Source organism: Tardiphaga sp. vice154, from assembly GCF_007018645.1.
GTDB lineage: Bacteria > Pseudomonadota > Alphaproteobacteria > Rhizobiales > Xanthobacteraceae > Tardiphaga.
This window is the reverse complement of record NZ_CP041399.1, coordinates 1,271,538-1,386,880: the sequence shown is the minus strand read 5'-3', so window position 1 is coordinate 1,386,880 and position 115,343 is coordinate 1,271,538. Positions and strand designations below refer to the sequence as shown.

Sequence of the window (115,343 nt, the reverse complement as noted above, 5' to 3'; positions counted from 1 at the left end):
GTTCTGCGACGACACAGCGTCCTGCATGGTGTTTTCCGACACCATCTTCGCGATGCTGCTGACGCATGAGAAATTCAGCCAGTTCACGTCAAAGAAGATCGTCGATGCCAAGAGCGCCTGCGAGGTGATGCTGTGCCTGTCCGCCGACAGCCGCGACGCGGTCGATGCGCTCGTCAACAAGGCTACCAGAGCCGGTGGCGCGGGCGATCCCTGCCCGACGCAGGATTACGGCTTCATGTATGGCCGCAGCTTCGAGGATCCCGACGGTCATATCTGGGAAGTGGCGTGGATGGACCTCGAAGCCGCGGCGAAGTCACAGCCCGCCGCAGCCGACGCCTGATTGGAGGAGAACGCCGATGTCGAAGATTGCCCCCTGCCTGTGGTTTGCCAAGGAGGCCGAGGAAGCCGCCCAGTTCTACGTCTCGCTGTTGCCGGATTCACGGATCGACCGGGTCCAGCGCAGCCCGCTCGACACGCCGCCCGGCAAGGCCGGCGACGTGCTCGTGGTCGCCTTCACGCTCGCGGGACAAAGCTTCATCGGGCTGAATGGCGGCCAGGCGGTGCCCTACAGCAACGCCGTGTCGTTCACCATCAACTGCGACGACCAGGCCGAGGTCGATCGTCTGTGGGAGGCCCTGATCGCCGACGGCGGCAAAGCGGTGCAGTGCGGCTGGCTGAACGATGGTTGGGGCGTACCCTGGCAGATCGTGCCAAAGGGCTTCACCGAAATGCTCGCCGACAGCCATGGCGAGGGCGCCAAGCGGGCGATGACGGCGATGATGGGCATGGTCAAGCTCGACCTGGCGGCGCTGAAAAACGCCTATGACGGCGCCGGGATCGACGCCGGGCGGCCAAGCGCCTGATTTGGCGATCTTTGTTGCCCAAGCGGGGTATGTATCGACAGCGCGGAAATCGCGGGGGACTTGCTTGACATCGAGTCCCCCGCCTCCTTATATGCCGCGCATTCGCCGGGGTTTGTTTCGCCCCCGCGGACCTGTGGCGGGGTAGCTCAGTTGGTTAGAGCACGGGAATCATAATCCTGGGGTCGGTGGTTCGAGTCCACTCCTCGCTACCATATTCGCCTGCACTTTTAAGATTTGTCATATTTCGTACCACGCTTCGTACCACGAATTTCCTTATGGCCATGATCTTGGTCGAGGCGTGGCAACGGCCCGTGAGGTGCTGGAGATGGTGTTGGCCCTGGCGACGGCTACTTCACAGCCGACTGGTCTCGTCAACCTGTCGTCTCTACGTGAAGGCCTGTCGGGTGCAGCGAAAGGCACACAACTGAGGGCTGCCTCGGTGTCACATGCATTGCTTGATCAACGGAGCGCTCACCAGTGGCCCGCATAGTGGCAAGCCGCGGATCGGCCAGTGCTAGGAATTCGGCGCTCATTGCACACCATTGAACAACCGTACGGCTGATGACATTGTCATGACCGGCGTTGGAAATCAGTCCTTTTCCAGCAGCTTCGTCAGAAACGACGCCGTCAGATCCTGACGTTGGCCGATCGCACAGCGGTGTCGAGGTTAGACTCCCTGTTCCCGCGCTACCTGTGGCGCCTGGAACCGCAAGGTGGCGTAGTTGGTTTGCAGCTTGTCGGACATCTCGTAGCAGTTGCGGCCGTCCACGGTGATGCCTCTGGTTCGTCAGCCCGCTATACGTGGCCGGCACCACTGCGCCAGCTTGGCATAAAGGACCTCGCGCTTGAACGGCTTTCCAATGTGATCGTTCATCCCGGCGGCGAGAAACCGCTCCACCTCGGCCGGGATCACGTGCGCGGTCATCGCGACGATCGGAACATTGCCCGCAGGATGATCGACCGCACGAATATGCCGGGTTGCCGTCAGTCCATCCATGCCCGGCATTTGGATGTCCATCAGAACGAGATTGTAATGTTTGGACTGTATCGCAGCGACCGCCGCGCTCCCGTCCGCCGCAACGTCGACCGAATAACCGGCAGCCTCAATCATCGCCTGAGCAATCTCGCGGTTCATCTCAATATCCTCCACCAGCAGGACGTGCATATCTGCGCTCGCCGATCTGACGTCCGGCGCCTTAGGGGTAAGCGGATGGGGAAAAGCCACCTCGAGTGTCAGAGCAAACGAAAAAACCGAGCCCTTGCCTACGGAGCTTTCGCAGGAGATCTCGCCCCCCATCAGTTCCACAAGCTGCTTGGAAATGGCAAGCCCAAGCCCAGTCCCGCCGAAACGACGCCGAACCGAACTGTCGATCTGCGAAAAACGTTCAAACAACCCGGCGCGCTTGTCCTGCGGAATTCCTATTCCTGAATCGGAAATTTCGAAACGCACAGTCTGGAAACCATTTGCATCCGCCAGCCGGGCGACCAAGATGCTGATGCTCCCTTCTTCGGTGAACTTGACTGCGTTGTTGAGCAGATTCAGCAAAATCTGCCGTAGACGACCTTCGTCGCCCCAGACGTATTTCCCGAGGCATGGATCGATATTCCTACCGAGATGTAGCCCCTTCGCGGTGGTCAGTGGCTCGACGATTTCCAGCGTGGATTCGATGAGTTCGGTTAGCGAGAATTCGCTGCGATCTATCAAAACGCCGCCGGACTCGATTTCCGAAAAATCGAGAATGTCGTTGACGACGCTGAGCAGGGCGTTTCCCGCCGACCGGATCTTGGTCACTTCCCGGCGCGGCTTGCCTTCCAACCGGTCGTCGTTCAGCAGAATATCTGTATAGCCGAGAATGCCGTTCAGGGGAGTCCTGACTTCGTGGCTCATGGAAGCCAGAAATTGCGATTTTGCCGCCGTCGCGGCTTCCGCCGCAACCTTAGCCGCCATCAGCTCGGCTGCCTGATTCTGGCGCTGGGTCACGTCCCTCATGACCGCGACCGCGTGCCGTTCTTCGCCATCGCCACCGTCCACTACCGAGTATGCCGAATCGACCCAGACCCAGTGACCCTGCTTGTGTTTCATTTGGGAAAGGAAGGTCACCCGGTCATCTGCCATATGCAACGAAAGATCGAGATGCTGTTTGAGGGTAAGGTCTTCGTCTTGAAGTAGGTCACGATCCGAAAGCTGCTCGTACTCGGTGCCGGTGTACCCGAGCAGCGGAAAGATAGAGGGTGAAACATAAATGCAGGCGCCGTCGGTGGCCCGCCGCATGACGATTACATCGCTCATGTTCTCCGCCAGTAACCTGAAACGGCGCTCGCTTTCGAAAATCTGCAGATCCGCCCTCTTTTTCAGGGTAACATCACGGAAAGTACGGATCACACCTCCACTCTCGAAGGGCCGCGTGTAGATTTCGATTACCTCCCCGCCGGGGCGGGTGCGTTCGAACGAATACTCTGCGCCCTGACTGACTCGTGGCCGGAGGCGTTGGCGGACCTCCTCGGACACGTTGGCGAACTCGCCTCTGCCCTCCTGATAGGCAAATAGTTCCGCGCTGGTGGGGCGGGAGGACGAATAGGCCTGAGGAAGGCCGAGCAAATTGATCGCTTGCTGATTGCAGATCGAAATCCGGTCGTCCCTATCGACCACAATGAGTCCTTCATGCATGCGCTCGATGGTAGCCCTCAGCAGTTCGGCCTGTCGGTTGAATTCCCTTTCGCGGCGGAGCAGGCCCCAGCCCAGGAGAAGAATGATCACGCAAAGCAGAGATGTTCTCGCCAGGCTATAAATGACGCTTCGGCGCCACGGCGCCAGAATCTCATACGTGGCCAAGGCGGCGGAGACCACGAGAGGATAGCCCTCGACGCGCTGATAGCTGTTGATGCGGACGATGCCGTCCGTCGTCGAGGGAAATTGTTTTACGCCGGCCGACGATTTTGGCAGTAGATCCCTAAAGATGACAGAGTTCCGCATATCTCTCCCGATGTTCTTTTCGGTGAAAGGACGCCGGACCAGCAGTGTCGCATCATTACTCGCAAGCAGGATCGCGCCGGAGCGGCCGATCTCAAACTGGTCGTAAAAGTCCTGGAACGCGGCCGTCTTGATCCCCACCGCGACGAATCCCAAGAAGCCGCCATCCGGCCGTCTCAGTCGCCGCGAGATTGGAATAACCCAGGAATTTGACAGGGCACTGCGTATCGGCGCGCCGACGTAGATCTCTCGCGAAGGGTCTGATCGGTGAAAAGTGAAACTCGGGCTGCTCTGCGCGCTGAGCCGCATCGTTTTCGTGCCGTTGGTGCTGAACCCGTTACCTTCCGGATCGAAAATCGCAAGCTCGTCGATCTGCTGCACGCGATCCATCAGCTCTCGCAATTTCGGGCCAGTTTTTCCGTCGTCGATAATGCCGCCCGAATCCTCCAGCCCGTCAACAACCCCAATCAGGATAGCATCGGCGGTACGCATCATCCCGGCCGCATGCTGCGCAAGCGAACGCATGATGTTTGCGGTATCCTTCCGGCTGTCCCCGATGACCTCGGCCCGGCGTTCAATACTCCGGTAGATTTCGTGCGCGAGAATCGCAGCGCAAATGAGCGAGACAAAGACGATAAAGCCAGAGGACCTGGCAAAGGGGCTAATTTGCTTCAAAGGTAGAAGGCCTTTGCTGGACCGAAGCGTCGTGCGGCTAGAGCTGCGGTACCGTGGGCTGGGGGGCTTTCACAGCCGGCAGAAGATAAAATCGGACGCCAATCGTACAGGAGTGCTTCCAAGCAACGCGGGCAACTCATGGTACACACGACCGGCTGCTGGACAGCAAGGTTCTGAATTGCTGAATTTCGGCCAACGCGCGTTGCCGTTCACGGATGGCGATGCCGTGAACTTCGTCGAGTTTCAGCTCTTTCATTGCGGCGCCTTCCAGCTCTCGCGCCGCGTTCGACAGGGAATGGAAGCCGAGCATCCCGGCCTGCGCAACCATCTTGTGCGCCTGCATGGAGATTTCTGCGTGGCTACGGAGATCGCACGTCAACGAGTTCTCTAGAACGAGCTGAAATTTGCAGAGCAGTGCGACTACCCGTTCGCTTCCCAGCATCTTGATCAAATCATTCAGTTCGGGCGACACTTCTTGCGCGACGCCAGTAACAGGATGCGTGTTCATGAGAGCGTGTCCTCGTCTCTATCGCGCAATCTTGCGGAGAGTGTTTGCTTCGGAGCCGCAGCTGTCGCTTGAGAGCATCATATTTAACGATCATAAATAAATCGATTAGGGATTCGACCGAAGGAGCTATCAATTTTTCGGCCTAATCCTAACGGACTAGGCCGAACGCCTGCTCACAAGCGACGTAGGGGGTAGCGAGATGCCCGTGCTACGTTGGCTCGCCAAGTGTGATCGGCTAACATAAGTTAGGGCCGAATCAGTCGGCGGCGTATTTGCGCGGCCAATGTTACCACCGGAATCTGCGTCAGAAGAATGTCTCAGGGACTAGATCCGAGCTTCGCGCGATCCGCCTATTTCAGTCCAATTCGGCTTCCAGGAGCTCTCACGCAACGTTGATCAGGGGATTGCACCGATGACGTCAGTTCTATTCGTCGATGACGATCCTTTTATGAGAGAGATCGCCGACGTCGTCCTGCGGAACGGGCTCGGAATCGACGTTGTCTTCGCGAGCGACGCCACCGAGGCGATTGAGATCGCAGCGTCGGGCGCTTCATTCAACTTGATCATACTTGACCTTGTCATGCCGCGAGAGGACGGCATCAGCTTATTCGGAAGGCTGCGGAATAACCCGTGCATCCAGCATACTCCGGTGGCGTTCATCAGCGCTCGGTTTCTCGACGAAGAATGCAGCGCACTGCTCGACGCGGGAGTGGTGACATTTCTCACCAAGCCCATCACGCCTTCGAAACTCAAGAGCGAAGTGATTTCGTTGCTGCGACTCGGCCGGTCAGGCGCAGTAGCTTCGCCTTGTTCGAAAGAGCCTCTTGTATCGCCGAACCCGATATAAACAATCGCGACGGAAGGAAGGTACGAACTGCTCGATCCCAGACGTGCAGTGCTCGCCGCCCGGTCTGGGCTGCACCAAAGCGGCTGGTCAGGGTACCGGAATGGACCGCCACATCGTCAGCCATGCAGTCCAATTATGCGGGCCCCCGCAACTGCTGCTGCAGATCGGTTCTGAACTTTCAAATTCCGCAAAAGAGCGGCGACATGGATTTTGACAGTTCCTTCGCCAAGATTGAGAGCCCTAGCAATTTCCTTGTTGGCATGTCCGCGTACGAGTAACTTCAGCACTTCGTGCTGTCGTGGCGTCAATGTACCGAGCAGTTCCGATGGCGACGCCAACGGTGCCGCTCCAGTGGAGTCCCCCTCCGCTATGGACCGGTCAGGATCAAGCTCAGCGAGCGATGACGGGACATAGATCGCTCCACCCATGATATGTTCGAGGGCGCGCAAAAGCTCCGCTGCGCCCAGAGATTTCGGAATGTATCCATGAACACCCGCTTCCAGCGCGACCAGAATATCGCGTCGTGCGCGGGATCCCGAAACCACAACGACCTTCGTTTGTGGTGCGCATTCGCGCACCGCCGAGAGATTGGCCGGACTTATGATGCCAGGCATCGACAAGTCAAACAACGCGAGGCTGATTTGGTCCCCGTCCCCCAGCCGGTCCATGGCTTCGTCAAAGGATCCGACCTCGATCACCTGCGAAAAGCCGAGTTGCCGATCCAGAATTCCGCTTAGCGCTAGACGAAAAAACTCGTCGTCGTCAGCGACGAGAGCTACCCTTGCCACTTGATCGGTCATACTAAAATTCTTCGCAACATCAGAGTGACGGTAAACCACGAATTATATTGAACGAACCGTGCCACCAGTAGCACGATTCGAAGGCTCGCCGATAAACAACCTTGATCCGGTCAAGTATCTGGTCTTATTGGTCAATTAAACCGTTTCGAAATCGGGAACAGTTGAATTCTCCTGCTGAATCATCGATAGTCGGATTCCTATGCGATCAGTCCGATGGCGCGGCTTGAATCGTCGGTGGATCAATTGCGGGGAAACGCCTCTCAGCACCGCGAGCGCGGAAAGTCGGTTTTCAGACCTCTATTTGGAGGAACTAAGCCGCCACTGCTGCCGACCGTCGTTCGGCTAATGGCGAAATTCCGCGTGTCTCAATTTCGCATTTGCCTAGCTCCGGGGTCTAACGATCATTGTCCGGAGCGACTAAAGCGCACCGCTGCGCACATCGACTGCATCCGGCATTACGGCTGCTCGATGTCGGCAGAGGTTTACTCAGGGGTGCTATGTGAGATCCGCAACGTTCAGAGCATACAGTGCGGGAGACCTCGTACGGCAGACCGAGGTCTCAAATTGGATGAACGGCATATCGGCTCTGTCAAATCACCATCGTCTGTTCCTAATGAGGTTAACGATACCTGACCAGTAAGCCAAACGACATAGGTCACCCCACGTGACCGAACGCGCGGACACGTTTGATGTCGTAACAGCGCAATCACATAGTGCTCCATGAGTGGACTGGCAGGCCGACATCCATAGCAGTCTTGCTGCAATCCGCGTTTACCGTTCCCCGTATACGCGCATGTTCGGCGTTAAAGGTCGCTCCGGTCGATTAGCACTGAACTTAAGGACGCATAGCCGGTCTAGTTCAATTGGCCTAGACTAGATCGCAATTATTATCCGCACAATCATAGTACATTATCTTCCGAGCTTCATGCCAAGATCGATAGTGATTGGATTGCAATCCGGCGGTAGAGGTAAGCCCGCCTCCAACCGAGGCTTTCCCGTCGACTAGAAGAAGCTTCGAGAAAAGATAGCAGGGACCGAATATGACTCTCGAAACGGAACCAGGACCAAGCGAAGCGAACGTCGACAACGAGGCACGGCGGCTGGTTGTGCTTCGCGCGCTGGACGTTTTTGAATCCTTGCCCGAGAGCCATTTTGACGCGGTATGTTCACTTGCGCAGAGCTTTTTTTCAGTGCCGACGACGTTGATCTCGCTGGTCGAGCAAGACCGACAATGGTTCAAAGCAAAGTGTGGGTTTGAGGCAACCGAAACATCGCGCGATGTATCGTTCTGTGCTCATGCAATCCAGCATGACGATGTACTCGTCATCGAGAATGCGACGTGTGATCCACGATTTTCAGACAATCCGATTGTGGTCGGGGCGCCCTACATCAGATTCTATGCCGGCGCACCTCTCACTCTTGAACCCGGCATCCGCGTCGGGACCATTTGTCTGATCGATTACACTCCGCGGTCGTTCACGCCGGCTGATTGCCGGAAGCTCGAAGAATTCGCCATGATCGTGGTAGGGCAACTGAGGCAGCAGAAGCTCGCTGTTGAGCAGAAAAGCAACAGACGGCGTTTCCACGAAAGCGAAGCGCGTTACAGTACGCTCGCGGCTTCGCTTCCTCAAATGATCTGGGTCTCCAATTCTGCGGACGGCTGCCTTACATTCGTCAACAAGCAATTTTGCGATTTTCAAGGCTCTGACGGCCTTCAAGACGAAGAACCGGTGATCGTGCATTTTCCAGATGATTACGAGCGCGTGAAGCAACAGCACATCGAATCACGTTTGGCTGGTCAGGACTTTTCGTACGAAAGCCGGCTGCGGCGACACGACGGCGTATACCTGTGGCACAAGATCGTCTCCACGCCGCTCTACGTAAACGGGACAGTCTCCGAGTGGATCACCACAGCTCTGGATGTAAATAACATCATCGTGAAGCGGCAGGAGATTCAGGAAGCGACCAATCTGCTTAAAATTGCGGTGGACGCGGCGGGGGCGGCACGGTGGGATTACGACCCGCGATCACAACAGTTTACCCTGTCGAAGGAAGCCGCTCTTATGCACGGAGTCGACTCCTTGGGGCCGGTAGATCTTGCGTTAGACCGTTGGCAGGCGCTTGTCCAAACGAATAGTGCAAATATCATTCAACAGCTTCGGCGCGCGTCCAGCGATCTGGCAGCTGAAGTCGCCGGCGAATTCCAGATCACGCATCCTGACGGAACGACCAAGTGGCTGAACAGCTTCGGCCGCGCCCATGTCAATGTTACGGACGGCCGGACCAACGTGGTGGGCCTGGTCTTCGACGTTACCGATCGCAGATTGTCGGAGGCCGCGCTGATATCGGCGAGCCTTGAGGCGACGCGAGCCCGGTTGGAAGCGGAGCAGGCGAACTCCGTTAAGAGCGAGTTTCTGGCCCGGATGAGCCATGAAATACGTACACCGTTGAACTGCATTATCGGTTTTTCAGACCTTATACTCGATAGTTATAAGGATGACCACATTCTCGGCCACCGGCTCCGACTGATCCAGCGGGCTGGTGAGGTGTTGCTGACGGTGGTCAATGATATTCTCGACTTTTCGATGATGGAATCGGGAGAAATCAAACTCAGTGCTACGCCCATCTCACTCCCGGAGCTCGTGGGGAGCGTGGCCGACATATTGTCAGGTATTGCGCAGCAGAAGGGCATAGAGCTTCGTCTCGAACTGCAACAAGGCCTTCCGGAATTTGTAACCGGAGATGAAAAGCGCTTGCGGCAAGTTTTGCTCAACCTGGCGGGAAACGCCGTTAAATTTACCGACACGGGCTTCGCGTCGATAAGAGTCGATTGCGAGAGCGTGTCGGATCAGCATGTCCGCGTCCGCTTTTTTGTCGAGGATAGCGGCATTGGCATTTTACCATCGCGCCAATCCGGTTTGTTCAAGCAGTTCAGTCAAATTGACGGATCCATCACACGGCGGTTTGGCGGGTCGGGACTGGGCCTTGTCATCTGCAAACAGATCGTAGAAGCGATGGGAGGCGATATCGGAATGGAGAGTCGCGCTGGAGGCGGTTCGACGTTCTGGTTTGTGTTAAGTCTACCCGTCGCCGAATTTACGCACTTACGTCCGCAAGAGACGAAAGCTCTCTACAGCGGACATACCCAACTCAAATTGCTTCTTGTTGAGGATCTCGAAGTCAATCAGGAATTAATCAAGGCGGTTCTTGAGGGATTGGGGCACCAGATTGATGTCGCGTCAAACGGCGCGGAGGCGATCGAGATGATACAGTCCGTCCGCTATGACCTGGTTTTTATGGATATTCAGATGCCTGTTGTGGACGGCCTTACGGCAACGCGGGCAATTCGCAACTCTGATCACGAAAGCCGTGCCGTACCAATTATCGCGATGACCGCGAATGTGCTCCCGAAGCAGATAATCGCTTTCAAGGATGCCGGCATGGACGATCACGTTGGCAAGCCGTTTAAGCTTGCGGAAATTGTGAGCGTTATCGCTCGCTGGGTTGGACCCGCGCACGGCGAAAATTCAGCCGCCTCGGGCGTATAGAGATATCCTCTGCATATCCGCTCGGCTCGGTGGGCATCCAGACCAGGGCGGACAAGGCATCATGTCGGGACAGTTCCATTAAGAATAGTCGCCAGGCGCTTGTCCGGGATCGGCCGTTTGCACCCGAGAGATTTCCTGAGACCTAGATCGAAAAGCTTAATTGTGTGGAGGCAGGGTCCTTGGCTATCACTCTCCGTGAAACAATCGCAGGTTTGCCGTCAAGAGGCGGCCGTTGCCCGCGTTGCTTGATCCAACCTCACCCTTTGAGCGCAAGTCCTTGCTTTTGGGGTAACGCTTCCGGGAATGAGCTGATGGGATCTTCGAGTTCGCCTGAGGGCTTAAACTCCTACGCGGACCTGCTGAAGACAGAGGGATCGCTCGCGGGACTTTCCTACGCCGCGTCAATCGTCCGCCAGCATGCCATCGCGACGGGATCTCCGGCAAGCATAAGACTCGTCAGGGTTCTCAAAAACGCCCACTCGCCTATCGAAATCCACAATGCATTGGCGGAACTTCGTCGATGGGTCGAGGGTATCAAGTAGAATCTATAAACGGTTGCGATCCAATCACGCTGGTTCGTGATCGCTACCCCAAAGTTTGTGAGCCAAGCATTATCGGACACAGGTCCGGCCGGCGGTGGCGCTCGTCTCCGCGTTGACGCACCGTTAGGGGTGCCGCGAGAATTCGAGCTCGTTATCTCCGCCGATGGCACGCGACGGCGCGCGCGAGTTTGCTGGCAACTCGGCACCAATATGGTACTCCAGTATGCCAGCTCACCTGACGGGTAGAGGTTGCGCAAGGAACCGATGCGCGAAACGTGGTCATTGAGCACGGCTTCGATGGAATGATGTACGTTTCTGTGTGGTCGTGGGTGCGTCCACGGTTATAATTCAGCCAATGCGGATTCGGTCCGGCCGCTGGACGCCAGCGTCGCCTCGTATCCTGTTTCGGTCTCGCTACGGAGTCGGGCGAACACCGGCCGCACGGGACCCAGGGTGCATAGAAGTGGTAGCGATGGCCGGAACTGCGAAATCCTTCTCGACTGCCTTCGGGAGGTGGGACCTTGCCGGCGGCTTTGCTGTGAGCATCGTTGCAAGCTTGGTTGTCGCCGTGCTGGTCAGCTCCTGGAATGCGCGGACGGTGTCAACGCGATTTGAAGAAATGACGGACCGCGGTGCGTCGCAGTTCGTGCGCCAGCTTCAGATTTACGAGTTCGGCCTTCGCGGCGCACGTGGTGCGATCGTTGCATCCGGTGTCGACTCGATATCGCGCCAGCAGTTCAGGCGCTATGCCGAGACTCGCGATCTGCCGAAAGAGTTCGCCGGCTCCCGGGGATTTGGATTCGTTCGTCGCGTTGAGGCGGATGCGAGGGATGCCTTCATAGCTCGGGCGGCGGGCGAGAGAGAGACGGGGTTCACCATTCTCGAAGTCGGCAAGCACGACGACGACCTCTTTGTAATTCAATATCTCGAACCCGAAGCATCCAATCACGAGGCGATCGGGTTCAATATCGCATCCGAGCCTAACCGTGAGCTTGCGGCGATCGCTTCCATGGAAAGCGGCGAAGCCCGCATCACCGCGCCCATCACCCTACTTCAGGCGTCTGGGCAGCAAGATCGCGGTTTCTTGCTCATGTTGCCGATCTATAGGCCCGAGCAGTCGATCGATAATCCAGAGAACCGTCGCGCGGCGACGATCGGATGGGCCTTCACTCCGCTGGTGATCGACGACGTTGTCGCCAGCTTTGAAATATCGCAAGGACAGTTTTCGTTCTCGATACGTGATCGCAGTTATAATGAATCGCGTCCATTTTTCTCGAGCGGTGAGCCGGCAACGGCCGATGGACATCTTCGTCGTATCCCGATCCGCGTCTTTGGCAGGGATTGGGAGATGGAGACGCGCGCTTTGCCGCTATTTTTTGCGCGTCTGCATCTTCCTAATCCTGCACTAATCGCTACCGGAGTCTTGCTCGGCGGTCTTTTGCTAACCGGCCTTCTCCATATCTACTTCGCCGGTCTGCGGCGACGTCAGGAGGCCTGGTTGCAGCGGTCGCGTCTGGCTGCGATCGTGGAAAGCTCAAGCGATGCCATTGTTGGCACCTCTTTGAGCGGCGTGATTACCGACTGGAACCCGGCTGCGGAGCAACTGTTCGGCTACAAGGCCGAGGAAGCCGTAGGCCAACAATTGCTCGATGTCGGCGTTCCCCCGCATCTCCTGTCCGAAAGTAAAGACGCTCTTCGACAAGTGCTGGACAGCAAGGTCGGCTTGCGGTTGATCACGCAACGCCACTCGCGGGACGGCAGGCTGATGGACATGGTCGTCAACCTGTTTCCAATGAAAGTGGAAAACGGCGGGCTCGTTGGCATCGGAACGTCAGCCAGGGATATTACCGAATTTGTCGCAGCGCAGCGGGAAGTTCAGAACTTGAACGGGTCGCTGGAACGCCAGGTCATCGAGCGCGCGTCTGAGTTCAAAACTATTATCGATGCAATTCCGAGCATGGTGGCCTATTGGGACAATAATTTGCGCTGCCGCTTTGCCAACAAGGCCTATCTGGAGTGGTTTGGTCGGGCCCCCGAGACGCTGGTCGGCACGACGATGCAGTCGCTGCTGGGCGAGGCGTTGTTTGTCAAGAACGAGCCGTATATCCTTGCGGCGCTTGCGGGAAACGCGAAAAATTTCGAGCGCACGCTGACCAGGGCAGACGGAACTATCGGTCATACCTGGGCAAACTACATCCCGCATTTCGGAGATACTGGCGGGGTCCAAGGCTTTTTTGTTTTGGTGACTGATGTCACCCCGATGTGGGAAGCGGAGCGACGTCTGGAAGGAAGCGAAGCGCGTTATCGTATGCTGGCCGAGAACAGCACCGACATGGTATTCCAGCTCGATCTCGATCTGGTACGCCGTTACGTCTCGCCGGCTTGTCGGGAAGTACTAGGCTATCAGGAAAGCGAACTGATCGGCGAGAAACCGGTCAACCAGATACACCCGGAAGACGCAGGACGCGTCGCGAAGGTGTACCGTTCATTGCTTAATGGAGAGCGGGAGCAGGAATCGGTCGCCAAACGAATACGTCACCGCGACGGCCGGTGGATCTGGGCCGAGGCGACATTGCGCGTGCTTAAGGATCCGCAGACGGGCGAAGTTTCCGGAATCTTCGGGGCCATGCGGGACATCTCGGCAAGAAAGGCGATCGAGGCGAAACTTCAGGCAGCCAAGGAGTCGGCAGAATCAGCGGCTCGTACAAAGTCTGAATTTCTGGCAGCCATGAGTCATGAATTACGAACGCCGCTCAATAGCATCATCGGGTTTTCGCGGCTTATTCTCGCCAATGGCAGCATCGAGAAAGGCACCAACGAGAAACACGTCCGCATCATCTACAACGCGAGCAAGACGCTTCTAGCGATTGTCAATGATGTGTTAGACGTTTCAAAACTCGAGGTGAACCGACTTGAGCTCGATCCCCGGCCATTCTCGCTGGTATCGCTGATCGAGAATACAGCCGAACTCTTGCAAGGGGACGCCGATGCGAAAGGCATCTCCATAAATGTGGAACTCGCGGCTGATTTGCCAACGACCCTTCTCGGTGACGATTCCAGGCTCCGCCAAATAATTTTGAACTTGATGTCGAACGCGCTCAAATTCACCACCAATGGTTCCATTGTTATTGGCGCGGTGAATGAAAGCGACAATCCGGTCTGCACGCGACTAAAAGTAAGCGTCAAGGATACCGGCATCGGAATCCCGGTCGAGGCGTATCCGCGAATCTTTCAGCGATTCAGCCAGGTTAACAACACAACATCTCGCAGCTTCGGCGGAACGGGTCTGGGACTTTCCATTTGCCAAAGCCTCGTCGAATTGATGGGCGGCACGATCGGATTCAGCAGCGGCGAAGGACAGGGATCGGAATTCTGGTTTGTTGTCGATCTGCCAGTGGTCAATACGCTTCTGAGCAGCGAAGACGTCGGCGACGGAAACGAGGCTGCCGTGATCGATCCGCCTGCTTCCATTCTGTTGGCTGAGGATAATCCGATGAACCAGGAGCTTGCGGTCGCGATCTTGGAGAAGTGGGGTCATCGTGTTGACGTCGTGGAGAATGGCGTCGCAGCCATCGAGGCCGTGCGAGCAAAGAAGTACGATGTTGTTTTGATGGATGTGCAGATGCCCATCATGGATGGCGTGGAGGCAACGAACCGTATCCGGGCTCTCGGTAGTTGCTACGAAGCTATTCCGATTATTGCCATGACTGCAGCGGTACTTACCAATCAGTTGGAGGACTTCAGGCGCGCGGGCATGAGCGACCATATAGGAAAGCCGTTTGACCCTGGCAAACTTCGGCGCGCAATCAATCACTGGGTCGGATTGGGGCGTGCTGGCGGTGGTCCAGAGGCCGGCATACTTGCTCAACCGGCCGGCGCTGACAGCGCAGCGGTCGAACTACCGCACGTCTTGTCGGACAGTGTCTTGGATGAGGATGTGTATTCCGTGCTGGCTGATATGATCGGATCCGAAAAGGCAGCGGATCTCGCGCGTCGCTTCGTCCGGGATCTCGCAAGTCGCTTCAGCGACACCGCAAATCACAGGAAGATCGGGTTGGATGCACATACCGTTATTTCGTCGGCAGGAATGCTGGGTTTCACCGTCCTTTCTTCTTCCGCCAGAGATCTCGAACAGGCCTGTGAAAATGGCGGCGATCTTGATCGGTGTTTGAACGACGTCCTTCGGAGGTGTAGGCAGGTAGACGAATTCGTGCGTAACCGATTTTGTGCCCAGCCTGGCGCGGGCACAACTGCGGCGAGCAAGCTTTGAAAGAGAACGCGAGAAAAGCTCTCTAGATTAAGCCAGCTATGGCCGGCGAACCAAGGCGGGTCTACATGCTCGACGAAAAAGATACTTTACCGCTGGTCTGTGTGTTTGAGCGGGACGAGGGCATTGAGGAGTTGCTGTCAGTGGTGCGGCAGATGAACTTCAATGCAATTCGAGGTGGCAAAGGCGACTTCGGGGCAGGATCCTGTGGAAGGAATAATGTCACTACAGTTCTCGTCAGCGATAACGTCGAGCGATCGTTTGAGTTATGCGCTTCCATTCCGACCCACATTCCGAAAATCCTGGTTGCGTCGAATACATCGTTTGATTTCCGGCTTGCAGCGGCGCGCGCTGATATTACGGCGATTCTGCAGCGGCCCCTGCAAATAGGCGAGCTTGGCGATTGGCTGAAGCAGTTTGCTGCGGAGAGGTCTGTTCTGGCGGCATCAATCCTGATCGTCGATGACGACCACATTACCGCTGAACTGCACGCGGAAATACTCCGTTCGGCTGGAATGTCGGTCTATATCGTCAGCGATCCGGTTGAAGCTCTTACGGCTATTGAAGCCACCAGTCATGACCTTGTGCTGATGGATGTTCAAATGCCTGGCGTCGATGGAATAGAGCTTGCGAGAATGATGCGCCAATCACGACAGCACATGGCTATGCCTATTGTATTTCTGTCTGCCGAGCAGGACTTGGACAGGCAATTGGCGGCACGCAGGTTCGGCGGTGACATCTTCATCAACAAGCCCGTTGATCCAAAACATCTAGTGTCATTGGTCCGGCTGAGGGCGGATCGCTCAAGAACGCTACGCTCAATGATCGAGCGCGACAGCCTAACCGGCCTATACAACCACGGACAATTCAAGGATAGACTGATCCATGAATTCGAGCGGTCGAGGCGAACCGGAAGTCCGCTAAGTATTGTCATGATCGACATCGACAACTTCAAGAGCGTCAATGATCGTTATGGTCATCCGGTCGGCGACAGGGTCATAAGGGGGGTGGCAACCCTGCTAACGAATCGGCTACGTCGCACCGACGTCGTTGGACGCTATGGGGGAGAAGAATTCGGCATTTTGATGATGGATACACCGCCCTGTGCTGCCGGTAAGGTCGTTGACAATATCCGTACTATGCTCGGCGATTTTCTATTCGATGCGTCGGGCCAGTCCTTCGCCGCGACATTCAGTGCCGGCGTCGCGGGTGCGGCGGCGAGTGATAGTCCGGAGAACTGCATCGCGAGAGCAGATTCTGCCTTGTACTTAGCAAAACGTGAGGGGCGAAACAGGGTTCGACTTGCGGCAGCCGATATGGAAATGATTGGGAGTGCAGAGTAAGCTTTTTTTCATAAATGCACGTTGGACAAAATGCGTGGGGTGAGCTGCACCCGGTTCTGTTGACGCCGGCTTAAACTAATCCGGCCCTTTGCTCGAAATCCATAGGGCTTAGATATCCGATGGTCGAGTGACGACGCTTCGGATTGTAGAAGCATTCGATGTAGTCGAACACGTCGGCCTTGGCGTCATTCCTTGTTCGGTAGATCTTGCGCGCGGTTCGCTCCGTCTTCAACGACGAGAAGAAGCTGTCCATCTCCGCGTTGTCCCAGACATTTTCAGACCGGCTCATTGAACAGACGACGCCGTGGTCGGCCATCAATCGCTGGAACTTCTCGCTGGTGTATTGGGCGGATTCAACTGGTCGTCGCAACACCCATCAGGAGGAAGGCGACGCCGTCGCGGCCGCGCCCTGAGAGCTTGTAGGCGCATCAATCGTTCGACCCGGTGCAGCCCGCACGACACACCCTCTGCAAGCAGGTACATATAGAGGGCTTTTGCGTATGGCGACCCACCGTTGTGAATCCTTGGCACCCGTGGCCCGCCTGCGCCGCGGCGGCGATGCCTCCCGGCTCTAGCTGTAGAACCTCATACGTTCAGTTTCGCGGGTCATGATTGACGCCGCGTTAATGTACTTTTCCCGCTTGATAATCCGACTGGCCTAGTCCGATCGAATATCCGCGTCTGCCGCTCTCATCATTTGCGCATGATGGCGATGAATTCGCAACGATCGAGAAGAGCGACCAAAAATCTGACCATTCAGGCTCGATCGTTCGACGCGCGACCGCCAATGGCAAAATCAAGCATTCATTTACGACGCTCGTGCGTCATACGGGCACACCATCCGGATCAAGCGGATCGCGCAATTCTCCACCGAAGCGATCGGCAGACCGGCAAGAAGGAATCAAGTTCATGCTGTTTGCGCGCGCTCCGCATAGCCCCACCCACCGACGACGGTCCGGCGGAATTTCCATTGCGCTTATGTCGTTGATGCAGTGCGGCAGTGCCGAGGCCGCAGACTGGTACACTGGTGCGACACCAGCGAAGCCAAACGAGAGCTGGATCGTTGCGGTCGACACTTCAGCGAGCACAACGTCAACCGGTTCGAGCTTCGCGGCTATTTCCGCTACTTTCGCGCCGGGCTCGCTGGATAAAAGCGGGGCGCGGGTTCGTGCTACCGGATTGATCGGTACCTACACTTTCGACTCCGCGGGTTCGGGTCTCCGAACACGGGGTGACCAGGTCGAGGGCGCCTTGCTTGCTGGGTACGAACTGGTAGGCGGACAATCCTCTTATTCCTTTTACGGCGGACTAGATGTCCGAGACTCCCGCTTTTCCAATGCCGATCCGGGACATGCGCCGAACGGAACGCAGTTCGGTTTTAAGGGAGTCGCCGAATTCTATGTCGCCCCTTCGGAGCGAACGATGCTGGCCGGCTATGGCTCGTATTCCACGAACTACGATGCCTACTATACCCGACTGCGTTGGGGCGTTGCTCCCGCCGCCGGAGTCTATGTGGGCCCTGAGTTCTCCGCGCTCGGCGACGATTTCTACCGGCAATGGCGGATCGGCGTGCACCTCACCGGTATGAAATTCAGCGGCGTTCAGTTCGGCGTGTCGGGCGGGTATCTCGTCGACAAGGTCGGGCGCAGCGGTGGATACGGCACTCTCGACGCCCGCGTCGTCTATTGACCTGCAGTGTTCGCCACGACGCGCTGACGCGCGGCAGTCTAATATCCATCCAGTCCAAGGTACCTCGATGAACGTTTCAGGTTCGCTCGTCCTCCGTCACCGGGTTGCTTCGTTCGCGCGATGGTTCGTGTGGGCGATAACGGGAATTGCAATGGTGTTACTGCTCGCCCAGCCCGTCAGCGTCGATACGCAGCTCCTGCTTTCGATCACTGTAATACTAGCCATGGCAGGCATCTGGTGGAAAGGATCCGGCCGTCTCGCCCGCATGGGATTCCTCACGCTCGGCAGCCTGGTGGTGCTGCGGTACATTTACTGGCGAGCGACGAGTACGCTACCGTCCTGGAATGAACCAGTTAGTCTGGGCATCGGCGCGACCCTGTTTGCCGCCGAACTCTATTGCGTTGTCTTTCTTGCCATCAATCTCATCATCAACGCAGATCCGCTGGCGCGGTCGCGACCGGCAGAGATGCCGGACGAGGCGCTGCCGAGCGTCGATGTCTTCGTGCCCAGCTACAACGAGGACGAGGAAATCCTGGCCATGACGCTGAGTGCAGCCCGGCGAATGGATTATCCTGCGGAAAAATTTACCGTTTGGTTGCTCGACGATGGCGGCACGGATCAGAAATGCAACGATAAAAATCCGGCTTCTGCCGCCGGCGCGCGCGCCCGCCGCACGTCGCTTCAGGCACTCTGTACGGAATTGGGCGTCAATTATATGGCCCGGGAGAGCAACGAGCATGCCAAGGCTGGTAATCTCAATGCCGGCCTGAAGGCCTCCAATGCAGAAATAATTGCGGTGTTCGATGCCGACCACGTCCCGTTCCGCCAGTTCCTGCGCGAGACGGTGGGCTATTTCGCGCAGGACGACAAACTGTTCCTAGTACAGACGCCACATGTCTTCCTGAACCCCGATCCGATCGAAAAGAACCTTTCTACCTTTGACCGAATGCCGTCCGAGAACGAGATGTTTTACTCGATCACCCAGCGGGGACTCGACAAATGGGACGGATCATTCTTTTGCGGATCAGCAGCGTTACTGCGTCGTGCCGCATTGGATGAGACGGACGGCTTTTCCGGTATCACGATCACAGAAGATTGCGAGACGGCGTTCGAACTTCACGCCAAGGGGTGGAGCAGCCTCTACGTTGACAAGCCATTGATCGCGGGACTTCAGCCTGAAACCTTTGCTTCCTTCATCGGCCAGCGCTCGCGTTGGTGCCAGGGCATGTTTCAAATCATGCTGCTCAAGAATCCGGCAATAAAGCCGGGGTTGCGACTGATTCAACGGCTGGCATATCTCTCCAGCATGACGTTCTGGCTGTTTCCTCTGCCGCGCATGATTTTCATGCTGGCGCCGCTTCTGCACATTTTTTTCGACGTGAAGATATTCGTATCCAGTATCGACGAAGCGATTGCCTATACCGCAACCTATATCGTCGTAAACTTAATGCTGCAGAATTATCTGTACGGCCGCGTTCGGTGGCCATGGATGTCGGAATTGTATGAATACGTACAGGGCGTATTCCTTACGCAGGCTATCCTGTCGGTTCTGACGTCGCCGCGCAAGCCTACGTTCAACGTCACGGCAAAGGGACAGTCGCTCGACCGCGATCATCTGTCGCGCCTTGCACCTCCCCTCATGATAATCTTTGCTATCCTCGCGATCGGCGTGCTGACGGCGGGATACCGCTATATATTCGAGCCTGGGGTCACGAGTCTGATGCTGGTCGTCGGTCTCTGGACCTTGGTCAATCTCGTGATCGCGGGAGCCGCGCTCGGTGCCGTAGCCGAACGTAAGCAGGCCAATCGTTTTCCGCGATTGCCGATACAGCGCACGGCCGAACTTCGCGTAGGCTCACGCGCGATCGACGTGACGGTGGAGAATGTATCGGCTGGCGGCTGTGCTGCTGCATTTGACGTTGCTGACGGCGACAACACGAGTCTGCAGCGCGGCGCTGTGGGCGAACTCAGGGTGAAACCACTCGATGGTTGCGTAGCGAGTGCTCCTCTGCCGGTCAGGATCGTGCGTTCGGAGCCGGATGCACCGTTGGGTCTCGCGTTCAAAGGACTTTCTTATCACGACTATTCGTCGCTGGCCGACCTGATGTATGGCGACGCCGCCGCCATCACGAATTTTCTCGAGCGGCGGCGTGGGCATATGGACCTGTTTAGAGGAACGGTTCAGTTCCTGATCTGGAGCGTAGAGGGCCCCTTCCGCGTAGCGCGCCTTGCACTCGCTTATAGACTTTTCGGTGCCATCGCGCCTCCGGTTGTTATGTCATCATCCGCCACTCACGCCGTCGAACCGCAACTCATTTCGGTGGTGTCGGCGCCAGATACAAGCATCCAGCTGCTCTCCGGCGCCACGGGGCATCCCGGACAACTGCCGCTGACAGCCGATCAGGGTGAGCCGACAGTCGATCGCCCGGGCGAATGGGCAAATCTGGTGCTTAAGCTCGCGGCGGCGGAACCAGCTTCACTCAAGACACAGATCGGCAAAACCGATCGCACCCTCCAGGTGGCATGATGGCGTTCACGATTTTCTGTCGATCCCTTTCCGCCTTGGCCTTGCTTGTGGCGACGGCGGCATGCGCGTCGGCGCAGACGCAGCCTATCGGCGCACGGCCTAGCATCGTCGCACCGTCGTCTATGGTGCTCGATACCGCGCGAGCTGTCGTCGGAACAAGGGTGCTGGCGGCACCGGCAACCTCTTCGCCGGAGCCGGCTGACCCGGTTCACCATATGCCGGCCGCGCTGGGCGGTTGGCGGATCGAGGGCGAAACCGGTTGGCTGCAATGGCCGCTTTATCTTACCGCTGATGAAGCCGGAAGTGCACAACGTTTCCGGATCGGCTACCGGCCGTCGGCGACCCTGTTGCCGCAGCTGTCTACTCTCACGCTTTCTATAAACGAGATCGTGATTGCTCGGATTGGCATCGCCTCGCCTTTAAATGCAAAGCCAGCCGAATTCGATATTCCGCCGGGTGTTCTTCGTCGCGGGTTCAATGCCGTGCGTATTTCCGTCGAGCAGCGACACGGCGTGGACTGCGCGCTGGATGCGACCTACGAATTATGGACCGAAGTTATCCCTCAGCAGACTGGCTTGATCAGTATCCGGCCAGAACGGCAGGCCCCCCCCGATCTGAACGACCTGGCTGCGCTACGCCCGCGGGCGGACGGTATGCTACCGATCGACGTAGTTTTTGCCGAACGTCTCAAACTGCAACGAATCGAACAAGTGCTGCTGGCATCGCAGGCTATCGCCCTGGTCGGCCAGTTCCGTTCGCCCATCATTCGTTTCACGACGAGCAGCGGCTTGCGGGACGGCGTAAAGCTGATTGTCGGCACGCGCTCCGAGATCGCGAGTGCGGTGAATTTCCCGGCGGATCAAGAATCGAACGGAGGGCCGTCAATATTTTTTCTTTCCGGTCAGATCCAGGACGCTCCAACATTGGTCGTGACAGGATTCACCGAGGCGGATGTTGCCGCCGCCATCGTGCAACTTTCGAGCCTGGCCTCCTCAGAACCGATCGGCACGCCGTCAGGGCTGCGCGCGGCGGCCAACCAATCGGGATTGAAGATCTATGGCGGAGAACATATTCGCCTGGGCGACGTCGGAATCTCCAACGTCGAGTTCTCCGGTCGTTCCTTTCGCACCGCGCTGGATGTCGCAATGCCCGCTGATTTCATTCCGGCGGATTATGCTAAGCTCACGATCGATCTCGCGGGTGGATATGCGGCGGGCCTGAGCGCGGAATCGCAGGTCATGGTCGCTGTGAACGGAAGAGATGCTGCCAGCGTCGGATTGCCCAATCCCTCAGGCGATGTTTTTCGCCATAACGAGATCCTGGTTCCGCTCGGTTTCCTGCGACCCGGCGCCAACCGCATCGAGATCCTGGCGCAAGTACCTAACAAGTCCGACGTGGCATGCGACGCGGGCGCACTTGCAACGCGCAACTCAAAGCGCTTCCTGTTGCTATCGAGTACCGAAATACGCTTTCCGGCAATCGCGCGGTCCGGACGCCTTCCGGATTTGACGCCAACCGCAGCGTCCGGTTTCCCTTACGCGCAAGCGGCGGCACAGCCTAACCTTTATGTCCCTTTGCCAAATCGAGAGTCCCTGTCGGCGGCTGTGACGCTAGCCGTTCGTATGGCTGCAGCTGCAGAAACCTTGATACCCTTTGCGGTCAAGATCGAGGCCACCGGCAAACCGATTTCGCATACCTTGATGGTAGCGCCTGCGCGCGCGCTCGATCCGATCGTCATGAAGGCTATCGGCCTGCATCCGGACCTGGTGCGCCGGGGATGGGCAGATCGCGTCCATGCTTCAGAGAGCATACGCGGGGAGACTCGCAATGGTGACGTCCTGCCTACCGTTGTCCGACCAAGCGAAAGCAACTCGCCCGTCGATTACGAAGGCGAGCTGGTAACTGGCGCCCTGCCGGATGATGTTGGCGACCGCTGGGCTGCAATGATTTCCCAGCGCTCCGCGTGGAACTGGATTCGACAGACTGCGGCGGCCTTGATGACGAACACGGGTCGTTATGCGCAGGGACTATTTTCTTCGTTGAAGAGTTCGACAGGAAATCTGGACCAAATTGATCCCCTTGCATCCCTGATCATCGCTCAGGGGTATCTTACAGCCAGCGACAATGAACTCGTCACAATAGTTACTGCGCCTTCATCCGCGGATCTCATGCAGACCGTAGAGCGGGTGGTCGATCCGCAACGCTGGTCGAGGCTACGCGGAAGAATGTCGGTGCTGGATCGCCGCGGAAATCTGCTGGAATCGACCGAGGCTTCGACGCTGCGCTATGTCGCGACGCAGCCGTTCATGTTGCGTAATGCCGGCCTCGTCGCGGCCGGATGGTTTTCCCTCAACCCCGGCGCCTACCTTCTGATCGCCTTGCTGCTCGCCTCCTTGCTGGCAGCTGTGACTTTGACACTGATACGCCACAGCGGCCGGAGTAATGGATGATGCGGTTTGCAGCAATTTTTCGAGGACTCTCGGCTCTCGCCGTCTGGGTGACAATCGGCGGCGCCATACCAGTGCGGGCTGACGACAATACGGGCCGATTGCTGACGGCGGCACAGCAGGTCGCGCCTCGACTGGCCGGGGCCTTGAGCGATCAGACACTTTGGCGAAGCTACAAAAAACGATTTGTGACCGAGCAGGGCCGCATCGTCGATACCGGCAATGGTCGCGTCAGCCACAGTGAAGGACAAGGCTATGGCTTGCTGCTGGCGGTCGCTGCAAACGATCGCGAAGCGTTTGAACGAATCTGGGGCTGGACGCGCGCCAACTTAATGGTGCGAGGCGATCAACTCATGGCCTGGCGCTGGGAGCCGGACGCGAGGCCCGCGGTCGCGGACATGAATAATGCTTCCGATGGCGATCTGCTCATTGCATGGGCGCTGGCCGAGGCAGCAATCACTTGGTCCGATGCGGGATACCGGGTCGCAAGCCGTCGTATTGCAGTCGAACTCGGCCGCAAGCTGATCCTGATGCGTACTTCGTTCGGACCGTTGCTGCTGCCGGCCGTCTCGGGATTTGCCGTCGAAGACCGCAGCGACGGCCCCATTGTCAATCTTTCCTATTGGGTATTTCCCGCGTTGGACCGGCTGGCGTCGGTAGCGCCGGAGATCGACTGGGACGCCATTACCGGCGCTGGAATGAAGATTCTGGCGGCCTCCCGTTCCAGCAAGTCAAAACTCCCCGCCGAATGGCTGAGCGCCCGCGACGCCGAACTGCGCCCTGCCCAGGGGCTGGCGGCGACGTTTTCTTATAACGCAATCCGAATCCCGCTCTATCTCGCTTGGGCAGGTATCGGCACCGAAAGCGACTATGCGCCTTTTATCGCGTTATGGAACGCACGATCCGCGCACGGACTTCCGATCGTCGATGCCGGCGATGGCCGTACTGTCGCTTCATTCAGCGAAAGTGGCTATTCGGCGATTGCGGACCTGACCGCTTGCGCGGCGAAGGGAACGCGATTGCCGGCCGGGTTCCGAAATGTTCGGATCTCGGAAAACTATTACCCAGTGACCCTGCATATGCTCGCCCAAGTCGCTGTCCATACGAGGTTTCCGTCATGTCTGCGCGGCTGATTTTGGCGAGCGCTATGCTCGTTTGCGATGTTCTGGGAAACTTGGCGTGGAGCGCGGATGCACCTCGGGATCTGGACGCAAGGAAGGCTGCGGGCCTGACGCCGGTTGCCCGGTCCGGGGGACAACCGGTCGATGAATCTGCTCTGCGCTACTATGCCTCGCGCAAGCAAAAGGAGCGCGTCGATGTTGAGATTCGCCGTTTGCAACGCAACTATCCTAACTGGCGGGCGCCCGCCGATCTCTGGACCGCACGCCCGAGCAGTGAGAACGAGAACGAACTTTGGGAATTGTACGCCTCGGACAATCTGGAGGGACTTCACAAGGCGATCGAGGCCCGTCGAACCAGAGAACCGGGCTGGACGCCATCCACAGATCTCGCCAAAAAATTTCGCCGCAAGGAACTGCGGAAGGAAATCATAGCCAACAAACTAATGGGACGCTGGGCGACCGCGGCGGCCGCTGCTGACCGCGGAGACTTTGGGCCCGACACCGGGGATGTCGAAACTCTCTGGGATATCGCCGAGGTCTACGCCCGCACGAAGCGTCCCGAGGACGCCCTCAACATACTGACGCTGGTATTGCGCACCCGATCTGAATCGCAGGAACGATTCGCCACCGTACAGCGGGCGATTTCCTTGCTACCTATGATCGATGCCGAACGTCTGATCGCAATGGCGCGGACCGACACGAACGGCGAAAGCGAGTTTTCTTCGCTTGGTATCGATATCACGCGCGCACGGATTGGCGCCTTCCTTCACGATCAACCGGCGAATAACGTGTCGGTTGCCGATCTGACTGCATTCCGGAACTACGCGCGCGCCGCCGCAGATGCCAACCAAGCCGGGCTCGTCGCGTGGTACGCCCTCAAGAGGGGAGACCTCTATGAGGCGCTGGAATGGTTCAAGACTGCGATCGCGCAGGGCGGCGACGCGACGATGGCTCACGGATTGGCGCATACACTGAGGAAGCTTGGTCAATTGCGCGAGGCCGAGGAAGTTGCATACGCATGGCGTGAACCGTCTGCAACGAACATGATTCTGTTCATTGACATCATGGCGGATCAACTGACGCGCGCCGCCCCCGTGCGGTTCGAAGCTGACCGTCTGTCACGCTTCGCAGCGGTGACGACGCAGACGTCGTCGGGAGAGGGCGCCCAGGCCTTGGCATGGTATGCCTACAATTCCTGCCAGTTTGAGATCTCCAGCGACTGGTTCCGACGAGCTGTCGCATGGTTTCCGAAGGAGACGACCGTATTCGGATACGCGCTGACCTTGCGGCGACTCAAGCGTCAACAGGAATTCGTCGAGATCGTGAATCGGTATGACGGATTGTTTCCGAAAGTTCTAACGCTGCTTTTCCCCGAGCAGGGCGCCGAACCGGCAAGCCCTTGTGATGGCCCTGCGCCGGCGAAGACTGGCGTCGCGGCTAGGTCCGCTGAATTCCTCGATCTAAGCAACAGTGGAAACTCAAAGGGCCGGATGCTTCAGCAAGGTCGTCTAGGCCAAGCCGTTCCGGGGCCACCCGTGCTTTCAGTTGAAGTTGCCAACAACGTTCCACAAATCAGAAGGTCGGACTTTCCGATCGCGGTCGCGCCGGAAAATCCGCTCAGGTTTCCCACAGCAGAGACGTTTCGCGGAATCAGCAGCATGGTGACAGAGTGGCGGGAACGCGGTGTGTTTGCCGCCGTCACCGTCGCCAGACGCGTTCCCGGCGTGGGCGTCTTGCCATACGAAAAATATGGTCTGAAACTACAAAGCGCCTGGAACGGGACGGATCAACCAAACCTGTCAGCAAATATCGACGCGCAGGCGCCGATCGGGACGGTCTGGTACGCCGAGCATACGGCACTCGCGACCGACACTTCCCGCGTGGCCACGGCGGCACGCCCGGGCGCTGCTTCGTCGGCCAGCGACGCCTCACCCCCCGGCGGTAGCGCTCCATCTCGTTTCCATCCCTGAAACATTGGTACTGTCATGATACGCGTTTTTATAGCTTGTTTGATTGCTGCTGTTCTGTGCGGTTGCTCGCAGTCCGGCGACCGCAAGAAGTTGTCTTTCGACGAACTCGACAGGCTTGCTGCAACGACAGTCCGCGAAAGCAATGCCAGTGCTGAAAAGGCTCAACAGTCGGCATTTGCGAGACTTCCGGCCGACGCGGGCCGGGTCGTGCGCGTATCGCGGACCGGCTCTTCCGATGGCATCCATCAGCAGATCGAACTCGATAGCCGCGTCGCTGGCCTCGGCCCAAGCATGATCGATATACGGATCCGGACCTCGAACCGGGCCGTGCTTGACCAGCCCATCAACGTGGCGAAGCCGACCGAAGCGAGCATTCGCGCCGAGCTTTTGACGCAGTTCCCCCGAATGGCGATGCAGGTCGTCAAGCAACCGCACGGCAACGATTACGGTCCGTATGGGCTGGCCGTCGGCCGTTGGGAAAATGGCTCCCGTTGCATTTACGCATGGCAATGGATCGACGATCTTAAAATAGCCCGCGCCCTCGAGACGCCCAATCCTGCCTCTATCCGTATCAGGCTTTGCAGAAATGGCGGTACGCTGGATTTGCTTGCAGGAATGGTTGACCAGTTGAGTCTCGATCCCGCACAGGCGGAAGCGCGGGAGGTGGAAAGCGTGTCGGTCGCGCAGTCGCCGAAGCACCTGGCACAGAAGGACGCACGTTCCGTCGTGCATCATAAGGGCAGGCACGTTCAGCCCACAGCGCCCGTCAGACGCATGGCTCGCGCCGAAGTTTCACAGCCACTCGTCGATCTTATCCCACCCAGCACCCAGGGCGGCGCGGAACAACCGCTCGACACAAGCTTGCCTGCCGCCGCCTATCGGGGGCCGGCAGCAAGTGGCTCAACCCAAAGCAAATAAGAGGAAACCTCGATGAAACCACGTGTGCTGCTCGTCGAAGATGATCCGATCGCTCAAGATCTCGCAACGGCCATCCTCCTGAGCGCCGGGTTTGAAACGGATGTGGCACCGGACGGCTTTGTTGCCGTGCAGTTGGTTCGGAACAATCCATATAGTATCGCGCTCGTTGACTATCACCTTCCCGAGATGGACGGATATGCGTTGGCCAAGCTGATGCGCGACGCGGCAAACGACGAGGGACGGCCAATCAAGCTGGTCGGAATTACCGCGGACCGCGATGGCCTCGCGGCGCGACGCGGCGCCGACTCGCTATTCGAAATGATCATCGTCAAGCCTTTCCTGCCTCAGAAGCTGATCGACCTCGTAAGCAACGCCACGGCAGAGACGAGGCAGCTCGGCCAAATGTCGAGCGATATCTCGCTGGGCGAGGAAAACATGCTGGCGGACCGCGCACGAGGAGCAGCAGTAGAATTCTGGCGCGCCAGGGGCTTGGCATGCAGACCGCGGGCCTTTGTTTTCCCCGCGCCCTCACCGCGGCAGGCAGAAAACCTCAGCACGTGTTTCGATCTGGTGAGCGAAGCGGCAGCCGAGCTTTTCATTCTTCTTCACAAAGGCGCATCTGAGCAACTGGCGAAAATCAGGGCACAGCGCGATGGCGACCATTTACCGATCGTGTCGATCGAACGATCAGCTTTTTCAGGATGTGATCTGCATTTTGAGATAGAAGATCCGCAATCCTGGAGCGATCTCGCGGAATTCCTCGCCAGACTTCGGAGGTCAGCATAATACGAGACTCCGATTTAGGCTTCGCACTAAAGGTGCCGCCCACCCGCGTCATGCTGGCTGTCATTCGGCCTGCAATACTAAGATTGGACGCCGATTGACACCGCACCAGCGCATGGACGATCTTTTGCCATCGTCCGGTGTCGCGCCAGGCATAGAAATAGCTTTGAACCCTGGAGTACGGCGAAAACTCCTTCGGCAAGGGCCGCCACTGGCAGCCCGAGGAAAGAATGTACAGAATCGCTTCAACGATTCTGCGAAGATGAACTTTCCGCGGCCGACCCAGCCGGCGCCGCGGAGGCAACTTTCGCTCGATCAACTTTCATTCCGCATCGGTAAGATCGCTTGCGTAACGCCGGCCTCGGCGCTGATACTGAGCCCAAGTGATTTCGGTCCATGGCATCGTGGCCTCCCTCGAATATTTGCAGATCCGATGGAATCACAACTGGCCGGAATCACTCGCCGCTTTTTCGGTCAGGCTCTGAGGACGAGCCGACCTAGACCTTCCTCGACAGCGGCATAGCGCCGCGTCCATACGCGCGGTGGCAGCATGATTCTATTCGACGTCTTTGAGCGAGGCATAACCCCGCGCCAGCTGACAGCGCCCACAATTGGATTAGCGATCACACCACATGGGAAGCCTGCATATCGATCAGGTCTATTGCTCTGGCTTCAGTCCAATTGCTTTGACCACAGGACCATATTTCGCGCCCTCGGCGTCATAGAACGCGGCCAATTCCGCTGGATTCGAGCCAACCATGACGGCGCCCTGACTGATCATGCGCTCCTCGAACGCCGGATCCTTCACGACCTTGGCGATGTCAGAACTGATCTTGTCGACGATCGGCTTCGGCGTACCCTTCGGGGCCACGATCGTCGACCAAGTCTGGGCCTGCAGATAGTCGTAGCCCTGCTCGGGTGAGGTCGGCACGTCGTGAAGGATGGAAAGCCGCTTGGCGCCGAGGACGGCGATCGGACGCAACTTGCCGCCCTTAATGTGCGGGACCACTTCGGTCGGCGCACCGGCGTAGAACTGCAGACGCCCGGCCACCAGATCGATCACGCCCTGGCCGCCGCTCTTGTAAGGCGCGTGGATCGTGTCGAGTTTCTCACGCTGGGCCAGCATTTCCCCCATCAGATGCGGCGTCGTCCCGGCGCCCGGCGACGGATAGACCATACCAGGAGTTTTGCGCGAATATTCGATCAACTCCTTGAGGTTGTGAATCGGCAACGTGGCGTTGACGACCATGATGAGCGGAGAATACAGCACCAGCGATACCGGTTCGAAGCTCTTGTCGATTGTATAAGTGAGGTTCGGATAGACGTATTGCGTAATCACGAACGGCGGCGCCGCCAGCAGCAGCGTGTAGCCGTCAGGCGTAGCGCGCGAGACATATTCCGCTCCGACCGTCGTCGTGGCGCCGGGCCTGTTCTCGACTACCACCGGCTGCCCCCAGATCTCGCTGAGCTTTTGGGCGACTCCACGCCCGACGATGTCCGATGACCCGCTCGGCGCATAGGGAATGACCAATGTCACCGACTTCGACGGATATTTTTGCGCCATTGCCGGGGCTGCGCCGACCACGCCAAGCAGTGCTGCGACAAGGAAACATTTTATCATGCTATTCCTCGTTGGGAAAGAAAATGAAGAAAGAACAGAGGTAAAGCCGGCCAACGGCCCGCTTCAGCGATAAAGCGCCATCGGTGCAAGCGTCAGCGCCGGGATGTAAGTGAGCAGTCCGAGGACGAACAGATAGATGAAGAAGAACGGCACGACGCCGCGGTACAGGCTCGGCAGCGGCGTCTTGAAGATTGCGTTGGACGCGAACAGGTTAAGACCGAACGGCGGCATGAACATGCCGATCGCCAGATTGACCGTCACGATGATGCCGAAATGGATCGGATCAATTCCGGCCTTGGCCGCGATCGGTGTCAGTAATGGCGCCAGCACAAGGATTGCGGCCGGTGGCTCCAGCACACTGCCGACCAGCAGCAGGAGTATGTTGATCACCAGCAGCAGCTCCCAGGTCGGCAAAGCCAGCATGTCGATCAGGCCCACCAGTTGCACCGGAAGTCCGCTGGTGGTGATCAGCCATGAGTATGTGCCGGCGGCCGCGACAATGATCATGATCTGCGCAACAAGGAACGACGCCTCCAGCGTGATCTGCCAGACGTCGCCCCAGCTCAGCTCGCGATAGACCATCACGGAAATCACGATGGAATAGACGCAGGCGACGCCGGCAGCTTCCGTGGGCGTGAATACGCCGCCGTAAATGCCGCCGAGGATTAGCGCCGGTGCCATGATGGCCCACAACGAGCGCCGCGCGGCAGGCCTGATGATGTCCCAGCGTGGCGAGGCGCCGATCGGAATGTTCTCAATCCGCGAGCGAATGACCACGTAGATGCTGAGCGCAATAGCGACGATGATGCCGGGCACAATGCCGGCAAGAAACAGCTGCGTGGCAGACTGTTGCGCCGCAATCGCATAGATGATCATTGGGATGGATGGCGGGATGATGACATCAATGACGCCCGTGGCAGTCACCAGGCTGACTGCGAAGGTTCGGCCATAGCCGGCTTGTTCCAGAGAGGGAATCGTCAGCTTGCCGATTGCCGCAACGCAGGCGACGCTCGAGCCTGACATCGCACCGAACGCCGACGCCGAGGCGATGGTCGCCAGCGGCAGCGAGCCGCGAACGCCACCGATCATCGACATGATCAGCTCGATCAAGCGGCGCGCAATACCACCACGGGCCATGATGTCGCCGGCAAGGATGAAGAGCGGTACAGCTAGCAGTGAGAAGCTGTCGAGGCTGCCGAAAAGCGCCGTATGCACCGCTCGCAGCGGAATGTCGCCTGTCACGAGAATGCCAGCAGCCGTAGCAATCAGCAGCGTCACGAAAATTGGAGTGCCTACCGCCAACAATGCGATCGGCAAAAGACCAAATACCAGCGCATTCATCCTGAAAGCTCTCGTTCGTTAGGAGCGGTCACCCGCATTGGCCTCGAATACGATGAGACGCAGCGCAGTCATCGCCGCGATCAGCAAAAGCCCAACCAGCACCGCCGACTGTGGAATCCAGACCGGGAACTCCATGGCGTCGCTTCTTTGGTCGAACGCAAGCAGCTGCGACACTACGTCGAGGCTGCTTACGGCCACCACGAGTGAAATCACGATCGTAAGAGCAGCCGAGGTCGCAGCGGCGATCCGGCGCGCCTTCGCCGGGAACATGTCGAGCAGCAATTCGATCCTGATGTGCGCGCCCTTCCACGTCACCGCGGCGACGGCCGAGAACACTACCAGCACCATGAGATATAGCATCGACTCCTCGGCCCAGCTGATTGGACACGAGAAAAAGTAACGGCCGATGACATTCATGCCGTTGATCACAACAATGGAGCCAAGTGCAATGCCCGCAATGAACGTCGAGACATACGCTACCATATTGCCAAGCCGCAGTAACCTCACGGAACGCACAGCGGGAGCAGTTGCAGCCACCGACACCTCAGCGGCACGCACCCCGCTCACGTGGTCGCCTCAGCGGTCTTCAGCAGTAACTCGAAAAGCTCGCGCTCCTGCGGCTTCTTGGAGGTCACATCGATTCCGATCGGCCGGACGAGGCGAACGAACTCGTCATGGTCGACCTTCGACAAAGCGGTGATGATCCCACCATTACTGGTCCAAGCCGCCCGCTGCTTCGCCGTGAAATCAACGGCCCACGGGAACACTTCAACACTGGCCTTGCGGCCGGCATCATCGACCACCTTCTGCAGTTCGGGCGTCAGCTTGTCGTACCATTGCTTGCTGACCACCGAGGCCACGGTGACCATGGCCTGATCGGTTTCGATGACATATTTGGCAGCATCGTAGAAGCGCAGCGCCGCCAGTACCGACAGCACGCTCATCACGCCGTCGATGGTTCCCTGCTGCAATGCGGGCAGCACTTCACCCAGCGGCATCGGAACGGCGGTCGCCTTCACCTTCTTTAGCTGCTCGGTCTGGATCGGCGAGGCGAGCACGCGGATCTTCTGACCTTCGAAATCCGCAAGCTTCTCGATCCTGGTGCGGGTATTGAAGATGGTGGGGCCGCTGACGAAAATGCCTACGCCCTTCAACCCCTTGTTGGCGCCAAGCGCCAGGAAGGCCTTGTTGAATGCAGGATCCTGGATTGCGCGGTTGGCGTGCGCCGTGTCCTTGAATAGTCCGGGCGCGCCGAGCACCTCGAAGCGACTATCGACGCCGCTCAGGAATTCCGGCGGGCCTACGAATGCCTGGATCGATCCGAATTGCGTGCCTTCAATCATGCGCGGGATCGAACCGAGCTGACTCGCCGGAAAGATCTCGACCTTGATCTGGCCAGCAGAGTCGGCTTCCAGAATGCGCTGGAAAATCTTCATCCACTCATGCTGCACGTCGTTCAATGTTGGCGTACCAACCTTCATCTGGATCGGCGCGGTCTGCGCGACCATAATGGAGGGCGCGGCAAGCAAAGGCAGAGCGCCCGCGCTTGCAGACAGGAACTTCCGTCGCGTCATATTACCGAGGGCCATTTTCATCCATCCTATGCTTGCCAAACCCATCTCGACTGGCTTCGACCCAGCCACGCAATTTGCTCTCGATCACCACGTCGCAGGCATCGACTGCCGCAGCCGACGCAGTTCCAACCGACACAATCAGGCCATCGGCCATGATGATGGAGTCGCCAGCAACCACGGGCGCGCGCAGATCGCCGCTTACGATCGTGCCAAGATTTACGATGGCCGTTTTCATGACTCAGCCCTTTGCGTCGCGCTGGAGCACTTCATCGTGGGTCAGGCCGCCGACCCTGGCACCGATGCGACCGGCACTCGCCAGACAGAAGATGATGGCCAGTTCGTCAGGCATCGGGGTGTCCTGGATAGCGACCGTCATTCCATCGTAATGCGACCGCACGTAGACGTCATCCTTGTGGTTCATCGGGATGTCGATCGCGCCGCCGGGCGAAGACATCTTGACCATCGACGAAATCCACGCCTTGCCACCGCCGATGGCATCACGGATCGGATTGGCGTAAGCCGTCGTCACCAGCGCGCTGGCATGCTCGATCTCGCCATGCAGCCCAACCAGCGCCCCCTTGCCGTAGCTCTGCACCCTGTATGTCCCAAGCGCCTGCAATGCCATTTTCGCCATCAGCCCGCCAAGCCACACGCTGGCATCGATCAGTGGACTGAGGTCCTCCACGGACTTCGCCGCGTAGGGATTTTCGACTACCGCTACAATTGCGATCTTGCGAACTGGCACATCGACAATTCGTCCTGCATGCTCGTTCTTGTCTTCGACGATCGTACTGGTGCGGCGGATGTTCAGTTTCATGGTAATTGATCTCGGTGCTTGACAGTCCCCCTAGAACAAATACGCTTTCGTCAGACAATCTGTCAATCGGGTTTGAGCATATGACTTTAAATGGCCAGGCGGTTCTGTTTTCGGAAATGATCCCGGGTCCATCCCTCGTCGACAAGTTTCACAACTGGTACGATACGCACCATATTCCCGTCCGGATGGCTTGCGATGGCTTCGTAAGCGCGCAGCGCTACAGCCGCCAGGGCGACGGCGGCTTTCTGGCGGTCTACGAGATGGACGACATCGGCGTCCTGACCAGCGATGCTTACAAGGTGATCAAGAACAAACCGTCGGAAAAAACGGCCTGGATGCTCACTAACGTGAGAGGATCCTCCCGCTATCTCGGCGGCGAAACCTCCGTAAAGCCGCCCGTATCGACCGCAACAGATGCCCTGATGGACGCGCCGATGCTTTACGCCGTCCTGTTCAACATTCCAGCCTAAGCCCATGCCGACTTCGACGGCTGGTACGAGACCGATCACTTTCCGCTGTTGATGGCGTGAAAAGATTGGTTGATGGTGCGCCGGATGCGTATTGCAGATGGCGTGCCGGACCAATATACGCATATTGCGCTGCAGTATCTTGCCGACGTCAAGGCGCTGCAATCGCCAGAGCGAGAAGCGGCAAGGAACACGCCATGGCGCAATCGCCTGGCGAAAAATGAATGGTTCAAGGCGAGTTATACCGTTTTCGATCGTCTCGGACCGCGACAAATCGGAAAAACCAGGGAAAATGGCAGCTCTTAACCTTCGAATTTCTCCCAAGACCGTACAGCAGCAGATCGTCGAAAAGCTGCGGGAGGCAATCGTAGAAGGCATGTTCAAGCCCGGCGACAGACTGGTCGAGGCCGATCTCTGCGAGATGCTGGGCGTCAGCCGCCCCTCCATTCGCGAGGCATTGCGAAGCCTTGAGGCTGAGCGTCTGGTCTCAATCATCCCGAATCGGGGCCCGCAGATTCCGGTGCTGACCCGGGATCACGCCACCGAGATCTATCAGGTACGCGCGCTGCTGGAAGGCGAGGCAGCCTACATTGCTGCCAAGCGCGCCACGCCGGAGGACCTGAAACTGATGCGCGCATCGCTTGCCGCCTTCGGCAAGGCGGTGCGCGCCAGCGACATGCAGACCGAAGTGTCCGCGACGTCGGAATTCTACAGCCATATTCTTCGGATGTGCGGCAACCGCATCATCGAGGAAACGCTGCATGGCCTGCTGGCGCGCATCAATTTCCTGCGTGCACATTCGATGTCGCAACCAGGCCGGGCCAAGCACAGCCTGCAGGAAATGAAGGCGATCTTTGAGGCTATAGCAGCAAAGAACGGCAACGCTGCACGCAACGCCGCCGTGAGGCACGTGGAGAATGCGCATCTTTCTGCCAACGCTGCCTATGAATTGTCAAAGGCCGACGACAGCGCAGCCTGAGCCTGCGCTCCTGGCGCCCAAGAATCGCATCGCGTCGCACAAAAATCGTAGCACGGCTAAGAAAGCGCCATCCGGCCGATTGACAGCTTTGTCAGACAATCTTAATATCTGCTAGTCAAGTAGCGGTGGCGCTTTCTTTCATGGACATATCGACGAGCGAGCGCACCGTTTCAGGCCTATTCCGGCTGGCGCATTCCCGTCTCAAACCTGAAATCTGGGACTACCTCATGGGCGGCGCGGAGTCGGAGACGACAATCGCGCGCAACCGCGCATCACTTGACGCCCGCGAATTTCTCCCGCGCGTGCTCCGCGATGTCACCAGCATTGCGACGGGCCTCCACTTGTTCGGACATAGCGTCGATCTCCCTATTTTTCTGGCGCCGATCGGATCGCTGAGCCTGTTCAACGAGGCTGCGGCCCTGGCATCAGGCAAAGCAGCGGCGGCGGCGCGCGTACCGATGTTTCTAAGCATCATGGCCGCGCCATCGCTGGAAGACATTGCGCGGCTGTCGCCGGGCACCTGCCTGGTCCTACAACTGTACATCCGCGGCGACCGCGCGTGGCTCGACGCGACAGTCCAGAGAGCCGAACAGGCCGGCTGCGCAGCACTGTGCCTTACCGTGGATTCCGCCGTTTACGGCCGGCGCGAACGCGACCTGACCAACGGCTTTTCATCCGCCGCTGCCGTCGATCGCGTCAACTTTAAAAGTCAGCATCACGTTCAGATCACCAGCGCGCAGGCGGGGCTGACCTGGGAAACGATCGCATGGCTGCGCTCCCGCACGCGACTGCCGCTTATTCTCAAGGGCATCATGACGCCGGAAGATGCGCTTCTGGGCGTCGAGCACGGCATCGACGTCGTCTATATTTCTAATCATGGCGGACGGCAGCTCGATCATACCGCGGCAACACTCGATCAACTCGAACTGATTGCGCCCGTGATCGCCGGACGCAGCAAGATCTTGATCGACAGTGGATTCATGAGCGGCACCGACGTGCTGAAAGCGTTGGCACTGGGCGCCGACGCCGTCGGTCTCGGCAAGGCTCAAGGCGCTGCGCTCGCCGCCGGCGGCCAGCACGGCGTTGAGCGACTGCTCGCCATTCTCGGCGACGAAATCAAAACTGCGATGGCGCTACTCGGCTGCACGAAAATTACCGACGTCGGTCCCGCATGTCTGCGCCGCACCTCCGCGCTCGCTGCAACCAGATCCGCTATCCAATGAACAGCGCTGCGGAACGATTCAACAGCATTCAATCCAGCCAGGAACGAGCTATGAAAAAGATCGAACGTCCCGCCGTCACGCCATCCAACGCAGCCGAGTGGGGCAGCGATGTGGCGGCGCAGATGCTGCGCGTGCTCGATATTCCCTATATCGCGCTCAATCCGGGCGCGAGCTACCGTGGCTTTCACGACAGCCTCGTCAACAATCTGGGCAACGAGGCGCCGCAGATGCTGTTGTGCCTCAATGAAGATCACGTCGTGTCGATCGCCCACGGCTATGCCAAGGTGACCGGTAAGGCGATGGCCTGCGTGCTGCACAGCAATGTCGGCCTGCTGCACGGCTCGATGGGCATCTTCAATGCTTGGTGCGACCGCGTGCCGATGATCATCGTCGGCGCCACCGGCCCGGTGGCGCCCGAGAAGCGCCGGCCGTGGATCGATTGGATCCACACCTCGAAGGACCAGGGCGCTTTGATCCGCGACTTCACGAAGTGGGACGACGAACCGCGTTCGCCGCACGGCATTGTCGAGGCCTTCCTGCGCGGGTCGCAGTTGACCAACAGCCAGCCCACCGCGCCCGTCTACATCTGTCTCGACGCCGGCCTGCAGGAGCAGAAGCTGGACGCACCGATGAACGTGCCAAGCCCGGCGCGCTATCAGCCCGCGGCGGCGCCGCGCGCCAGCCAACACGACATCGAGGCGGTTGCAGAGCTGCTGGCCACTGCAAGGAACCCGCTGATCCTGTTCGGTCGCGGCGGCCGCTCGCAGGAAGCCTGGGATGCGCGCGTACGCCTCGCCGAACTGACCGGCGCCTCGGTCATGACTTCGATCCGCGAACGCTCGGTATTTCCGACCGAACACAAGCTGCATGTGATCCCACCATTCTACTGGCTGAGCCCGAAGGCCAAGGACATCGTCCGCCAGGCCGATGTGATCGTCAGCTTCGACTGGGTCGATCTCAACGGCTTCCTGCTTCAGCTGACCCGCGATACCGACTCCTATCCAGCGAAGATCGCCCATGTCACCCTCGATGCCGGCCTGCATCGCGGCTGGAGTATGGACTACTTCTCGCTGCCGCCGCTCGACGTGCCGGTGGTGGCCGGTGCCGACGGCTTTGTCGAGGACGTGCTGGCCGCGCTCGAGAAGAAGCTGGGCGGCAAGAGGCTGTGGAAGGGCGATGACCGCAACAGCGCGCCGGAACCAGCCTATACTCAGGACGCCCAAACCGAGTTGGGGCCGCGCGATATCGAGGTCGCTCTGGCCAGGGTGCGGGGATCGCAGACCTTCACCCTCGCCCATGTCACCATCGGCTGGGCCGGAGACGTCTATTCGTTTCGCGATCCGCTCGACTTCATGGGACATGACGGAGGCGCCGGCTTGGCGGCAGGCCCGGGTCTCACCATCGGTGTCGCGCTGGCGCTGAAGGACCAGGGGCGTCCGGTCGTCGCCGTGCTCGGCGATGGCGACTTCATGCAGGGCGTCTCCGCGCTGTGGACTGCCGCCCATTACGGCATCCCTGCGCTGTTCATCGTCAGCAACAACCGCTCGAACTTCAACGACGAACTGCATCAGGAAGCGGTCGCCAAGATGCGTGGCCGGCCGCCGGAAAACCGCTGGATCGGGCAGCGCATCTCCGAACCGGTGATCGATCTCGCGGCCATGGCAAAGGCGCAAGGCGTGGAGTCCGAGGGCCCGGTGAAGACTGCCGCCGAACTGGAAGCCGCGATCGAACGCGGACTCGCCGCCGTGCGCGCTGGCCGTCCGTATTTCATCGATGCCTATGTAACGCCCGGCTATTCCAACCCCCCGCTTTCGCGCGGCGAATAACTTCGCAACGCTGCGCATATAGACACAAGTCAGGACACCGACATGAGCGAGAACAACACCAAGTTCTATATCAACGGCGACTGGGTCGATCCGATCACCCCTCACCTGTTCGACGTCATCAACCCTGCGAATGAAGAGGTGGCCGGTCAGATCAGCCTCGGCAGCGCTGCGGACATCGACCACGCCGTGAAGGCCGCCCGGGCGGCATTCGCGACGTTCTCACGGACGACCAAACAGGAACGTCTCGATCTGCTCGATCGCATCATCGCGGTCTTCGAGCGGCGCTTCGACGAAATCGCGACCGTCATCACTGCCGAGATGGGTTCGCCGCTCTGGTTTGCCAAGACGGTGCAGGCTGACACCACACTCGCGCACTTCAAGCAGGCGCGAATCACGCTGCAGGATTACGATTTCGGGCACATGATGGGCTCTACCCGCATCGTGCGTGAGGCGATCGGCGTGTGCGGCTTCATCACCCCCTGGAACTGGCCGATCAACCAGATCGCCTCCAAATTCGCCCCTGCACTCGCGGCGGGCTGCACCGTGGTGACGAAACCAAGCGAGGTTGCACCGCTCAGCGCCATCCTGCTGACCGAAGTATTGCACGAAGCCGGTTTGCCCAAAGGCGTGTTCAATCTCGTGAACGGTGATGGCCCGGTGGTTGGAGAGGCCATTTCGGCCCACCCGGACATCGATATGGTGTCCTTCACGGGCTCGACTCGCGCCGGTATCATGGTGGCCAAGACGGCCGCAGCTACCGTCAAACGAGTGCATCAGGAACTTGGTGGAAAATCAGCCAATATCATCGTTCCAGGCGCTGATCTCGCCAAGGCGGTCCCGGCCGGCGTGCTTCGCTCTTTCACCAACACCGGTCAATCCTGCCAGGCGCCGACCCGCATGCTGGTTCACAAGGATCAGATGGAAGAAGCCGTCGCGCTTGCAGTCGCCACCGCCGACGCCGTGGTCGTCGGCGATCCGCTGGCAGACGCCACGAAGATGGGTCCGCTTGTCAGCAAGCTGCAATATGACCGCGTGCAGACGCTGATCGAAGCCGGTATCAAGGAAGGCTCCAAGCTGGTGGTCGGCGGTCCCGGACATCCGCCCGGACTCAATCGCGGCTATTACGTGCGGCCGACAGTGTTCGCCTATGTAGATCCGCAGGCCATCATCGCCCAGCAGGAGATCTTCGGACCGGTGCTGTCGATGATCGCCTACACGGATGTGGACGACGCGGTCCGGATCGCCAACGACACCATCTACGGCCTGTCCGGCTACGTCTGGGCAGGTTCCTTGGAGGAGGCACGACGTATCGGCCTGCGACTGCGCTGCGGCCGCGTCTATCTCAACGGTGCTCCGCACGGCAAGCTTCAGGACGTCGAGGCTCCCTTCGGCGGCTACAAGCAGTCCGGCAACGGTCGCGAGATGGGCCTCTATGGCCTTGAGGACTTCCTCGAGATCAAGGCAGTGATCGGCTTCGACGCCGCCTGATTGATACCGGGAGGCGCCATGGCGCCTCCCTTTTTGCATGGCCTTTCAATGTATCCCGGGACATTGCCGATGCGTGTCAAAAGCCAGAAGGATTTCGCAGCGGGCATGCTGTTTTTCGGCTTCGGCGTCTTTTTTGCGGTGCTGGCGCCGCGCTATAACCTCGGGACCCCGTCGCGCATGGGTGCCGGCTTCTTTCCGCTAGTCCTCGGCATTGTGCTGGTGGTGCTCGGCGCAGCAATCATCGGACGCAGCCTCGTTGGCATTCGGGACACCATCGATGCATTGAACTGGCGCGGCCTGAGCTTCCTGCTCGGTGCTATCTGCCTATTCGGCTTTGTGCTGAAGCCTCTTGGCCTGGTGATTGCATTGCTGACTCTGGTGCTGCTCGGCGGATTGGCCAATCGCGAGTTCGGATGGATCGAAGGCGTCGCGCTGGGGGTCTTTCTGGCTGTTCTGGCGTCCGGTCTGTTCGTCTTTGCCTTGAAGTTGCCGCTGCCCCTCTGGCCCTCATTCTAGGACCGTTATGGACATTATTTCCAATCTCGGACTCGGCTTCAGCATCGCCCTAAGCGCGTCGAACCTGCTTTACTGCTTCATCGGCGTACTGTTGGGGACTCTGGTCGGTGTACTCCCCGGGCTGGGACCTGTTGCCAGCATCGCGATGCTGCTGCCGATCACCTTCGTGCTGCCGCCGGAATCGGCGCTGATCATGCTTGCCGGCATCTATTATGGCGCTCAATACGGCGGCTCAACCACAGCTATTCTTGTCAATATTCCAGGCGAGTCGTCTTCGGTGGTCACAGCCATCGACGGCTACAAGATGGCGCGCATGGGCCGTGCCGGACCAGCGCTCGGCATCGCCGCAATCGGATCGTTCTTCGCCGGTTGCGTATCGACCATCGCCATCGCCTACTTTGCGCCGCTACTCACCGAGGTCGCATTGCGCTTCGGGCCTGCCGAATATTTCTCGCTGATGGTGTTCGGCCTGATCGCCGCGGTGGTGCTGGCGAGAGGATCGCTACTGAAAGCCATCGCCATGATCGTCCTAGGCTTGCTACTCGGACTGGTCGGCACCGATCTCAATTCCGGCACGGCACGCTACAGTTTCGGCGTTCCAGAACTCACGGACGGACTCGGGTTCATCGCCATCAGCATGGCGTTGTTCGGCATTGCCGAAGTGATCGCCAATCTGGAAACCGACCAGAACCAGGATGTGACCGCGCAGCCGATCGGCCGCGCCTTGCCAACTTGGCAGGATTTGAAGACCTCGACGCCATCGATCCTTCGCGGCACCGTGCTGGGCTCGCTGCTTGGCGTCTTGCCGGGCGGTGGCGCTCTGCTGGCATCCTTCGCGTCCTACATGCTGGAGAAGAAGGTCGCAAGGCTGCCGCGCAATTTCGGTCAAGGTGACATTCGCGGCGTCGCCGGACCCGAATCCGCCAATAACGCCGGTGCGCAGACGTCGTTCATCCCGATGATCACGCTCGGTGTCCCCTCCAATCCGACCATGGCGCTCATGATCGGCGCACTGATGGTGCAGGGCATCAACCCCGGCCCCACGGTCATGGTCGAGCGGCCCGGCCTGTTCTGGGGGTTAATCGCCTCGATGTGGATTGGCAACCTGATGCTGCTGGTGCTCAACCTGCCGCTGGTCCGAATCTGGATCAAGCTGCTGAAGATCCCCTACCGCGTGTTGTTTCCGGCGATTCTTGCGTTCTGCGTGATCGGCGTATTTTCCTCGAGCAACAACGTGTTCGACATCTATCTGCTCGCCGGCCTCAGCCTGCTTGGCTACATCTTCATCAAGCTGGATTGCGAACCGGCACCGCTGATCCTCGGCTTCATTCTCGGACCGATGATGGAGGAAAACCTGCGGCGCGCCATGCTGATCTCACGTGGCAGCGCATCGACTTTCATCACGCAGCCAATCAGCCTGTCGTTTCTGATCGCATCGCTGGTGATGCTTTTCGTCGTGATCGTGCCGGCCGTGCGCGAAAAGCGCGAAGAAGCCCTGCAGGAATGATCCGCGGCCGAGACATCTACAACGCATAAAAATGGCGCCGGGATGAACGGCGCCATTTTCATTTCACAGCACCGAGAACTTAAGCGCCTTCGACGGGCGGCAGGGTGAGCGCCCGATCGACGAGGGCACCGGCGCGCTTGAAGTCGTAAGCACGGAACATGTTCATCTTCACGATGAACGAGGCGCCGCCGTAGAATTTCTCGTATTGCTGGTGGCGATTGCCGAACTCCGTGCCGATGAAGTCCCAGGCCAGACGCATCAATGCCACGCGGTCGCGGGCGCTCATGTTCGAGGACCTGTAGAAACGAGCGATGTCCTCGGCGGCCTCTGGATTGTCAAAGTCCTTGACTGAGGACGGCAGCGAGATCATCGCTGCACCCGTCAGTTCGCGCACGATATCGATCATCCGCGGGTTGATCTCGCCTTGCAACGCCATCACCGCATAGAGCATGCTCTTCGATGGCCACAGCACCCCCTCATCATCGAAGGTGGCCAGTGCTTCCTGCGCCTGATGCATGCCCTCGACGATCGAGGCCAGCGCAGCCAGTTCACCCATCTGCACCATCACCGGCGGGGCACTGTCGTTACCGGTGGCTTCATTCATCTTCTTGGCCATGCCGAGCAGAAAGCGCAGCTTGGTGGCGAACCGCGCCTGGGCCTGATGGTTGCCGTAGGTGTGCGATGGTGTCTTCCACCACTGGTCACGGCACAACTCGATGTCGCGATAGATGAAGACGTGCTCCCAGGGGACAAACACGTCGTCGAGCACCACAAAGCTGTCGGTCTCGTCGAAGCGGCTCGACAGCGGATAGTCGAAGGCATTGGTGGCCTGCTGGGCAAACGCGCGGCGGGAATAGAGCTTGAGCCCCGGTGCGCTCATCGGGATCGCGACACTAATCGCATAGGCCTCGTCGCCCGGCTGCAGCGGATGAATGCTACTGATGTGCAGGTAGTCAGCGAACACACCACCGGTGGCCAGCTGTTGTCCGCCCTTTACGATGATGCCGCCATCCACTTCCCGGACGACGCCGGCGTAGAGATCCGGTTCCGACTGTTTCGACGCGGACTTGCTGCGGTCGATCTGCGGCGGAACGATCGCATACGCAACGTACAGGTGGTTATCGCGCAGATGCTTGTAGAAATTCACGACGCGCTCCGCATATTGCGGACCGGATTTGGCGAACACCGACGGCTTCGCCGCGTAGCCGGTGAAGAAGTTGGCAACATGATCCGGCGTGCGGCCCATCAGGCCAAACGTCTGCTCGGCCCATTTTTCGGCGGCGACGCGCTTGGCGGCGAGGTCGGCGTGGGTCTTGGGAATCTGGAAGCAGCGCAACGCACGCCAGCCTGTTTCCGGCTCGACATAGGTCATGATGTCCAGATTTTCCGGTGCGAACGCGAAATCATAAAGGCCGGCGATCTGCCTGGCGGCTTCGCGAAACGCGGGATGCTCGCTCGGGTCGCTGACGCGTTCGCCATCGACGAACACCGAGCGTGGCGTCGATGCCAGGTTCGCCAGAAAATCGGCGCCGCTCCGAAACGCGCCTCGTCCGTTGGTGGGAATGAACTGGCTTGCCTGGACGTTCATGATGTTTCCTCGTTTGCTGTAAAGGAACCCGCTCTATCACGCGTCAAAACGGACGCTGGAATATAAGTACATAATGTATGTATTTGTGTAGCTGTCAATTGTTATATTCTGTATTTTCTTCGATTGGAGCACGGATTTTTTGATGCTAGAAAAACAGGCGGCGCCGCGTGAAAGAAAGTCAAATCGTTGAAAACATCGCCCTCGAAAAAAGCCGACCGCCGCGCTTCGCCCAGCACCAAGGCTTCCACGAAGATCTTAGTACCAGCAACAAAACCGCCGTCGGCGCGCGGAACCCGAAGCTATCAGCCGCCCACAACGATATCGCGATCCGATTTCCTGAAAGACGGCCATGATCGCGATTTCCGCGACGGCCTCTACGGAATGGTCACCGCATTGGACGGCCTGCTGCGATGCCGGGATGTCTTCGGAAAAGCGCTAGGCCTGACCGGCAGCCAGTTTGCGATATTGATCGGGACGGCTTATCGGCAGGGCAGCGAAGGGGTCACCATCCGCCATCTCGCCGAACATGTGCGACTGGCAGCACCGCACGTCACGACGGATGTCAACCGACTGGTCAAGCTCGACCTGCTGGTCAAGAGGCCACATGCCGTCGATCGGCGTAGCGTGCTGGTCTCGCTTGCCCCACGCGGGGAAGCGGAAGTGCAACGCATCGCGCCGCTAGTTCGCGACATCAACGATATCCTGTTCGACGGAATCAGCCACCATGACTTCAAGGTGGCGGCACGCGTCATGCGAGACCTCGTAATGAACGTGGAGAAAGTCTTTGCCCAACTTCGGTTGGGTGACCTTGCACCACGCGTCGAGACCTGAGGCGCGCCGCACCAGGCACTCCCAAGCGACACAAATGCCGTCGTCAGGCCTGATGCCAGCGCAGCACGCGATGACGCAATCCGAGCACCAGCAGGTCAATCAGGTAGCCGATGACGATCATGACCAGCAACAGCGCGAACACGGTTATGGTTTCGAAAAAGCGCTGCGCGTAGACCAGACCGCCGCCCAAGCCGCCCCCGCCCGCGATCATCTCGGCGGTAAACGTGCTTACCAGCGCGAAAGGCACGGCAATGCGCATGCCGCTCATCAGCGACGGCAGCGACGCCGGCAGGATAATCTTCCACAGTGTGGTCATGCGCGACGTTCCCATCATATCCGCGGCCCAGAGTTGGACCCTCGGCACAGTTCGTGCTCCGGCTTCCGCAGCGATGATGAATGGAAAGATGCAGGTGCTGACGACGAGCGCGATCTTCGACAGATGATCGATACCGAACCAGAGAATGAAAATCGGCAGGAAGGCGACCTTGGGCGAAGGAAAACTCAGCGCAATCAGTGGCTCGAACAGCCATTTGATCCAGCGTATCCGTGCCATCATAAAGCCGAGAGAAACGCCGGCGATCATAGCGATCGCCAAACCGGCAGCAGCCCTGTACATGCTGACCAATAGCGGTTCGACAATCTCGCCGCTGCGGACCAGATCGGGAAAGCTGGCGATGACACTCGAAAGCGGCGGCAGGAATATCGGTCGCACCAGACCGCCCTGCGTAGCGGCTTCCCATACTGCTGCAACCAGCAGCAGTGGATAGGTCGCAATCAGCACCTCCCGGATTCGACGTAAGTGGCTTGCCACGGCCATCAGTGCTGTCCCGCAGAAGGCTGCCAGCGCAGGCAATGGTTCGTGATCGACAACAACGCCTGATCGGCCGCATAAGCGGCGATCACCACGGCGAAAACGGCGGCGAACATGTAGTCATAGGCTCCGGTCTCACCATACATGAACAGCAGCTTTCCGATGCCAACCTTCGCTGCGATCATTTCGGCAGCAATCGCGATCAGGAAGGCAAAGCCGAGGCCGATGCGAAGGCCCGTCAGAATGCCATGCTGCGCCGAGCGCAGCGATACTTTCCAGATCAGGCCACGTTGGCCGGTGCCCATCGCCTGAGCACTCCAGATCAGGATGTTCGGCGTATCGTGAACTCCGTGATAGGTATAGACGATCAGCGGCAACATGGTGGACATCGCCACCGCCACGATACTGGTGGTGCTGCCGATCCCGAACCACAGGATGAACAGCGGTACCAGCGCGGTCTTCGGCAATGAATACGTCACCTTGACCAGCGGATCGAAAAACCCGTGCGCGCGCGGACATGTCGCCATCAGGATGCCGAGTGGAATTCCGATTGCAGCGCCAAAAAAAGCCCGGCGAGTCCGCGCCAAAGCGTCATGCCGAGATCCACATAGAAGGACGGTGTCTGCGCCAGATCCCATAGCGCCCTGGCAACCCTGACGGGGCTCGGAAGAACGGACGGATCGATCAACTCGACTGTAGGCAACGCCTGCCAGATCGCTGTAAACAGTGCGATCGGAATGGCCTGATCGGCGAAGCGTCTGAACCAGCGTGCGGTCATGAGACAGCCTGGGATGGGTCCACCTGTCTGCGCACCGACAGCCAGACGGCATTGCGAAATTTGCGGTAGCGGTCCGACAGAACCACATTCTCGCGCGACCCGGAACGATCGAGATCGATCCTGAATTCCTCGACCAGACGGCCGGGGCGTTTCGACATGACGCAGACGCGGTTCGACAGATATACCGCTTCATCGACATCGTGCGTCACCATTACGACCGTCTTGCGATTGAGCCTCCATAGGCGCAGCAACTCGTCCTGCATGATCTCACGTGTCTGCGCGTCAAGCGCTCCAAACGGTTCATCCAGCAGCAGAATATCTGGCTCATAGGCAAAGGTCCGAGCCAGCGCCACGCGCTGTTTCATGCCGCCCGACAATTCACGCGGAAAGGACTTTTCGAATCCGGACAGTCCCATCAGCGCAACGTAGCGCGAAACGATGGCGTGGCGCTCGTCCGCCCCCATGCCCTTTTCCACAAGCGCGTAACCGATGTTGTCTTCCACTGTCAGCCAGGGGAACAGCGCATATTCCTGAAACACCACCCCCCGGTCGATGCCCGGCGCGGTCACCACATGGCCGTTGGCGGTGATCGTTCCCTGGGACGGCGTGATGAAACCGCCCAGCATATACAGCAGCGTGCTCTTGCCGCACCCGGACGGACCAACGATGGATACGAACTCACCCTCGGCAATCGCCATGTCCACCCGGTCGAGGGCCAGCACCGATTCGCCGCGCCGCTCGAAGTTTTTGGAAATGCCACAGATGGCGATCTTCGCAGCCGCGTCAGCCGTTCGAATGTGGGTCGTAGGCGACGTCATGAGCAGCATTCTATCGAATCCATCACAGCAGTTCTCATTCCGGCAAGCGTCACTGGATATTCTGACATTAAGATCATATGACAATCTTCTGTCAATCTGATGCCTGCCCGAATGGAGTGCACCCATGGACCTATTTCGCGCCACAGCTCGGCAGGTTGCGGCCTTGTTGAAAGCGCGTGACATCACGCCGCTCGATCTCGTGGAGGCCGCCGCGGCGCGGATTTCGCAGACCAAGGAGCGCTCAATGCCCCGCCGATCCTTTGCCTCGACAGGGCGCGCGACCGGGCCCGCCGTTTGATGAACGGCGATGCGTCGCTTCGCCACGGGCCGCTTTACGGTCTCCCGATCGTGGTCAAGTATCTCAACGCGGTGGCGGGGGTGCGATGGACCGAGGGTTCGCAGGTCCACGCCGACCGCGTCGCATCCTGCTCCGACATCATGGTCGAGCGGCTGGAGCACAACGACGCAATCGTGATCGCCAAGTCGAACACTCCCGAGTTCGGCGCTGGCGGGAACACCGTCAGTGAAGTGTTTGGCGCAACGCGCAATTCCTGGAATACGACCATGGCGACGGGCGGCTCTTCCGGCGGTTCGGCAGCAGCGGTCTCCAGCGGGCAATGCTGGCTGGCCACCGGCAATGACATGGCTGGCTCAATCCGGATTCCCAGTTCGTTCTGCTCGGTGGTGGGCCTGCGGCCAAGCCCGGGGCGCGTCGCTCACGGGCCGCTGCCGCTGTCGTTCGGATTGCTAAATGTCGATGGACCGATCGCGCGCAATGCCGGCGACGCCGCATTGACGCTGGATGCAATGGTCGGGGAGTATCCGCAAGACCCGCTTGCGCTTCCCGCGCCCGCAACGTCTTTCGTCGAAGCCGTCGATCGCCCGCGCGCGCTGCGCCGCATCGCTTGGAGCGCCGATCTGGGTCTCGGCCCCGTCGATCCCGAAATCGGCGCCATCTGTGGCGCCGCGGTTCGCGCCTTCGACAGCCTCGGCGTCATTGTCGAGGAGGCCTGTCCCGACCTGACGGGCGCCGATCAATGCTTTCAGGTGCTGCGCAACGCGCAACGCTCCGCCGCGGCCGGCCTGCTTGACGGCAATGAAGACCGGCTCAGCCCCGAGATCCTGCACTATATCCGACTAGGTCTGGCGCAGACCGCAAGGCAAATCGCCGACGCAGAGGTGACCCGGGCCTGGCTATTCCAGCGCATGGCCGACTTTTTTGTCGATTACGACATTCTGGCGACCCCGCACAGTGATCGCCGGCCCGTTCGATGTCGGTATCCGTCTCATGATGGAAGTCGGCAGTATCGCATTCACGGACTACTTCGCCTGGCCGGTGCTGACCTACGCCATTACCGTGACGGCCTGCCCGGCCATTTCGATTCCCTGCGGCTTCACTCGCAGCGGATTGCCAGTCGGTTTGCAACTGGTCGGGCGACCGCGCTGCGACGCCGCCGTATTGTCCGCTGCCGCGTTGTTCGAGTCGGCCCATGATTTCGCTTCGATGCTTCCGATTGACCCCCGCCCCGCCAGCCACAGTTCAACGTCTGCACCTCTGGAGATCCTGCCATGACGATCGATCCGCGCGAGTTCCGCAACGCCCTAGGCCTGTTCCCGACCGGCGTCGCCGTCGTCTCGACGGTCACCGCCGACGGCGAACGCATTGGTGCCACCGTGAGTTCGTTCAATTCGGTATCGCTAGACCCGCCACTGATCCTGTTCAGCATCGCCCGCAGCGCCAAGGCGTTCGACATCTGGGCTAACGCACCGTATTACGCGGTCAGCATTCTCAGCGAAGCGCAGAGCGAGACTTCAAACCGCTTCGCCCGTCCAGCGACCGACAAATGGGAAGGCGTCGCGAATGTCGCCGGCGCCAACGGCGTGCCACTGGTCCGGGGTGCCAGCGCCTGCTTCGAATGTGAGAGCTTTGCCCGGCACGATGGCGGCGACCACCAGATTCTGATTGGCCGGGTTACTTCCTATACAGTGGCCGATATGGCGACGCCGCGGCCCTTGCTGTTCTATCGCGGGCGATATCGGCAACTTGAGCCTGACCTCGGGATCGACACCCCGCAGGGCGTCGATTATTACCTGCACGGCTGGTAACCCGGCTTCAAATTACCGCAGCTTGCAGCGGCCCGCGTCCGCTGATCAAATCCGACACATGTTCGGCGATCATGATCACCGCTGCGTTGTTGTTCCCACCGATCATATTCGGCATCGCCGACGCATCCACCACGCGCAGGCCGCGCGTGCCGCGGACCCGAAGATCAGGGCCGACGACAGCTTCCTCGTCATCCACGGCCCCCATGCGACAAGTGCCGAGCGGATGCCGCACCGTGCCAGTACTGGCGCGGATATGCGCGTCGAGATCGGCATCCGAGGTGACCGGCGAGGCCGGATCGAGTTGCGCCGAGATGAACGAAGCGAAGGCAGGCTCGCGCGCCAGCCGCTGCACCATCCTGACGCTGTCGCGCAGCGTGCGTCTGTTCTTCTCGGTCGCCAGAAACGACTGCGCAATCCGCGGCGGCGCCAGCGAATTTTCCGACGCCAGCGAAATCCGGCCAAGACTTTCGGTCCGCAGCAAGACCGCGCGACAGGCAAACCCATCCTCAAAGGCCGGCGTGAAGAGCGGCAGATATGGATGTGCCACGAGCGGCGGGGCACGAAACAGCAACTGGATATCCGGCATAGCCGTCGCAAACTCGGATTTCAGAAAAGCCGTCCATCCGCTTGGCAGATCGGTAGCAAAACCTTGCCGAAAACATATGCGCGGCCCATCTTCGCGCCGATGCGGTCGAGTCACAGAGCGCACTGGAATAAGCCTGGCGGGCGCCGCTGATACTCGAAACCGGCCTGAACGTGATCCTGCAGGTTCGCGCCGACACCGTCGAGCCGACTTCTTACAGAGATTCCGCTTCGCGCCAGTTTATCGGGATTGCCAATGCCAGGCAGCATCAAGAGCTGCGGTGTCTTGATCGTGCCTGCGGACAGGATCACCCCGCGCATGGCATAAGCAACTTTCCGTTTGCAGCTGCGAAGAAACTCGATGCCAACGGCGCGGTCGCCCTCGAAAACGAGTCGCAGCGCCACCGCCTTGGTCAATACCTTCAGATCGGGGCGCCGCATGGCCGGCTGCAAATTGGCAACCGCAGCGCTGGCCCGACGACCACCGCCGATAGTGGACTGCAGACGCGCAAAGCCTTCCTGCTCGCCGCCGTTTTAGTCGGACGTGGAGGGAAAGCCGGCGCTGGCGGCGGCGTCGAAGCTGAACTGCACAAGCGGATCGTCATAGGGCGACAGGGTGGTCGCCAGCGGTCCGCCGCTCACCCAATAGGCGTCGATGTCGCTCTCCCAATTCTCCGCGCGACAAAAATACGAAAGCACGTGTTGATAGGACCATAATGGCAGCCCGGCGTCTGCCCAGCGATCATAGTCGCCGCGATGCCCCCGCACATAAACCATCGCGTTGGTGGAATACGATCCGCCAATCACCTTGCCGCGCTCACAGCGCAGAACGCGCTCGTCCAGGCCGCTGACCGGCTCGGTCATGTACATCCGGTCGAGGCGACGATCGGCCAGCAATTTTCCGTGGCCGAGCGGCACATGCAGCAGCGGATCGTGGTCCCAGCCGCCCGCTTCCAGCACCAGCACCGTCGTATCCCGATCCTCGGTCAGCGGCCGCGCAAGCTCGCAGCCCGCCGATCCGCCTCCGACCACAATAGAATCTGCATGCAGTTCGCGACTCATCAACGCTACGCCTCGCATTATTGCTGGACAAATCCCAAGGAACAATATTGTCTTACGATCTTAATGTAAAACGGCCTGACTTACGGAGAGATCGATGAAGGACCCGATCGGGAATCCCAAAGCCTTTTCACGCCGCACGATCCTACAGATCGGCGCAGCGATGACCATCGCCGCGCCATATGTTGCCCGCGCGCAAAGCATCCCGCACATTCGCTATGCAACGGGTGGCGGACTCGGTGCCAACGAGATCGTCACGGTGCACTTCACCGACTGGATGAAGGAAAACGTGCTGAAGCGCCACGGCAAGGATTACATCCTCGACGTCACCTATACGCGTGGGACACCGGAAGCGGCGTCGCTGCTCGCCGCAGGCCAGATTGATCTGGCAACGCTGTCGCTGCCCGCCTTTGCCACCACGGTGGCGCGCGGCGCCGTCCCCAATGGCATCAAAGCCATCGCCGACGACTTCCAGGACGCGCGCGAAGGATATGCGACGCAGGGATTCTACGTTCTCGAAGACAGCACCATCAAGACGGTGAATGATCTCAAGGGCAAGATAGTGGCTGTCAATGCCTTCGGTACTGCGACTGACCTGCTGCTGCGCGTCGTACTGAAGAAAAACAATATCGATCCGCGCAAGGACCTCAAAATCGTCGAGATTTCCTTTCCCAGCATCGGTCCGGCGCTACGCGAGAAGCGCATCGACTGCGGGGTGCTTCCGCTGCCGTTCATTGCCAACGAGACTGCAAAGGGCGGCATCCGCCGGGTCTTCCAGGGACGTGACGCGTTCTCGGCCTATGCGGTGATCTTCCAGGTGGCCACCAACGACTATCTCAAAGCGCAGCCGGCGGCGGTGAAGGCATGGCTCGCCGATTACGTCGACGGCCTGAAATGGCTCTACGATCCGGCGAACCGCACGAAGGCCGTGGAGATCACCTCGACACTGGCGAAATCGTCGCCGGACGTTGTTGATTCCTATTTCGTGACCAACAAGGACTACTTCCGCGATCTAAAGGCATGCATCTCGACGGATCTTTTCCAGGGCCCGATTGATGCCATGGCGCGCGAAGGTTTGCTTGCCAATACGATCGATGTTTCGAAGGTGATCGACACCTCCTATTTACCATTTCCCTGCAAGACATGACCCGACCGCGCACAGCTTGATGATAACCATCGGCCCGGCGAAGATCGACATTAGCCGGGCCGATCTCCCGCCGCTCAGACGGGAACCGCAGGACCGGCGCCACTGCCAAGTCTGTCCAGTATCCACGCCGTGAATTGTTTCACCGCAGGTCGCGTCGCCTTATCAAAGCTCGAACTCACACAAGAACCGGTGGTCAACGGCAATCGCAATCGAAGCGGTGCAATCAACGCCCCGGACCGTAATTCGTTGCTCACCACCGAAGTTCGTCCCATCGCGACACCCAGACCGCGGCTTGCGGCCTGGACGGTGGCGAACAACTGGTGGCACACGATCCCGTCGTGAAGTTTGACATCCCGGGCTTCCGCAGCCTCGAGCCATTGTGGCCAGTCATCGCCAAGGATTTGCGACGCGGTGCGTATGATCGAAAGGGCCTCCGGATCGCTGGGCTTGGACAATACGGCGCCGAAGGCCAGCAAAGCTGGACTGCAGACCGGAAAGCATTCCTTAAATCCCGGACGGTGCGCCGTTCTGCCGCGCCAGTCTCCGGAACCGTACCGTACAGCGACATCTTAATCATGCCGGTCCAGACCATCGAACGAGGCGATGGTGCAGATTCGCAGCGCGATCTTCGGAAAGCAGCGTTGACAGTCGGGCAGCAGCGGAATCAGATAGTTGAGGCCAAAATGAATGTGCGTTGCGATCACCAGTGAATTCTCGTTCTGCGCATCGATAAGACGGGATGTCGCTCCGGAGATGAACGCCAGCGCGTTCCTGTCCGTTTCCAGGTAATCGTGCCCTCAGGGAGTGATCCCGATGAAAGTAGTATCCCGGTCAAACAGCCGCGCGCCTACGAAATCCTAGAGTGCCTTGATCCGATGACTCACCGCGGTCTGGGTAAGATTCAGTTCCATCGCGGTCCGGGTGAAGCTCAGGTGCCGCGCCGCGGCCTCAAAAGCGAGCAGATAGCTGATCGAGGGATGATATCCGTTGTGCATGGAAAACCCACGGCCTGAATCACCGCGGCTACGCAACCGAAGACGGCATATGCAATAGTTTCAGAAGCATTAGAATAATTCGCGTTTCCCGCAAGCGCAATCAATCGGCATTTTTCCCCGCATCTTTTCTCGCGGAGAATTCAAATGGAAGTTTTTGCCGGCCGATCCACCGACCTTGAAGCGGGCGATCGTATTCTGGTCGAACACAAGGATCAGCACAGCGGCGTGTTGCGCGCCAAAGGCGTATTGCATGCCTTCTTCAATCTTTGTCCCTACCAAGGCAGCCCAGCCTGCGAAGGCGTTCTGGTGCACAAGCCGGAGGAAATCATCGCCGAGGACCGCTCCTATCAGGGGATGCGCTTTACAGAGGATCTGCACCTGGTGTGTCCGTGGCACGGCTGGGAATTCAACGTGGAGACCGGACGCTGCGCCGACGACGGCAAGCATGGCCTGCGGAAATTCGCAATCGTAGAGCGCGAAGGGGACATCTATGTCGTTGTATGAACCAACAGCAGTCGTACATGCAAGACCGTCACCGACGTCGCCCGACTTCGCCACGGCCGCCTGGATGATAGGAACTCATTGTAACCTGGCCATCGATCTCATTTTTCCTCGAGATCTTGGAAGACGATGGAAGCTGCTGAGAAGATCACCTTCCTACCTGTCGTCGCCTAGCGCGATGGATTTCCGGAAGGCAATTATATTGATGTCGATTTGCACGTCGGTGGCATAGATCAGGTCATCGCGAGATACCGGAGCGACCCGAAAGCCGCGATTCTGAGTGAAAACCACCAACCCGTCCGTCGTCAGGCGCATCAATACCTGGCGCAACGGCGTCGCGGCGACGGAGTGTCGTTCACGGAGATCGTCGAGCGGAAGCCGGACATTGGGCAACAGCCGACATTCGAGAATATCCTGGTACAGCCCTTCGAAGGCCTTATTGCTCAAATTATCGGCGGCGCCTGCGCGATGCGATTTGAGAGAGACCAAGTTTTTTTGCGACGTTCGGGTCGCGCCCCGGCTGGCGGAGCAATTAGGCCCATTTTATAGATTGTGCGAAAACATATACTATGGATATTGTCAAATATCGACAATGGTTTAAGTCGCTATCGTGCCACCGCTCGACAATAGATGGCTCGTTCAGCAAGGCGCCCCCCCATGAAGGCAGTTAGAATTACCATGACCGAGGTGCCTAAGACAAAAAAGACCAGCGCCCGGGGGAAGGTAACGAAAACCACCAAATCATCTTCCCTTACGCAGCAGGCCTATGAAGCCATCAAGGAAAAGGTGATCAACCTTTACTTCCTTCCCGGTCAGTATCTGAACGAAGCCGCCATCTGCGAACTTCTTGGTCTCGGCCGGACGCCAGTGCATCAGGCGCTGCAGAGACTACAGAGCGAAGGACTGATCGATGTCGTGCCTCGCAAGGGCATTATCGTTCAACCGGATTCGATCAGCCAGATTATCGAGTTCCTGAAGGCCCGCCTGACCGTCGAAACCGAGATTGCCCGGCTTGCTGCGGAGCATGCCCATCCCGACGACGTAGCCGAGTTAAAAGCCATTCTCGACAGCCAGGGTCGATTACAGAATCACGGCGGGGAGATCAACGCGTTTGTCGAATGCGATCATGCCTTCCACATCAAGATCTGCGATATGTCGCGCAGCCGGGTGCTTGGCGATTTCGCGAAGTCGCTACATGAGCGCTGTTCACGATCCTGGTACCTGCACCTTTGGCAGACGCTGGATCGGGACGCGTCCGAGAAGCAACATCGCGCCATCCTCAAAGCGATCAAGAGCCGCGATGGGGAAGGTGCAGCCGCGGCGATGCGGGATCACCTCACCAATCTTTGCGAGCGCGTGACCAAGGTTCATCACACCACGTCCAGAAGCGGCCAATCGCTTCCGCCCGTGGCGCGGACCGGGCGGACAGGCAAGCCGATTGACTGACCGCCGCGAGTTCGTCCGCAAGCGCGGCGAAGCCGGGCAGATCTGACCGGCATCCAGAATTAGCCCTTTTAAAAATATTTCACCTGAAATATCATGCGCGTCGTGGGGCACAAAAGCCCTTGGAGGATTACACGATGACGCTGCCCGAAGGCGCCCCTTCGCTCGAAGAAATTCTGATTCAGACCGCCGATATGCCATGGCGCGAGAAGTCCTTGAACGGCGTCCACGAGAAAATGCTGTGGCGGGATGACGTCACGGGCGCCTCCGTTGCGCTGATCAAATTCGACAAGGGTGCCAGCATTCCCCAGCCGCACATGCACGCGTCCAACCAGATGATGTTCTGCCTGTCTGGTCATTATGAATACACCGCCACGGGCGTTACCCTGAAGGCAGGTAGCTTCTACTGCAATCCGAAGGGCAACGTTCATGGCCCCACGCTGGCGTATGAGGACACGGTTGTGATCGAGGTCTATGATGGCCCGCATTATCCCGTAAAGCCGTCATGGTACACCGACGAGAAGGACGCGCACTGATGGCCGGCACGAACCGACTGCCATCATGAGCAACTCCCAGTCCCTCCCGGCGTCAGAATTTTCCGCCTTCACCAGACAGTTGCTGATCGCGGCCGGAACGCCCGAGATCCACGCAGCGACGGTATCGGCCGCGCTCGTCGATGCCGATATCGAAGGCCTCGCCTCGCACGGGACGATGCTGTTGCCGATGTATCTGGACCGTATCGCAGCCGGCTCAGTCGTACCTGCGGCCGAGGGACGGATCATCTCCGACACCGGCGCGCAGATCGTGATCGATGCGGACAATGGTCTCGGTCAGGTAGTTGCCGAAAGGGCCGTCGCACTGGCGGTCGCGCGGGCGCAGGCCCATGGTCTGGCCGCGGTCGCGGTCCGCAACACCTTTCACTTCGGTGCTGCCGGACGTTTTGCACGGTCGTTCGCACTTGAGGGCTGCGTCGGCATTGTCATGGCCAACACACGCCCGCTGCTGCCGGCGCCGGGCGGCGCCGAACGCGTCGTCGGCAACAATCCCCTCGCCATCGCCGTGCCGACTGAGGGCGGTCCAATCGTGCTCGACCTGGCGCTGAGCGCCGGTGCCATGGGCAAGATCCGTCTCGCCGAGAACAAGAAGCAGAGCATTCCCGAGGGCTGGGCCTCGACATCCGAGGGCATCCCGACCACCGACCCCGCCGAGGCCATCAAAGGCATGTTGCTGCCCGCGGCAGGCGCCAAGGGCTTTGGCCTCGCCGTGATGATCGACCTGCTCACCGGCGGGCTCTCGTCGGGCGCTATCGGCGATGCAGTGCAGCCATTGTATGGCGATCTCAACAAGAATTACGGATGCTCGAATCTGTTCATCGCGATCAAAATCGATGGCTTCCGGCCTGTCGCGGAATTCAAGCAGGCCGCCTCGCGGTTTTCCGACAAGATCCGGGAATCGCGAAAGGCGCCCGGGACGACGGACATCCGCGTGCCCGGTGACCGCGCTGAACGCGCGCACCGCGAATTCTCCGGGACGGTCCGGATCGCCGATTCGACGATCGCCTCGCTGCGTGACGCCGCCAGGCGGCTCAACGTTGCGCTTCCTCCCCAATTCAATTCCTGACGGAGACTTCCATGCCCAAGAAACAGATCATCAGCGCCAAGCTGCGCCAGCCCAACGGCCATTTCTCCCAGGCAACCGTGATCGAGGCGCAGGGGCGGCTTGTCTTTCTGTCCGGCATGACCTCACGCCGCGCCGATGGCACGATTGCCGGCATCGGCAATATAGAGGAGCAGACCCGGCAGGTGTGCGAGAACCTCAAGGCTGCCGTCGAAGAATCCGGCGGCACACTCGACGACATCTGCCGCGTCGATGTCTATGTCCGCAACATGGAGCATTTTGACGCCATTCATAAGGTTCGTCGTGAGTATTTCACGGGCATCGCGCCGGCCTCGACGATGGTCGAGATCTGCAAGATGACCTCGCCGGACTACCTCATCGAGATCAACGCCATCGCCGTCATCGCCTGATCCGAAAGTTGTCACATGAAGTTTGCAACCCTTCGATGGAACGGCCTGGAGCGCGTTGGCGTCGCGACCGACGCGGCCTTCGCGCTGCTGCCGGAAACGTCCGGCGACATGGTGACGCTGATCGCAGCGCCCGCGGATATCCGCGACGCTGCGATCCGTGCTGCGATCGATGCCGGCGAGCGCCTGCCTCTGGCGAGCGCGCAGCTTGCCGCGCCGATCCGTCGTTTCAGGCGGGATGTGCTGTGCACCGGCTGGAATTACTGGGACCACTTCGAGGAAGGCAAGGGCAAGCGTGACGGTCAGGAAGTCGATCGCCCGAAAGCTCCGACCTTCTTTTCGAAATCCCCCGATGCCGTAATCGGCCCCACCGATCCGATCGCGTTCGACGCGCGAATTTCGCAGAAGTGGGACTATGAAGCCGAACTGGCCATCATCATCGGGAAGGCCGGTCGCAGCATTCCCAAGACAAAGGCCCTGGATCATATTTTCGGCTATTGCCTGGCCAACGACGTTTCGCAGCGCGACCTGCAGCGCCGCCACGGCGGTCAGTGGCTCAAGGGCAAGAGTATCGACGGCACCATGCCGCTTGGACCAGTCATCGTCACGCCGGATGAACTGGACATTCCCAACATCCGGCTGCAGTGCCACGTCAACGGCCAGAAGCTGCAGGATGGCCTGGTCGCCCAGATGGCGTTTCCGATCGAGGAGTTGATCGCCGAGTTGTCGTTCGGCATGACGCTGCATCCCGGCGACGTGATCCTGACGGGAACACCGAGCGGAGTCGGCAATGCCCGCGAGCCGCAGATCTTTCTGCACGACGGCGACGAGGTCGTCGTCAGCGCCGGCATTCTCGGCGAGTTGCGCAATCGCATGCAGCGCGTGGATCTCTATGGCGATTCCGACATCATGATCGGCTGATCGAAGCTCGGCATGGTTCAGGCCTTGCCGAGCAGTTCCTCCGGACTGTCGCAGAAGATCCTCTTCCTGAATTCACTATCGAGCCCTTGCAATTGCCGATGAGGCTGCATCAGGCCCATCGGAAACGGCCAGTCCGACCCGAACAGGACGTGATCTTCTCCGAAAACCTGTGCGGCGAGGCGAAGCGCTCCGTCGTCATGCGCGATGCAGTCAACGCAGAACCGGCGCAGCGCCAGCAGCGGCGCCTCGTGGGTCGTATCGAGACCGGGCCGTTTGGTCGCATGCCCCTGTTGCCAACGCCCGGCGAGCGCAGCCGCGGTTCCGCCCGCATGCGCCAGGCAGATCTTGAAATCCGGATAACGCTGCAATACCGCGGCGAACACCAGATGCGACGTCGCGATGGCGGTCTCGGTGGGATTGCCCAACAAGTTGTGCAGATAGAACGGATCGAGCCGGGCATCGCAGCCCTCGCCGGGATGCAAGAAGAGAAAGCCTGCCGCCTTGTTCAGCACGTCCCACAGCGGTTCGTAGACCGCGGCCGACAGCACGTGACCGACGCCGCCAGCCGACATGGAGAAACGGACCTGTCCCGTTGCGATCTTGTCCCGGGCGATGGCAACCGCGAGTTCGGGATGCTCGACCGGCAGATGAAACAAGGGCGACAGCCGCGTCGGATGCTGCTGCACGATGCGTGCAAGCCCGTCATTCAGCAGGCCGAGCCATCGCTCCGCCGCATCCGCTTCCAGATGCGGGCGATAGACCGGCGGCGGCACGGAGATCCACGCCTGCCCGACATCGTTGTCATCCATCCACTTCAAGAGGTCAGCGGGCCTGAAAAGTCCCTTCAAGCCGATCTGATGACCATCGACCTCCAGCTTTTCCGAGGCGGGATCCCATGACACGCCATCGAACTGCGCCAGTGCCGCGGCGTTGGGGGTGATCAGGTGGACATGAACGTCGAGAACAATTTTCGTCACGTGTCAACAATCTGTCGGTCAGAGCAAGGAAAAGCGGCAAGGCAATCGACTATTCCACCTTGATTCCTGCCTTGTCGATGACGGACTTCCACGACCGCGATTCCGCATCGATGCGGCGTGCCAGTTCTTCCGATCCACCCGCGATGGCTGTGATTCCCAACTCGCTGAACTTGCGTTGGATCTCGACGTCCGTCATCGCCGCCACCACGGCGCGTTCGATCTCGCCGCGGACCGCCTCCGGCGTGGCCTTCGGGGCCAGCACAGCGAACCAGGCGCTGGAGTCGAAACCGGGATAGCCCGATTCGGCGACGGTCGGGACATCCGGCAACAGCGGCGTCCGGGCGGCGCTGGTGACAGCCAGCGCCCGCAATTGACCGCCGCGGATCTGCTCCAACACCGTTGGCAGGTTGTCGAACATCACCTGGATCTGACCGGATACAAGGTCCGTGACCGCCGGCGCGCTGCCCTTGTAACCGATGTGGGTGAGTTGCACGTTGGTTTGCTGGGCAAACATCTCGCCGGTCAGATGCCCGTTGGAGCCATTGCCCTGCGATGCAAAGTTGAGGCTGCCCGTCTTGCTTCTGGCGAGGGCGATGAACTCCTTGAGGTCCTTCACCGGCACCGCGGGATTGACCACGACCACATTCGGCACAAAGCCTGTACGGCTGATCGGGGCAAGATCGCGGCTGACGTCGTAGCTGATGTTGCGATAGATCAGCGGATTGATGGTGAGCGCGCTGGAGGCCACTGCCAGCAGCGTATAACCGTCTGCAGGCGCACGGGCGACAGCGGTGAGGCCGATGCCGCCATTGGCGCCGGCGCGATTCTCGACGATCACGGCCTGCTTCCAGATTTCGCCAAGCCTTCGGACTAGCAGACGCGCGATGATGTCGCTGGTTCCGCCAGCCTGATACGGCGAGATGATCGTGACCTGCCGGGTCGGAAACGTGTCCGCACTAACCGGCATCTGGGCTGTCAGAATGAACGCACATCCGACGAGAAGTCCTGGCAAACGCATCAGAAGTCTCCGCTGTTGCCGCGGCATTGTCGCGCGGCGTATGGCCGCGCAGCGAGGTCGCATCTCACCGCCACGGCTTGAGGTCACCGATGGGCATCAAGGCAGAATGGGTGGTTCCGGGAGGAAGCCGGGTGCATAAATCTGCTCGGCAGTCAGCTTGTCACCGGACACATCAATGTTCTTGTTGATGAAATCGACGGTGTTCTTCATCCGCTCCGCCGACACGTAGCCCAGGCCATACTTAGACACATCGTCGCTGAGCGCGACACGACGCAGGATGTTGATTTCATCGACGACGATCTGCGGATCCAGCGCCTTGACGTATTGTAGTTCGATCTTCGCGGCTTCTTCGGGATTGGCGAATGCCTCTTTCCAGCCGCGCAGCGACGCACGAACGAACTTCTTCACTACGTCGGGGTTCTTCTTCATGAACTCTTCCTGCACGCCGATGGAATTGGAGTAGATTTCAAGGCCGAAATCCCCGGCAAACAGACAGACTGTCTTGGCGTCCGGCACGGCTCGCCTGATGGATGGCTCACTCATGATGAATGTGTCGATGGTCGCAATCTTGTGGGCGGCCAGCATCGGGACACGGGCCGCACCGTCGATGTTCACGACTTTCATGGTCTTGCTGTCGATGCCCTTCATCTCCATGAATGCCGCCCAGATCTTCGGCACGAACGAAGCAGAGCTGGACCCCAGTTCAAGATTGACGAGTTTCGCCGGGGTATCGATGTTGGCGCCGGGATTCAGGCTGAAAATGCAATAGGGCGGCTTCTGGTAATTAACGGCAACGATCTTGACGTTCGACGCATTGCTGCCGGCCGCGACGAGGCTGGGAATGTCGATGAAGCCGAATTCGGTAGTCCCGGTGGCAACCGAGCGAATGGCGTCGGCCGTCCCCTTCGACGGAAGGATCGAGACGTTGAGCCCCTCTTCCTTGTAATAGCCCTTGCCGAGCGCGACGTACCAGGGCGCATGCCGCCCGAGGCTGATGAAGTCGAGCGAAAATTTGACGTCGCGGTCCGCGGCGAACGACGGGCCTGCGATCAAGCACGACACTCCTAGTATCAGGGTCGACAGGTATTTCAGCATCTTCGATCTCCCGCTCACCAATGAAACCCTCAACGCGCCCACAGCGTCGAAATTGACTTATGAGATATCATAAGATATTTCACCAGCATGTACATGGACTTTTTGGGGAGGTGGCGCTGGGGGCACGCCCGATGCCGCCAGCAACAGAACTCAGCAAGATTCAGGCCAATCCGGCCGAACGACGATCGAAATGAGCAGATGGTTTTTGGTTCTATCCAGAATGTCCGAAAGGTCTTTGTGCCACAAGATGTGCGAGGCAAAGCGCCCGTCGTGGCACTTGATGACGCCAGTTTCGAGTTCGACAAAGGCCAACTGATCTCGTTTCTCGGACCGAGTGGTTGCGGCAAGACCACGCTGCTGCGCATCATCGCAGGGCTGATACCGAAGACGTCCGGCTCCGTCGTGATCGGCGGCCGGGACATCAGCGAACCGCTCGGCAATTACGGCTTCGTATTCCAGAGCCCCAGCCTGATGCATTGGCGTACGGTCCTCGACAACGTTCTGTTTCCCATGGAAATCCTGCGGCGACGCGATGCCAAGGCCAAGCAGCGCGCCATCGAATTGCTCGATCTGGTGGGATTGGCAGCCTTCAAGGATGCCCGACCACACCAATTGTCGGGTGGCATGCAGCAACGCGCGGCGTTGTGCCGTGCGCTGATCCACCAACCCGACCTACTGCTGATGGATGAGCCATTCGGTGCGCTCGATGAACTGACCCGTATGGACATGAACGACCTTCTGCTGAAAATTCGCCACGAGACGAGCGCCACCGTCTTGTTCGTCACGCATTCGATTTCCGAGGCCATCTATCTGTCAGACAAGGTCCTGGTGTTCAGCCGGCGGCCGGCGCGGGTCGCCAGGGAGATTCAGGTCGATCTCACCTATCCGCGCTCCCAGCAGGTCCGCTTTACGGCCGCCTTCACCGGCTTCGAGCGGATCGCGAGCGAGGCACTCGGCGTGGTTCCCGCAGGCACGGACGTCCAGGCAGTGCCGCTATGACGCGTTCATTTTCCCGCATCGCATATCCGCTAGCCGGCGTCGTTCTGGTCATTGCCGGATGGGTTCTGCTCTGCTGGATCGGCAATCTTCCTACCGTCGTACTCCCCACACCGGACAAGGTCGTGCGGGCATTCGTGCTGCGCTTCCCGCTTCTGGCCAGCGAGGGATGGATCACCCTGAAGGAAACACTGGCGGGATTTTTCCTGGCTATGCTGGTCGGATTGCCGATGGCCGTGGCGATCGCCAATTCGCGTCGCCTCAACCTGATGTTCTATCCGCTGCTGGTGGCGCTGCAGTCGGTCCCGAAGGTGGCGCTGGCGCCTATCGTTATGATCTGGCTCGGCACCGGGATCGAGTCCAAGCTGGCGATCGTCTGGCTGGTGTCATTCTTTCCGATCATTGTCGATACCACCGCCGGCTTGCGCGCGACACCGCGCGAACTGCTCGAACTGGCGCACAGCCTGCGCGCGACGCCCTGGCAGATTTTCATCAAGGTGCAGTTTCCAGCGGCGCTTCCTTTCGTGCTCACCGGCGCCAAGGTTGCCATGACACTGGCGGTGATCGGGGCCGTGATCGGAGAATTTGTCAGTTCCAGCGAGGGCCTCGGCTTCCTGCTGCTCAGCGCAACGTCGCAACTGGACACGCCGCTCGCCTTCGCAGCCTTGCTGGCGCTGTCGCTGGTCGGCGTCGCCACCTACATGCTGGTCGAACTGGTCGAACGCCTCGTCGCGGGCTGGCTCCCGCCCACCGCCCACGGACATTGATCGATGCGCGCTCAATTCTCATTTGACGGCGATGTCATCGTCATCACCGGCGGCGCTAACGGGATCGGACGCGCGCTGGCCTCCGCCGCCGCCCTCGCAGGTGCCAAGGTTGTCATTCTCGACGTCGATCAGCCGGCCATGGATGCCGCTGCAGCGGAACATGCATCGATATCAGCGATCCACGTCGATGTCAGCGACCCGGCCGCCATTGCCGCGGCCATCGCAGGCATCGAACACCGCTTCGGCCATATTGACGGACTGGTTTGCGGTGCAGCGATCCAGCCGCGCATTGTCGCGCATGAGATGACCCCGGCGCAGTGGCGCCAGGTACTCGGCATCAACCTCGACGGAGTCGTATGGTGCTACCAGGCCGTAATCCCCGGCATGATCGCGCGGCGACGCGGGGCAATCATCGCGTTTTCGTCAGGCCTCGCCCATCAGGGCTGGCCGCAGGCCTCCGCCTATGCCGCCAGCAAGGGCGCGCTGATCGGCTTCGTCAAGAGCGCCGCCAAGGAAGTCGCTCAACACCGGATTCGCTTTAACCTGATCTCGCCTGGCGTGATCGATACCGCGCAATACCGCGCCGCCAATCAGGGCGCGGACCACGAGCGCTGGCGCACCTCCATTGGCGTCGGCGAGGCCGCCGACGTGGTCGGGCCGCTGCTGTTCCTGCTGTCGGACGCCGCCACCATGACCGCATCGGTGCTGAGCCGCGACACCGCCTACCCCGCTTCCGACGACGAGTAACGAGACCACAATGAAGCCCATCCTGATTGTCGGCGCCGGTCCTGTTGGCCTCACCACAGCGCTGGCGCTGCAGTTCTATGGCCTGCCCTTCCTGCTGTTCGAGGAAGACGACTCGCTCTCCAGCGATACCAAGGCCGGCACCATCCTGACCCGCACGCTGGAAGCCTTCCGGCGCTACGGCGTCGCCGACGATGTTCTCGCCAAGGCGCTGCGCGTCGATGAGATCGGCGACATCGAGCGGGCGACCGGCGCGGCGCGTCCGTCCGTGCGACCTCCGCTGCTGGATCGCGAAACCCAATACCCGTTCGTCGTGAACCTGCCGCAGCATCATCTCGAACCGATCCTGCACCACGCGATCGAGACGCGCTCGCCGGGGTCGGTTCGGCTGCAACACCGGCTGACATCGTTCTCCAATCATGATGATGGCGTGACCGCCACGTTCGAAACGCCCAACGGAGCGCAAACGGTCGAAGGATCCTACCTGCTTGCCTGCGACGGCGGGCGCAGCACCATCCGGTCGCAGCTGGATATCAAGGTCGAGGGCGAATCGCTTTCGGCACGCAACCTGCTGGTCGATGTGAAGGTCGACCTCGATGTCGCCAACCCGCGCGACTATCCGTATCTGGCCTATTTCGCCGATCCCGATGAATGGATGGTCCTGGTCCGCCAGCCGCACTGCTGGCGATTTCTGTTCCCGCTCGCCGCCGAGGCTCCGGAGCCATCGGCGGACGAACTCCGGGCCAAGGTGCTGAAGTTCATCGGCCCGGTAACGGACATGGAGATTCTGAATACCATTCTGTACCGGATTCATCATCGCATCGCGAGCAACTGGCGGTCTGGACGGGTGTTCCTGATGGGAGATGCGGCGCATTTGATCACGCCGATGTGGGCCCTGGGACTGAATACCGGCATCCTCGACGCCATCAGTTTGCCGTGGCGGCTTGCCTGGGTCGCCCGCGGCTGGGCCATAGACGCCCTGCTCGACGGCTACAGCCGCGAGCAGCATCCAGTCGCCGCACTCGGCTCCGGCGAGATGGCCGAGGCCGGCCGCAAATATATGCTGGGCCTGCAGGGCGAGACCCGGGCGATGTCCGGCGATGCTTGGGGCAATGCGCTGACGCGCACCATGCTCGGCGTCCGCCTCGACGTCGACCAGATCGGCGACTGGTCCATGGTCAAGACCTCAGAGCAGCCGCTGCAGGTCGGTGATCGCATGCCCGACGTCGAGTTGCACGGCCCGGACGGCCGCCCGGTACGGCTGCACCAGTTGATCGACGACACCTTCCTGGCCCTGTACTTCACCGACCCGCGCCGCAAGCCACAACTGCCTGCCGATCAACCGGGGCTGAAACACATGATCGTGTCGCGCTGGGATGCGCCGCTGGACTCCGGCGTCCGCCATCGGTCACTCTTTGACGTCGGCGACAGGTTGCGGTCGCGCGCCGGCTGCGCGGAAGGCACCGTGCTGCTGATCCGGCCCGACGACCACATCGCGGCAATGATGCCGATTGCCGACAAAGCAATTGTGCGGGTTCATCGTCGCATTGTCGAACCGAACTGCCAAGACTAACCGCTCACCGACCGTTGGAGACGATCCATGACATCCACACCATCCCGCGAGTTGGGGCCGATCGGCGACCAGATCCTGTTCGAGAATGATCAGGTGCGTGTCTGGAGCGTCAAGCTGGAACCTGGCTCGCGGCAGCACTGGCACCAGCATCACCTGCCCTATCTGATCGTCCCGCTCACCAGGGGCCAGAACATCATGGTGTTCGAGGACGGTCGCGAACGCGAAACCGACGAGGTTCCGGGCGGCGTTCTCTGGCGCGAGCCCGGCGCGCCCCATGAATTGATCAATATCAGCGACTGGGAATACAAGAACGTGCTGATCGAGATCAAGACCAGGCCTTGATTGATCTGCCCCTTTGAAGTGGTCCTCCCTGAAGTATGGTTTTGACTATGGAGGATGAGATCAATGGCGAGGAAGAGACATACATCGGAAGAGATTGTCGCGAGGCTACGCCAGGTTGATAGAGCCGGTTCCGGAAATCTGCACAGGAAGCTAAGTGGAGTTTCTGCCTGACGGCGGGCACGATAGGCCCGCGAATCAGGAGAGACCATGAGCAGACGAGCCCGCCGGAATCACTCAGCGGCCTTCAAGGCGAAGGTGGCGCTGGCAGCCATCAAGGGCGACCGGACGATAGCCCAACTGGCCGAGCATTTCGACGTCCACCCCAATCAGATTGCGGCGTGGAAATCGCAGCTTGAGGGCAATGCGTCCGAGATTTTCGGACCTGGGGGCGGGCCGCCGGCCGCGCCTGCGATCGACGTGAAGTCGCTGCACGCCAAGATCGGAGAGCTGACGCTGGAGAACGATTTTTTAGAAGGAGCGCTCACCAAGGCGGGATTTCTGAGCGCAAAGCGATGATCGACCGCGAGTACGATTTGTCGATCACCAAGCAGGCTGAGGCTCTGCGGATCAGCCGGGGCAGCGTCTATTACCTGCTGCGTCCGGTGCCGGAAGTCGATCTCGCCATCATGCAGCATCTCGATCGGCTGCACCTGGAGTATCCCTTCGCCGGTTCGCGTATGTTGCGCGGCCTGCTGGCTTTGCAGGGGTGCAAGATCGGCCGCCGGCATGCGAAGACGCTAAAATGCGGCGGATGGGGATAGAGGCGCTCTATCGCCGTCCGCGCACGACGAAGCCGGAACCTGGCCACAAGATCTATCCGTATCTGTTGCGCGGTATCGAGATCACGCGGCCGAACCAGGTCTGGGATGGACATCACCTACATCCCAATGGCGCGTGGCTTCGTCTATATCGCTGTCGTGCTGGACTGGGCGACCAGCCGGGTTCTGTCCTGGCGCCTGTCGATCACGATGGAGGCGGCCTTCTGCGTCGAGACTCTGGAGGATGCTCTGGCCCGTCACGGCAAGCCCGGCATCTTCAACACTGATCAAGGCTCGCAGTTCACCGGTGCGGCCTTCACCGGCCTGCTCGCCGGCCACGGCATCGCCATCAGCATGGACGGCAAGGGTGCATCGAGACAACTTGTTCGTCGAGCGGCTGTGGCGCAGCGTCAAATACGAGGAGGTCTATCTGAGAGCCTACGAAACGGTCGGCGAGGCGCGACATTCGATCGGCCGGTATCTCGACTTTTATAACCGACGAAGGCCCCATTCAAGTCTTGACGACATGAATCCGGATCAAGCCTACTTCACCCAGCCGCCACTTCGCTTGGCGGCCTAATCCCGGCAGAGACTCCACTTATCGACGCGGAGAATATGTTCAGACAACAGGGACCACCTCAGATGCTCGGTCCATCGACAAACATTTGCGGATCCGGCTGAATATATCGGCCGAGCTGCGGGAAAAGTTTCGCCGCGATCCGGCGCTGATGGGCGACAAGAAGTACGGCATGGACGTCGCCTTCCTGGCGATGCTGTTCATGACCAGCCTGACCGGCCTGCTGCTGCGGTTATTGCGCGCGACAACGGCAATGGGCCTGCTGGTGCCGCACATCGGCATCGTTTTCGCGCTTTTCATCACAATGCCATACGGCAAGTTCGTCCACGGTTTCTATCGCTTCGTGGCGCTGGTGCGGCACGCCGAGGAACGCCGCGAATTAGCGGGACATTGAGAACGCCGTCTCACGCGCCGAAGGCTGGCCACGCCCCACCCAGGCTGATGGTCAGGACGAGTTCCATCAGGGGCATCGACCAGGACCGGGTTCCATTGGGATTTTCCTGCGGCCAATACCCCGCCATCGAACTATCTGCATCGACTAGCAACGCCCGAAGCGTTACGATGCTACAGTGCGGCAATTCGGGGGAGGAACATTGTCATGGACAGGTTCATTCACAACGAGAATATGAAGCTGTGGCGCCGGCATCTGGCCGAGACCACCGACCCTCACGAGCGCACCGTTCTTCTCAACCTGATCAGCGAAGAAGAGCAACGCAAGGTCCGGTTCGGCGGCCCCTCGGCAGCTCCATCCGATCGCAACGGGCGCCGTTCCTGACAGCTGCCAACCGCGTCGCACGATGTCTCGACCGCACCAGGCATCGGTCCAGCAGACCTGATCGGCGCGTCCGCTGCAGGCGCACAGCGATCAGCGGATTGTCACGCACTCCCTTCACAGGCGATCGCCCGCGACGGCCATCTGCGACGCAGATTTGAGCTACGTCAATTCGAACTTCTCAGGCCCGCATACACTTCGAAAAAATCGTCTTGCGGCCTATGGAGGAACGACATGCTGAAACGCATTCTGGTGCATATCCCGTCCGAACAGCAGGCTCGCCCTGTCATCGACGGGGCCATCTCCTTCGCAGTCGCTCAGAACGCATCCCTCAACGCCATTTCGATCGGCTACGAATCCACCGTCGTCGGGTTCGCGATGGAAGGCGGCACCGCGGTGGCTGCAGCCTATGACATCGAACATGACCGCGCGCTGGCAAGAGCGGCGGCATCGAGCGAATTGTTCGAGGCCGAGGCTCGCCTCGCTGGCGTCACGTCGCATTATCAATCGATCGTCGCGATGTCCGTCGATGCCGGACCGATCCTGGGTGCCGCGGCCCGCTTGCACGACCTGACGATCGTGCAACAGCCGGATTTCGACCGCGAGAGCTATGACAATTCAGTGGTCCTCGACGTTCTGATGGAGTCCGGCGGTCCGGTGCTGTTCATTCCCTACACCCATCACGGTGCGCTGCCGCTGGCGCGGGTCGGCATCGCTTGGGATGGCGGCCGGCTTGCGGCCCGGGCGGTGCGTGATGCGATGCCGCTGCTCCGCAAGGCGGACAGCATACAGATTCTCAGCATCAATGAGCCCGCGACGGCGACCGCCTCCGCCGTTGCGCTATCGGATTATCTGGCCCAGCACGGCCTGGAAGCCCGGGTCGAACGCTCGACGGCAGATGGCAGCGACATTCAGCCCGCGCTGCTGTCGTTGGCGGCCGATTGCAGCCTCGATCTGCTCGTGATGGGTGGCTATGGTCACTCGCGGCTTCAGGAACGCATTTTCGGCGGCGTCACGCGCGCGATGTTCCGCGCCATGACGGTGCCGACGTTGATGACGCACTGATAGCTGCACCTTGCACATTTCATGCGCTGCGGAGCCCCGGCCGCGCAAAGCTGCGGCGCGCGTCATAGTGACCGCGCCGAGCAGCAGAGCGCTCCGCCCGGTGTCTGTGAACCGAACCGGAGGCACGCACCGAATCGTACCGGCGTCCTTGTCACTCAAGCTCCTGCCTGGTCACTCAAGTTCCTGCTTGCCGGGGTGCGGCGTCTTCAGCAACGTCGTGGTCGTGTCCAGCAACCGCGCGCTGTGGCCGAAAAATCGCTCGGATTCGCGCCGGGCAAAGTCGATCTGGTGGCGTCCGCACTCTTCCCACATCGTTGCGAGGTCCTTGACCGAGTGGGCTCCGGCCATCTTGGACAGGAACTCGTTCAGGAGGTGCGATTCGATGCGAAATCGTTCCATCGCCTCGTTCGCGCTCAACATTGCTTCACCAATGAAGGCCTTTTGTGCGTCGCGCATGGCAATGAGACCGGCGGCCCAAGGCGCACCGGCGCCGGCACTGCTGCCCGAGACCGAAGAGCTGTTGCTTTGATATTCCGACATGCTGCATTCCTCAGGTTGAAGACCAGGCTCAAGAAGACTCGTCCTAAACAGAAATTTCGGCGGCGTCAGACGTGCCCTGCGCTTCCACCAGGCTGGTGGGTGCAAGCGCAACAATAGCAGATTAGATATTCCCGCTTTTGGAGCCCTTGAGCTATATCAAGTGTAGCATGTGATATCGAACAGGCCCCACGCAGGTTCGAGGTATTTTTCGCAGGCCGTCGAGCGGCGACGGACGAAATAGCTCGGCGGAGCGAAGAATATTTGATCTCGGTCAACCCACCGCGGCGCGCGGCGGCGTGAGATGTCCCGTCGCAACCTCGTGGCCGATGGCGGACGTTCGGAATGCTCATGGATATGCGGACCGCACCCACCGACGTGAACCAGCGCTCGTTGCCGCCCCAGCCAGATCCAGCACCGCGATTCTCCTCGAAACTGATGATCGCGCTAGTGGTGATCGCAGGATTGGCGGTAACCGCGTGGTGGCTATGGCGCGGACCGGCGGTCGGCGCTACGCGGGTAACCCGCGGCGCGGCGGCTGAGATTGTCTACGCAACCGGATCGGTCGAGCCCGAGACCTGGTCGCGCTCCACGCCATTGGTGCGCGGCCGCATCGTCGAGCGCTGCCGTTGTGAAGGCCGGCAGGTCCGCAAGGGCGACCTGCTCGCCCGGCTGGACGACAAGGAAGCCATCGCCACGCTGAACGATCTGCGCGCGCTCGAGGAGTTTCAGCAACGCGAATTCGATCGCCAGGCGCAATTGCTGGCGCGCGGCGTCGCGACCTCGCAGGCCTACCAGCGGTCGGAGAGCGACCTAGCGCGGATCCGCGCCCAGATCGCCGCGCAGTCGCAACGCCTGGACTACTACAAGGTTCTCGCACCGATGGACGGCACCGTCCTCAAGGAAGACGGCGAGGTCGGCGACATGGTCGAGCCCGGCACCGTGCTGTATCGGATCGGCCTGGCGAAGCCGCTATGGGTGGTGGCCGAAGTCAATGAAGAGGACATTCCCCGCATCCGCATCGGCCAGAAGGCGCTGCTGCGCACCGATGCCTTCGCCAGCCAGGTGCTGACGGGTACCGTCAGGCAGATCACGCCGGCGGGCGATCCGGTAGCCAAGACGTTTCGCGTCCGGATCGGCCTGCCCGATGACACGCCGCTGCACGTCGGCATGAGTGTCGAGGCCAACATCGTCAGCCGTGAAAAGCCCGACGCCATTCTGGTGCCGGCCAATGCGATCGTAAACGGCCATCTGTTCACCATCGAGGATGGCCACGCCCGGCGGCGCAAGGTCGAACTCGGGATCCGCGGCAGCGGTTTCGTCGAGATCCTCGACGGGGTGGCGGAGGGCGACGTGGTCATCTCTCCGGCGGAGCCCAACATCAAGACCGGATCCCGCGTCCGGTTCGAGATCGGGGAGCCTTTGGCCCGGTGAACCTGATCCTGAGCATCGCCTGGACGCATGTCCGCCACCGCGCCCGCCAGACCCTGGTGGCAGTGATGGGCGTTACCACCGGCGTCGGCTTCTCCATTATGATGGCGGCCATGATGGAGGGATCGCAGGACGACTTCATCAAGACGCTGGTCAATTCGCTGCCGCACATCTCGGTAACCGACGAATTGCGCGAGCCGACCCACCAGCCTGCCGAACGGCTGTACCCCGCCGCCGAGTTTCACGGGCTGACGCCAGAAGTGCGCCGCCCCGGCATCAAGAACCCGATGGCAACGATCGCTTCCTTGCAAACCTGGGTGCCAGGCGCGCTGACGCCCTCGGTGCAGTCGAAAGCCGTGCTGCGCTTCGCCGGTCGCAATCTAACTATCTCGGTGGTCGGCATCGATCCGAGAACGGAAGGCGCCGTCTCCAATCTGGTCAGCCACATGCGGCAAGGCACGATGGCGTCGCTGTATCGCTCGTCCGGCGCCATCCTGCTGGGCGATCGGCTGGCAAAAAAGATCGGCGCCCGGATCAATTCGAACATCACGCTCGCCTCCGCCGATGGCGTCAGCATGAACGCGACGGTGGTCGGCACCTTCCATTCCGGCTTTCGCATGACCGACGAGAGTACCGGCTATGTGCTGCTGAAGACGGCGCAGATCCTGGAAAAGCAGACCGGCGTCATCAACGAGATCCGGATCCGGACGCGCGACCCGCTGGAGGCCCGCGCCATCAGCGAACGGATCGGTGAGCAGACCGGTTACCGCTCGATCTCCTGGCAGGAGGCGCAGGAGGACTTGCTGGCGGCGATCACGCTGCGCAACGTACTGATGTATACGATCGTCGGCGCGATCCTGCTGGTGGCGAGCTTCGGCACCTACAACATCATCTCCACCATCACGCATGAGAAGACCCGCGATATCGCCATCATGAAATCGCTCGGCTTCCGCGACGGCACGATCCGCGCGATCTTCATGCTCGAGGCGGTGTTCGTCGGGCTGGTCGGCGCCATGCTGGGCTGGATTTTCGGCTATCTTCTGACCCGCGGACTGGCCTCGCTGGAATTCAAGACGCCGTTCTCGGACAACAACCATCTGCCGGTGCTATATTCGGTCAAGCACTACGCGCTCGCCACCGGCGTCGCGCTGTTTTCCAGCCTGATTGCCGGCTACTTCCCGGCCCGCGCCGCGGCACGGCTGCATCCGGTCGATATCATCCGGGGCGCCACATGACGGCGCTGATCGAGGCCCGCGATGTCAGCAAGGTGCTTTCCGGCGTCGTCCCGGTCACGCTGGTGCAAGGCATCACGCTGAGCATCATGCCGCGCGAATTCGTCGCCATCACTGGGCCGTCCGGCTCGGGAAAGTCTTCGCTGCTGTATCTGCTGGGGCTGCTCGACCTGCCGACCTCCGGCGATGTGCTGATCGACGGGCGTTCCACCACCGTGATGACCGAGGAGGAGCGCGCCGAAGTGCGGCTGGTGCGGATCGGTTTCGTGTTCCAGTTTCACTTTCTGCTGCCGGAATTCACGATCACGGAGAACGTCGCACTGCCGATGCGCGCGCTTGGCCGGCTGTCGCCGCGCGCGGCCGCGGCGCGCGCCGATGAATTGCTGGCGTCGCTGGGGCTCGGCGATCATTGCCACAAGACGCCGGATCAACTGTCCGGCGGCCAGCGCCAGCGCGTTGCGGTCGCCCGCGCGCTCGCCAATGACCCGCCGGTCATCCTCGCCGACGAGCCGACCGGAAGCCTCGATACGCAGGCGACGGCACAGGTGTTCGACATCCTTCGCGATCTGGTGACGCTGCACGGCAAGACCGTGGTCGCCGTCACCCACGATCTCGCCTTGGCCGCAAAAATGCAGCGGCGCATTCACGTCGTCGATGGCCGCCTGGCTGCGGATGCGATGGCTTGAGACGAAGGATTTTCTACTTGAGATGATCTGACCACCCCCAGCCGTCATTGCGAGGAGCGCTTGCGACGAAGCAATCCAGTCTTTGCCTGTAGCTTCTGGATTGCCGCGTCGCTTCGCTCCTCGCAATGACGGGCCGATGGATCAGTTGAATGCAAAAAGGCTAGCTCACCGCGGCCTGGCCGTCGCGGCGGGGATCGCTGGCGGCGGCGTAGCCCTCCACGGCGGGATCGCCCATCCGCCAGATGAACTGGCCGGCGCCGAAGTCCATGTAGCTGTCGCGCAGTGGGATGATGTTGTGGCCGAGATCGGCCAGCGCCTGCGCGACCTTCGGATCGGTGTTGTCCTCGACATTGATGTCGAGCCCGGCTTCGAAACGCCAGCGCGGTGCATCACAGGCGGCCTGCGGATTCTGGCCGAAGTCGATCATGCGGACCAGCGTCTGCAGATGGCCCTGCGGCTGCATGTTGCCGCCCATCACGCCGAAGCTCATCACCGGCTGGCCGCCCTGCGTCAGGAAACCGGGAATGATGGTCTGGAACGGCCGCTTGCGCGGCGCGACGCAATTGGGATGCTGCGGATCTAAGCTGAAGCCATAGCCGCGGTTCTGCAGCGACACGCCCCACTCCGGGATCACGACGCCGGAGCCGAAGCCCATGTAGTTGCTCTGGATGAAGGAGACCATCATGCCGGAGGAATCTGCCGCGGTCAGATAGATCGTGCCGCCGCGCACCGGGTTGCCCGCCTTGAAGTCCTGCGCCTTGTTGCGGTCGATCAGTTTGGCGCGGCCCGCCAGATAGGCGGGGTCGAGCATTTGCTGCGGCGTGACATCCATCGCGACGGGATCGGCGGCATAGCGATAGGTGTCGGCGAAACCGAGCTTCATCGCCTCGATCTGCAGATGCTGCGCTTCCGCACTGTCCGGCGCGAGACCGGCCAGATCGAAGTGATCGAGAATGCCGAGCGCGATCAGCGCCGCGATGCCCTGGCCGTTCGGCGGTAGTTCGTGGGCGGTGTAGCCGCGATAATCCTGCGCGATGGGATCGACCCATTCCGGCTTGTAGGCGGCGAGATCGGCCGCCGTCATCACGCCGCCTTCGTCGCGCGAGTGGCGCTCGATCGCTTCCGCGATCTCGCCGCCATACAGCGCCGCACCGCGCGTCTCGGCGATTTTTCGCAGGGCCTTGGCCGCGGCGGGAAAGGCGAAGCGCTCGCCGACTTCCGGCGGCCGGCCCTTGGGCAGAAAGGTTTCGCTGAAGCCGGGCTGCTTGACCAGCGCCTCGACGCCGAAGGCGCCGACCCATTTGTGCTGGATCGCGGTCGGCACCAGATAGCCCCGCTCGGCAATCTCGATCGCCGGCTCCAGCAGATCGGCGAAGGGCAGCTTGCCGAAGCGCTCCGACAACGCGACCCAGCTCGCCACCGCGCCGGGCACCGTGACCGAATCCCAGCCGCGCACCGGCGGCGTTTTGGCATCGTCGCCATACTTGCCGCGGAAATATTCCGGGGTCCAGCCGGCCGGCGAGAAGCCGGAGGCGTTGAGACCATGCAGCTTCTTGCCGTCCCACAGGATGCAGAACGAATCCGAGCCGAGGCCGTTGCTGCACGGCTCGACGATGGTCATCACCGCCGCCGCGGCGATCGCCGCATCGACCGCGCTGCCGCCCTTCCAGAGCATGCGCAGGCCGGCCTGCGCGCCGAGCGGGTGCGTGGTGGAGACGACATTGTTGCCGAACACCGGCATGCGGCGCGAGGCGTAGCCTTTGGCCCAGTCAAACGATGCGTTCATGTTATTTCCTGTCGGTCAGTGGGCTTCGCCGAAGACGGTTTCGAGCCGGTGCGTCATCGGGACAATATCCAGCCCCTGCGACGCGAGCCATGAATCATCATACAGCGTCGATTTATGGCGATCGCCGGAATCGCACAACAGCGTCACGATCGAGCCGCGCTCGCCCTTATCCATCATTTTCTGGATCAGCGCAAAGACGGCGCAGATGTTGGTGCCCGTCGAGCCGCCACAGGGCCGGCCGATGATGGCACTCAGCATGCGCGCGCCGGCGATGCTTTCGGCGTCGGGCACCACGACGACCCGATCGACCAGATCCGTCATGAAAGACGGCTCCACCTGGGTGCGGCCGATGCCCTCGATCACGCTGCAACAGGCCTCGACGCGCCTGACCGTGCGGTCGGCGAAATGTTGGTGAAACAACGGCGATTCCGGATCGGCGACGCACAGTTGAGTGGAGTACTTACGATAGCGGATGTAGCGGCCGAGCGTCGCGGCGGTGCCGCCGGTGCGGGCGCCGCACACGATCCAGCTCGGCACTGCGTGGGCTTCCTTGTCCATCTGCGCGAAGATGGATTCGGCGATGTTGTTGTTACCGCGCCAGTCGGTGGCGCGCTCGGCATAGGTGAACTGGTCCATGTAATGGCCGTTCAGTTCGGCGGCGAGCCGGCAGGCCGTCTCCGATGTGTTGCGACCATCGATCAGATAGGGCTCGCCGCCGTGAAAGGCGATCGCGGCGATCTTCTCCGACGACGTCGAACGCGGCATCACCGCGATCAGGCGCAGCCCGAGCAGGCGCGCGAAATAGGCCTCGGATATCGCCGTGGAGCCCGACGACGCCTCGACGATCACGGTGTCCGGCCCGATCCAGTTGTTGCACAGCGCGTAGAGAAACATCGAGCGCGCCAGCCGGTGCTTGAGGCTGCCGGTCGGATGGCTGCACTCGTCTTTCAGATACAACGCGATGCCCCACACGCGCGGCAGCTCGATCCGGATCAGATGGGTGTCAGCCGACCGGTTGATGTCGACCTCGATCAGATGGATGGCATGTGCAACCCAGCGCGGATCGTGAACCCGGCCAGGTCTTGGAAAGACGACATTCATGGGCTGTTTAAGGTCTTCTTGAGTTCAGCTTCGGCGCGCGCACGCAGGCCCGCGCGATCGATCTTGTTGGTGGTGGCGAGCAGCATATGGTCGAGAAACCAGACGCGGCGCGGATGCTGATAGGCCGGCGCATTTGCCAGAACGTATTGCTTGAGGGTGTCCTCATCGACCGATGAGCCCGGCTTGCGGACCACGAAGGCGACTGGCTTGGTGCCCTTGATGTCGTCATCCACCGGCACGACGCTGGCCTGTGCCACGTCGGGATGCTGCTCCAGCACTTCCTCGACTTCACTCGGAAAGATGTTCTCTCCGCCGCTGACGAACATATCGTCGGTGCGGCCGACGAAATAGTAGAAGCCGTTGTCGTCGCGACGGAACACGTCGGACGTATCGTAATAGCCGTCTTCTGTGATGGGCGATTTGACGTCCGGCCGGTTGTGATAGCCGAGCATGATGGCAGGACTCTTCATCTGCAGCACGCCGCTCTCGGGCCCATGCGGCCCGACCAGGCGAACGCCCACTTCCGGATGCGGATAACCAACGGAGCCGGTCGGAAGCGGGATGCCGTCCGAATGATTTCCGAACACGATCGGACCGCCTTCGGTGGTGCCGTAGGAATTGATGATGCGGGCGTTCGGCAAGAGCGCGCGGATCTGCCGCGCCAGCGTGTCGTTCACCGGCGCCGAGCCCATCCGCACGGTATGGACGCCGGAGAGGTCGGCCTTCGCCAGCGCGTCCTTCTCGCGCAGCATCATGGCGATCATCGGCGGCACCGCGGTTAGCCAGGTGCAACGATAGCGCGTGATCGCCTCGATGTAAGCGACGGCCTGAAACTGCGGCAGCAGGATTGCCGTGGCGCCCGATGCCAGCGACATCAGGCAGACCGTCAGCGCGTTCATGTGATACAGGGGGGCCGCGATCAGCAGGCGGTCGTCATGCAGATCGGCTTCGCGCCGGCGCAACGCCGCCACCCACAGATGCGAGGCATGCGACAGCAGCACGCCTTTTGGGCGACCGGTCGAGCCGGACGTGTAAAGACTGAGTGCAGGCTCGTCCGGTCGCGGCGTGATCGGCACGAACGGGCCCGGATCGAGCCACGACGATACGGCGCCCTCGCCTGTCCCGTCGAATGCGACGAAGGCAACGCCCGGAAATTTTTCGGGTTCGACGGCCGCGCGACGCTCGTCGTCGTGCACCACGAGACGCGCACCGCAATCGGCAATGACGTTCGCGATGGTCGCCGCAGGAAACTTGAAATTCACCGGGACCGGCACTACGCCGGCACGCATCGCGCCGAGCAGCAGCGCGACGAAGTCCGGGCGGTTCGCGGCGAGGATCGCGATGCGCTCGCCGCGTTTGATGCCGCGCTTTAACAACCCGCGCGCAAAGGCGTCCGCCATCTCGTCGAGCGCGGCGCGCGTCATGACGTGCTCGACCTGCCCCGGTCCGACGCCAATGATCAACGGACGCGAGGGCTCGTCCGTTCGCCGGATGAAATCGCCGAGGTTGGAAGGCACGTTCATCAAAGGCTCCGGCAGGTGAGTGTGAGTTCGAAGGCCGGTAGCGACAGCGTCGCCCGCGCCCCGCTCCGCTGCCAGACGACGTCGCTCAACGCCTGTGCGCGGCGTTCGATGTCGTCGAGCGACTCGAACAACAGTTCCACCGTGGCGAAGCGGGGCGTCGGGCCATTCACGATCTCGATCTGGGCGTCGGCGAGCGGCACTTGCCAGCCGGACACCGAGCATTCGGCATGACTGTCGAAAGCCGCCGCGTAATTCTGGACGTCCGCGCGTGCATCCGGGCTCTCGATCACGAACCGGTCGATGCCGCAGAAGCCATTGGGATGGCCGAGCCATTCCGGCCGCCAGACCAGCTCAGGCGTCAGATGCTGGCAGAAATACACCCGACCGCCGGCGAAGGTCTCCAGCGGAAAGCGCACGGTACGAAACCGCGCATCGTGCGTATCGCCGTCGATCGTGACGGGACGCGAAAACTCGCCGGGCTTCTGTGCTGAAAAGCCCGTGTCAATCAGCCGAGCAAAGGTGGCGTCCGCATTGTCGGTGCGGATCACCAGGCCGTTCAGCCCGAACGGGCTGTCCAGCACGTCCTGTCGCTGCAGTCCCGTTTCGGGGACACCGACCAGTTCGAGATAGGCGCCCTTCGTCATCATCAGATGATTGATGGAACCGAGAGAGTGGTACCCGCGCGGGGTCAGAGTGAAACCGAGCGCTGAGAAGACATCGGATGCAGCATCCATGTTTCGCAGCGTGTTGATGACGACATGATCGAGCGCGGGCACCGGGTTTACCTTTACTTCTGCGGGATCATGTAGACGCCGCGGCCGCTGGCGAGCAGCTTGCCGTCGGCATCCATGATCTGCGCTTCGGAGACACAGAGCGTGCCGCCGAACTTGATGACCTTGCCGACGCAAGTGAGATCGCCCTGCATCGCCGCACGGTGATAGTCGACGCGCAGGTCGACCGTCGGCACGCCACGGCCGGTCTTTGAGACCAGCGCCCAGTCGGCCGTGAGATCGACCAGCGTGGCCAGAATGCCGCCGTGAGTGTAGCCGGCCGCGGCATTGACGACCCATTCCGGGCGCCACTTGGCCTTCAGATGGATGGTGCCCTCGCCGACGTCTTCGCAGGTGAGGCCGAGCCACTGGTGAAACGGCCCCTTCAGCAGGGCGGCTTCGACCTGTTCCTTGGTCATGGGAGTATCTGACATGGTGATGCTTTCCTTCAGGGAGTAACGACGATCTTGCCCATGACCTCGCGGTCGCGGATCATGCGCAGGCCTTCGGAGGCCTGTTCGAGCGGCAGCACCTTGTCGATGACGGGCTTCAACGTGCCGGCCTGGATCATGTCCATCAGCGCCGAGAGATCTTCATGGTAGAAGCTGTTGGAGCCAATCACCTTGAGCTCGAAGCTCCAGATGTAGCGCAAATCTTCCTTCGGATCGTGGCCGGCGGTGGCGCCGCAGACCAGGATCGTGCCGCCGCGCTTGACGCATTTCAGCGAAGGCACCCAGGTGTCGCCGCCGGTGAAGTTGACGACCACGTCGACGCCGCCGCCATAGCCACGACGCTCCGGCTTGCCGTATTGCTGGATCGCCCATTTCGAGAAATCCGTGTCGCGGTAGTTCACTACATGATCGGCGCCGAGCTCCTTGAGCCGCGCCATCTTGTCGTCGGAGCCCGCACAGGCGATCACTTCGGCGCCCATCTGCTTGGCCAGCATGACGCAGCCGGTGCCGACGCCGCCGCTGGCGCCGAGGATGAGAACCTTGTCGCCCTTTTTGACGGTGTTATGGGTCACCAGCATGCGATGCGCGGTGCCATAGGCAACAGGCAATGACGCTGCATCGACATAGCTGACATCGGGCGGCATCATGATGAGCTGGCCCGCGGTGACGGCGCAATATTCGGCCATGCCGCCGTCGAGCATTTCGCCCATCAGGCCGACGCCGGGATTGAGCGGATTGACCAGCACGCGATCGCCGATCTTCCAGCCGGAGACGCCTTCGCCGAGTTCGACGATCTCGCCCGCCATATCGAGTCCGATGATCACTGGCATCGGCACCTTGATGCCGGGCATGCCCTTCACGGTGAACACGTCGTGATAGTTGAACGACGAGGCACCGACGCGGATCACGACCTGGCCGGGCTTGGCTTCGGGCACGGGATAGTTGTTGACGACGACGAGATCCTCGACGTCGCCATGCTGCTTGAGCAATAGCGCTTTCATGGTCTTGGGCATCCTGATTTCCTCCAGTGTTTTCGGATTGCTGGTCTCCGTGGATCGATCCGCGGAGACCAGAACGGCTTTAAAGGGTGGATTACTTGATGGACTTCGACCCTTCGTAGGGGCCGCTTACGAGCGCGGTGGCGGGCAGCGTTCCTTTGACCACGCCAATGCTCTTGAAGATCTCGAATTCGGCCTTGAAGGATTCGATATCGGCGGGCTCCATCGAGACGGTGTAGATGCCGTCCCACAAGGCGGCATAGGCCTTGGCTTCGGGCTCCGGAATGTTGCCCGCGGCCATCAGCGCCTTGGCGACGCCGGCCTTGTCGGTCTTGCCGGCCTCATAGGCGTCGCGCATGCCGGCCACCACCTTGGCGGCATCCGCCGGATTGTCCTTCATCCACACATTGCGCATCAGGCCGACGCCGAGGATCGGCGGCGCGTCCTTGCCGGTGATCTTTTTCCATTCGTCACGATACGAGCTGAGTTTCTTCAGCTTGACCTCGGGCAACAGCGCCAGCGTGACTGTGCGCAGGGCGGCGGCATCGATGTCCTTCTGCACAAGAAACTGTGCGACGCGCGGGTCGTTGCCGGGCACCGCCTGGAAATCGCTGTCCTTCATGCCGTAATTCTTGATCAGGATGGCCGAGGCGATCGCCGCGGTGGCGCTGCCCGCCGGCGACATGCCGATCTTCTTGCCCTTCAGATCCGCCATTGATGCGATCGGCGAATCCTGCAGCACCACGAAGTCGAGCTCGGCGACCTGCGTCGCCAGGATGATGCTCATCGGCAGGCCATCGGCGAGGACGCTGAGCGCGCTGCCGGCGCTGGCGGCGATCGCAAAATCGATCGCGTCGGCGGCCATCGCCTTGGTCGGCGCGTTGACGTCGGGGAACTTGACGTATTCCACCTCGAGGCCGCGCTTCTCCATGAACTTGCCGGCTTCCAGATACGCGCCGAATCCAAGGCTGATGCCCGAGCTCCAGTAGCCGATGCGAACCTTGGCGGCTTCCGCCGGAACGGCCGTGACGGAAAACAGCGCGAGCGCGGTGGCGAGAGCCTTCATGCGTTTCATGTGCACTTCCTGTGTGAATGTTGACGGGGCGGCGGAGAATTCAGCTGGACGGACGCTCCCGCCACGAGAACAGGCGTCGTTCCAGCGGCTTGAGCACGAGCGTTTCGACGAAAATCATCAGTCCGACCAGCGTCAGCGTCCAGGCGAACACCTGATCGGTCTGCACGAGGTCTGCGGCCTGGCGCAGCCGGTAGCCTATGCCGCTCGAGGCGCCGAGCGTTTCCGCCACGATGCTGACGCGGGCGCCGAAGCCGAACGCCAGCCGCGCGCCGGCGAAGAACAGCGGCAGAATGGTCGGCACGTAGATCTTCAGCAGCACCTGGCGCTTCGACATCCGGAAGGTGCGCGCCAGTTCGACGAAATCGACATTCACCGTTCGGGTGCCCTGCCAGACATTGGTCAGGATCAGCGGCATCGCGGTCATGAACACCACGAAGATCGTGCTCCAGTTCGACAGACCGAACCAGATCAGCGCGAAGATCGCCCAGATCGACGACGACACCGTGTTGATCACCACCAGCACCGGCTCGAAGAAATCGCCGAAGAACTTGCTGGCGCCGAGAATTATGCCGAGCGCCCCGCCGATCACGGCGGCGAAGGCGAAGCCCACCATGATGCGCCAGAACGTGATGCCGAAATCCGACCAGAATGACGGCGACGCGACCAATCCGGTCCAGGCCCGCCAGACCCGCGCAGGCGATGGCAGAATGAAAGGCTGCACGCCGATGGAGGCGATCTGCCAGATCAGCAGCAAAGTGGCGATCAGTGCCAGCCGCATCCCGACTAGACGCCATCTGCGATTCTGAGTGATTTGAGTTTGACTGGCTGCCATGGATCGATCTGTAGGCCGGATGTCGGGAAAGGTGCGGAAGTTCAGGCGAGGTCGAGGCGCAACAGGCGCACCTGTTCGGCGACGTCGGGCGACAGCGGATTGCGCGGGTAGCCGAGGCCGATTGGGCGGGTCTCGCGGACGCGACCCGGATTCGGCTGCAGCACCACGATCTTGTCCGCCAGGACCACGGCTTCCTCCATGTCATGGGTGACGAAGATCACCGTCATCTGGCGCAAGTTCACGATGCGCAGCACCTCGTGGTGCATCTGTTCCCGGATCGAGGGATCGAGCTTGGAGAACGGCTCGTCCATCAGCAGGATGGTGGGCTCCGTGACCAGGCTGCGGCCGAGCGCGGCGCGGCTGCGCATGCCGCCGGAGAGCTCGTGCGGATAGGCATCGGCGAAATCCTGCAGACCGACCAATTCGAGCGTCTGCCGCACCCGGTCGCGTCGCTCGGCGCGCGAGATGTTCATAGCCTCGAGACCGAAGCCGACGTTCTGCGCCGTGGTGCGCCAGGGAAACAGCCGGTCTTCCTGAAACATATAGGTCATCGAGCGCCAGTCCTTGAAGTCGGACGAGCGCACGTCGTTGAGGAAGACGATGCCGAAATCCGGCGGGATCAGGCCGGCAATGATGTTGAGCAACGTGCTCTTGCCCGATCCGGACGCGCCGACCAGCGCCGTCACCGAGCGCGGCTCCACGTCAAAATTGATGTCACGCAGAACTTCGAGCTGCGTGCCATCGCGGCGCATGAAGCATTTGCTGACGCATTGCAGACGAACGACGCTCAACGGCCGTCTCCTGCCGCGTTGGCGCCTTGACCGATCGGCACCAGCACGGCTGAGACCCGCAGGCTTTCGATGACTTTCTCGATCACCATGTCGCGAAACGTCTCGACGTGGCGGCGCGCCACCAGTTCGGCGGCGTCCGCGTCGCCAGAGACGAGGTGCTCGATCAGCAGATTATGGTCGTTCTCGATGTTGGGGCGAACGCGCTGCACGCCGAAGCCGAGCGCCACCAGGCGGGTCATTTCATCGAGCAGCCCGGACAGCGTCCGGCTGAGACGCTGATTGCCGGCGGCGTCCGCAATCGCCATGTGAAAGCTGCGGTTGGCTTCGAGAAAGAAATCGATCTGGTTGCCGATATCGACGGGGATGCGAACGCGGCAGGCCTGCTCGAGCCGGACGAGCTGCGCCCGGTCAACCCGACCGGTCGCAGCGCGCGCCGCCATCGGCTCGAGCGCCACGCGCAGCGCGAACACTTCATCGACGTCTTTGACGGTGATCGGCGTCACGCGGTAGCCGTGACGGGGCATGGAAGAGACGAAGCCGCCCTGGATCAGCCGCTGCAAGGCGATCCGGCAAGAGGCTTTGCCGAGCTCGAATTTATCCATCAGCTCGGCTTCGGTAAATCGCGTACCGGGCAGGATGCGGCAGGAGACGATCTCCCGGCGTAGCAGGTCGTAGGCCTGATTGCCTTTCAACGTGGCATGGGGGACCGCAAGCGTTCCCTGATCGATATCACTGTGCCCGGACATCCTGACCACCCCACGACTAACTGTGAGCAGCCTACGGACGCAGGGAGCGCCCCTCAAGACCAAAGATTGGCCAGTATGGAGATGAATTCTCTCTATCGGTCAGTTAGTTGAGAAAAAAATGGCAGAGATGGTCGATATCAGGGCGATTTCCAGCATATACGCCGCGTCCAAGGAATACGACGCGGCAGACTTAAGCGCTCGATACCGATGATCCGCGCATGGATGGGTTAATCCGCAAGCCTGGTATCCAAGGGAAGCAAATGGGTGCGGCTTCCCTACCCGATCAGACCGGCGAAAGAAATCCAAAGCTGCCAGCCCCCGTAACCCTGATTGCTTCGCCGCAAGGGCTCCTCACACTGACGGCAAGCGCAAGCTTCTCAGGCAGACCGATCCATCGGTCCGCCCGAGGCGACCGGGCAGCCTTGCCCGCTCTGGTCGATGTCCGCGCCGCAGCCGCCCGGTCAGGCCGCTTTCGCCAGCCCCATCTCCGCCCAGATCGCCGCCAGCGCCTGCACCAGATGCTCGATATCGGCGTCGGTGTGATGCGGCGACGGCGTGATCCGCAGCCGCTCGGTGCCGCGCGGCACCGTGGGATAGTTGATCGGCTGCACATAGATGGCATAGCGGTCGATCAGCACGTCGCTGATCTGCTTGCAGCGCACGGGGTCGCCGACCATCACCGGCACGATGTGGCTGGGATTGTCGAGATGCGCGACGCCGGCCTGGTCGAGCCGCGCGCGCAGCCGCGCCACGCGATCCTGCTGCCTGTCGCGTTCCCACGAACTCGCCTTCAGATGCCGGATGCTGGTCAGCGCCCCGGCGGCCACCGCAGGGGGCAGCGAGGTTGTGAAAATGAAGCCGGAGGCAAAGCTGCGGATGAAATCGCAAACCGTGACCGACGCTGCCACATAGCCGCCGATGACGCCGAAGGCCTTGGCCAGCGTTCCCTCGATTACCGTGAGGCGATGACTGAGCCCCTCGCGTTCGGCGATGCCGCCGCCACGTGGGCCGTAAAGACCGACGGCGTGGACCTCGTCGAGATAGGTCATCGCATTGTGCGCCTCCGCGACGTCGCACAGTTCGCCGATCGGCGCGATGTCGCCGTCCATCGAATAGACCGATTCGAAGGCGACCAGCTTCGGCACATTCGGATCGAGATCCGACAGCTTGCGCTCCAGATCGCGCGGATCGCTATGGGCGAAGATCCGGGTCTCGGCGCGGGAGTGACGAATGCCTTCGATCATCGAGGCGTGATTGAGCGCATCCGACAGGATGACGCATCCCGGCATCCGCGAGGCCAGCGTGCTCAGCGACGCCATGTTGGAAACGTAACCGGACGTGAACAGCAAGGCGGCTTCCTTGCCATGCAGGTCGGCGAGCTCCTGCTCCAGCATCACGTGATAGTGGTTGGTACCGGCGATATTGCGGGTGCCGCCGGCGCCGGCGCCGCAACTGTCGAGCGCCTCATGCATCGCAGCCAGCACCGCCGGATGCTGCCCCATACCGAGATAATCGTTCGAGCACCACACCGTCACCTCATCCTTGCCGGACGGGTGATGATGGATCGCGCGCGGGAAAGAGCCGGCGCGGCGTTCCAGATCGGCAAAGATACGGTAGCGACCTTCACGATGCAGGCCATCGAGCTGGCGGCGGAAAAAGCTTTCGTAATTCATCTACGTCCTCCCGTTGATCGTGGCGACCGGTTCGGTCTCGCGTAAACCCGCGCCCAGATCGGGGCGCGGATGCAATTCGCGAAAGCGCTGGCGAAACTCATCCTCCAGCCGCTGCCGCGCGCCGATCGAGCGCAGCTTCGCGGCGTCGCTCGCACTGGAAATTCCCGCGAGCGGCGGTACCACGTCGTCCTTGATATCCCCACCCTGCTCCATCACGTCCTCCGAAACCTGCGGCCCCATACCCCATCCCCACAGGGTGATGGCAGGCAGCGGCAGCAGCATGAACCAGTGCTCGATCACGCCAAGCGCGAACAGTGTCGATACCAGCGTCAGCGAGACGATGTCGAACGGCGTGGCGGCGACCTCCACCAGACGCTGCACCATGATCACCAGCGCGGCGATTGCCAGCGTCACCGACAGCGGAAAAAACAGACTGACCGGCTTGCGCGCGAAATAGGTTTTCAGGAACTGGACCGGCTCCGGCATCAACTCGTCATTGGTGACGGGAACGCCCAGAAACAAATTGATCTTCGCGCTCTGCCTGAGCACCCATAGCGCGGCAAAGGTCCACAACGCAGTTGCATTGGCACTACCAGAGGTCAGCGCCAGGATGGCGACGCCGCATGCCAGCAGGGCCGCCTCGTGATATAGGATCGCCTGCAACGCGAGGCTGAGCCGCTGCCAGCCGCGGGCATCTGCGGGACAGCGTTGCGGCCGCGGCCCGGTCACCCAGCCCGCCAGAAACGCGATCTCCTGCGCGCCCCATAGCAGGATCGTCCCGGTGAAGGCGGCATAGGCGCCCCCGGCCGTGATGTCGTCTGCCGAGACGGCGATGGCGTATAATCCGGCCAGCAACAGCGCGCCGGACGATACCAGCTTCAGCGCGCTGCCATAGGCCGTGCGCCCGACCAGCAACAGAACGGCTCCGGTGCTGAACCACCAGACAAAGGCTGCATAGACAGGTGGGGTCAGATAGGAGCCCATGCCAGCTTCCTCACCACGCCGGACGCAGACATATCTGCCGGGGCAACACGTTCTTCTTGGCAGGCACCAGGTATAGCCGGGCGAAAGCCAGCGCCGCCGCCGCACTCAGCCCGAGCCGCTTCAGCTTCGAGACCATCCCGCCCTGGGCCTTGGCGTCGGCCATGGCTTCGGAGATCACCCGCAGCCGCTCAAGGCCCTTGAGGAAATGCGGATTGTCGATGTCCAGTACCACCGGAAACACCTGGCGGGAGATTTCCGAGGTAATGCGGAAAACCTGCATGTCGTAATCGGTAGGTTGCATGCCGAGCGCCTCATGGAACGCCGGGCGCATATGGTCGCGCACATACATGGTGGCATAGACCGCGAGCTGGAAGAACTTGATCCACAGCTTGTTGTGGCCCCGCAGCAATTTCGGGTCGGCGCGCATCAGCAGCGCGAAGGCTTCGCCGTGCCGGAACTCGTCATTGCACCACAATTCGAACCAGCGGAAGATCGGATGAAACTGCCGCTCCGGATGCCGCTCCATCTGCCGGTAGATGGTGATGTAGCGGGCATAGCCGATCTTCTCCGACAGATAGGTGGCGTAGAAGATGAACTTCGGCCGGAAATAAGTGTACTTCTTGACCTTGGTAAGAAAGCTAAGATCGACGCCGATGCCGTGATCCTTCAGGATCTCGTTGATGAAGCCGGCATGGCGCGCTTCATCGCGGCTCATGAACGCGAACAGTTCCTGGATTTCCGGGTTCTTGATGCGCTTCTTGATTTCGGCATACAGCACGCAGCCGGAGAACTCCGCGGTCAGCGAACTGACCAGGAAATCCTTGAATTCGCGGCGCAGCTCCGGCGGCAGGCTGTCGAGATCGTTCTTGAACTCGTCGGTCTTGGTGAAATGCGCCTTGTTATAATCTGCCCGCAACTCGGCCATGATCGCGTTCCATTCGGAGCGCACCAGACTGACATCCAGCCGGTCCATCGCCTCAAAATCCGTGGTGTAGAACCGCGGGCTGAGGATGGTGTCCTGCCGGGCGATGTCGAGGCTTTCCGAACTGCCCTTGATGCCTGGCCGCGTGACGGTGCGCAGACTGCCTTGAGCGCCGCCTTCCATGGGAATCATGATGCCCTCCCGTCCGAGAAACTGACTTCGTAAAGTTCGGTCAATTCGAGATACCCTTCGATCCGGGCGCGCAGCCGGTCGAAGGCGTTGCCGCGCACCACCGTGGCGCTGCGCCGCACCACCAGCCGTTCGCCGAATGCTACCCCGGTCGGCGCGTCATGGACCTGCACCGCATCGCCCGGCGCGATTTCGATATCGCCGTCGAGGATCACATGGGCATGCAGCGTCTCGGAGGTCTGCTCGATCTCCACCGTGCAAGGCACCTCGATATATTGTCGCGCGCGCCACAGGCCGGTCATGTCTTCGCCCCCACCTGCATCAGCCGCGCAAAGGCGCCGACATTGGCGGCACCGAACGCGTCGAGGTCGACCTTCTTACCGGATGAGGTATCAGTCAGCGTCAGTTGGCCATTGGCGTGGCGGCTGAGCCGGAACGGCGGCTGCGGGCCGATGTCGCCGAGCTTGCGTTCCCGGGCAAGCCCGCGCAGCACGACGCGCACGAAGCCGTTGCTGCCTGGCGGGAGCGTGTCGATCACCTGGCCGTCACGGTGATCTAGCACGAGGACCGCACCGCCCTGCCCGTCCATGAAATTCAGGTCAAGGCTCTCCACGGCGGCGGGAACGGTCATGCGGACTTCGCCTACGCCGGTGAGGCGTGAGGTGGTGACCGTGACGAGCGCGAACAGCACGAGGCCACAGCCTGCGAGTATCCCGCCTTTCGCAATCAGGGGCTCGTGCAAAGCTTGGCTCATGACGTCCTCCTTCAAGCCGCAGCACTGGCGGCGTTCGGCATGTCGTTCGGCGCCGCCACGCGGCTCGCCGCAGCCGTCACCAGCGGACCCGGATGCCCGGTGAGCGCCTCGTTGAGCCGGGCCGCGACCGTGGCGGCATCCGGCACCGCGCGCAGCATCGGCTCGGAGACGATCAGTTTCCACGGCCGCACGAACGGCCACAGCAGCAAATGCGAGACGCGTTCGTCGACCAGCCGCAGTGGAATGTCGCCGGAGCCATCGCGATAGGTCTTCAGCGCGGCGCCCTCGATCTTGCCGAGCGGGATATTCAGCGTCATCGGCAGCGCCACGCCGAAATGCAGCAACACGCGCTTGCTGGTGATGGTATAGGTCGCGGCGCGGGCGAACAGCCAGGCCAGGCCGTACAGCACCAGCGCACAGAGCAGCGCCGGCCCGACGGTCACGACAGTCGCCCAGGCATAGTCGGCCAGCGGCGCGCCGCGGGCCTGCAAAGTCCACAGCCGCCACACCAGAAAGGCGCCGAAATACAGCGGCAGATCGCGGACATGAAAAGCGCGCCACGCCAGCCCGTGCACGCCGGGCTTGCCGCACCAGATCAGCCGCTCATCCGCCGGCAGCTGCACCTGCAGGTCCTTGGACTGGTTCATATCGTGTTTCACAGCAAGGGCTCCTGTCGTGCCGGGGTGGCGTAGAGCAGGCCGCCGCCATAGTAACCAGCGATGCGGTCTTCCTCGCGCTTGGTGACCTGGTCGGGATGCGCCGTCACCGGAACGTCGGCAAACTGGTGGCCGAGAATCGCATGGACGCTGACATAGCCGCTCGGCTTGTTGATCAGGCAGAACGGCATCGGCAACAGCACGCGCTTCGACGTCGATGCTGCGACGACGCCATCAGACCTGACGGCGACCGGGCCAGCCGGCTTGCCGGGCACTTCGACCTCGAGGTAACGCACCAGCAATTCGGCGCGATCGATCCAGACATCGACCACGACGCCCCCGACCTCGCGATCGCAGCCGATTACTTTCATCCCGCGCGGATCGGCGTCGCGGGCTTCCAGCGAGGTCGCCGGCGTCAGCCGCAGCGGCGCGATGGCCGGGATATTGTCCATCGTGAATTCGGGCACGTCCTCCCGGTTGGCCCAGGAGCCCGGCCCGACGCCGTCGAGCATCGCATTGCCGGTGGGCGCGAAGGGAGAGCCGGGCCACGGCGTTGCCTGCGCGCTGGCTACGTCCGGGCGGTCATTGCCGTGGTTTGGTAGCACCGCGACGTGGCCTGTGCGAAGCAGATAGCTCTTCGGATCCGGCTCCTGCGGAAAGAAGCCGTGCACCGGACGGCCACGCCCGGTATCGGATACCAACGGATACCCTTCCCGCTTATCTTCGCGGCGCAGATACAGTATCAGGCCCAGGAAGAACACCCAGAATACGTAAAGCGTGACCTGTGCTACGTCCAAGTATGAATCGCCCTGCATGGCACGGCTCCTTTCTTGCTAACTGGGAAATTCGGCGAGGCCGAATTGGGTGGAAGATCGCGTTGGCACGACATTCGCGGTGCGGACGAGAGGGCCGATCGCGACCAGAGTGGCAAACAACAATGCAATTTCGAGGTGATAGACGACGCTGTAGCCGACCGCAGGATCGGTGAGCGCGCGGCCAAGCACGCCGTTCGAAGCCAGCGACGACACAACGTCGCGGATGCCGCCGCCGAGCGCGATGCCGCAGCCCGCTGCGGTCGCCTGCACCGCGCCCCAGGTGCCGAGCGCCAGCCCGCTCTCGCCGTCGCGCGCCAGCCCCATCGCCGCGGTCAGCGTGCCCGCCGCGAACAGGCCGCCGCCGAACCCGATCAGCGCGGTGCCGATGCGGAACAGGACCACCGAATTCAAGGGCGCCGAGAAGATCACCGCGGCAAAGGCGAACACCCCGGCCACCGCGCCGAACCCGGCCACGCGATACGGATCGGCATTGCGCCCGAGCGTGCGCGCCGCCAGGCCGAAGCCGGCGAGCGTGCCGACGGCAAAGAACGCGGTCAGCGCCGTGGTCTGACCCACCGTGAGCTTCAGCACTTCGGCGCCGAAGGGCTCCAGCAGGATGTCCTGCATCGAGAAGGCCGCGGTGCCCAGCGCCAGCGCCACCAGCACCCGCACCGATCCGCCGGAGCTGCGGAATCTGGCCCAAGATTGCTGGAATGCCGGGCGCGCGCGGGTCGCCGAGGTCAGCGCCGGATTGCGCGCCTCCTGCTTCCACAGCGCCAGGATGTTGAGTACCAATTGCGTGACGGCGACGCCCTGGATCACCTGGATGAGTTTGATCTCGCTGAACTGACGCAGCAACTCGCTGAACAGCAGCGAACTGCCGGCCATGCCGATCAGCAGCATCACATAGAGAAACGCCACCACGCGCGGTCGCGCCTGCTCCGGCGCCAGATCGGTGGCGAGCGCCAGGCCCGCGGTCTGCACGGTATGCATGCCGGCGCCCACCATCAGAAACGCCAAAGCGGCGCCGAACTGGCCATACACCGCGGGATATTCACCGGTGCCGGACAGCACCAGCAGCGCAAACGGCAGCATCGCAAAACCGCCGAACTGCAATAGCGAGCCCATCCAGATATACGGCACCCGGCGCCAACCCAGCACCGAGCGGTGATTGTCCGAGCGATAGCCGATCAACACGCGGAACGGCGCGAACACCAGCGGTAGCGACACCATCAGCGACACCATCCAGGCTGGGACATCGAGCTCGACGATCATCACCCGGTTCAGCGTGCCATTCAGCAGTACGATGGAAATGCCGACCGAGACCTGGAACAACGACAGCCGCAGCAGCCGGCCGAGCGGCAGCTCGGCGGTCGCCGCATCGGCGAACGGAAGGAAGCGCGTACCGAGCTTCATCCAGCCTTTGGCCAATGTCGCGTTGATCGGGTTCATCGTTGGACCATCTCCAGCGCCTGCGAAGTATAGAAGCCACTAGCGATGCGGCGGCTGCGTGAGGAAGTCCAGCGCTCCAGCCCCTGTTCGCGTTCCAGCAGATCGAGCAGTTTTTGCGATGCCACGGGTTCGATCGCCGGCGCGCGGTCGCCTCGCGGAAACAGCCGGCCGACCGCGTGCAGGACGGTGAGCACCGGCGTCTTCGGCGCGAACGTCACCAGCATCGCCGCATCGGTGCGCGCGGCAAGGCCGGCCATGATACGGCAGATGTCGGCAGCGTAGTAATGGATCAGCGAATCCATCGCGACGACGAAGTCGAACCGGCCGAGCCTGGCGTCGAGCATGTCACCGGAGCGGAAATCGATCGACGACGGATCGATATCGGACGGCATCCGCTGTTGCGCGACGCCCACCAGTGTCGGCGACAGGTCGACCGCTACCACCTTCGCGCCGCGCCTAGCTGCCTCGATCGACAGCGCGCCGGTGCCGCAGCCGGCATCGAGCAGCCGCGCGCCGCTGAGATTTTCAGGCAGCCACGACAGCAGCGTATTGCGCATCTCGTCGCGACCGGCGCGCACGGTGGCGCGGATACGGCCGACCGGCGCGTCCGACGTCAGCCGCTCCCAGGCCTCGACGGCGGTGCGGTCGAAATAGGTCTGCAGCTCAACGCGTCGTTCGAGATAGCTGGCGGCGTTCATGGCGGGATCCCTCAATCAAAGCCAAGCAGATCGAAAATGTCGCGGTCCTTCATCGATTTTCCGGATGTCGGCACCACCTTGCCCTCCCACAATTCGGTGGCGAGGCGCATGTATTCGTCGGTGACGGCCTTCAATTCCGGCGTCTCGTCCATCTCGAACAGCGTCGACTTCTTCAGGCGGCTCTTGCGGATGATGTCGAGATCGGGGAAATGCGCGACGCGGTTCAGCCCGGCGCGTTCGGCGTATTTGTCGATCTGGTCGGTGTCGCGGCTGCGGTTGGCGATCACGCCGCCGAGCCGCACGCCGTAATTCTTCGATTTGGCCTCGATCGCAGCCACGATCCGGTTCATCGCGAAGATCGAGTCGAAATCATTCGCCGCCACGATCAGCGCGCGGTCGGAATGCTGCAGCGGCGCCGCAAAGCCGCCGCAGACGACGTCGCCCAGCACGTCGAAGATCACCACGTCAGTGTCTTCGAGCAGGTGATGTTCCTTGAGGAGCTTGACGGTCTGCCCGACCACATAGCCGCCGCAGCCGGTGCCGGCCGGCGGCCCGCCCGCCTCCAGGCACATCACGCCATTGTAGCCTTCGAAAACAAAATCTTCCGGCCGCAATTCCTCGGCGTGGAAGTTCACGGATTCCAGCACATCGATCACCGTGGGCACCAGACGCTTGGTCAGCGTGAAGGTGGAGTCATGTTTGGGATCGCAGCCGATCTGCAGCACGCGCTTGCCGAGCTTGGAGAACGCAACCGACAGGTTCGACGACGTCGTGCTCTTGCCGATGCCGCCCTTGCCGTACACCGAGAAAACCTTGGCGGTGCCGATCTTCAGGGCGGGATCGAGCTGCACCTGCACGCTGCCTTCGCCGTCGCCGCAGCGCGAGGCGCTCTTCAGCCTGAGGTGGCCTTCCAACGCTGATGGAGGGGTCTGGATGTTCATGCGGCAACTCCCACGCCTTCAAGGCGGTCTTCGAGTTCTTCCCCAGCCCGGCGCAGCACGTCGAGCATTTCGGGATCGGGCGTCCAGTAGTTACGCTCGTGCGCTTCGATCAGGCGGTTGGCTACTTTGGCGGACGCCACAGGATTGAGTGCGGCGAGCCGCTCGCGCATTTCGGGATCAAGCACAAAGGTCTCGGTGAGCTGGCGATACACCCAGGGCTGCACTTCGCCTGTGGTGGCCGACCAGCCCATGGTGTTGGTGACGTGCTCCTCGATCTGGCGTACGCCCTCATAGCCATGCTTGAGCATGCCCTCGTACCATTTGGGATTGAGCATCCTCGTGCGGGTTTCCAGAGCCACCTGTTCCGACAGCGTCCGCACCGTGCCTGCGCCGCGGGTCTGGTCGCCGATATAGACACGTGCGGCCTCGCCGCCCTTGGCGCGCTTCACGGCGCGGCTGATGCCGCCCAGCGTGTCGAAATAATGATCGACGGTGGTGACACCGAGTTCGACTGAATCGAGGTTCTGATAGGCCAGATCGACGGTGGCCAGCGCATTGTTCAATAGCGCCGTCTGCTGCACCGGCTGGCCTTTCAGACCATAGGCAAAACTCTTGCGACGGGTATAGGTCTCGGCGAGTTCGTCCTCGTCGTCCCAGCGGCCGTTTTCGACCAGATGGTTGACGTTGGAGCCATAGGCGCCATCGGCATTGCCGAACACCCGCAGCGACGCTGTCTCCATGTCGCCGCCATGCTCGGCCTGATAGGCCAGCGCGTGCTTGCGAACGAAGTTCTGTTCGAGCGGCTCGTCGGCCGATGCCGCCAGGAAGCAGGCTTCGGCCAGCAGCTTGATCTGCAGCGGCAACAGATCGCGGAAGATGCCGGACATCGTGACGATGACGTCGATCCGCGGCCGCGTCATTTCGGCCAGAGGGACCAGTTCGGCGCCGCTCAGGCGCCCATAGCTGTCGAAGCGCGGCCGGGCGCCGAGCAAGGCCAGAGCCTGCGCGATCGGCGCGCCCTCGTTCTTCAGGTTGTCGGTGCCCCACAACACGATTGCCACCGATTCCGGCAGTGCGTTGCCGTCGGCGACATGGCGATCGATCAGGCGGGCCGCCTGCGCGGCACCGTCCTGCACGGCAAAGGCGCTGGGAATGCGGAACGGATCGAAGCCGTGCACATTGCGCCCGGTCGGCAGAATGGCCGGCGTGCGCAGCACGTCGCCGCCGGGCGTAGGCCGGATGAAGCCGCCATCGAGCGCATGCAGAATACCCGGCAGTTCGTGGTCCTCGGCGATCAGGCGATCGATCATCGCGAGTTGCTCGACCAGTACATCGTCCGCAAGATCGGCCAGCTTTTCGCCGCGCACCACCGCCTCGAACAGAGCGCGGTCCGGCCGGACGCCATGCGAGGCATCGGCTACCGCCTGCAGCATCTCGATGCGCTGCTCGACCGAGGGCGTCTCGCCGACCACATGCAGGCCGTGCGGGATCAAGGTATATTCGAGTTCCAGCACCGCCTCGGACAGCGCCGCGATGGCCTTCTCTGCGCTGCTGCCCCAGGCCGGGCTGGCCTCGGCGAGTTCAAGCGCGCTGGCTTGCATCTGGATCATGATCGCGAGGTTGATGGTTTCTCCCTCGTCCTCCGGCGAGCAACCGCGCCAGCGTTCGATCGAAGCCTTCAGCTCGAGCAGCCCCTTGTACAGTCCGGCATGCGCGACCGGCGGCGTCAGATAGCTGATCAGGGTTGCGGCGGAGCGGCGCTTGGCGATCGTGCCTTCGGACGGATTGTTCGAGGCATAGAGATAGATGTTGGGCAGGTCGGCGATCATGCGGTCCGGCCAGCAGGCGGCGGACATTCCGGCCTGCTTGCCCGGCATGAACTCGAGCGCGCCATGGGTGCCGAAATGCAGTACGGCATGGGCGCCAAAATCCTCGCGCAGCCAGCGATAGAACGCCGAGAAGGCGTGCGTCGGCGCAAATCCCTTCTCGAACAACAGCCGCATCGGATCGCCTTCGTAGCCGAAGGCCGGCTGGATCCCGACGAAGACGTTGCCGAACCGCTCGCCCAGCACGAAGATCGAACTGCCGTCGCTCTGCTGCCGGCCGGGCGCCGGTCCCCATTGCGCCTCGATGTCGCGCAGATATTTTTCGCGGGTGACGTGATCGCCGGCGGCAATGCGCGCATGCACGTTGGCATCAGCCCCGAAGCGTCCGGCATTGCCGACGACAATGCGCTCGCGCAGTTCGTCGACGGAGGCCGGCACCTCGACCTGATAGCCTTCGCGCGCCATTGCCTGCAGCGTCCGCTGCAGGGATTCGAACACCGACAGGAATGCCGCCGTGCCGGTGTTGCCGGCGTTCGGCGGGAAGTTAAACAGCACGATCGCCACCTTGCGCTCGGCGCGGGCGGCGCGGCGCAACTCGACCAGCCGCAGCGTGCGCGACGCCAGCATCTGCGCCCGCTCGGCGCAGACATGCATGTTGCCGCCGATCGCGGCGCGCTCGAACACACAGTGCCTATCGCAGCCGGTGCACGGCGCGCCGGCGCCGTCGGAACGCCCGCCATAGACCATCGGCCCGGCCGCGCCGTCGAGTTCGGGGATCGCCACCATGATGGTGCTCTCCACCGGCATCAACCCGCGGTCGGACGCGCCCCACTGCTCCAGCGTCTGGAATTCCACCGGATGCGCCGACAGATAGGGCACGTCGAGCGTCGCGAGAATGTCCTCGGCGGCCTTCGCGTCATTATAGGCGGGACCGCCGACCAGCGAGAAACCGGTTAGCGACACCACGGCATCGACGCGGCTGCGGCCATCCTTCATGAAGAAGCGCTCGATCGCCGGGCGCTGGTCGAGACCGCTGGCAAAGGCCGGGATCACGCGTAGCCCCTTCGCCTCGAAGGCGGCAATGACGCCGTCATAATGGCCGGAATTTCCTGCCAGCAGATAAGAGCGCAGCATCAAGACGCCGACCGTGCCGCGTGCCTGGGCAAGCTCCGGCAGCTGGTCGGCACTGTCCGAGATCCGCGCCGCCATGCGCGGATGGTAGACGCCGATATCGGCATAATCGACCGGGGCCGCGGGCTTGGCGATGCCGCGCAGCGCGCGGCGCGGGCCGTCGGCATAGCGGTCCACCAGCAGGCGGACCATGTTGGCGATGTTCTGCTCCGATCCCGCCAGCCAGTATTGCAGCGTCAGGAAATAAGCGCGCATGTCCTGCGCGGTGCCGGGGATGAAGCGCAGGATTTTCGGCAGCCGGCGCAGCATCGCCATCTCGCCCTTGCCGCCGGCGGGCTTGCCGTCGCGCTTGCCGCGCAGCTTCTTCAGCCAGCCGATCACGCCCATCGATTCGCCGGACATATCGAACTTGCCGACCCGGCTCAGCTTCACCACCTCGGACGCCGACATGCAGCCGATCATCGCGTCGCAGCCATCGCGGCGTGCGGCCAGCGCCGGCATCACCGCGCGGACGTGATCGTCAAGGAACAGCATGGTGGCAATGACGATGTCGCCGCGCGCGATGTCGGCATGACAGCGCGCCAATGCCGCGTCGTTGCTGCCCCATTCGTCCGCGGCATGGACCGCAAGGTCGAGTCCGGGGAACTCGCGCTGCAACACCTTGGAAGCACGCGCCGCCGCACCGGACAAATGGCTGTCCATGGTCACGATGACGACGCGGACCGGCGTCTCAAGAACGGGCGTAATGCGCTTTTGCATCGTACAAGGTCTCGACGGTGATGGTGGTTACGCCATTTTCATTGGCAAAGCGTTCGGTGTTGCGGCGAGCCTTGCCGCGCACGAAAAACGGGATCTTGTGCAGCTCTTTCTCGGCCTCGGCACCCCATACCGCGGCACTCTCCGACGCCGGCTGCGGCGCGACCGCTGCTGCAGCGACGACCGGAGCCTCCGCGGGTGGTGCGGCATGGCCGCGGCCGAGATGCGACGGCAACGCCCCGTCCTGAAACTCGAAATCATCCTTGAACATCGCCAGCAGATGTTCTTCGAGGCCCATCATCAGCGGATGGACCCACGTATCGAAGATCACATTGGCGCCTTCGAAGCCCATCTGCGGGGCGTAGCGCGCCGGGAAATCCTGCACATGGACGGGCGCCGAGATCACCGCGCAGGGAATGCCCAGCCGCTTCGCGATGTGGCGCTCCATCTGCGTGCCGAGCACCAACTCCGGCTGCAGCTTGGCAACCTGGGCTTCGACTTCGAGATAGTCGTCGGTAATCAACGGTTCGACGTCGTACAGCTTGGCGGCCTCGCGAATCTCGCGGCCGAATTCGCGGGCGTAGGTGCCGAGCCCGACCACCTTGAAGCCGAGTTCGTCGGACGCAATGCGCGCTGCGGCGACGGCGTGGGTGGCATCGCCAAAGATGAAGACGCGCTTACCGGTCAGATAGGTCGAATCCACCGAGCGCGAATACCAGGGCAGCCGCGATGACGACGCATTGAGTGCCGGCGCGGGATCGACGCCGGCCATATGTGCCACTTCGGCAATGAAGTTGCGCGTGGCGGTGACGCCGATCGGAACGGTCTTGCTGAACGGCTGGCCGAAGATGCGCTGCAGCCAGGAAGCGGCTTGCCCCGCGATCTCCGGATACAGCACCACGTTGAAATCGGCGTCGCCGAGCCGCGCCAGATCGGCCGGGGTGGCGCCCATCGGCGCGGCCACGTTGATGTCGATGCCGAGCCGGCCGAGCAACGCGGTGATTTCAGTCACGTCGTCGCGATGGCGGAAACCGAGCGCGGTGGCGCCCAGCAGATTGCAGCTGGGCCGCCGGCCAGCGGTGCGGACACGCGGCGTGCCGGGTGGCGGCGCCGAGGGTCCCGCCAGCGCACGGACCAGCTGATAGAACGTCTCCGCGGCACCCCAGTTTTCCTTGCGCTGATAGGCCGGCAGATCGACCGTCACGACCGGGATCGGCAGGTTCAACGCCCGCGCCAGACCGCCGGGATCATCCTGGATCAGCGAGCCCGTGCAGGACGCGCCGACGATCATCGCCTGCGGCTGGAAGCGGTCATAGGCATTCCTGGCGGCGTTCTTGAACAATTCGGCGGTGTCGCCGCCGAGATCGCGCGCCGCAAACGTCGTGTAGGTGACCGGCGGGCGGCGGTCGCGGCGCTCGATCATGGTGAACAGCAGATCCGCATAGGTGTCGCCCTGCGGCGCGTGCAGCACGTAATGCAGGCCTTGCATCCCGGTCGCTATACGCATCGCGCCGACATGGGGAGGTCCTTCATATGTCCAGACAGTCAATTGCATGTCAGGCCACCAATCGCGATCGGCGCAGCAGCGGCCGCGCAAACAATTCGGCAAGGTCGGCGGCCTGCTCGAAGCCCTGGATCGGCGTGAACACCAGCTCGATCGACCATTTCGTGGTGATGCCCTCGGCCTCCAGCGGATTGGCGAGGCCAAGCCCGCACAGCGCGATGTCAGGCTTGGCCGCCCGGCAGCGATCGAGCTGCAGGTCGACATCCTGTCCTTCGGTGATCGCCACGTCGCCGGGCAGCAGCCGCAGTTCTTCCGCCATATGCTCGCGGTGCAAATAGGGCGTGCCGACCTCGGCGAGCTTCATGCCCAGCTCGCGCGACAGGAATCGCGCCAGCGGGATTTCGAGCTGCGAGTCGGGAAACAGGAAGATGCTGCGTCCGCCCAGTTCGTCACGGTAGCGGGACAGCGCGCGCTCGGCGCGGTCGCGCGAGGTCTGCGTCACCGCATCGAACACGCCGCGGGAGATACCAAAGGCCTGCGCCGCGGCCCACAGCCATGCGGTGGTACCATCGACGCCGAGCGGGAACGGCGCCGCGATCCGCGTGGCACCGCGCTCTTCGAGCGCCCGCGCCGTGTCCGCGAGGAACGGCTGTGCCAGCAGGAATTTCGTGCTCGGGCCGACGCCGGGCATCGACAGCGAATCGCGCGACGGCAGAAAGCGCACCGGGCCGATGCCGAGCGCCTCGAACATCCGCGTAAACTGGTCTTCGACCACGTCGGCCAGCGCGCCGACGACCATAAGAGTGTCCTCGCTCGTCCGCGCGCGGGGGAGTGTGGGGACGAGCGAGGCGAGACAGGCATCCTCGCCCTGCGTGAATGTCGTCTCGATTCCGCTGCCGGAGTACTGCAGCACGCGCACGCCCGGCAACAAACGCTGCGACAGCCGCAACGCTGCCCGCGACAGGTCGAGCTTGATCACTTCCGACGGGCAGGAGCCGACCAGGAACAACAGGCGGATATCCGGCCGCCGGGCGATCAGCTGGGTGACGATCCGGTCCAGCTCGTCATTGGCATCGGTCAGCCCGGCCAGATCCTTCTCTTCCATGATCGCGGTGGCAAAGCGCGGCTCCGCGAAAATCATCACGCCGGCGGCCGACTGGATCAGATGCGCGCAGGTGCGCGAACCCACGACAAGAAAGAAAGCGTCCTGAATCTTGCGGTGCAGCCAGACGATGCCCGTCAGCCCACAGAATACTTCGCGCTGCCCGCTTTCGCGACGCACCGGTCGCTGCGTCATCTCCGCGGCAGCACTGACGGCACAATTCGGAATATGCACGGTCATGCGCGGCTCCCTTCGGCGGTCGTCGACGCCGCTCGTTCGTCAAGCCTGGCTGCACGCAGCTTCAGCACGAACTGCGTGGCGTTGACGACGTAGGTGGCATAAGCCGCAAGGGCGAGCAGCATTTGCTGCCGGGGATCACCGAGGCCGATCAGCACCGCACCCAGATAGGCGGTGTGCAGCGCCAGAACGAGGAAGCTGAACACGTCCTCCCAGTAAAAGGCGGGGGCGAACAGATAGCAGCCGAACACCTCGCGTTCCCAGATCGCACCGGTGATCATGATCGCGTAGAGCGTCAACGTCTTCAGCACGACCGACGCGGTCGTCAGCGCATAGCCGTCGCCGGTAATCAGGCAACGGACGACAAAAGCGAGGCTGACGAGAAAGACGAGAAATTGTACCGGGGCCAGCACGCCCTGCACCAGCGTCCACGGGCTGGCGTCGCGGCGCAGGCGTTGTTCTGGCGTGTAAAGCGGCGGGCGTCGGGTTTGGGATCTGAGTCCCTTAGCATCCGCAGCGACGGTTTCATGCGCCGCACTGTAAAGATCAATTGACAGTCCAGCTTCGTGGTGGTGCGATGTTCTCCGGGGAATACCACCGTCCCTGAGCGACAACTGCTCGTTGTGCGAGGGAAGGGCTTCCTTGAAGGACTTTGAACCGTACACCGCTCCACTCCCTATGTGCGGCCTTGATACGGAAAGGCTAGGCTCGGTTTTCAGAACTGTCAACTAGTCGATACGTAAATTAGACTTGACGCTTTATCGGGGTATTGGGTTAAATTGTGCCGGGGGGTGTATGAACATGTCCGACGTCAACGAGCAGTCCGCTTCAACCGGTTCGACCGATACCGGACGCCCCTCCCGCCGCGTCAGAGAGCGACTGGCAAATCCGATGTCGCGCCTGCGTCCTGCATCGGGGGGCGTGGTCGAAACACTGCGCACCCACATCATCCCCAGGATCGTACTGGCGTTTCGCTCGCTTCCCGCCGTGGCCGGACCGGTCGCCGTGGATACAACCGAGCCTGATGCGGTCGAGGCGTTCGCCCGCCTGATCGTCAGCCTCGATGACGAGGCCGCATCCGCTCACGTCGAGAAATTGCTGGCCGGCGGCGCCAGCGTCGAATCGGTATTGCTGGAATTGCTGGCCCCCACCGCGCGGCATCTCGGCACGCTCTGGGAATCCGACGCGGAGGATTTCGTCACGGTGACCCTCGGCGTCGGCCGGCTGCACCGGATCATGCGGCGGCTCGGCGATGCCTTTTTCAACGAGGGCCATGCTGCCGGCAGCGGCCAGTCCATATTGTTGACCATCATTCCCGGCGAACAGCACAGCTTCGGCCTGTCGATGGTCGCCGAGTTTTTCCGCCGCGAGGGCTGGAATCTGTGCACCGGGCCGTTTTCATCGCATCAGGAATTGATATCTCTGGTGCAAAGTCATTGGTTCGACGTGGTCGGATTTTCCGTCAGCAGCGATCGTCGCCTCGACGAGCTCCGCCAGGACATCAGCGCCATCCGGCGTGACGCCCGCAACCGAAAGATCGGCATCATACTGGGCGGACCGATGGTCATGATTCAGCCCGACCTCGTGCAATCGATGGGCGCGGACATGATGTCGATCGACGCTGCTACGGCGCCGCATCAGGCGCATGAGCTGATCCTGCGATTGACACCGCGCGGCTGACAAGCATCGATGCGGGAGCTGACCTGCCATCCGGGCGGCAGGCCGGCATGCCTGGACAGGCGGCGCCGGCGTTAGCTGCGCGGATTCTCGCTCCCCGCCGTGCGCGAAGCGTGCCAGATCAGCTGCTCCAGAACCGCTGCGGTCCGCAGCGTCGAGCTGCGCACGCTCTCCAGCATCTCGGCGATCCGACCGGCCTCGACGCCGTAGGTGATCTCCAGCGCAGCGAGCTGGGCGTTCTCCACCACCGAGGCCAGCAGATTCTGGTAGACGAGGTCGGCCTTCGAATCGAGCCGCACCGAAAGGGTGCGGTGACTCTGGATGATGCCCTCCTGAAACCGGCTGCGCGCCGCCTCAGCCGTCTTGCGATCGGTGATATCGGAGAAGATCAGCACGAAACCGAGCACCCGGTCGCGCGAGGGCTGCACCGGATCGGCCCGCAGCGAAAGCGGCTGCTCGCGATTGCCCTGGTTGCGCAACAACAACTCGCCGCGCCACGGCCGGCTATGGTGAATGAGTTCGCCGAGATTCCACGAGAACTGGTCGGCGTTCTCGAACAGATCGGCGAGATCCTGCAGCACGTCGAACCCGCCGTCGCGGTCCGGCACCAGCATCCTGAAGGCCTTGTTCGCCAGCAGGATCCGGCCTGCAGTATCGGCGATGATCACCGGCTGTTCTGAAATCCGGACGTGGCTGCTGAACTGCTCGAGCTGGTCCTGCGCAATCAGCGTTCGCACCGCACGAAACTGCAGCACGATGTCGGCCACCGTCTGCCCGATCAGCCGCGCCGAGGCGATATCCGCCGGCGTCCACGGATCGGACGTGCCTTCGACCTGCTGGTGCCATTGCGCGAAAGATCGCCGCGGCGAGAGGTCGCGCGGGTCGCTGCCGATAATGAACGGTTTTTCGGGATCGCCACCCCATGTCACCGTGCGGATCCGCTCCGGGCGAAACCAGATCAAATATTCGCCGGGATTGTCCGAGAACGCCGCGGCGACAATGCCGCTTGCCACTTTGGTCAGTCCGGCAAAAGCCGGGACGTCGAGGCCAAGGGCCGCGGTCGCGATAACAGGCGCGCGCGTTTGCGCGTCGATCCAGGCTCCGATAGCGCGGATTTCCTGGGTGCCCGGCACCTCGCCAGCGACAATGACCTGGCCTTCGTAGATCAGTGCGCTGCCGGTGGCGCCGAGTGGCTGAAGGATCGATTGCGAACTGTCGTAAATCGCGCTGCGCCAGTCGCCATCGCGCGACATCGCCTCGATCATGCGCTGTTCGAGTCGCTGCACGAACAATTCGGACTGGCTCTGCGCAAAGCTCTCCAGCGCAGCGATCCGCGTCGCAATGGCCTCGGCCAGCAGTTCGCACACTGCCCGGAGTTCGAAATGGATGAAGCGCGGCTCGTAATGATGGCAGGCGACCAGCCCCCACAGCCGGCCGGCCACCATCAGCGACACGACCAGCGTCGCGCCGACGCCCATGTTCTTGAGATACTGCAGATGGATCGGTGACATGCTGCGCAGGAAGCACGACGACATGTCGAGATCGCAACCGCTGAGCGGCGACAGCCGCGGCTGCAACGGCACCGGCTCGTAATTGACATCGACCAGCACGCGGACACGCGTTTGCTCATAGAGTCGCCGCGCCATGTGCGGAATGTCCGACGACGGATAGCGATTGCCGAGAAAGGCTTCCAACTCTGGCCTGCGGCGTTCCGAAAAAACCTCGCCGTGGCCCTCGTCGTCGAAGCGATAGACCATCACCCGGTCATAGCCGGTGCGATCCTGAAACAGCGTAGCGGCCTCGTCGCACAGCGCACGCAGCGAGGTTGTCGAGCGGACCTTGTCCAGCGCGCTGGCGACGTTTGCGGTGAAATCGACGGAGGGACCGGCGCGCTCCAGCTCGATGATCAGGCCGCCCTCCGGCGGTCGATGCAGCAATCCATCAAACGCGGCGGCCGGGCTTCCGATCCGGCAGCGCACCGCAACCGGCGTGCCTTGCGACACGGCATCAAGATGCGGCAGTAGGCGGACCAGCAGATCGCCATCTATATCGGAAAGCGAAAGTCCGAGCACCTCGCCGAGCTTCAGGAACTCGGCGGCATTGGAACTACACTGTATGATGCGGTAATCGGGCTCGCTGACCACCAGCAACGCGCCATGCGGCTGTATCGATCCCGCAAGGTGAATTTCTTCACGCTCGCAATTCGATAGGTCGGCTTTTCCAAACGCTGGGGTAGCGAGGGAATGCGACGCCAAAACTAGTCCCCGGTGGTTTCCTCTGTGCCTGGCCCTCTGTCTTCGAGGCCATACCGGTTGAGCTTTGCATAAAGACTCTGCCGGCTCAACCCCAGTATTTCGGCTGTTGCAGTACGGTTGCCTTTTGCTAGCTCCAGCGCCTGCTTGACGTAGTGCTGCTCGACGATGCTTACCGTGTTCTTCACCAGCTTGCGCAGCGACGATTTGCCGATCTGCTCGGTCAGCGAACCCAGCGCCGTCCGCAGCATGTCGCCCTCCCCGGGAGCTGGCAACCGGCGCGACACGTTGCGCAGCAACACGCCGATGCGTCGGTCCTCCGGCGGGACTGACGAAAGGCTCTCGCCTTGATCGACGGCCGCCGCAGATATTTCGACATCCGTATCGGTACCAAGTTCGCCGCGGATGCTGGTGGTGAACATGCGGACGGTGCCATGCATGTCGATATTCGACAGCAGGGCGTTCAGATCGGCGCCCGGCTGCCACAGCCAGCGCCCGAGGCTTTCGCCGACGACGGAGCCCTTGGCGCCGACCTGCACCAGATCGAGGAACGCCTGGTTGGCGTGCGTGATGACCCCGGCGGCGTCGAGCGCGATGAACCCGTCCGGGAGAGAATCGACCAGCCCCTCGATGTTGGAGACCGCGCCGTTGCTGCGCTCCGGCGGCCGGGTGGCCGGGGTGAATTGCAGCAGGAAGACATGGCCGGGCTCCGCAGTGATCAGCGATCCCCTGAGCATCCACGGTTTCGCATCGGCGCCCAGATGCACCAGAATGCTGAGCGCCTTGCCGCGCTCACGCACGCGCGTCAGCATATCGCGGACGGCCTCGCGATCACTTGCGGCGACTTCATGCAGCAACTCGCGGCCGGCGAGATCCTCATTGCGGCGGCGCGACGAGTTCAATGCCTCCACGGCGGAGCGGTTGGCTTCGACGATCCGCATATTGGCCGCGGATACCATCACGACGGCCTCGTCGGAGGCATCGAACACCAGGCGATAGCGCGTTTCGATCTCGCGCAGTTTCCAGTAGTCGCGCTCCATGGTCTGCTGCGCCGCAATGAGGCGCGTCTGCAGTTCGGCGACGGCTTTCAAATTTTTGCCAACCGCCAGCATCCCGGCGCGACCGCCGAGCAGGACGGTGGTGAACTCCATCGGAATTTCGGCGCCGCTCGGAAAAAGCTGGTTGATCTGGCGAAATGCGCTGATGCCGCTGACGCGCGCATCGTCCACCATGCGCCGGACCTTGTCGCCGCCTTGCCCGCCGGCGATCTCGATCCAGGGCCTCCCCAGCCAGGCCTCGACGCTCTCGCCGGCCATGGCGGTGGAGAGCGTCGCTTCGCGTATCACCCCCTCCATATCGAGAAGAAGGGTGAGGTCAGGCTGCATGGAAGGAGTAGGCACCATTCGCTTGCCGATCATATTCATCGTGTTTGACCACCCGGCCAAGCCTGATTGTCACATTTCGAAGCACAATTTATGCCAACGTTACATGACACATAGTCATCGCTTTGGCGACAACCTAGAGAGCAATGCGGCAAATCATTGTTCCAAGTCAATTCTCTGAGAGATCCTAACCGGAATACCACTGCATACCAGCAATCTCCGGCAGCCGATGCCATACTATGACACCTTTTACAGGCATTTCCAGGAACATTTCATCGACAACGAGATTTGACCTTTTTGCGTGTCAACGTATCTTAACACAATGCCGCGCCGGCAGGAATGAAAATCATGGAGAGAATCGTGGGAAGTCGAAGTCAACGTCTTCAAGTCGCTGCAGTGGTCGCCGTTCTGCTTTCGGTCGGGGGATCCGCATCGGCGCAGGATGCCGCCAAGGGCGAGCAGGTTTTCAAGCAGTGTATGACCTGTCACCGCATCGGGCCGGATGCGAAAAATCTGGTCGGGCCGGTTCTGACCGGTATCATCGGCCGACAATCCGGCACCGCTCCCGGCTTTGCCTATTCGGCGATCAACAAAGCCGCCGGCGAAAATGGGCTGGTTTGGACCAACGAGTTGATCATGGCTTATTTGCCCGATCCCAACGCCTTCATGAAAAAGTTTCTCACCGACAAGGGCAAGCCTGAACTGGCGACCGGATCGACCAAGATGGCGTTCAAGCTCGCCGACGAGCAGCAGCGCAAGGACGTGATCGCCTATATCGACAAATTCTCTGAAAAGAAGTGACGTCTCCCCGCGTCATTTTTGCCCGCATGATGGTGTCGCGCTCCCCCGGGCGCGACACCATCCTTTTTTGGTGACGGGTGTTGTCGGACGACTGGCCCGGGATCACGATGCGGCCAGGGATACGGCTAGGCGTGCCATCGGCGATAGAGATCGGCCAGATGCGCGATACCGGCGGCGGCCAACAATGCGCTGCACGCCATCCACCCGAAACCGGCTAGCGCCAGCCGCAAGGTGAGCAGCAGAAATGCGCCAGCCAGAACGTTCGGGATCAGGTCAGCGGTCGCGACACCGCGTCGCTTCCATCGCCACAGCGCGATCAGGGCAATGAGCTCGCATCCGACCAGCAGCAAGATTCCATCGACCAGATGACCGTTGGCAAATAGTTCAGCCATGCCGCGCGATCACGACGGATGCAGGCGCGCCCAGGCAAGCCCCGCCATATGGCCGAGATTCTTGAAGAAGATCCGGACATGCGCGATCGGCTTGGCCCGCACCAGCTCCTTGTTCATATAGGCGTCCCAGGTCAGCTTCTGCACGTCGCGGTCGCGGCAGATGCTGACGAAGCGCTCGCGGCGGCGATCGTTGGAATACCAGTACCACTGCATGATGCCGAGAATGCGAAACACCATGCCGTGCATCTTCATGAAGCGCTTTCGCGCGGTGCGCAGCGCGCGGGCGTTTCCGGTTTCCAGAAACATATCGATCGATTGCGCGGCCAGTCGGCCGCCGATCATCGCGTAGTAGATGCCCTCCCCCGACGCTGGCGCCACGACGCCGGCGGCATCGCCGGCCAGCAGCACGCTGTGGCCGTCGTCCCACCGCGGCAGTGGACGCAGCGGGATCGGCGCGCCCTCGCGGCGGATCGTATCGACCTCGCCGAGCCCTGACGCCTGGCGCAACTCGGCGACCGAGCCGCGCAGCGAAAAGCCCTTGTGCGCCGAACCGGTCCCCACGCTCACGGTGTCGCCATGCGGAAACACCCAGCCGTAGAAATCCGGCGACACCGTGCCGCGATAGTAGACGTCGCAGCGCGCGCCGTCGAAACTTTGCGCTGCTGGCGCGCGGACGATCTCGTGATAGGCGAATACATAAGGCAGCCGGTCCGCGCCGGGCAGGCACTGCTTGGCGACCGCCGATAGCGCGCCATCGGCGCCGATCAGCGCGCGGGTACGCACGAAACGTTCGACCATCTCGCCGTCGGCCGCGCGCTCTTCATAGGTGACGATCGTGGTGCCGCGGTCGTCACGGTCGAAGCGCTTGAACAGGCCGGTGCGGCGCCGGGCGCCGGCTTCAGCCGCGCGGCAGCGCAGCCACTCGTCGAACTCCGCGCGGTCCACCATGCCGACGAAGCCGCCGTCGATCGGCATATCGACCTGCTGATCGGAGGGCGACACCATTCGCGCGCAATTGATCCGGGCGACCAGCAGGTGATCGGGAATATCGAAGTCGCGGATCAGCCGCGGCGGAATGGCGCCGCCGCACGGCTTGATGCGACCGGCACGGTCAAGCAGCAGAACGTTGCGGCCAAGCTGCGCCAGATCATGCGCCGCAGTGGCCCCGGATGGCCCGCCACCCACCACGACGACATCGAATAGTTCGGCATCCTGGGTCATCTTGCCCCTCCCGCTATCGCCGCTTTGGCGTCATCGAACACTGCATGATCGGCATATTGGCTGGCACCGGCGCGGTGCACCCAGATCGCCATGCCGGCCGCGACCACGAACAGCCCGGCCTCGACGGCAAACACGCTCGCATAGGCTACCGCCGGCGCTTTCAGCACGGCATGCGCAGCGTCGGAGGCCAGCGTGCCGAGAAAACCGCCGATGCCGAACGCAAACGCCTGCGCCGCGCCCCACAGCCCCATGCGAACGCCCTCGCGCTTCTCGCCCTGCCTGCTGACCAGCGCCATCATCGAACCGATCGCCGCCACCGCGTAAACGCCATTGGTCAGGCCGAGCAGAAACACTGTCTCGCGCAGCGGCCAGGACGGCCCGACCATCGACGCCGCGGCAAGCGCCGCAAGCGCCAGCGCGGAGGCGGCGCAACCGGCAATGGTCCAGTTCTGCAAATTTCCGCGCGAGCGCGGATACAGCGCGCCGATGAGCGGCACCATGGCCATGCCGAGCAGCGTGCCGGCGTGCTGGATGCCGGAGAGTTTGGTCGTCGCCCCCGGCGAGAAGCCGAACACCACGCCGGCGAAGGGTTCGAGGATCAGGTCCTGCGCGCTGTAGGCCAGCATCGAGACGAACACGAACAGCGCAAAGCGCCGCGCCTGTTGCTCGCGCCAGACCTGCAGCAACGCCGTGCGGAACGAGGCAGAACGATTCTGCGCCGGCGGCGCAGCGACGGTCGCGCCGCTCGGCTCGGCGCCCCATACGCCGATCACGGTCAGGACCATGGCGGCGAGCGACACGCAACCGGAGATCATGACGAGGCGCGACGGCGAAAACGGATCGAGCAGATGGCCGGCGCAGGCGGTGGTGACGATGAAGCCCGCGATCATCATCACCCAGACGATAGTGGCCGCGGCGGCACGGCGGGCGTCGTTGGTGCGCTTGGCGAGCAGCACCAGCAGCGAGGTGCCGGCCGCGCCCACGCCAGCGCCGATCAGGCAGAAGGCGGCGACGGCCAGCGCGATGCCGAGGGCCACATGGCTCGTCATCGTCGCCGTGGCGATGGCAGCGAGAAACCCGCCGGCCGACAGAACGGTCATGCCGCCCACGATCCACGGCGTACGCCGACCGCCGATGTCAGAGCCATGGCCCCAGGCCGGGCGGAACGCCTGCAGCGCATAATGGATCGCCACCAGCGCGCCCGGCAGGATCGCCGGCAGCGCCAGTTCGACCACCATCACGCGGTTCAACGTCGAAGTGGTCAGCACCACCACCGCGCCGAGCCCGGTCTGCACCAGCCCCAAGCGCACGATCCCCAGCCAGGACAAAGTCGTCATGTTCTTATCCAGGTCTTCTTCATATCCAGGTCTTCTTCATATCCAGATCTTCAATTCGAAGCCGGTAGTTCGAAGTCTTCGATTCAACTCCACGCGATCTCACGCGCAACATTTGGCATTTCAGATCACGGCAGCGAGGCCAACGCGAAGGATGATATCAGCATGCCCGCGACATAGGCGGTGATACCCGTTCCGTTGTACCACGGCGCGCGTTCGCGCGGACGCTTGCAAAGATGCATCATCAGGAAGATCTGTGCGACCAGCAAGGCCGCGACCGCGGCTGCGTGAATTGGTCGCTCCCATGTCAGCAGCAACGCCACCACCGCCAGCTGCGGCACGGCCATCACCCAGCAGGCCAACCGCGCCGCGCGATCGACGCCGAGCAGCACTGGCAGCGAGTCGATGCCCATGCGGCGGTCGCCCTCGACCGACTTGAAGTCGTTCAACGTCATGATGCCGTGGGCGCCGATGCTGTACAGCAAGGCCATGATAATAATACGGGCGTCCGGCGCCGAGGCGGTCATCACCGCGGCCCCGGTGAACCACGGCAGGCCTTCGTAGCACAGGCCGCAGGCCGCATTGCCCCACCAGCCGTTCTGCTTGAGCCGGAGCGGCGGCGCGCTGTAGGCCCAGGCCAGCGCGAGGCCGACAACGGCAGCGACAAATCCCCAGATCCCCAGCGTGACCGCGAGCGCCAACGACAGCAGCGTCCAGGCAATCGCGATATAGAGCCCCCAGCGGCCCGGAATACGGCCCGACGGAATTGGCCGGTTGGGTTCGTTGATGGCATCGACGTGGCGATCGTACCAGTCGTTGACCGCCTGGCTGGTGCCGCACACCATCGGGCCGGCCAGCAGCACGCCGGCGACAAGCAGCGGCCAGCGCGATCCGAGCGCGACACCCGATGAAACGACGCCGCAGCCGAACGCCCACATCGGCGGAAACCAGGTGATCGGCTTCAACAGCTCAAGCACCACCGAGAGCGCGGGACGCTGGATCACGGTGCCGGTTGTCGCGGTCATTGGTCCCACCTCGGTTTGCCTTGCCAGCCGCGACGCGCCGTGGCTCGCGCCGCCTGTAACCGCAATCGGCCAGGCCGCACGGCCATGACGACACCCGCACGCCTATCGCGCTCACTTGTCATCTTCATCCTCCGCCGCGTGCTCCAGACCGAACCGTCGCAGCTTGACGTAGAGGCTCTGCCGGCTGAGCCCGAGCATCTCGGCCGCCGAGGCGCGATTGTCCCCGGTCAGTTCGAGCGCCGCCTCGATCGATAGTCTTTCGATCACATCCGTGGTCTCGCGCACCAGGTCTCGGAGCGGCACCCGGCCGACCATCTCCGTGAGCTGCGCCATCGAGCGCGGCAGTTCGCCCGCCACCGCCGCGGACAACCGCTTCTCAACGTTGCGGATGGCAAAGCCGAACACCGACCGTTCGGCACCGCCGGACACCGCGACCGCGGAAATCTCAACCTCCGCTACAGCGCCATACGCGCCGCGCAGCACCGTCGCAAACATCTTCACCGCGCCGCTCTGCCTGAGATTGGCCAGCACGATGCCGAAATCGATGCCGGCGCGCCCCAGCCAGCGGTCAAGATTCTCACCCCGGATCTGCTCCTCATGGCCGAGCTGGGCCATGTCGAGGAACGCGGTGTTGACCTTCAGCAGCCTGCCGTCATTTTCGGTGATCGCCAGCGCATCGGGCGCCGCCTCGAAGTAGCGCAGCAGCAGCGCAGTCGCCTTCAGTGCCGCGCCACTGCCGGCCATCGCCTGATGCGACGCCACCCGCACCAGAAACAGCGAGGTACCCTCCTGGCGAAACAGCGAGGCCGACAGTTCACAGCGGCGCGGCGACTTGGCCAGTTGAACCTCGAGCGTGCTGTCACGGCCGGTGGCCCGGACATCGGACAAGAAATTCAGGATCGCGGGGCGATCCGATGCAGCGAACGGGCTGACGAAGTCCGACTTGGTCAGCTTCGGCGCCGCTTCGTCGAGCAACGCCAGCGCTGCCGGATTGGCTTCGACGATGAGCTGGCTCTGCGCGTCAACCATGACGACGGCTTCCGACGACACCTGAAACAGCAGCCGGTAGCGCGTCTCGGCGTCGCGTAACCGGATGTAGTCGCGCTCGATCGACTGCTGGGCGCTGATCAGTCGGCGCTGCATGGTGGCAAGCTGCCGCAGATCGCGCCCGACGATGACGAAGCGATCGTCGCGGCCGATATTCACCGCCGAGTACAGCACGGGGATATCGCTGCCGCCCGGCGCCGGGTGATTGACCTGGCGCCAGATCGCGGATTTTTTTGCCACCGCGTCGCGTAGCAGTTCCTCGGCCTTGGCCCGCGCATCGGCCGTGACCGTGCTCACCAGCTTCGAACCGCGCCAGCGGCCATGACCATCGAGCTCCAGCGACAACTCGTCCTTGTTGAACGCCACGTCGCGGATCACGCCTTGCGTATCGATCACCAGCGCCACATCGGTCGCCGCCGCGATCAGGCTGGCGGCCGATTGTGCGCCGAGGTCGCCGAGCGACTCGTTCGGGGTTTTGAACATCTGTGACAGGACCCACATCCTCCGACAAAAGGTGTTCCTCCACTCCGCTTGGTCCTTTACGGCGCTCGTCGTTCAAGCTCTGTTGAAGCGTGCGGCTTGGTGGGTGGGATAGAGAGGCTCTGTCAACGCGGCGGCGCCAGCCCGTGCTTGACACCCCAGTCGAACCAGTTGTCGACCACCGTGCCCGACAGCAGGATGCCGATTCCGCCGGTCAGCGGGCACAGCACCGCAAACCACCAGGCCCAGCGATGGATCGATTCCGCGGTGGCGTTGAAGCCCATGGTCCAGCGCCAGAACAGCGCCGCACGCTCCAGCGCCGTACCGCGGTCGACTATCTGCTCGACCTCGCGATCGCCGCCATAGGCACCGACCGCCAGAATGGTGGCACCGTGCATCGCAAACAGCAGCGCCGAACCATACAGGAACACGATCGAGAGCATGTGGAAGGGATTGTAGAACAGGTTGCCATGGGTGATCGAAAAGTTGTTGGTCCAGTCGAGATGCGGGAAGATGCCGAACGGAACCGCCTCGCTGAAACTTCCCATCAAGAGCGGACGAATGAACCCGAGCACCAGGTACAGCCAGATTGCCGCAGCGAAGGCCCACGCCACATGCGTGCCCATGTTGAGCGCCCGGGCGCGGCGATAGGTGCGAATCCACCACAGGATGATCGAGGTGGTGAGCGAGAATCCGGCTAACAGCCACCAGCCGCCTTCCTGCATTGGCGGGATGGTGATGCCGTATTCCGGCTTCGGCGGATCGAGCGACAGCCAGGGCAGCTGCCGGACGAATTCGATCGGGTTCCAGTTGACCGAGGCCAGCATGTTGAGTCCGATGATCTCGAAGGCAACAAAGCCGCAGATGATCGAGGCGATGCCCGTGAAGCCGAGATAGACCGGCCCTATCTGGGCGTCGCCGATCTTGCCGAGCCAATAATTGAAGTTGCTCGAGCTGCCTCGAGTCCAGGAGCCCGTCTTGATCGGAATGCCCGGATAGAAATCACTGCGCGCTTGCAGCTGCGTAAAGAAGTTTTGGTACTGGGCCATGACGATGCTTTCTTGAAAAAATTCGTTGACCGTTGTTAGTTCGCCGACCAGATCGGCAGGTTACGCCACCAGTTCCACCATTCCGACCAGGCCTGGCCTTCGGCCCACAGCGGTCCCGAGATCACGATGCAGACCGCGCTGAAGAACACGGCGGAGAGCGCGATGAACAAGCCGACCCGGTGGATGCCGAGCGGGCCGACGGAGTAGCCGATCAGGTCGCGAAACATGGTATTCTCATGCTCGGTCGTTTTCACGGTCTCGCCTTTCGGCGGATTGGCCGTGGAGAGGATCAGGCCGCCATGCAGCGCCAGCGCCAGGCACGTGGTGAAGAAGAAGGTGATGGCGATCATATGCGCTGGATTGTAGTGGAAATTGCCGTACTGGTAGCCGGTGTTCGACACCCAATCGAGATGCGTCATGATGCCGTAGGGGAAGCCGTAGCTCCACGAGCCCATCAACACGGGGCGGATCACCACCAGCGTGAAGTAAGCAAAGATGGCGAAGCCGAAGGCGATCGGTACATGATAGCCAATGCCGAGCTTGCGGCAGATCTCGACCTCACGCAAAGCCCACGAGCCGAATGCGCCGAGCGCGCAGATCGTAACAATCTGCCAGATACCGCCCTCCTGCAATGGCGCGAAAGACAGGCCGTAGGAGGCGTCCGGTGGATTGACCGTGATTTGCCAGATGTTCCAGGTCGGCCCTAACGCGGCGGCCCACATGATGAGGGCGGTGCCGACCAGCGTGAAGAACACGGTGGAGACGCCGAACAGGCCGACGTAGAAAGGACCGGCCCAAAAATCGAACAGGTCACCGCCGATCAGCGTGCCGCCGCGAACACGGTATTTCTTTTCAAAGCTGAGCATGGCCATCGATCAATCCTCCGCCTGCGAACGTCATGTTCACCGAATGCGCGTTGTCTGGTTCGTGTCTGGTTCTGTCGCATCCGGAGCGGGCGATGCGGTCTGCTCGGGCCATGCCGTCCGCTCCGGGATGCAGGTTGTCATGCCGTCACGACGGCGTGGCCGGTGGTGTGTAGGGCAGAGAAATCTCCGACGTCTTCGCCGGTCCCTTGCGCGGGCCTTCGAGCCAGTTGAATCGATCGGTGCTGAGCAGGATGAAGTGGATCACGATCGCCAGTCCGAACAGGAACGTGAACAACAGCACCAGTGCACGACGCGGGTCGAATAAAAGCCAAACTCGCCACATGTTTGAATCTCCCTCAGGTCAGATAGGACATGGAAACGCTGGCGAAGTGCTGGACGCTATCCAACGCCGTCTTGTACCCGCCGGGACCGGGCAGCCACGGACGCCACATCCACGCAAGGATGTGAGCCACCACTGCGACTGCCACGAAGAGCAAGAAGCTCGTCATGAAAATCGAATGGAATTCCTTGGCTTCGGCTTCGGATAGTCCCGAGATGGAACCGTCACTCATTTTGTAAGCCTCCTAACAATGGCCTTGCGGCCGTTCGCCGCCCGAGCAGGGCGACAGCGAATGCCGGGTCTTGAGAACACGGCAACTCCGCCCGGCAAGCCGGACGAATTCGAATTACATCCCCATGAACGACGACGTGACCAGCACGCTCGCCGCACTCGAAGCCTCGATGAAAATCGACTCGCGGCGCCCGGCGGCGCCGAAACCGGAAGGACGGCGCCACGGCATCGCGCGATGGACGACGGCGCGGACCAGGAACAGCAAATAACAGGCGGCAAACATCGCACGTGATTCCATCGTCCAGGTGGCGATCCCTCTCGATCGCCGGTCGCTGTGCACATAGTCGGACATCGATGTCTCTCCCTGGCAATTGCGCCACAGGTGGCGCGTTCAGCTCACTCACAATTGTCACACCGGCTGGCCGTCTTTCAGGGCCGTCCGGGCATGCGCTACAAAATCGGTCGTCACCAGTTTCTCGCCGGCGCGGCGCGCGCCGCTCTCGGCTGCATCGCGCAACCGCTTGGCTGCGGAAATCCGCACCAAGACCGGATGCGCCTCAAGCACCTCGTCGAGCAGCGCCTTTGCCTCATCGCTCCACAAGATCTCCTCGTGCAACCGCGCCGGCGTCGGCTCGACGCGGTCGAGGTCGCTGCCGAGCGGCAGGATGCCGAACAGCGCATCGAACAGCGCGTTGCAGACCTCCTGCACCAGATAGGTTGCACCGGAATAACCCATGAACGGCGTGCCGAGATGGCGGCGGATCACAGCACCTGGGAACGACGCCGGAATGTAGATCGCGCGACCGCCGGCTTCGGCGAGATACATGCGCTCATTGTAGCTGCCGAACAGGATCAGCGGCGGCTTTGTGCGGACCGCGTCACGCACCGCGTCATTGTCCGGCTTGACGCCTGCCTTGCGCGAGAACGAGAAGGTGCACGGCAGCCCCATCTCGGTCTCGAGGAAATTGCGCACGCCGCGGGCATAGGTCTCGTTGGCCACGATGGCAAAACTCGCGGTGCCGAAGAAGTCCTGCGTCACCGAGCGCCACAGGTCCCACAATGGCTTGATCGTGGTGTGCTTCTCGCGGCTGATGAACGGTTCGGGATCGAGGCCGGTGAGTTCGCCAAGCTTGCGCAAAAACTTCGTCGTCGAGTGCAACCCGATCGGCGCCTGCAGATAGGGCCGCTCCAGCGCCTCGCAGAGCATCCGGCCGAATTCGCGGTACATGCAGACATTGACGTCGGCATTCACCAGCTTCGGGATATCCGCCAGGTGGCTGCCGAGCGGGAACACCATGTTGACCTCGGCGCCAATGCCCTCGATCAGGCGACGGATCTCGGCGAGATCGCTGGGCATGTTGAAGGTGCCGTAGATCGGGCCGATGATATTGACCCGCGGCTTCACGTCGGGCGACAGCGGCTTGCGTTCCGGGATTTTTTTCGGGCCGTATTCCTTCCACAGCCAGACGATGGCGCGGTCGGCGCTCTGCCACTGGTCCTCGTCGATGGTGCGCGGCAGGAAGCGCTTGATGTTGGTGCCCTCGGGCGTGACGCCGCCGCCGATCATCTCGGCGATCGAGCCGGTCACCACCACCGCCGGTAGATAGGGATCGAGCGTCTTGTGGGCGCGCTTCATGGCGCCCTCGGTGCCGGTCTGGCCGAGTTCTTCCTCGCCGAGACCCGTCACCACGATCGGCAGCTCGTGCGGCGGCAGCGCGTCGGTGTAATGCAGCACCGAGGTGACCGGCAGGTTTTCGCAGCCGACCGGGCCGTCGATGATGACCTGCAGCCCCTTCACCGCGGTGAAGGCATAGACCGCGCCCCAGTAGCCACCTGCCCGATCGTGATCCAGCACCAGCATCAGATCATCTCCTCTGCCTTGCGCTTCTTCGCCTGAGCGTCGATCTGCTTGCGATACTTCTCCTTGAAGGCGGCGTTTGGCTTCGGGGTGTCTTCCCAGATGCCGGCTTTGTCGCCCTCACCGGTGTCGCCAAAGAAATCGCGCATCTCGTCGAACCGGCTCTGGTTGGCGAGCGCGGCATTGACGACCTGCGCCAGCGATCCGGCGCCGGCGACACCGAACAGCGGCCGCGCCGAGATCAGATTGGTGAAATACAGAGCCGGGATCGCGAGCTGCTTGGCCTTCTGCACGATCGGCGTGGTGCCGATCGCAAGGTCCGGCCTGAACTCGCCGACCGCGGCGAGGTCCATTTCCAGCGAGGCGCGGTATTGCACGCGTGTGCCCTTCGCTTCCAGCCATTGCCGGTCCGGTTCCGACCACGGGGTGCGCGGGCAGGCCGTGCCGACGTAAGGCACGGTGGCGCCGGATTCGATCAGCAGCCGCGCCACCAAGAGCTCGGAGCCCTCATAGCCCGACACCGTGATACGCGCCTTGATCGGCTTGGTCGCCAGCGCGGCCTTGATGGCCGGCAGGAATTTGTTTTTGGCCGCATCGATCTTGTCGCGCGGCACGTTGCAGGCGGAGCCGATGGCTTCGAGCCAGGCCTCGGTGCCGTCATGGCCGACCGGCGCGGAGCCGACGATCTGGCGGCCGGCGAGTTCGAACTGGCGGAAGCTTGCCGTGTAGAACGGATGGATGGCGGCAACCACCGCGCAATCCAGCGCGGCATAAAGTTCGCGCCATTCCCGTGTCGGCACAACCGGCCCGGCAGCCAGACCGAGCGGCTCCAGCATCATGCCGATGCCGACGGGATCGGCGGGAAACATCTCGCCGATCAATGTCACCGTCGGCCGTTCACTGCGGCCGCCGCGCGGCGCGGCGACGGGGCCCTGCTCGGCTTCCTTGCGGGCATATTCGAGCATCGCCGCAGCCAGCACGTCCTTGGCCTCGGCATGGGTCGGCACGCCAAAGCCGGGCACGTCGATTCCGATGATGCGCACGCCGTTGATCTCGTCCGGCAGCAAATCGAGCGGCACGCCCGACGCGGTGGGCACGCAAAGATTGGTGATGATGATGGTGTCGTACAAAGCGGGATCGGCGAGCTTGAACACCGCCTCGCGAATGTCCTCGAACAATTTGCCGGTGACCAGCGTTTCGGAATTGAACGGCACGTAGCCGACCGAGCGGCGTGCGCCGTAGAAATGCGAGGTGAAGGTCAGGCCGTAAACGCAGCAGGCAGACCCCGACAGGATCGTCGCGGTGCGCCGCATCCGCAAGCCCACACGCAGCGACCCGAAGGCCGGGCACATGCTCTGCGGCTGGTCGTGCGGGCCCTTCGGATAATCCGCGGCGTAGCGATCGAGGATTTCGCTCTTGCCGGCGGCAGCCGCGGCAGCTTTCATTTCGCCGGCCCCGGCGTGGCAGCCCAGGCCATCGGCCCGGGTGGCCGCGGCATTGACGCCAGCGGGCGCCGGCGCGTCATCCACGGCGAGCTCCACCTCGACCGCATCATGCGCGACGGAGTCGGCGATCGTTCCGCTGTAGCTTGGCAGGATGGCGTTCATGATGCTGATCCGATCATGCTCATCTCACGCGGCGTCGTAGACGATTTCGAGCGACGGTTTGTCGATCACCGATTGGCCGCACATGTCCTCCATCGTGGCGGGATCGAGCACGACGTTGCGGCCGGTGACCTCGCTGGCGAACAGGCCGAGCAGCCCGTCCTGGCTGAGCGGCGTCGGCCGCACCGGCGGCGCCAGCCCGACATTGGTCGCCAGCGTCTCGAACAGCGACGCCCATTCGCCACCGGGCAGCCCGATGATCTCATAATTCGCGCTCTTCTTGCGGATGTCGTCGTCGGCCGGGATGGCGGCCAGCACGGGGATGCCGACCGACTTGGCGAAAGCCTCGGCCTCGCCGGTGCCGTCGTCCTTGTTGATCACCATGCCGGCGACGCCGACATTGCCGCCGAGCTTGCGGAAATATTCAACCGCCGAACAGACATTGTTGGCGACATACAGCGACTGCAGGTCGTTGGAGCCGACCACGATGACTTTCTGGCACATGTCGCGCGCGATCGGCAGGCCGAAGCCGCCGCACACCACGTCGCCCAGGAAGTCGAGCAGCACGTAGTCAAAACCCCATTCATGGAAGCCAAGCTTTTCCAGCAGCTCGAAGCCGTGAATGATGCCGCGCCCGCCGCAGCCGCGGCCGACTTCGGGGCCGCCGAGCTCCATCGCGAATACGCCGTCGCGCTTGAAGCAGACGTCGCCGATCTTG

The 115,343-nt window shown here is 61.5% G+C and carries 102 protein-coding genes, 1 tRNA gene and 7 pseudogenes (2 of these 110 cut by a window edge); 46 read left to right on the top strand and 64 right to left on the bottom strand.

The genetic code is table 11. The annotated features are described in order from the left end of the window. From FIU28_RS06485 to FIU28_RS06475, 3 genes are all read left to right on the top strand, one after another. Positions 1–340: the 3' portion of a VOC family protein gene (locus FIU28_RS06485; protein ID WP_143572180.1), read on the top strand. It extends 92 nt beyond the left edge of the window; only the last 340 of its 432 coding nucleotides appear in the window; its start codon lies beyond the left edge, outside the window; it ends in the stop codon at positions 338–340. 16 nt (positions 341–356) lie between these two features. Beyond that, positions 357–863, top strand: coding sequence for a VOC family protein (locus FIU28_RS06480; RefSeq protein ID WP_143572179.1), 507 nt, complete (start codon positions 357–359; stop codon positions 861–863). Positions 864–998: 135 nt separating this feature from the next. Then, positions 999–1,075: transfer RNA gene (locus FIU28_RS06475), tRNA-Met, on the top strand. Positions 1,076–1,650: 575 nt separating this feature from the next. On the opposite strand, the gene FIU28_RS06470 is transcribed toward FIU28_RS06475, so the two are convergent. Beyond that, positions 1,651–4,509, bottom strand: coding sequence for an ATP-binding protein (locus tag FIU28_RS06470; RefSeq protein WP_143572178.1), 2,859 nt, complete (start codon positions 4,507–4,509; stop codon positions 1,651–1,653). A 136-nt stretch (positions 4,510–4,645) separates the two neighbouring features. After that, positions 4,646–5,017: a hypothetical protein gene (locus FIU28_RS06465; protein WP_143572177.1), complete on the bottom strand. Its 372-nt coding sequence runs from the start codon at positions 5,015–5,017 to the stop codon at positions 4,646–4,648. 412 nt (positions 5,018–5,429) lie between these two features. On the opposite strand from FIU28_RS06465, the gene FIU28_RS06460 reads away from it, so the two are divergent. Continuing rightward, on the top strand, positions 5,430–5,864 hold the full coding sequence (locus FIU28_RS06460; protein WP_143572176.1) for a response regulator: 435 nt from the start codon (positions 5,430–5,432) through the stop codon (positions 5,862–5,864). Between the two features lie 116 nt (positions 5,865–5,980). Here the strand turns inward: FIU28_RS06460 and FIU28_RS06455 are convergent, their stop codons facing one another. Next, positions 5,981–6,664 (bottom strand): LuxR C-terminal-related transcriptional regulator, encoded by a 684-nt coding sequence (locus FIU28_RS06455; protein ID WP_143572175.1) that lies wholly within the window; start codon positions 6,662–6,664, stop codon positions 5,981–5,983. Between the two features lie 1,040 nt (positions 6,665–7,704). Between FIU28_RS06455 and FIU28_RS06450 the strand changes: the two genes are divergently transcribed. The 3 genes from FIU28_RS06450 (at position 7,705) to FIU28_RS06440 (ending at position 16,364) form a co-directional block, all read left to right on the top strand. Further along, on the top strand, positions 7,705–10,212 hold the full coding sequence (locus FIU28_RS06450; RefSeq protein WP_143572174.1) for a GAF domain-containing hybrid sensor histidine kinase/response regulator: 2,508 nt from the start codon (positions 7,705–7,707) through the stop codon (positions 10,210–10,212). Positions 10,213–11,226: 1,014 nt separating this feature from the next. Continuing rightward, complete coding sequence (locus tag FIU28_RS06445) at positions 11,227–15,024, top strand: PAS domain S-box protein (RefSeq protein WP_143572173.1); 3,798 nt, start codon at positions 11,227–11,229, stop codon at positions 15,022–15,024. A gap of 65 nt (positions 15,025–15,089) precedes the next feature. Further along, complete coding sequence (locus FIU28_RS06440) at positions 15,090–16,364, top strand: GGDEF domain-containing response regulator (RefSeq protein ID WP_168209935.1); 1,275 nt, start codon at positions 15,090–15,092, stop codon at positions 16,362–16,364. 70 nt (positions 16,365–16,434) lie between these two features. Here FIU28_RS06440 and FIU28_RS06435 read toward each other — a convergent pair. Further along, positions 16,435–16,862, bottom strand: a pseudogene (locus tag FIU28_RS06435) (IS3 family transposase); the annotation flags it as partial. Between the two features lie 411 nt (positions 16,863–17,273). Between FIU28_RS06435 and bcsS the strand changes: the two are divergent. The 7 genes from bcsS to FIU28_RS06400 all read left to right on the top strand — a co-directional run bounded on the left by bcsS (position 17,274) and on the right by FIU28_RS06400 (position 27,822). Further along, the gene (gene bcsS, locus FIU28_RS06430) at positions 17,274–18,053 is read left to right on the top strand and encodes a cellulose biosynthesis protein BcsS (protein ID WP_143572171.1); all 780 of its coding nucleotides are present in this window, start codon (positions 17,274–17,276) and stop codon (positions 18,051–18,053) included. 67 nt (positions 18,054–18,120) lie between these two features. Beyond that, positions 18,121–20,580, top strand: a complete 2,460-nt coding sequence (bcsA, locus tag FIU28_RS06425) for a UDP-forming cellulose synthase catalytic subunit (RefSeq protein ID WP_143572170.1) — start codon at positions 18,121–18,123, stop codon at positions 20,578–20,580. Beyond that, positions 20,580–23,030, top strand: coding sequence for a cellulose biosynthesis cyclic di-GMP-binding regulatory protein BcsB (locus FIU28_RS06420; RefSeq protein ID WP_168209934.1), 2,451 nt, complete (start codon positions 20,580–20,582; stop codon positions 23,028–23,030). The genes bcsA and FIU28_RS06420 overlap by 1 nt, the downstream gene beginning before the upstream one ends. Then, positions 23,027–24,160: a glycosyl hydrolase family 8 gene (locus FIU28_RS06415; protein WP_143572168.1), complete on the top strand. Its 1,134-nt coding sequence runs from the start codon at positions 23,027–23,029 to the stop codon at positions 24,158–24,160. Before FIU28_RS06420 ends, FIU28_RS06415 begins: the two co-directional genes overlap by 4 nt. Beyond that, entirely contained in the window at positions 24,145–26,118 is a 1,974-nt protein-coding gene (locus FIU28_RS06410) for a hypothetical protein (protein ID WP_143572167.1), read from the top strand. The genes FIU28_RS06415 and FIU28_RS06410 overlap by 16 nt, the downstream gene beginning before the upstream one ends. 15 nt (positions 26,119–26,133) lie before the next feature. Further along, the gene (bcsN, locus tag FIU28_RS06405; RefSeq protein ID WP_143572166.1) at positions 26,134–27,036 is read left to right on the top strand and encodes a cellulose biosynthesis protein BcsN; all 903 of its coding nucleotides are present in this window, start codon (positions 26,134–26,136) and stop codon (positions 27,034–27,036) included. A gap of 12 nt (positions 27,037–27,048) precedes the next feature. After that, on the top strand, positions 27,049–27,822 hold the full coding sequence (locus tag FIU28_RS06400; RefSeq protein ID WP_143572165.1) for a response regulator: 774 nt from the start codon (positions 27,049–27,051) through the stop codon (positions 27,820–27,822). 100 nt (positions 27,823–27,922) lie between these two features. Here the strand turns inward: FIU28_RS06400 and FIU28_RS06395 are convergent. From FIU28_RS06395 to FIU28_RS06365, 7 genes and pseudogenes are all read right to left on the bottom strand, one after another. Continuing rightward, a pseudogene (locus FIU28_RS06395) lies at positions 27,923–28,222 on the bottom strand (transposase); the annotation flags it as partial. Between the two features lie 255 nt (positions 28,223–28,477). Further along, on the bottom strand, positions 28,478–29,494 hold the full coding sequence (locus FIU28_RS06390; protein ID WP_143572164.1) for a Bug family tripartite tricarboxylate transporter substrate binding protein: 1,017 nt from the start codon (positions 29,492–29,494) through the stop codon (positions 28,478–28,480). Between the two features lie 9 nt (positions 29,495–29,503). Beyond that, complete coding sequence (locus tag FIU28_RS06385; protein WP_143572163.1) at positions 29,504–30,781, bottom strand: TRAP transporter large permease; 1,278 nt, start codon at positions 30,779–30,781, stop codon at positions 29,504–29,506. A gap of 18 nt (positions 30,782–30,799) precedes the next feature. Further along, positions 30,800–31,264, bottom strand: a complete 465-nt coding sequence (locus FIU28_RS06380; protein WP_143572162.1) for a TRAP transporter small permease — start codon at positions 31,262–31,264, stop codon at positions 30,800–30,802. 80 nt (positions 31,265–31,344) lie between these two features. Then, the gene (locus tag FIU28_RS06375; protein WP_168209933.1) at positions 31,345–32,370 is read right to left on the bottom strand and encodes a TRAP transporter substrate-binding protein; all 1,026 of its coding nucleotides are present in this window, start codon (positions 32,368–32,370) and stop codon (positions 31,345–31,347) included. Further along, on the bottom strand, positions 32,357–32,590 hold the full coding sequence (locus FIU28_RS06370; protein WP_143572160.1) for a hypothetical protein: 234 nt from the start codon (positions 32,588–32,590) through the stop codon (positions 32,357–32,359). Before FIU28_RS06370 ends, FIU28_RS06375 begins: the two co-directional genes overlap by 14 nt. A 3-nt stretch (positions 32,591–32,593) precedes the next feature. Then, the gene (locus tag FIU28_RS06365) at positions 32,594–33,172 is read right to left on the bottom strand and encodes an amino acid synthesis family protein (RefSeq protein WP_143572159.1); all 579 of its coding nucleotides are present in this window, start codon (positions 33,170–33,172) and stop codon (positions 32,594–32,596) included. A 14-nt stretch (positions 33,173–33,186) separates the two neighbouring features. On the opposite strand from FIU28_RS06365, the gene FIU28_RS06360 reads away from it, so the two are divergent. The 7 genes from FIU28_RS06360 (at position 33,187) to FIU28_RS06330 (ending at position 41,178) form a co-directional block, all read left to right on the top strand. After that, the gene (locus FIU28_RS06360; RefSeq protein ID WP_143572158.1) at positions 33,187–33,642 is read left to right on the top strand and encodes a hypothetical protein; all 456 of its coding nucleotides are present in this window, start codon (positions 33,187–33,189) and stop codon (positions 33,640–33,642) included. A 97-nt stretch (positions 33,643–33,739) separates the two neighbouring features. Beyond that, entirely contained in the window at positions 33,740–34,618 is an 879-nt protein-coding gene (locus FIU28_RS06355) for a GntR family transcriptional regulator (protein ID WP_246660976.1), read from the top strand. Positions 34,619–34,758: 140 nt separating this feature from the next. After that, entirely contained in the window at positions 34,759–35,841 is a 1,083-nt protein-coding gene (locus FIU28_RS06350) for an alpha-hydroxy acid oxidase (protein ID WP_143572157.1), read from the top strand. Between the two features lie 50 nt (positions 35,842–35,891). Further along, positions 35,892–37,667 (top strand): thiamine pyrophosphate-binding protein, encoded by a 1,776-nt coding sequence (locus tag FIU28_RS06345; RefSeq protein WP_143572156.1) that lies wholly within the window; start codon positions 35,892–35,894, stop codon positions 37,665–37,667. Positions 37,668–37,709: 42 nt separating this feature from the next. Continuing rightward, a complete protein-coding gene (locus tag FIU28_RS06340) occupies positions 37,710–39,155 on the top strand; it encodes an aldehyde dehydrogenase family protein (protein ID WP_143572155.1) in 1,446 nt (481 codons plus the stop codon). Positions 39,156–39,173: 18 nt separating this feature from the next. Continuing rightward, positions 39,174–39,671, top strand: coding sequence for a tripartite tricarboxylate transporter TctB family protein (locus FIU28_RS06335; protein WP_143572154.1), 498 nt, complete (start codon positions 39,174–39,176; stop codon positions 39,669–39,671). Positions 39,672–39,678: 7 nt separating this feature from the next. Beyond that, on the top strand, positions 39,679–41,178 hold the full coding sequence (locus FIU28_RS06330) for a tripartite tricarboxylate transporter permease (protein ID WP_143572153.1): 1,500 nt from the start codon (positions 39,679–39,681) through the stop codon (positions 41,176–41,178). A gap of 79 nt (positions 41,179–41,257) precedes the next feature. Here FIU28_RS06330 and FIU28_RS06325 read toward each other — a convergent pair whose 3' ends face one another. Then, positions 41,258–42,766: a 4-hydroxyphenylacetate 3-hydroxylase family protein gene (locus FIU28_RS06325; protein ID WP_143572152.1), complete on the bottom strand. Its 1,509-nt coding sequence runs from the start codon at positions 42,764–42,766 to the stop codon at positions 41,258–41,260. A gap of 186 nt (positions 42,767–42,952) precedes the next feature. Between FIU28_RS06325 and FIU28_RS06320 the strand changes: the two genes are divergently transcribed. Continuing rightward, positions 42,953–43,597 carry a MarR family winged helix-turn-helix transcriptional regulator gene (locus FIU28_RS06320; protein WP_143572151.1) on the top strand — a complete coding sequence of 215 codons (645 nt, stop codon included), beginning with the start codon at positions 42,953–42,955 and terminating at the stop codon, positions 43,595–43,597. Between the two features lie 43 nt (positions 43,598–43,640). Here the strand turns inward: FIU28_RS06320 and FIU28_RS06315 are convergent, their stop codons facing one another. The 4 genes from FIU28_RS06315 to FIU28_RS06305 are packed head-to-tail and all read right to left on the bottom strand — an operon-like array spanning position 43,641 to position 46,013. Continuing rightward, positions 43,641–44,414 (bottom strand): ABC transporter permease, encoded by a 774-nt coding sequence (locus FIU28_RS06315; RefSeq protein WP_143572150.1) that lies wholly within the window; start codon positions 44,412–44,414, stop codon positions 43,641–43,643. Beyond that, positions 44,414–44,935, bottom strand: a complete 522-nt coding sequence (locus FIU28_RS26320; protein WP_168209932.1) for an ABC transporter permease — start codon at positions 44,933–44,935, stop codon at positions 44,414–44,416. Before FIU28_RS26320 ends, FIU28_RS06315 begins: the two co-directional genes overlap by 1 nt. Beyond that, positions 44,935–45,186 carry a hypothetical protein gene (locus tag FIU28_RS26315; RefSeq protein ID WP_168209931.1) on the bottom strand — a complete coding sequence of 84 codons (252 nt, stop codon included), beginning with the start codon at positions 45,184–45,186 and terminating at the stop codon, positions 44,935–44,937. The genes FIU28_RS26320 and FIU28_RS26315 overlap by 1 nt, the downstream gene beginning before the upstream one ends. Next, entirely contained in the window at positions 45,183–46,013 is an 831-nt protein-coding gene (locus FIU28_RS06305) for an ABC transporter ATP-binding protein (RefSeq protein WP_246660893.1), read from the bottom strand. Before FIU28_RS06305 ends, FIU28_RS26315 begins: the two co-directional genes overlap by 4 nt. Before the next feature lie 288 nt (positions 46,014–46,301). Here FIU28_RS06305 and FIU28_RS06300 point away from each other — a divergent pair. The 3 genes and pseudogenes from FIU28_RS06300 to FIU28_RS06295 form a co-directional block, all read left to right on the top strand. Beyond that, positions 46,302–47,240 (top strand): annotated as a pseudogene (locus FIU28_RS06300) (amidase); the annotation flags it as partial. A gap of 52 nt (positions 47,241–47,292) precedes the next feature. Further along, positions 47,293–47,577, top strand: a complete 285-nt coding sequence (locus FIU28_RS27180) for an amidase family protein (RefSeq protein ID WP_368039459.1) — start codon at positions 47,293–47,295, stop codon at positions 47,575–47,577. Then, a complete protein-coding gene (locus tag FIU28_RS06295) occupies positions 47,574–48,110 on the top strand; it encodes a flavin reductase family protein (protein WP_143572148.1) in 537 nt (178 codons plus the stop codon). Before FIU28_RS27180 ends, FIU28_RS06295 begins: the two co-directional genes overlap by 4 nt. Positions 48,111–48,117: 7 nt before the next feature. Here FIU28_RS06295 and FIU28_RS26835 read toward each other — a convergent pair whose 3' ends face one another. Beyond that, positions 48,118–48,681, bottom strand: a complete 564-nt coding sequence (locus FIU28_RS26835; protein ID WP_246660891.1) for a GMC oxidoreductase — start codon at positions 48,679–48,681, stop codon at positions 48,118–48,120. Between the two features lie 125 nt (positions 48,682–48,806). Further along, positions 48,807–49,754 (bottom strand): annotated as a pseudogene (locus FIU28_RS26830) (GMC family oxidoreductase). Between the two features lie 160 nt (positions 49,755–49,914). Between FIU28_RS26830 and FIU28_RS06285 the strand changes: the two are divergent. Next, on the top strand, positions 49,915–50,898 hold the full coding sequence (locus FIU28_RS06285; protein ID WP_168209930.1) for an ABC transporter substrate-binding protein: 984 nt from the start codon (positions 49,915–49,917) through the stop codon (positions 50,896–50,898). Positions 50,899–50,972: 74 nt separating this feature from the next. On the opposite strand, the pseudogene FIU28_RS27310 reads toward FIU28_RS06285, so the two are convergent. Together FIU28_RS27310 and FIU28_RS06275 are read right to left on the bottom strand one after the other, a co-directional pair. Continuing rightward, a pseudogene (locus tag FIU28_RS27310) lies at positions 50,973–51,407 on the bottom strand (LysR substrate-binding domain-containing protein); the annotation flags it as partial. A 348-nt stretch (positions 51,408–51,755) separates the two neighbouring features. After that, entirely contained in the window at positions 51,756–51,893 is a 138-nt protein-coding gene (locus FIU28_RS06275; RefSeq protein ID WP_143572146.1) for a LysR family transcriptional regulator, read from the bottom strand. Positions 51,894–52,037: 144 nt separating this feature from the next. On the opposite strand from FIU28_RS06275, the gene FIU28_RS06270 reads away from it, so the two are divergent. Then, positions 52,038–52,397, top strand: coding sequence for a Rieske (2Fe-2S) protein (locus FIU28_RS06270; RefSeq protein WP_143572145.1), 360 nt, complete (start codon positions 52,038–52,040; stop codon positions 52,395–52,397). Between the two features lie 153 nt (positions 52,398–52,550). Here FIU28_RS06270 and FIU28_RS06265 read toward each other — a convergent pair whose 3' ends face one another. Beyond that, a complete protein-coding gene (locus FIU28_RS06265) occupies positions 52,551–52,883 on the bottom strand; it encodes a GntR family transcriptional regulator (RefSeq protein WP_143572144.1) in 333 nt (110 codons plus the stop codon). A 189-nt stretch (positions 52,884–53,072) separates the two neighbouring features. Here FIU28_RS06265 and FIU28_RS06260 point away from each other — a divergent pair, with 189 nt between their 5' ends. The 5 genes from FIU28_RS06260 to FIU28_RS06240 all read left to right on the top strand — a co-directional run bounded on the left by FIU28_RS06260 (position 53,073) and on the right by FIU28_RS06240 (position 56,782). Further along, positions 53,073–53,840 carry a GntR family transcriptional regulator gene (locus FIU28_RS06260; protein WP_168209929.1) on the top strand — a complete coding sequence of 256 codons (768 nt, stop codon included), beginning with the start codon at positions 53,073–53,075 and terminating at the stop codon, positions 53,838–53,840. A gap of 134 nt (positions 53,841–53,974) precedes the next feature. Further along, positions 53,975–54,373: a cupin domain-containing protein gene (locus tag FIU28_RS06255; protein ID WP_143572142.1), complete on the top strand. Its 399-nt coding sequence runs from the start codon at positions 53,975–53,977 to the stop codon at positions 54,371–54,373. Positions 54,374–54,398: 25 nt separating this feature from the next. Next, positions 54,399–55,457 carry an Ldh family oxidoreductase gene (locus FIU28_RS06250; RefSeq protein WP_143572141.1) on the top strand — a complete coding sequence of 353 codons (1,059 nt, stop codon included), beginning with the start codon at positions 54,399–54,401 and terminating at the stop codon, positions 55,455–55,457. A gap of 11 nt (positions 55,458–55,468) precedes the next feature. Then, on the top strand, positions 55,469–55,864 hold the full coding sequence (locus FIU28_RS06245; RefSeq protein ID WP_143572140.1) for a RidA family protein: 396 nt from the start codon (positions 55,469–55,471) through the stop codon (positions 55,862–55,864). A gap of 15 nt (positions 55,865–55,879) precedes the next feature. Further along, the gene (locus tag FIU28_RS06240) at positions 55,880–56,782 is read left to right on the top strand and encodes a fumarylacetoacetate hydrolase family protein (RefSeq protein ID WP_143572139.1); all 903 of its coding nucleotides are present in this window, start codon (positions 55,880–55,882) and stop codon (positions 56,780–56,782) included. A 17-nt stretch (positions 56,783–56,799) separates the two neighbouring features. Here FIU28_RS06240 and FIU28_RS06235 read toward each other — a convergent pair whose 3' ends face one another. From FIU28_RS06235 to FIU28_RS06225, 3 genes are all read right to left on the bottom strand, one after another. After that, the gene (locus FIU28_RS06235) at positions 56,800–57,759 is read right to left on the bottom strand and encodes an amidohydrolase family protein (protein WP_143572138.1); all 960 of its coding nucleotides are present in this window, start codon (positions 57,757–57,759) and stop codon (positions 56,800–56,802) included. Positions 57,760–57,808: 49 nt separating this feature from the next. Further along, complete coding sequence (locus FIU28_RS06230; protein WP_168209928.1) at positions 57,809–58,726, bottom strand: Bug family tripartite tricarboxylate transporter substrate binding protein; 918 nt, start codon at positions 58,724–58,726, stop codon at positions 57,809–57,811. Positions 58,727–58,873: 147 nt separating this feature from the next. Further along, positions 58,874–59,872: an ABC transporter substrate-binding protein gene (locus tag FIU28_RS06225; protein WP_143572136.1), complete on the bottom strand. Its 999-nt coding sequence runs from the start codon at positions 59,870–59,872 to the stop codon at positions 58,874–58,876. Between the two features lie 87 nt (positions 59,873–59,959). Between FIU28_RS06225 and FIU28_RS06220 the strand changes: the two genes are divergently transcribed. From FIU28_RS06220 to FIU28_RS06185, 9 genes and pseudogenes are all read left to right on the top strand, one after another. Beyond that, the gene (locus tag FIU28_RS06220; RefSeq protein WP_246660889.1) at positions 59,960–60,871 is read left to right on the top strand and encodes an ABC transporter ATP-binding protein; all 912 of its coding nucleotides are present in this window, start codon (positions 59,960–59,962) and stop codon (positions 60,869–60,871) included. Next, on the top strand, positions 60,868–61,635 hold the full coding sequence (locus tag FIU28_RS06215; RefSeq protein WP_143572135.1) for an ABC transporter permease: 768 nt from the start codon (positions 60,868–60,870) through the stop codon (positions 61,633–61,635). Before FIU28_RS06220 ends, FIU28_RS06215 begins: the two co-directional genes overlap by 4 nt. A gap of 3 nt (positions 61,636–61,638) precedes the next feature. Then, complete coding sequence (locus FIU28_RS06210) at positions 61,639–62,382, top strand: SDR family NAD(P)-dependent oxidoreductase (RefSeq protein ID WP_143572134.1); 744 nt, start codon at positions 61,639–61,641, stop codon at positions 62,380–62,382. 10 nt (positions 62,383–62,392) lie between these two features. Then, on the top strand, positions 62,393–63,952 hold the full coding sequence (locus FIU28_RS06205; protein ID WP_143572133.1) for an FAD-dependent monooxygenase: 1,560 nt from the start codon (positions 62,393–62,395) through the stop codon (positions 63,950–63,952). 27 nt (positions 63,953–63,979) lie between these two features. Then, positions 63,980–64,294, top strand: a complete 315-nt coding sequence (locus tag FIU28_RS06200; RefSeq protein WP_143572132.1) for a cupin — start codon at positions 63,980–63,982, stop codon at positions 64,292–64,294. Between the two features lie 207 nt (positions 64,295–64,501). Beyond that, positions 64,502–65,632, top strand: a pseudogene (locus FIU28_RS06195) (IS3 family transposase). Positions 65,633–65,756: 124 nt separating this feature from the next. Then, positions 65,757–66,023: pseudogene (tcuB, locus tag FIU28_RS06190) on the top strand (tricarballylate utilization protein TcuB); the annotation flags it as partial. Positions 66,024–66,227: 204 nt separating this feature from the next. After that, on the top strand, positions 66,228–66,404 hold the full coding sequence (locus FIU28_RS26310) for a hypothetical protein (protein WP_168207197.1): 177 nt from the start codon (positions 66,228–66,230) through the stop codon (positions 66,402–66,404). A gap of 231 nt (positions 66,405–66,635) precedes the next feature. After that, positions 66,636–67,466, top strand: coding sequence for a universal stress protein (locus FIU28_RS06185; RefSeq protein ID WP_143572131.1), 831 nt, complete (start codon positions 66,636–66,638; stop codon positions 67,464–67,466). A 171-nt stretch (positions 67,467–67,637) separates the two neighbouring features. Here the strand turns inward: FIU28_RS06185 and FIU28_RS06180 are convergent, their stop codons facing one another. Continuing rightward, on the bottom strand, positions 67,638–68,006 hold the full coding sequence (locus FIU28_RS06180) for a hypothetical protein (protein ID WP_143572130.1): 369 nt from the start codon (positions 68,004–68,006) through the stop codon (positions 67,638–67,640). 348 nt (positions 68,007–68,354) lie between these two features. Here FIU28_RS06180 and FIU28_RS06175 point away from each other — a divergent pair, with 348 nt between their 5' ends. The 3 genes from FIU28_RS06175 to FIU28_RS06165 are packed head-to-tail and all read left to right on the top strand — an operon-like array spanning position 68,355 to position 71,352. Further along, a complete protein-coding gene (locus tag FIU28_RS06175; protein ID WP_246660888.1) occupies positions 68,355–69,437 on the top strand; it encodes an efflux RND transporter periplasmic adaptor subunit in 1,083 nt (360 codons plus the stop codon). Further along, the gene (locus FIU28_RS06170; protein WP_143572128.1) at positions 69,434–70,669 is read left to right on the top strand and encodes an ABC transporter permease; all 1,236 of its coding nucleotides are present in this window, start codon (positions 69,434–69,436) and stop codon (positions 70,667–70,669) included. Before FIU28_RS06175 ends, FIU28_RS06170 begins: the two co-directional genes overlap by 4 nt. Then, complete coding sequence (locus tag FIU28_RS06165) at positions 70,666–71,352, top strand: ABC transporter ATP-binding protein (RefSeq protein WP_143572127.1); 687 nt, start codon at positions 70,666–70,668, stop codon at positions 71,350–71,352. Before FIU28_RS06170 ends, FIU28_RS06165 begins: the two co-directional genes overlap by 4 nt. 160 nt (positions 71,353–71,512) lie before the next feature. Here FIU28_RS06165 and FIU28_RS06155 read toward each other — a convergent pair whose 3' ends face one another. From FIU28_RS06155 to bchF, 24 genes are all read right to left on the bottom strand, one after another. Continuing rightward, the gene (locus tag FIU28_RS06155) at positions 71,513–73,138 is read right to left on the bottom strand and encodes a gamma-glutamyltransferase family protein (RefSeq protein ID WP_143572126.1); all 1,626 of its coding nucleotides are present in this window, start codon (positions 73,136–73,138) and stop codon (positions 71,513–71,515) included. A gap of 15 nt (positions 73,139–73,153) precedes the next feature. Next, positions 73,154–74,239 carry a PLP-dependent cysteine synthase family protein gene (locus FIU28_RS06150; RefSeq protein WP_143572125.1) on the bottom strand — a complete coding sequence of 362 codons (1,086 nt, stop codon included), beginning with the start codon at positions 74,237–74,239 and terminating at the stop codon, positions 73,154–73,156. Then, entirely contained in the window at positions 74,236–75,762 is a 1,527-nt protein-coding gene (locus tag FIU28_RS06145) for a class I adenylate-forming enzyme family protein (RefSeq protein ID WP_143572124.1), read from the bottom strand. Before FIU28_RS06145 ends, FIU28_RS06150 begins: the two co-directional genes overlap by 4 nt. Beyond that, entirely contained in the window at positions 75,762–76,538 is a 777-nt protein-coding gene (locus FIU28_RS06140) for a VOC family protein (protein WP_246660887.1), read from the bottom strand. The genes FIU28_RS06145 and FIU28_RS06140 overlap by 1 nt, the downstream gene beginning before the upstream one ends. 11 nt (positions 76,539–76,549) lie before the next feature. After that, a complete protein-coding gene (locus FIU28_RS06135; RefSeq protein WP_143572123.1) occupies positions 76,550–76,966 on the bottom strand; it encodes a PaaI family thioesterase in 417 nt (138 codons plus the stop codon). A gap of 14 nt (positions 76,967–76,980) precedes the next feature. Beyond that, positions 76,981–77,997: a zinc-binding dehydrogenase gene (locus tag FIU28_RS06130; RefSeq protein WP_143572122.1), complete on the bottom strand. Its 1,017-nt coding sequence runs from the start codon at positions 77,995–77,997 to the stop codon at positions 76,981–76,983. Positions 77,998–78,076: 79 nt separating this feature from the next. After that, positions 78,077–79,057 carry an ABC transporter substrate-binding protein gene (locus FIU28_RS06125; RefSeq protein WP_143572121.1) on the bottom strand — a complete coding sequence of 327 codons (981 nt, stop codon included), beginning with the start codon at positions 79,055–79,057 and terminating at the stop codon, positions 78,077–78,079. A gap of 40 nt (positions 79,058–79,097) precedes the next feature. Next, the gene (locus FIU28_RS06120; protein ID WP_246660886.1) at positions 79,098–79,835 is read right to left on the bottom strand and encodes an ABC transporter permease; all 738 of its coding nucleotides are present in this window, start codon (positions 79,833–79,835) and stop codon (positions 79,098–79,100) included. 95 nt (positions 79,836–79,930) lie between these two features. After that, complete coding sequence (locus FIU28_RS06115) at positions 79,931–80,680, bottom strand: ABC transporter ATP-binding protein (RefSeq protein ID WP_143572119.1); 750 nt, start codon at positions 80,678–80,680, stop codon at positions 79,931–79,933. Further along, a complete protein-coding gene (locus FIU28_RS06110; RefSeq protein WP_143572118.1) occupies positions 80,677–81,426 on the bottom strand; it encodes a GntR family transcriptional regulator in 750 nt (249 codons plus the stop codon). The genes FIU28_RS06115 and FIU28_RS06110 overlap by 4 nt, the downstream gene beginning before the upstream one ends. A gap of 461 nt (positions 81,427–81,887) precedes the next feature. Beyond that, positions 81,888–83,099: a 5-aminolevulinate synthase gene (gene hemA, locus FIU28_RS06105; RefSeq protein ID WP_143572117.1), complete on the bottom strand. Its 1,212-nt coding sequence runs from the start codon at positions 83,097–83,099 to the stop codon at positions 81,888–81,890. Continuing rightward, positions 83,100–84,083: a putative photosynthetic complex assembly protein PuhE gene (gene puhE, locus FIU28_RS06100; RefSeq protein WP_143572116.1), complete on the bottom strand. Its 984-nt coding sequence runs from the start codon at positions 84,081–84,083 to the stop codon at positions 83,100–83,102. A 10-nt stretch (positions 84,084–84,093) separates the two neighbouring features. Continuing rightward, positions 84,094–85,197, bottom strand: a complete 1,104-nt coding sequence (gene acsF, locus FIU28_RS06095; RefSeq protein ID WP_143572115.1) for a magnesium-protoporphyrin IX monomethyl ester (oxidative) cyclase — start codon at positions 85,195–85,197, stop codon at positions 84,094–84,096. Beyond that, a complete protein-coding gene (locus tag FIU28_RS06090) occupies positions 85,194–85,496 on the bottom strand; it encodes a hypothetical protein (protein ID WP_143572114.1) in 303 nt (100 codons plus the stop codon). The genes acsF and FIU28_RS06090 overlap by 4 nt, the downstream gene beginning before the upstream one ends. Beyond that, a complete protein-coding gene (gene puhC / locus FIU28_RS06085; protein WP_143572113.1) occupies positions 85,493–85,948 on the bottom strand; it encodes a photosynthetic complex assembly protein PuhC in 456 nt (151 codons plus the stop codon). The genes FIU28_RS06090 and puhC overlap by 4 nt, the downstream gene beginning before the upstream one ends. Positions 85,949–85,959: 11 nt before the next feature. Further along, entirely contained in the window at positions 85,960–86,607 is a 648-nt protein-coding gene (gene puhB / locus FIU28_RS06080; RefSeq protein WP_246660885.1) for a photosynthetic complex putative assembly protein PuhB, read from the bottom strand. After that, positions 86,604–87,419, bottom strand: coding sequence for a photosynthetic reaction center subunit H (gene puhA, locus FIU28_RS06075; RefSeq protein WP_143572112.1), 816 nt, complete (start codon positions 87,417–87,419; stop codon positions 86,604–86,606). Before puhA ends, puhB begins: the two co-directional genes overlap by 4 nt. An 18-nt stretch (positions 87,420–87,437) precedes the next feature. Then, on the bottom strand, positions 87,438–88,871 hold the full coding sequence (locus FIU28_RS06070) for a BCD family MFS transporter (protein WP_143572111.1): 1,434 nt from the start codon (positions 88,869–88,871) through the stop codon (positions 87,438–87,440). Continuing rightward, complete coding sequence (gene bchM / locus FIU28_RS06065) at positions 88,868–89,569, bottom strand: magnesium protoporphyrin IX methyltransferase (RefSeq protein WP_143572110.1); 702 nt, start codon at positions 89,567–89,569, stop codon at positions 88,868–88,870. The genes FIU28_RS06070 and bchM overlap by 4 nt, the downstream gene beginning before the upstream one ends. A gap of 11 nt (positions 89,570–89,580) precedes the next feature. Continuing rightward, the gene (gene bchL, locus FIU28_RS06060) at positions 89,581–90,510 is read right to left on the bottom strand and encodes a ferredoxin:protochlorophyllide reductase (ATP-dependent) iron-sulfur ATP-binding protein (RefSeq protein ID WP_143572109.1); all 930 of its coding nucleotides are present in this window, start codon (positions 90,508–90,510) and stop codon (positions 89,581–89,583) included. Further along, the gene (locus FIU28_RS06055) at positions 90,507–94,226 is read right to left on the bottom strand and encodes a magnesium chelatase subunit H (protein ID WP_143572108.1); all 3,720 of its coding nucleotides are present in this window, start codon (positions 94,224–94,226) and stop codon (positions 90,507–90,509) included. Before FIU28_RS06055 ends, bchL begins: the two co-directional genes overlap by 4 nt. Beyond that, positions 94,198–95,778: a ferredoxin:protochlorophyllide reductase (ATP-dependent) subunit B gene (bchB, locus tag FIU28_RS06050; protein WP_143572107.1), complete on the bottom strand. Its 1,581-nt coding sequence runs from the start codon at positions 95,776–95,778 to the stop codon at positions 94,198–94,200. The genes FIU28_RS06055 and bchB overlap by 29 nt, the downstream gene beginning before the upstream one ends. Position 95,779: 1 nt before the next feature. Continuing rightward, a complete protein-coding gene (locus FIU28_RS06045) occupies positions 95,780–97,069 on the bottom strand; it encodes a ferredoxin:protochlorophyllide reductase (ATP-dependent) subunit N (protein WP_143572106.1) in 1,290 nt (429 codons plus the stop codon). Further along, a complete protein-coding gene (bchF, locus tag FIU28_RS06040) occupies positions 97,066–97,731 on the bottom strand; it encodes a 2-vinyl bacteriochlorophyllide hydratase (protein WP_441351626.1) in 666 nt (221 codons plus the stop codon). Before bchF ends, FIU28_RS06045 begins: the two co-directional genes overlap by 4 nt. Before the next feature lie 136 nt (positions 97,732–97,867). Between bchF and FIU28_RS06035 the strand changes: the two genes are divergently transcribed. Further along, the gene (locus FIU28_RS06035; RefSeq protein WP_143572105.1) at positions 97,868–98,746 is read left to right on the top strand and encodes a cobalamin B12-binding domain-containing protein; all 879 of its coding nucleotides are present in this window, start codon (positions 97,868–97,870) and stop codon (positions 98,744–98,746) included. Positions 98,747–98,817: 71 nt separating this feature from the next. On the opposite strand, the gene FIU28_RS06030 is transcribed toward FIU28_RS06035, so the two are convergent. Continuing rightward, positions 98,818–100,998: a GAF domain-containing protein gene (locus FIU28_RS06030; RefSeq protein WP_143572104.1), complete on the bottom strand. Its 2,181-nt coding sequence runs from the start codon at positions 100,996–100,998 to the stop codon at positions 98,818–98,820. A gap of 2 nt (positions 100,999–101,000) precedes the next feature. Beyond that, positions 101,001–102,419, bottom strand: a complete 1,419-nt coding sequence (gene ppsR / locus FIU28_RS06025) for a transcriptional regulator PpsR (protein WP_246660884.1) — start codon at positions 102,417–102,419, stop codon at positions 101,001–101,003. 306 nt (positions 102,420–102,725) lie between these two features. Here ppsR (FIU28_RS06025) and FIU28_RS06020 point away from each other — a divergent pair, with 306 nt between their 5' ends. Then, complete coding sequence (locus FIU28_RS06020) at positions 102,726–103,178, top strand: c-type cytochrome (protein WP_143572103.1); 453 nt, start codon at positions 102,726–102,728, stop codon at positions 103,176–103,178. Positions 103,179–103,303: 125 nt separating this feature from the next. Here FIU28_RS06020 and FIU28_RS06015 read toward each other — a convergent pair whose 3' ends face one another. From FIU28_RS06015 to FIU28_RS05955, 13 genes are all read right to left on the bottom strand, one after another. After that, positions 103,304–103,570 carry a hypothetical protein gene (locus tag FIU28_RS06015; RefSeq protein WP_143572102.1) on the bottom strand — a complete coding sequence of 89 codons (267 nt, stop codon included), beginning with the start codon at positions 103,568–103,570 and terminating at the stop codon, positions 103,304–103,306. Positions 103,571–103,579: 9 nt separating this feature from the next. After that, positions 103,580–104,791 carry a geranylgeranyl diphosphate reductase gene (locus tag FIU28_RS06010; RefSeq protein ID WP_143572101.1) on the bottom strand — a complete coding sequence of 404 codons (1,212 nt, stop codon included), beginning with the start codon at positions 104,789–104,791 and terminating at the stop codon, positions 103,580–103,582. Next, positions 104,788–106,128, bottom strand: coding sequence for a BCD family MFS transporter (locus FIU28_RS06005; protein ID WP_143572100.1), 1,341 nt, complete (start codon positions 106,126–106,128; stop codon positions 104,788–104,790). The genes FIU28_RS06010 and FIU28_RS06005 overlap by 4 nt, the downstream gene beginning before the upstream one ends. A 125-nt stretch (positions 106,129–106,253) precedes the next feature. Next, positions 106,254–107,150 carry a chlorophyll synthase ChlG gene (chlG, locus tag FIU28_RS06000; protein WP_143572099.1) on the bottom strand — a complete coding sequence of 299 codons (897 nt, stop codon included), beginning with the start codon at positions 107,148–107,150 and terminating at the stop codon, positions 106,254–106,256. Positions 107,151–107,261: 111 nt separating this feature from the next. After that, complete coding sequence (ppsR, locus tag FIU28_RS05995) at positions 107,262–108,680, bottom strand: transcriptional regulator PpsR (protein ID WP_143572098.1); 1,419 nt, start codon at positions 108,678–108,680, stop codon at positions 107,262–107,264. 122 nt (positions 108,681–108,802) lie between these two features. Further along, the gene (gene pufM, locus FIU28_RS05990; protein WP_143572097.1) at positions 108,803–109,726 is read right to left on the bottom strand and encodes a photosynthetic reaction center subunit M; all 924 of its coding nucleotides are present in this window, start codon (positions 109,724–109,726) and stop codon (positions 108,803–108,805) included. A gap of 35 nt (positions 109,727–109,761) precedes the next feature. After that, positions 109,762–110,598: a photosynthetic reaction center subunit L gene (pufL, locus tag FIU28_RS05985; protein ID WP_143572096.1), complete on the bottom strand. Its 837-nt coding sequence runs from the start codon at positions 110,596–110,598 to the stop codon at positions 109,762–109,764. Positions 110,599–110,737: 139 nt separating this feature from the next. Continuing rightward, positions 110,738–110,935, bottom strand: a complete 198-nt coding sequence (gene pufA / locus FIU28_RS05980) for a light-harvesting antenna LH1, alpha subunit (protein WP_143572095.1) — start codon at positions 110,933–110,935, stop codon at positions 110,738–110,740. A gap of 13 nt (positions 110,936–110,948) precedes the next feature. Continuing rightward, positions 110,949–111,164, bottom strand: a complete 216-nt coding sequence (gene pufB, locus FIU28_RS05975) for a light-harvesting antenna LH1, beta subunit (RefSeq protein WP_143572094.1) — start codon at positions 111,162–111,164, stop codon at positions 110,949–110,951. A 114-nt stretch (positions 111,165–111,278) separates the two neighbouring features. Beyond that, complete coding sequence (locus FIU28_RS05970; protein ID WP_143572093.1) at positions 111,279–111,515, bottom strand: hypothetical protein; 237 nt, start codon at positions 111,513–111,515, stop codon at positions 111,279–111,281. A 57-nt stretch (positions 111,516–111,572) separates the two neighbouring features. Continuing rightward, a complete protein-coding gene (gene bchZ / locus FIU28_RS05965; RefSeq protein WP_143572092.1) occupies positions 111,573–113,024 on the bottom strand; it encodes a chlorophyllide a reductase subunit Z in 1,452 nt (483 codons plus the stop codon). Beyond that, a complete protein-coding gene (bchY, locus tag FIU28_RS05960) occupies positions 113,024–114,628 on the bottom strand; it encodes a chlorophyllide a reductase subunit Y (RefSeq protein WP_210245621.1) in 1,605 nt (534 codons plus the stop codon). Before bchY ends, bchZ begins: the two co-directional genes overlap by 1 nt. Positions 114,629–114,652: 24 nt before the next feature. Further along, positions 114,653–115,343, bottom strand: the 3' portion of a protein-coding gene (locus tag FIU28_RS05955; protein ID WP_143572091.1) for a chlorophyllide a reductase iron protein subunit X. The gene runs 305 nt beyond the window's last position; the window shows 691 of its 996 coding nt (coding positions 306–996); its start codon lies off the right edge, out of view; the stop codon is at positions 114,653–114,655.

What these genes read in the sequence shown, in the direction of transcription:
- FIU28_RS06480 (WP_143572179.1), top strand. Translation starts at nt 357, where the DNA reads ATGTCGAAGATTGCCCCCTGCCTGTGGTTTGCCAAGGAGGCCGAGGAA.
- FIU28_RS06465 (WP_143572177.1), bottom strand. Translation starts at nt 5,017, where the DNA reads ATGAACACGCATCCTGTTACTGGCGTCGCGCAAGAAGTGTCGCCCGAA.
- FIU28_RS06460 (WP_143572176.1), top strand. Translation starts at nt 5,430, where the DNA reads ATGACGTCAGTTCTATTCGTCGATGACGATCCTTTTATGAGAGAGATC.
- FIU28_RS06455 (WP_143572175.1), bottom strand. Translation starts at nt 6,664, where the DNA reads ATGACCGATCAAGTGGCAAGGGTAGCTCTCGTCGCTGACGACGACGAG.
- FIU28_RS06450 (WP_143572174.1), top strand. Translation starts at nt 7,705, where the DNA reads ATGACTCTCGAAACGGAACCAGGACCAAGCGAAGCGAACGTCGACAAC.
- FIU28_RS06445 (WP_143572173.1), top strand. Translation starts at nt 11,227, where the DNA reads ATGGCCGGAACTGCGAAATCCTTCTCGACTGCCTTCGGGAGGTGGGAC.
- FIU28_RS06440 (WP_168209935.1), top strand. Translation starts at nt 15,090, where the DNA reads ATGCTCGACGAAAAAGATACTTTACCGCTGGTCTGTGTGTTTGAGCGG.
- bcsS (WP_143572171.1), top strand. Translation starts at nt 17,274, where the DNA reads ATGCTGTTTGCGCGCGCTCCGCATAGCCCCACCCACCGACGACGGTCC.
- bcsA (WP_143572170.1), top strand. Translation starts at nt 18,121, where the DNA reads ATGAACGTTTCAGGTTCGCTCGTCCTCCGTCACCGGGTTGCTTCGTTC.
- FIU28_RS06420 (WP_168209934.1), top strand. Translation starts at nt 20,580, where the DNA reads ATGGCGTTCACGATTTTCTGTCGATCCCTTTCCGCCTTGGCCTTGCTT.
- FIU28_RS06415 (WP_143572168.1), top strand. Translation starts at nt 23,027, where the DNA reads ATGATGCGGTTTGCAGCAATTTTTCGAGGACTCTCGGCTCTCGCCGTC.
- FIU28_RS06410 (WP_143572167.1), top strand. Translation starts at nt 24,145, where the DNA reads ATGTCTGCGCGGCTGATTTTGGCGAGCGCTATGCTCGTTTGCGATGTT.
- bcsN (WP_143572166.1), top strand. Translation starts at nt 26,134, where the DNA reads ATGATACGCGTTTTTATAGCTTGTTTGATTGCTGCTGTTCTGTGCGGT.
- FIU28_RS06400 (WP_143572165.1), top strand. Translation starts at nt 27,049, where the DNA reads ATGAAACCACGTGTGCTGCTCGTCGAAGATGATCCGATCGCTCAAGAT.
- FIU28_RS06385 (WP_143572163.1), bottom strand. Translation starts at nt 30,781, where the DNA reads ATGAATGCGCTGGTATTTGGTCTTTTGCCGATCGCATTGTTGGCGGTA.
- FIU28_RS06380 (WP_143572162.1), bottom strand. Translation starts at nt 31,264, where the DNA reads ATGGTAGCGTATGTCTCGACGTTCATTGCGGGCATTGCACTTGGCTCC.
- FIU28_RS06375 (WP_168209933.1), bottom strand. Translation starts at nt 32,370, where the DNA reads ATGGCCCTCGGTAATATGACGCGACGGAAGTTCCTGTCTGCAAGCGCG.
- FIU28_RS06370 (WP_143572160.1), bottom strand. Translation starts at nt 32,590, where the DNA reads ATGAAAACGGCCATCGTAAATCTTGGCACGATCGTAAGCGGCGATCTG.
- FIU28_RS06365 (WP_143572159.1), bottom strand. Translation starts at nt 33,172, where the DNA reads ATGAAACTGAACATCCGCCGCACCAGTACGATCGTCGAAGACAAGAAC.
- FIU28_RS06355 (WP_246660976.1), top strand. Translation starts at nt 33,740, where the DNA reads ATGGCGTGCCGGACCAATATACGCATATTGCGCTGCAGTATCTTGCCG.
- FIU28_RS06350 (WP_143572157.1), top strand. Translation starts at nt 34,759, where the DNA reads ATGGACATATCGACGAGCGAGCGCACCGTTTCAGGCCTATTCCGGCTG.
- FIU28_RS06345 (WP_143572156.1), top strand. Translation starts at nt 35,892, where the DNA reads ATGAAAAAGATCGAACGTCCCGCCGTCACGCCATCCAACGCAGCCGAG.
- FIU28_RS06340 (WP_143572155.1), top strand. Translation starts at nt 37,710, where the DNA reads ATGAGCGAGAACAACACCAAGTTCTATATCAACGGCGACTGGGTCGAT.
- FIU28_RS06335 (WP_143572154.1), top strand. Translation starts at nt 39,174, where the DNA reads ATGGCGCCTCCCTTTTTGCATGGCCTTTCAATGTATCCCGGGACATTG.
- FIU28_RS06330 (WP_143572153.1), top strand. Translation starts at nt 39,679, where the DNA reads ATGGACATTATTTCCAATCTCGGACTCGGCTTCAGCATCGCCCTAAGC.
- FIU28_RS06325 (WP_143572152.1), bottom strand. Translation starts at nt 42,766, where the DNA reads ATGAACGTCCAGGCAAGCCAGTTCATTCCCACCAACGGACGAGGCGCG.
- FIU28_RS06315 (WP_143572150.1), bottom strand. Translation starts at nt 44,414, where the DNA reads ATGGCCGTGGCAAGCCACTTACGTCGAATCCGGGAGGTGCTGATTGCG.
- FIU28_RS26320 (WP_168209932.1), bottom strand. Translation starts at nt 44,935, where the DNA reads ATGGCGACATGTCCGCGCGCGCACGGGTTTTTCGATCCGCTGGTCAAG.
- FIU28_RS26315 (WP_168209931.1), bottom strand. Translation starts at nt 45,186, where the DNA reads ATGACCGCACGCTGGTTCAGACGCTTCGCCGATCAGGCCATTCCGATC.
- FIU28_RS06305 (WP_246660893.1), bottom strand. Translation starts at nt 46,013, where the DNA reads ATGCTGCTCATGACGTCGCCTACGACCCACATTCGAACGGCTGACGCG.
- FIU28_RS27180 (WP_368039459.1), top strand. Translation starts at nt 47,293, where the DNA reads ATGATGGAAGTCGGCAGTATCGCATTCACGGACTACTTCGCCTGGCCG.
- FIU28_RS06295 (WP_143572148.1), top strand. Translation starts at nt 47,574, where the DNA reads ATGACGATCGATCCGCGCGAGTTCCGCAACGCCCTAGGCCTGTTCCCG.
- FIU28_RS06285 (WP_168209930.1), top strand. Translation starts at nt 49,915, where the DNA reads ATGACCATCGCCGCGCCATATGTTGCCCGCGCGCAAAGCATCCCGCAC.
- FIU28_RS06275 (WP_143572146.1), bottom strand. Translation starts at nt 51,893, where the DNA reads ATGCACAACGGATATCATCCCTCGATCAGCTATCTGCTCGCTTTTGAG.
- FIU28_RS06270 (WP_143572145.1), top strand. Translation starts at nt 52,038, where the DNA reads ATGGAAGTTTTTGCCGGCCGATCCACCGACCTTGAAGCGGGCGATCGT.
- FIU28_RS06260 (WP_168209929.1), top strand. Translation starts at nt 53,073, where the DNA reads ATGACCGAGGTGCCTAAGACAAAAAAGACCAGCGCCCGGGGGAAGGTA.
- FIU28_RS06255 (WP_143572142.1), top strand. Translation starts at nt 53,975, where the DNA reads ATGACGCTGCCCGAAGGCGCCCCTTCGCTCGAAGAAATTCTGATTCAG.
- FIU28_RS06250 (WP_143572141.1), top strand. Translation starts at nt 54,399, where the DNA reads ATGAGCAACTCCCAGTCCCTCCCGGCGTCAGAATTTTCCGCCTTCACC.
- FIU28_RS06245 (WP_143572140.1), top strand. Translation starts at nt 55,469, where the DNA reads ATGCCCAAGAAACAGATCATCAGCGCCAAGCTGCGCCAGCCCAACGGC.
- FIU28_RS06240 (WP_143572139.1), top strand. Translation starts at nt 55,880, where the DNA reads ATGAAGTTTGCAACCCTTCGATGGAACGGCCTGGAGCGCGTTGGCGTC.
- FIU28_RS06230 (WP_168209928.1), bottom strand. Translation starts at nt 58,726, where the DNA reads ATGCCGGTTAGTGCGGACACGTTTCCGACCCGGCAGGTCACGATCATC.
- FIU28_RS06225 (WP_143572136.1), bottom strand. Translation starts at nt 59,872, where the DNA reads ATGCTGAAATACCTGTCGACCCTGATACTAGGAGTGTCGTGCTTGATC.
- FIU28_RS06220 (WP_246660889.1), top strand. Translation starts at nt 59,960, where the DNA reads ATGTACATGGACTTTTTGGGGAGGTGGCGCTGGGGGCACGCCCGATGC.
- FIU28_RS06215 (WP_143572135.1), top strand. Translation starts at nt 60,868, where the DNA reads ATGACGCGTTCATTTTCCCGCATCGCATATCCGCTAGCCGGCGTCGTT.
- FIU28_RS06210 (WP_143572134.1), top strand. Translation starts at nt 61,639, where the DNA reads ATGCGCGCTCAATTCTCATTTGACGGCGATGTCATCGTCATCACCGGC.
- FIU28_RS06205 (WP_143572133.1), top strand. Translation starts at nt 62,393, where the DNA reads ATGAAGCCCATCCTGATTGTCGGCGCCGGTCCTGTTGGCCTCACCACA.
- FIU28_RS06200 (WP_143572132.1), top strand. Translation starts at nt 63,980, where the DNA reads ATGACATCCACACCATCCCGCGAGTTGGGGCCGATCGGCGACCAGATC.
- FIU28_RS26310 (WP_168207197.1), top strand. Translation starts at nt 66,228, where the DNA reads ATGGACAGGTTCATTCACAACGAGAATATGAAGCTGTGGCGCCGGCAT.
- FIU28_RS06185 (WP_143572131.1), top strand. Translation starts at nt 66,636, where the DNA reads ATGCTGAAACGCATTCTGGTGCATATCCCGTCCGAACAGCAGGCTCGC.
- FIU28_RS06180 (WP_143572130.1), bottom strand. Translation starts at nt 68,006, where the DNA reads ATGTCGGAATATCAAAGCAACAGCTCTTCGGTCTCGGGCAGCAGTGCC.
- FIU28_RS06175 (WP_246660888.1), top strand. Translation starts at nt 68,355, where the DNA reads ATGGATATGCGGACCGCACCCACCGACGTGAACCAGCGCTCGTTGCCG.
- FIU28_RS06165 (WP_143572127.1), top strand. Translation starts at nt 70,666, where the DNA reads ATGACGGCGCTGATCGAGGCCCGCGATGTCAGCAAGGTGCTTTCCGGC.
- FIU28_RS06155 (WP_143572126.1), bottom strand. Translation starts at nt 73,138, where the DNA reads ATGAACGCATCGTTTGACTGGGCCAAAGGCTACGCCTCGCGCCGCATG.
- FIU28_RS06150 (WP_143572125.1), bottom strand. Translation starts at nt 74,239, where the DNA reads ATGAATGTCGTCTTTCCAAGACCTGGCCGGGTTCACGATCCGCGCTGG.
- FIU28_RS06145 (WP_143572124.1), bottom strand. Translation starts at nt 75,762, where the DNA reads ATGAACGTGCCTTCCAACCTCGGCGATTTCATCCGGCGAACGGACGAG.
- FIU28_RS06135 (WP_143572123.1), bottom strand. Translation starts at nt 76,966, where the DNA reads ATGTCAGATACTCCCATGACCAAGGAACAGGTCGAAGCCGCCCTGCTG.
- FIU28_RS06130 (WP_143572122.1), bottom strand. Translation starts at nt 77,997, where the DNA reads ATGCCCAAGACCATGAAAGCGCTATTGCTCAAGCAGCATGGCGACGTC.
- FIU28_RS06125 (WP_143572121.1), bottom strand. Translation starts at nt 79,057, where the DNA reads ATGAAACGCATGAAGGCTCTCGCCACCGCGCTCGCGCTGTTTTCCGTC.
- FIU28_RS06120 (WP_246660886.1), bottom strand. Translation starts at nt 79,835, where the DNA reads ATGCGGCTGGCACTGATCGCCACTTTGCTGCTGATCTGGCAGATCGCC.
- FIU28_RS06110 (WP_143572118.1), bottom strand. Translation starts at nt 81,426, where the DNA reads ATGTCCGGGCACAGTGATATCGATCAGGGAACGCTTGCGGTCCCCCAT.
- hemA (WP_143572117.1), bottom strand. Translation starts at nt 83,099, where the DNA reads ATGAATTACGAAAGCTTTTTCCGCCGCCAGCTCGATGGCCTGCATCGT.
- puhE (WP_143572116.1), bottom strand. Translation starts at nt 84,083, where the DNA reads ATGGGCTCCTATCTGACCCCACCTGTCTATGCAGCCTTTGTCTGGTGG.
- acsF (WP_143572115.1), bottom strand. Translation starts at nt 85,197, where the DNA reads ATGATTCCCATGGAAGGCGGCGCTCAAGGCAGTCTGCGCACCGTCACG.
- FIU28_RS06090 (WP_143572114.1), bottom strand. Translation starts at nt 85,496, where the DNA reads ATGACCGGCCTGTGGCGCGCGCGACAATATATCGAGGTGCCTTGCACG.
- puhC (WP_143572113.1), bottom strand. Translation starts at nt 85,948, where the DNA reads ATGAGCCAAGCTTTGCACGAGCCCCTGATTGCGAAAGGCGGGATACTC.
- puhA (WP_143572112.1), bottom strand. Translation starts at nt 87,419, where the DNA reads ATGCAGGGCGATTCATACTTGGACGTAGCACAGGTCACGCTTTACGTA.
- FIU28_RS06070 (WP_143572111.1), bottom strand. Translation starts at nt 88,871, where the DNA reads ATGAACCCGATCAACGCGACATTGGCCAAAGGCTGGATGAAGCTCGGT.
- bchM (WP_143572110.1), bottom strand. Translation starts at nt 89,569, where the DNA reads ATGAACGCCGCCAGCTATCTCGAACGACGCGTTGAGCTGCAGACCTAT.
- bchL (WP_143572109.1), bottom strand. Translation starts at nt 90,510, where the DNA reads ATGAACATCCAGACCCCTCCATCAGCGTTGGAAGGCCACCTCAGGCTG.
- FIU28_RS06055 (WP_143572108.1), bottom strand. Translation starts at nt 94,226, where the DNA reads ATGCAAAAGCGCATTACGCCCGTTCTTGAGACGCCGGTCCGCGTCGTC.
- bchB (WP_143572107.1), bottom strand. Translation starts at nt 95,778, where the DNA reads ATGCAATTGACTGTCTGGACATATGAAGGACCTCCCCATGTCGGCGCG.
- FIU28_RS06045 (WP_143572106.1), bottom strand. Translation starts at nt 97,069, where the DNA reads ATGACCGTGCATATTCCGAATTGTGCCGTCAGTGCTGCCGCGGAGATG.
- FIU28_RS06035 (WP_143572105.1), top strand. Translation starts at nt 97,868, where the DNA reads ATGTCCGACGTCAACGAGCAGTCCGCTTCAACCGGTTCGACCGATACC.
- ppsR (WP_246660884.1), bottom strand. Translation starts at nt 102,419, where the DNA reads ATGAATATGATCGGCAAGCGAATGGTGCCTACTCCTTCCATGCAGCCT.
- FIU28_RS06020 (WP_143572103.1), top strand. Translation starts at nt 102,726, where the DNA reads ATGGAGAGAATCGTGGGAAGTCGAAGTCAACGTCTTCAAGTCGCTGCA.
- FIU28_RS06015 (WP_143572102.1), bottom strand. Translation starts at nt 103,570, where the DNA reads ATGGCTGAACTATTTGCCAACGGTCATCTGGTCGATGGAATCTTGCTG.
- FIU28_RS06010 (WP_143572101.1), bottom strand. Translation starts at nt 104,791, where the DNA reads ATGACCCAGGATGCCGAACTATTCGATGTCGTCGTGGTGGGTGGCGGG.
- FIU28_RS06005 (WP_143572100.1), bottom strand. Translation starts at nt 106,128, where the DNA reads ATGACGACTTTGTCCTGGCTGGGGATCGTGCGCTTGGGGCTGGTGCAG.
- chlG (WP_143572099.1), bottom strand. Translation starts at nt 107,150, where the DNA reads ATGACCGCGACAACCGGCACCGTGATCCAGCGTCCCGCGCTCTCGGTG.
- ppsR (WP_143572098.1), bottom strand. Translation starts at nt 108,680, where the DNA reads ATGTTCAAAACCCCGAACGAGTCGCTCGGCGACCTCGGCGCACAATCG.
- pufM (WP_143572097.1), bottom strand. Translation starts at nt 109,726, where the DNA reads ATGGCCCAGTACCAAAACTTCTTTACGCAGCTGCAAGCGCGCAGTGAT.
- pufL (WP_143572096.1), bottom strand. Translation starts at nt 110,598, where the DNA reads ATGGCCATGCTCAGCTTTGAAAAGAAATACCGTGTTCGCGGCGGCACG.
- pufA (WP_143572095.1), bottom strand. Translation starts at nt 110,935, where the DNA reads ATGTGGCGAGTTTGGCTTTTATTCGACCCGCGTCGTGCACTGGTGCTG.
- pufB (WP_143572094.1), bottom strand. Translation starts at nt 111,164, where the DNA reads ATGAGTGACGGTTCCATCTCGGGACTATCCGAAGCCGAAGCCAAGGAA.
- FIU28_RS05970 (WP_143572093.1), bottom strand. Translation starts at nt 111,515, where the DNA reads ATGTCCGACTATGTGCACAGCGACCGGCGATCGAGAGGGATCGCCACC.
- bchZ (WP_143572092.1), bottom strand. Translation starts at nt 113,024, where the DNA reads ATGCTGGTGCTGGATCACGATCGGGCAGGTGGCTACTGGGGCGCGGTC.
- bchY (WP_210245621.1), bottom strand. Translation starts at nt 114,628, where the DNA reads ATGAACGCCATCCTGCCAAGCTACAGCGGAACGATCGCCGACTCCGTC.